99 protein-coding genes, 1 tRNA gene and 1 pseudogene (1 of these 101 running past the window's edge) are annotated in these 115343 nt (G+C 71.9%); 59 read left to right on the forward strand and 42 right to left on the reverse strand.

What is annotated here, in order from left to right:
- The first annotated feature begins 289 nt into the window (after positions 1-289).
- Positions 290-1096, forward strand: coding sequence for an NUDIX domain-containing protein (locus ACFZAX_RS29730; RefSeq protein ID WP_390965400.1), 807 nt, complete (start codon positions 290-292; stop codon positions 1094-1096).
- On the opposite strand, the gene ACFZAX_RS29735 is transcribed toward ACFZAX_RS29730, so the two are convergent.
- Positions 1080-2210, reverse strand: coding sequence for an XRE family transcriptional regulator (locus tag ACFZAX_RS29735; RefSeq protein WP_390965401.1), 1131 nt, complete (start codon positions 2208-2210; stop codon positions 1080-1082). The genes ACFZAX_RS29730 and ACFZAX_RS29735 overlap by 17 nt on opposite strands.
- A 338-nt stretch (positions 2211-2548) precedes the next feature.
- Here ACFZAX_RS29735 and ACFZAX_RS29740 point away from each other — a divergent pair, with 338 nt between their 5' ends.
- The 5 genes from ACFZAX_RS29740 (at position 2549) to ACFZAX_RS29760 (ending at position 7170) form a co-directional block, all read left to right on the forward strand.
- Positions 2549-3076: a hypothetical protein gene (locus ACFZAX_RS29740; RefSeq protein ID WP_390965402.1), complete on the forward strand. Its 528-nt coding sequence runs from the start codon at positions 2549-2551 to the stop codon at positions 3074-3076.
- 213 nt (positions 3077-3289) lie between these two features.
- On the forward strand, positions 3290-3979 hold the full coding sequence (locus tag ACFZAX_RS29745; RefSeq protein ID WP_390965403.1) for an HNH endonuclease: 690 nt from the start codon (positions 3290-3292) through the stop codon (positions 3977-3979).
- The gene (locus tag ACFZAX_RS29750) at positions 3976-4197 is read left to right on the forward strand and encodes a helix-turn-helix domain-containing protein (RefSeq protein WP_390965404.1); all 222 of its coding nucleotides are present in this window, start codon (positions 3976-3978) and stop codon (positions 4195-4197) included. Before ACFZAX_RS29745 ends, ACFZAX_RS29750 begins: the two co-directional genes overlap by 4 nt.
- A 470-nt stretch (positions 4198-4667) precedes the next feature.
- On the forward strand, positions 4668-5909 hold the full coding sequence (locus tag ACFZAX_RS29755) for a tyrosine-type recombinase/integrase (protein WP_390965405.1): 1242 nt from the start codon (positions 4668-4670) through the stop codon (positions 5907-5909).
- Between the two features lie 382 nt (positions 5910-6291).
- On the forward strand, positions 6292-7170 hold the full coding sequence (locus ACFZAX_RS29760) for a hypothetical protein (RefSeq protein WP_390965406.1): 879 nt from the start codon (positions 6292-6294) through the stop codon (positions 7168-7170).
- 80 nt (positions 7171-7250) lie between these two features.
- Here the strand turns inward: ACFZAX_RS29760 and ACFZAX_RS29765 are convergent, their stop codons facing one another.
- Entirely contained in the window at positions 7251-8102 is an 852-nt protein-coding gene (locus tag ACFZAX_RS29765; protein WP_390965407.1) for a helix-turn-helix domain-containing protein, read from the reverse strand.
- Positions 8103-8190: 88 nt separating this feature from the next.
- Here ACFZAX_RS29765 and ACFZAX_RS29770 point away from each other — a divergent pair, with 88 nt between their 5' ends.
- Positions 8191-9015 (forward strand): glucose 1-dehydrogenase, encoded by an 825-nt coding sequence (locus ACFZAX_RS29770; protein ID WP_390965408.1) that lies wholly within the window; start codon positions 8191-8193, stop codon positions 9013-9015.
- Between the two features lie 64 nt (positions 9016-9079).
- Here the strand turns inward: ACFZAX_RS29770 and ACFZAX_RS29775 are convergent, their stop codons facing one another.
- The 4 genes from ACFZAX_RS29775 to ACFZAX_RS29790 form a co-directional block, all read right to left on the reverse strand.
- Positions 9080-10483, reverse strand: a complete 1404-nt coding sequence (locus tag ACFZAX_RS29775; protein ID WP_390965409.1) for an NlpC/P60 family protein — start codon at positions 10481-10483, stop codon at positions 9080-9082.
- Positions 10484-10659: 176 nt separating this feature from the next.
- Positions 10660-13446, reverse strand: a complete 2787-nt coding sequence (locus tag ACFZAX_RS29780; RefSeq protein ID WP_390965410.1) for a PQQ-binding-like beta-propeller repeat protein — start codon at positions 13444-13446, stop codon at positions 10660-10662.
- A gap of 87 nt (positions 13447-13533) precedes the next feature.
- Positions 13534-13809, reverse strand: a complete 276-nt coding sequence (locus ACFZAX_RS29785; RefSeq protein ID WP_390965411.1) for a hypothetical protein — start codon at positions 13807-13809, stop codon at positions 13534-13536.
- Between the two features lie 88 nt (positions 13810-13897).
- Positions 13898-14833, reverse strand: coding sequence for a diiron oxygenase (locus tag ACFZAX_RS29790; RefSeq protein ID WP_390965412.1), 936 nt, complete (start codon positions 14831-14833; stop codon positions 13898-13900).
- 212 nt (positions 14834-15045) lie between these two features.
- Between ACFZAX_RS29790 and ACFZAX_RS29795 the strand changes: the two genes are divergently transcribed.
- The gene (locus tag ACFZAX_RS29795) at positions 15046-15975 is read left to right on the forward strand and encodes an ADP-ribosylglycohydrolase family protein (RefSeq protein WP_390965413.1); all 930 of its coding nucleotides are present in this window, start codon (positions 15046-15048) and stop codon (positions 15973-15975) included.
- An 89-nt stretch (positions 15976-16064) separates the two neighbouring features.
- Positions 16065-17072 (forward strand): hypothetical protein, encoded by a 1008-nt coding sequence (locus tag ACFZAX_RS29800; RefSeq protein WP_390965414.1) that lies wholly within the window; start codon positions 16065-16067, stop codon positions 17070-17072.
- Positions 17073-17338: 266 nt separating this feature from the next.
- Here ACFZAX_RS29800 and ACFZAX_RS29805 read toward each other — a convergent pair whose 3' ends face one another.
- From ACFZAX_RS29805 to ligD, 7 genes are all read right to left on the reverse strand, one after another.
- Positions 17339-18418, reverse strand: a complete 1080-nt coding sequence (locus ACFZAX_RS29805) for an amidase family protein (protein WP_390965495.1) — start codon at positions 18416-18418, stop codon at positions 17339-17341.
- A 170-nt stretch (positions 18419-18588) separates the two neighbouring features.
- On the reverse strand, positions 18589-20067 hold the full coding sequence (locus ACFZAX_RS29810) for a penicillin-binding transpeptidase domain-containing protein (RefSeq protein ID WP_390965415.1): 1479 nt from the start codon (positions 20065-20067) through the stop codon (positions 18589-18591).
- The gene (locus tag ACFZAX_RS29815) at positions 20064-21443 is read right to left on the reverse strand and encodes an FtsW/RodA/SpoVE family cell cycle protein (RefSeq protein ID WP_390965416.1); all 1380 of its coding nucleotides are present in this window, start codon (positions 21441-21443) and stop codon (positions 20064-20066) included. Before ACFZAX_RS29815 ends, ACFZAX_RS29810 begins: the two co-directional genes overlap by 4 nt.
- A 190-nt stretch (positions 21444-21633) precedes the next feature.
- Positions 21634-22137, reverse strand: a complete 504-nt coding sequence (locus ACFZAX_RS29820; protein ID WP_390965417.1) for an SH3 domain-containing protein — start codon at positions 22135-22137, stop codon at positions 21634-21636.
- A 271-nt stretch (positions 22138-22408) separates the two neighbouring features.
- Complete coding sequence (locus tag ACFZAX_RS29825; protein WP_390965418.1) at positions 22409-22759, reverse strand: zinc-ribbon domain-containing protein; 351 nt, start codon at positions 22757-22759, stop codon at positions 22409-22411.
- A gap of 124 nt (positions 22760-22883) precedes the next feature.
- Entirely contained in the window at positions 22884-24989 is a 2106-nt protein-coding gene (locus ACFZAX_RS29830) for a HEAT repeat domain-containing protein (protein ID WP_390965496.1), read from the reverse strand.
- A gap of 461 nt (positions 24990-25450) precedes the next feature.
- Positions 25451-26368, reverse strand: coding sequence for a non-homologous end-joining DNA ligase (gene ligD / locus ACFZAX_RS29835; protein WP_390965419.1), 918 nt, complete (start codon positions 26366-26368; stop codon positions 25451-25453).
- 142 nt (positions 26369-26510) lie between these two features.
- Here ligD and ACFZAX_RS29840 point away from each other — a divergent pair, with 142 nt between their 5' ends.
- The gene (locus ACFZAX_RS29840; protein WP_390965420.1) at positions 26511-27668 is read left to right on the forward strand and encodes a Ku protein; all 1158 of its coding nucleotides are present in this window, start codon (positions 26511-26513) and stop codon (positions 27666-27668) included.
- 88 nt (positions 27669-27756) lie between these two features.
- On the opposite strand, the gene ACFZAX_RS29845 is transcribed toward ACFZAX_RS29840, so the two are convergent.
- Together ACFZAX_RS29845 and ACFZAX_RS29850 are read right to left on the reverse strand one after the other, a co-directional pair.
- Entirely contained in the window at positions 27757-29397 is a 1641-nt protein-coding gene (locus ACFZAX_RS29845) for a hypothetical protein (protein ID WP_390965498.1), read from the reverse strand.
- Positions 29398-29783: 386 nt separating this feature from the next.
- Positions 29784-30530 (reverse strand): methyltransferase domain-containing protein, encoded by a 747-nt coding sequence (locus tag ACFZAX_RS29850; RefSeq protein WP_390965421.1) that lies wholly within the window; start codon positions 30528-30530, stop codon positions 29784-29786.
- Between the two features lie 427 nt (positions 30531-30957).
- Here ACFZAX_RS29850 and glyA point away from each other — a divergent pair, with 427 nt between their 5' ends.
- Positions 30958-32268 (forward strand): serine hydroxymethyltransferase, encoded by a 1311-nt coding sequence (glyA, locus tag ACFZAX_RS29855; protein ID WP_390965422.1) that lies wholly within the window; start codon positions 30958-30960, stop codon positions 32266-32268.
- A 178-nt stretch (positions 32269-32446) separates the two neighbouring features.
- A complete protein-coding gene (locus tag ACFZAX_RS29860; protein WP_390965423.1) occupies positions 32447-33751 on the forward strand; it encodes a cytochrome P450 in 1305 nt (434 codons plus the stop codon).
- Between the two features lie 82 nt (positions 33752-33833).
- Here the strand turns inward: ACFZAX_RS29860 and ACFZAX_RS29865 are convergent, their stop codons facing one another.
- Complete coding sequence (locus ACFZAX_RS29865; RefSeq protein ID WP_390965424.1) at positions 33834-34868, reverse strand: ScbA/BarX family gamma-butyrolactone biosynthesis protein; 1035 nt, start codon at positions 34866-34868, stop codon at positions 33834-33836.
- 255 nt (positions 34869-35123) lie between these two features.
- Between ACFZAX_RS29865 and ACFZAX_RS29870 the strand changes: the two genes are divergently transcribed.
- Positions 35124-35831, forward strand: coding sequence for a ScbR family autoregulator-binding transcription factor (locus tag ACFZAX_RS29870; protein WP_390965425.1), 708 nt, complete (start codon positions 35124-35126; stop codon positions 35829-35831).
- Positions 35832-35887: 56 nt separating this feature from the next.
- Here the strand turns inward: ACFZAX_RS29870 and ACFZAX_RS29875 are convergent, their stop codons facing one another.
- A complete protein-coding gene (locus ACFZAX_RS29875; RefSeq protein ID WP_390965426.1) occupies positions 35888-36388 on the reverse strand; it encodes an MSMEG_6728 family protein in 501 nt (166 codons plus the stop codon).
- 178 nt (positions 36389-36566) lie between these two features.
- Here ACFZAX_RS29875 and ACFZAX_RS29880 point away from each other — a divergent pair, with 178 nt between their 5' ends.
- Positions 36567-36827, forward strand: coding sequence for a hypothetical protein (locus tag ACFZAX_RS29880; protein ID WP_390965427.1), 261 nt, complete (start codon positions 36567-36569; stop codon positions 36825-36827).
- A 218-nt stretch (positions 36828-37045) separates the two neighbouring features.
- On the opposite strand, the gene ACFZAX_RS29885 is transcribed toward ACFZAX_RS29880, so the two are convergent.
- A tRNA-Arg gene (locus ACFZAX_RS29885) sits at positions 37046-37117 on the reverse strand.
- Positions 37118-37299: 182 nt separating this feature from the next.
- Here ACFZAX_RS29885 and ACFZAX_RS29890 point away from each other — a divergent pair.
- From ACFZAX_RS29890 to ACFZAX_RS30005, 24 genes are all read left to right on the forward strand, one after another.
- On the forward strand, positions 37300-37734 hold the full coding sequence (locus ACFZAX_RS29890) for a response regulator (protein WP_390965428.1): 435 nt from the start codon (positions 37300-37302) through the stop codon (positions 37732-37734).
- A gap of 95 nt (positions 37735-37829) precedes the next feature.
- The gene (nrtL, locus tag ACFZAX_RS29895) at positions 37830-39011 is read left to right on the forward strand and encodes an ArgS-related anticodon-binding protein NrtL (RefSeq protein WP_390965429.1); all 1182 of its coding nucleotides are present in this window, start codon (positions 37830-37832) and stop codon (positions 39009-39011) included.
- Between the two features lie 21 nt (positions 39012-39032).
- Positions 39033-40424, forward strand: coding sequence for a diaminopimelate decarboxylase (gene lysA, locus ACFZAX_RS29900; protein ID WP_390965430.1), 1392 nt, complete (start codon positions 39033-39035; stop codon positions 40422-40424).
- A gap of 95 nt (positions 40425-40519) precedes the next feature.
- The gene (locus ACFZAX_RS29905; protein WP_390965431.1) at positions 40520-41821 is read left to right on the forward strand and encodes a homoserine dehydrogenase; all 1302 of its coding nucleotides are present in this window, start codon (positions 40520-40522) and stop codon (positions 41819-41821) included.
- A 6-nt stretch (positions 41822-41827) separates the two neighbouring features.
- A complete protein-coding gene (gene thrC / locus ACFZAX_RS29910; RefSeq protein WP_390965432.1) occupies positions 41828-42898 on the forward strand; it encodes a threonine synthase in 1071 nt (356 codons plus the stop codon).
- A gap of 414 nt (positions 42899-43312) precedes the next feature.
- Positions 43313-44230 carry a homoserine kinase gene (thrB, locus tag ACFZAX_RS29915; RefSeq protein ID WP_390965433.1) on the forward strand — a complete coding sequence of 306 codons (918 nt, stop codon included), beginning with the start codon at positions 43313-43315 and terminating at the stop codon, positions 44228-44230.
- A 388-nt stretch (positions 44231-44618) separates the two neighbouring features.
- Entirely contained in the window at positions 44619-46673 is a 2055-nt protein-coding gene (rho, locus tag ACFZAX_RS29920) for a transcription termination factor Rho (RefSeq protein WP_390965434.1), read from the forward strand.
- 336 nt (positions 46674-47009) lie between these two features.
- Positions 47010-48113 carry an LCP family protein gene (locus ACFZAX_RS29925; RefSeq protein ID WP_390965435.1) on the forward strand — a complete coding sequence of 368 codons (1104 nt, stop codon included), beginning with the start codon at positions 47010-47012 and terminating at the stop codon, positions 48111-48113.
- A gap of 306 nt (positions 48114-48419) precedes the next feature.
- A complete protein-coding gene (rpmE, locus tag ACFZAX_RS29930) occupies positions 48420-48644 on the forward strand; it encodes a 50S ribosomal protein L31 (protein ID WP_327177988.1) in 225 nt (74 codons plus the stop codon).
- A gap of 148 nt (positions 48645-48792) precedes the next feature.
- Positions 48793-49869: a peptide chain release factor 1 gene (gene prfA / locus ACFZAX_RS29935; RefSeq protein ID WP_390965436.1), complete on the forward strand. Its 1077-nt coding sequence runs from the start codon at positions 48793-48795 to the stop codon at positions 49867-49869.
- A 40-nt stretch (positions 49870-49909) separates the two neighbouring features.
- Positions 49910-50755, forward strand: a complete 846-nt coding sequence (gene prmC, locus ACFZAX_RS29940; protein ID WP_266709130.1) for a peptide chain release factor N(5)-glutamine methyltransferase — start codon at positions 49910-49912, stop codon at positions 50753-50755.
- A gap of 70 nt (positions 50756-50825) precedes the next feature.
- The gene (locus ACFZAX_RS29945; protein ID WP_386891249.1) at positions 50826-51473 is read left to right on the forward strand and encodes an L-threonylcarbamoyladenylate synthase; all 648 of its coding nucleotides are present in this window, start codon (positions 50826-50828) and stop codon (positions 51471-51473) included.
- Positions 51470-52111, forward strand: coding sequence for a protein-tyrosine-phosphatase (locus tag ACFZAX_RS29950; protein ID WP_266709134.1), 642 nt, complete (start codon positions 51470-51472; stop codon positions 52109-52111). Before ACFZAX_RS29945 ends, ACFZAX_RS29950 begins: the two co-directional genes overlap by 4 nt.
- A 500-nt stretch (positions 52112-52611) precedes the next feature.
- Entirely contained in the window at positions 52612-53994 is a 1383-nt protein-coding gene (locus tag ACFZAX_RS29955; protein WP_390965437.1) for an MraY family glycosyltransferase, read from the forward strand.
- A gap of 263 nt (positions 53995-54257) precedes the next feature.
- Entirely contained in the window at positions 54258-54695 is a 438-nt protein-coding gene (locus ACFZAX_RS29960; protein ID WP_390965438.1) for a hypothetical protein, read from the forward strand.
- 211 nt (positions 54696-54906) lie between these two features.
- Entirely contained in the window at positions 54907-55743 is an 837-nt protein-coding gene (gene atpB / locus ACFZAX_RS29965; RefSeq protein WP_390965499.1) for a F0F1 ATP synthase subunit A, read from the forward strand.
- 73 nt (positions 55744-55816) lie between these two features.
- Positions 55817-56047 (forward strand): ATP synthase F0 subunit C, encoded by a 231-nt coding sequence (gene atpE, locus ACFZAX_RS29970; protein WP_031039373.1) that lies wholly within the window; start codon positions 55817-55819, stop codon positions 56045-56047.
- A gap of 43 nt (positions 56048-56090) precedes the next feature.
- Entirely contained in the window at positions 56091-56636 is a 546-nt protein-coding gene (locus ACFZAX_RS29975; RefSeq protein WP_390965439.1) for a F0F1 ATP synthase subunit B, read from the forward strand.
- On the forward strand, positions 56633-57448 hold the full coding sequence (locus tag ACFZAX_RS29980) for a F0F1 ATP synthase subunit delta (RefSeq protein ID WP_390965440.1): 816 nt from the start codon (positions 56633-56635) through the stop codon (positions 57446-57448). The genes ACFZAX_RS29975 and ACFZAX_RS29980 overlap by 4 nt, the downstream gene beginning before the upstream one ends.
- A gap of 139 nt (positions 57449-57587) precedes the next feature.
- Complete coding sequence (atpA, locus tag ACFZAX_RS29985) at positions 57588-59159, forward strand: F0F1 ATP synthase subunit alpha (RefSeq protein WP_390965441.1); 1572 nt, start codon at positions 57588-57590, stop codon at positions 59157-59159.
- 3 nt (positions 59160-59162) lie between these two features.
- Positions 59163-60080, forward strand: a complete 918-nt coding sequence (locus tag ACFZAX_RS29990) for a F0F1 ATP synthase subunit gamma (RefSeq protein WP_390965442.1) — start codon at positions 59163-59165, stop codon at positions 60078-60080.
- Positions 60080-61522 (forward strand): F0F1 ATP synthase subunit beta, encoded by a 1443-nt coding sequence (atpD, locus tag ACFZAX_RS29995; protein ID WP_390965443.1) that lies wholly within the window; start codon positions 60080-60082, stop codon positions 61520-61522. The genes ACFZAX_RS29990 and atpD overlap by 1 nt, the downstream gene beginning before the upstream one ends.
- A 110-nt stretch (positions 61523-61632) precedes the next feature.
- On the forward strand, positions 61633-62007 hold the full coding sequence (locus ACFZAX_RS30000; protein WP_266709153.1) for a F0F1 ATP synthase subunit epsilon: 375 nt from the start codon (positions 61633-61635) through the stop codon (positions 62005-62007).
- Positions 62008-62171: 164 nt separating this feature from the next.
- Entirely contained in the window at positions 62172-62618 is a 447-nt protein-coding gene (locus ACFZAX_RS30005) for a DUF2550 domain-containing protein (protein WP_387365983.1), read from the forward strand.
- Between the two features lie 363 nt (positions 62619-62981).
- Here the strand turns inward: ACFZAX_RS30005 and ACFZAX_RS30010 are convergent, their stop codons facing one another.
- The 3 genes from ACFZAX_RS30010 to ACFZAX_RS30020 form a co-directional block, all read right to left on the reverse strand.
- Positions 62982-64856, reverse strand: coding sequence for a glycosyl hydrolase family 18 protein (locus ACFZAX_RS30010; protein ID WP_390965444.1), 1875 nt, complete (start codon positions 64854-64856; stop codon positions 62982-62984).
- A gap of 183 nt (positions 64857-65039) precedes the next feature.
- Positions 65040-65693 carry a response regulator gene (locus ACFZAX_RS30015; protein WP_390965445.1) on the reverse strand — a complete coding sequence of 218 codons (654 nt, stop codon included), beginning with the start codon at positions 65691-65693 and terminating at the stop codon, positions 65040-65042.
- Positions 65694-65697: 4 nt separating this feature from the next.
- Positions 65698-66897 carry a histidine kinase gene (locus ACFZAX_RS30020; RefSeq protein WP_390965446.1) on the reverse strand — a complete coding sequence of 400 codons (1200 nt, stop codon included), beginning with the start codon at positions 66895-66897 and terminating at the stop codon, positions 65698-65700.
- A 145-nt stretch (positions 66898-67042) separates the two neighbouring features.
- On the opposite strand from ACFZAX_RS30020, the gene ACFZAX_RS30025 reads away from it, so the two are divergent.
- On the forward strand, positions 67043-67426 hold the full coding sequence (locus tag ACFZAX_RS30025; RefSeq protein WP_390965447.1) for a hypothetical protein: 384 nt from the start codon (positions 67043-67045) through the stop codon (positions 67424-67426).
- Between the two features lie 21 nt (positions 67427-67447).
- Here the strand turns inward: ACFZAX_RS30025 and ACFZAX_RS30030 are convergent.
- A pseudogene (locus ACFZAX_RS30030) lies at positions 67448-68575 on the reverse strand (IS630 family transposase).
- A gap of 231 nt (positions 68576-68806) precedes the next feature.
- Between ACFZAX_RS30030 and ACFZAX_RS30035 the strand changes: the two are divergent.
- Entirely contained in the window at positions 68807-69403 is a 597-nt protein-coding gene (locus ACFZAX_RS30035; RefSeq protein ID WP_390965448.1) for a hypothetical protein, read from the forward strand.
- A gap of 293 nt (positions 69404-69696) precedes the next feature.
- Here the strand turns inward: ACFZAX_RS30035 and ACFZAX_RS30040 are convergent, their stop codons facing one another.
- A complete protein-coding gene (locus ACFZAX_RS30040; RefSeq protein WP_390965449.1) occupies positions 69697-70269 on the reverse strand; it encodes a cob(I)yrinic acid a,c-diamide adenosyltransferase in 573 nt (190 codons plus the stop codon).
- Between the two features lie 254 nt (positions 70270-70523).
- Here ACFZAX_RS30040 and ACFZAX_RS30045 point away from each other — a divergent pair, with 254 nt between their 5' ends.
- The 3 genes from ACFZAX_RS30045 to ACFZAX_RS30055 all read left to right on the forward strand — a co-directional run bounded on the left by ACFZAX_RS30045 (position 70524) and on the right by ACFZAX_RS30055 (position 75474).
- A complete protein-coding gene (locus ACFZAX_RS30045) occupies positions 70524-71372 on the forward strand; it encodes a 3-hydroxybutyryl-CoA dehydrogenase (RefSeq protein ID WP_390965450.1) in 849 nt (282 codons plus the stop codon).
- Positions 71373-71645: 273 nt separating this feature from the next.
- Complete coding sequence (locus tag ACFZAX_RS30050) at positions 71646-71969, forward strand: anti-sigma factor antagonist (protein ID WP_390965451.1); 324 nt, start codon at positions 71646-71648, stop codon at positions 71967-71969.
- A gap of 898 nt (positions 71970-72867) precedes the next feature.
- Positions 72868-75474: an ATP-binding protein gene (locus tag ACFZAX_RS30055; protein WP_390965452.1), complete on the forward strand. Its 2607-nt coding sequence runs from the start codon at positions 72868-72870 to the stop codon at positions 75472-75474.
- A 277-nt stretch (positions 75475-75751) separates the two neighbouring features.
- Here ACFZAX_RS30055 and nucS read toward each other — a convergent pair whose 3' ends face one another.
- Complete coding sequence (gene nucS / locus ACFZAX_RS30060; protein ID WP_390965453.1) at positions 75752-76423, reverse strand: endonuclease NucS; 672 nt, start codon at positions 76421-76423, stop codon at positions 75752-75754.
- Between the two features lie 262 nt (positions 76424-76685).
- Here nucS and ACFZAX_RS30065 point away from each other — a divergent pair, with 262 nt between their 5' ends.
- A complete protein-coding gene (locus ACFZAX_RS30065) occupies positions 76686-77078 on the forward strand; it encodes an SCO5389 family protein (RefSeq protein ID WP_328719391.1) in 393 nt (130 codons plus the stop codon).
- A gap of 107 nt (positions 77079-77185) precedes the next feature.
- Here ACFZAX_RS30065 and ACFZAX_RS30070 read toward each other — a convergent pair whose 3' ends face one another.
- A complete protein-coding gene (locus ACFZAX_RS30070) occupies positions 77186-78226 on the reverse strand; it encodes an LLM class flavin-dependent oxidoreductase (RefSeq protein WP_390965454.1) in 1041 nt (346 codons plus the stop codon).
- Positions 78227-78530: 304 nt separating this feature from the next.
- On the opposite strand from ACFZAX_RS30070, the gene ACFZAX_RS30075 reads away from it, so the two are divergent.
- Positions 78531-78860: an ATP/GTP-binding protein gene (locus ACFZAX_RS30075; protein ID WP_390965455.1), complete on the forward strand. Its 330-nt coding sequence runs from the start codon at positions 78531-78533 to the stop codon at positions 78858-78860.
- Positions 78861-78888: 28 nt separating this feature from the next.
- Here the strand turns inward: ACFZAX_RS30075 and ACFZAX_RS30080 are convergent, their stop codons facing one another.
- From ACFZAX_RS30080 to mce, 7 genes are all read right to left on the reverse strand, one after another.
- A complete protein-coding gene (locus tag ACFZAX_RS30080) occupies positions 78889-79794 on the reverse strand; it encodes an ABC transporter permease subunit (protein ID WP_390965456.1) in 906 nt (301 codons plus the stop codon).
- The gene (locus ACFZAX_RS30085; protein ID WP_390965457.1) at positions 79791-81068 is read right to left on the reverse strand and encodes an ATP-binding cassette domain-containing protein; all 1278 of its coding nucleotides are present in this window, start codon (positions 81066-81068) and stop codon (positions 79791-79793) included. The genes ACFZAX_RS30080 and ACFZAX_RS30085 overlap by 4 nt, the downstream gene beginning before the upstream one ends.
- A gap of 148 nt (positions 81069-81216) precedes the next feature.
- Positions 81217-81996, reverse strand: coding sequence for an ABC transporter permease (locus ACFZAX_RS30090; RefSeq protein WP_390965458.1), 780 nt, complete (start codon positions 81994-81996; stop codon positions 81217-81219).
- 3 nt (positions 81997-81999) lie between these two features.
- Positions 82000-83043, reverse strand: a complete 1044-nt coding sequence (locus tag ACFZAX_RS30095; RefSeq protein WP_390965459.1) for an ATP-binding cassette domain-containing protein — start codon at positions 83041-83043, stop codon at positions 82000-82002.
- 87 nt (positions 83044-83130) lie between these two features.
- The gene (locus tag ACFZAX_RS30100; RefSeq protein ID WP_266709183.1) at positions 83131-84069 is read right to left on the reverse strand and encodes a cellulose-binding protein; all 939 of its coding nucleotides are present in this window, start codon (positions 84067-84069) and stop codon (positions 83131-83133) included.
- Between the two features lie 241 nt (positions 84070-84310).
- Positions 84311-88111 (reverse strand): polarized growth protein Scy, encoded by a 3801-nt coding sequence (scy, locus tag ACFZAX_RS30105; RefSeq protein WP_390965460.1) that lies wholly within the window; start codon positions 88109-88111, stop codon positions 84311-84313.
- 164 nt (positions 88112-88275) lie between these two features.
- Positions 88276-88704, reverse strand: coding sequence for a methylmalonyl-CoA epimerase (gene mce, locus ACFZAX_RS30110; protein WP_390965461.1), 429 nt, complete (start codon positions 88702-88704; stop codon positions 88276-88278).
- A 139-nt stretch (positions 88705-88843) separates the two neighbouring features.
- On the opposite strand from mce, the gene ACFZAX_RS30115 reads away from it, so the two are divergent.
- On the forward strand, positions 88844-90049 hold the full coding sequence (locus ACFZAX_RS30115; protein ID WP_390965462.1) for an acetyl-CoA C-acyltransferase: 1206 nt from the start codon (positions 88844-88846) through the stop codon (positions 90047-90049).
- Between the two features lie 87 nt (positions 90050-90136).
- Positions 90137-91099 carry a methylmalonyl Co-A mutase-associated GTPase MeaB gene (gene meaB / locus ACFZAX_RS30120; protein ID WP_390965463.1) on the forward strand — a complete coding sequence of 321 codons (963 nt, stop codon included), beginning with the start codon at positions 90137-90139 and terminating at the stop codon, positions 91097-91099.
- 72 nt (positions 91100-91171) lie between these two features.
- On the opposite strand, the gene ACFZAX_RS30125 is transcribed toward meaB, so the two are convergent.
- The 4 genes from ACFZAX_RS30125 to ACFZAX_RS30140 all read right to left on the reverse strand — a co-directional run bounded on the left by ACFZAX_RS30125 (position 91172) and on the right by ACFZAX_RS30140 (position 93901).
- Positions 91172-91648, reverse strand: a complete 477-nt coding sequence (locus ACFZAX_RS30125; RefSeq protein ID WP_390965464.1) for a MarR family transcriptional regulator — start codon at positions 91646-91648, stop codon at positions 91172-91174.
- A gap of 188 nt (positions 91649-91836) precedes the next feature.
- Positions 91837-92622, reverse strand: a complete 786-nt coding sequence (locus ACFZAX_RS30130; RefSeq protein ID WP_390965466.1) for an AIM24 family protein — start codon at positions 92620-92622, stop codon at positions 91837-91839.
- Positions 92619-93269, reverse strand: a complete 651-nt coding sequence (locus tag ACFZAX_RS30135; protein ID WP_390965467.1) for an AIM24 family protein — start codon at positions 93267-93269, stop codon at positions 92619-92621. The genes ACFZAX_RS30130 and ACFZAX_RS30135 overlap by 4 nt, the downstream gene beginning before the upstream one ends.
- Positions 93269-93901, reverse strand: a complete 633-nt coding sequence (locus tag ACFZAX_RS30140; RefSeq protein ID WP_390965500.1) for an AIM24 family protein — start codon at positions 93899-93901, stop codon at positions 93269-93271. Before ACFZAX_RS30140 ends, ACFZAX_RS30135 begins: the two co-directional genes overlap by 1 nt.
- Before the next feature lie 208 nt (positions 93902-94109).
- Here ACFZAX_RS30140 and ACFZAX_RS30145 point away from each other — a divergent pair, with 208 nt between their 5' ends.
- The 4 genes from ACFZAX_RS30145 (at position 94110) to ACFZAX_RS30160 (ending at position 98759) form a co-directional block, all read left to right on the forward strand.
- Positions 94110-94460, forward strand: coding sequence for a DUF3817 domain-containing protein (locus ACFZAX_RS30145; RefSeq protein WP_390965468.1), 351 nt, complete (start codon positions 94110-94112; stop codon positions 94458-94460).
- On the forward strand, positions 94457-94750 hold the full coding sequence (locus tag ACFZAX_RS30150) for an MTH1187 family thiamine-binding protein (RefSeq protein WP_390965469.1): 294 nt from the start codon (positions 94457-94459) through the stop codon (positions 94748-94750). The genes ACFZAX_RS30145 and ACFZAX_RS30150 overlap by 4 nt, the downstream gene beginning before the upstream one ends.
- Before the next feature lie 205 nt (positions 94751-94955).
- Complete coding sequence (locus ACFZAX_RS30155; protein WP_390965470.1) at positions 94956-96797, forward strand: glycosyltransferase family 2 protein; 1842 nt, start codon at positions 94956-94958, stop codon at positions 96795-96797.
- 3 nt (positions 96798-96800) lie between these two features.
- Positions 96801-98759, forward strand: a complete 1959-nt coding sequence (locus ACFZAX_RS30160) for a galactose oxidase-like domain-containing protein (protein ID WP_390965471.1) — start codon at positions 96801-96803, stop codon at positions 98757-98759.
- 80 nt (positions 98760-98839) lie between these two features.
- Here the strand turns inward: ACFZAX_RS30160 and ACFZAX_RS30165 are convergent, their stop codons facing one another.
- Positions 98840-99874 carry a glycoside hydrolase family 6 protein gene (locus ACFZAX_RS30165; protein ID WP_390965472.1) on the reverse strand — a complete coding sequence of 345 codons (1035 nt, stop codon included), beginning with the start codon at positions 99872-99874 and terminating at the stop codon, positions 98840-98842.
- Between the two features lie 289 nt (positions 99875-100163).
- On the opposite strand from ACFZAX_RS30165, the gene ACFZAX_RS30170 reads away from it, so the two are divergent.
- From ACFZAX_RS30170 to ACFZAX_RS30180, 3 genes are all read left to right on the forward strand, one after another.
- Entirely contained in the window at positions 100164-100673 is a 510-nt protein-coding gene (locus ACFZAX_RS30170) for a MarR family transcriptional regulator (protein ID WP_390965473.1), read from the forward strand.
- 98 nt (positions 100674-100771) lie between these two features.
- Positions 100772-101134 (forward strand): DUF3817 domain-containing protein, encoded by a 363-nt coding sequence (locus ACFZAX_RS30175; RefSeq protein WP_390965474.1) that lies wholly within the window; start codon positions 100772-100774, stop codon positions 101132-101134.
- 141 nt (positions 101135-101275) lie between these two features.
- Positions 101276-102976 (forward strand): methylmalonyl-CoA mutase family protein, encoded by a 1701-nt coding sequence (locus ACFZAX_RS30180; protein WP_390965475.1) that lies wholly within the window; start codon positions 101276-101278, stop codon positions 102974-102976.
- Between the two features lie 30 nt (positions 102977-103006).
- Here ACFZAX_RS30180 and ACFZAX_RS30185 read toward each other — a convergent pair whose 3' ends face one another.
- Positions 103007-103630, reverse strand: coding sequence for a TetR/AcrR family transcriptional regulator C-terminal ligand-binding domain-containing protein (locus ACFZAX_RS30185; protein ID WP_390965476.1), 624 nt, complete (start codon positions 103628-103630; stop codon positions 103007-103009).
- A gap of 359 nt (positions 103631-103989) precedes the next feature.
- Here ACFZAX_RS30185 and ACFZAX_RS30190 point away from each other — a divergent pair, with 359 nt between their 5' ends.
- The 4 genes from ACFZAX_RS30190 to ACFZAX_RS30205 all read left to right on the forward strand — a co-directional run bounded on the left by ACFZAX_RS30190 (position 103990) and on the right by ACFZAX_RS30205 (position 108326).
- The gene (locus tag ACFZAX_RS30190) at positions 103990-104961 is read left to right on the forward strand and encodes a tetratricopeptide repeat protein (protein ID WP_390965477.1); all 972 of its coding nucleotides are present in this window, start codon (positions 103990-103992) and stop codon (positions 104959-104961) included.
- 651 nt (positions 104962-105612) lie between these two features.
- Positions 105613-106245 carry a DUF6230 family protein gene (locus ACFZAX_RS30195; protein ID WP_390965478.1) on the forward strand — a complete coding sequence of 211 codons (633 nt, stop codon included), beginning with the start codon at positions 105613-105615 and terminating at the stop codon, positions 106243-106245.
- 94 nt (positions 106246-106339) lie between these two features.
- Positions 106340-106945 carry a DUF6114 domain-containing protein gene (locus tag ACFZAX_RS30200; RefSeq protein ID WP_390965479.1) on the forward strand — a complete coding sequence of 202 codons (606 nt, stop codon included), beginning with the start codon at positions 106340-106342 and terminating at the stop codon, positions 106943-106945.
- Positions 106938-108326: a hypothetical protein gene (locus tag ACFZAX_RS30205; RefSeq protein ID WP_390965480.1), complete on the forward strand. Its 1389-nt coding sequence runs from the start codon at positions 106938-106940 to the stop codon at positions 108324-108326. The genes ACFZAX_RS30200 and ACFZAX_RS30205 overlap by 8 nt, the downstream gene beginning before the upstream one ends.
- 189 nt (positions 108327-108515) lie before the next feature.
- On the opposite strand, the gene pyk is transcribed toward ACFZAX_RS30205, so the two are convergent.
- The 3 genes from pyk to pta form a co-directional block, all read right to left on the reverse strand.
- On the reverse strand, positions 108516-109946 hold the full coding sequence (gene pyk / locus ACFZAX_RS30210) for a pyruvate kinase (protein WP_390965481.1): 1431 nt from the start codon (positions 109944-109946) through the stop codon (positions 108516-108518).
- A gap of 88 nt (positions 109947-110034) precedes the next feature.
- Complete coding sequence (locus ACFZAX_RS30215; protein WP_390965482.1) at positions 110035-111363, reverse strand: acetate/propionate family kinase; 1329 nt, start codon at positions 111361-111363, stop codon at positions 110035-110037.
- A gap of 5 nt (positions 111364-111368) precedes the next feature.
- Positions 111369-113441 (reverse strand): phosphate acetyltransferase, encoded by a 2073-nt coding sequence (gene pta / locus ACFZAX_RS30220; RefSeq protein WP_390965483.1) that lies wholly within the window; start codon positions 113439-113441, stop codon positions 111369-111371.
- Between the two features lie 424 nt (positions 113442-113865).
- Between pta and ACFZAX_RS30225 the strand changes: the two genes are divergently transcribed.
- Entirely contained in the window at positions 113866-114891 is a 1026-nt protein-coding gene (locus tag ACFZAX_RS30225; protein WP_390965484.1) for an ATP-dependent 6-phosphofructokinase, read from the forward strand.
- A gap of 418 nt (positions 114892-115309) precedes the next feature.
- Here the strand turns inward: ACFZAX_RS30225 and ACFZAX_RS30230 are convergent, their stop codons facing one another.
- On the reverse strand, positions 115310-115343 hold the final stretch of the coding sequence (locus ACFZAX_RS30230; protein ID WP_390965485.1) for a response regulator. It continues 641 nt past the right edge of the window; the window shows 34 of its 675 coding nt (coding positions 642-675); its start codon lies off the right edge, out of view — the gene reads right to left on this strand; it ends in the stop codon at positions 115310-115312.

Below are 115343 nucleotides of genomic sequence, written 5' to 3' on the forward strand. Positions count from 1 at the left end.
CGACCCGCTACAGAAATCATGCCCCTGACCTGCGATGTAGCGGCGTAGCGGATGTAGCGGACTCTCAGGAGGGGGAAGGGGAGGGTAGCGCGGTACCCGCTACCCGCTACCCCTGCCGCTACCTCGATCATGCCCCTGACCTGCGCGGTAGCGGAGGTAGCGGAAGTAGCGGACCTGGGAGAGAAGGGGGCAAGGCGAGCGAGCGTAACGGCAGACGCCCCCTGCCGATACTCAGGGCGGATAGCTACTCTGGTGTGCACCAGTCAACGAGCGGGGAGCGTGCTGCGGGATGGCAGAAACCAAGACGGCCCGGGTGGAACGCACAATCCGCGAGTGGATGGGGAACGGCCGGCTGGCCCCAGGGGACAAGATGCCTTCCGAGCGGGTTTTGGCAGAGGAGCTTGAGATCGGACGGACGGCGCTGCGTCAGGTGCTCGCGCGCCTCGTCGCCGAAGGTGTGCTGGAAGTCCGTAACCGCAGTTCGTATCGTGTCCCAGCTCCGGAAGGCGACGGGGTGCACGCGGGTGCAGCGACTCCGGGGGGCCTTGAGCCGTGGCTGATCCACGGGAGCCGCCCTGTCTACAACAACCAGTGGGTCAGACTTGAGTTGGTCGACGTCGAGCCCCCAAGCGTCCCGCGCTTTGAGCACCACGTGGTGCGACTCCAGCACGTCGCCGTTACGGCGGTGCTCGACAACCGGGAGCGGGTCCTGATGCTGTGGCGATACCGCTTCGTCCCCGACCAGTGGGGATGGGAGCTGCCGGGAGGCATCGTGGACGCGGGAGAGAACGCCAGCACCTGTGCGCGACGAGAGGTCGAGGAAGAGACCGGCTGGCGGCCCGCGAACCTGGAGCACATCGTCACGTATCAGCCCATGGTCGGCATGGTCGACTCGCCTCACGAGATCTTCGTAGGAACCGACGCCGAGCGCATTGGCGACCCGACCGACGTAGAGGAAGCCGGGCGGGTGGAATGGGTGCCCCTGGCGGACATCCCTGAACTGATGGCCCGGGGGCAGCTCATGGGTTCCGGCACACTCGTGGCCCTCCTGCACGTCCTGGCCACTCGCCAGGGAGCGGCTACAGCCTCTGCATGAGCTGATCAATCCGGCGGCGTTGCCGCACCGATCCGGTGCGGCTCGCCAGTCGTCTCGCGCTCCGCAGTTGCTCTTGGGCTTGGTCGTACTCCCCGCGCGCAAGGTGGGCCTGTGCCAGATCGCTGCGCAAGCCGGACTCAGCGCGAACGAACGTCGAATCGACATCGTCAAGAGCTGCATAGAGGCTGCTCACAGCATCGGCATCACCAAGTAGGGCCAGTGCGTTGCCACGCCACCGCGTCAGGTGTGCGCCGTTCAGGAAAATGCTGAGCATGTCCGGGTCTCGGACCTCTTCACCTGATGGCAGCACAGCCGCAGCCTTGGCTAGGGCTCGTCGGCAGTCGTCGGGGAGTCCAGCCTTCGCGCACAACTCAGCCTCCGCCGCGTACAGCCACGACTGGAGTCGCGGGGAGATGTGACCGCCCCCGGAGCGCCGAGCCTCCCGCACGAGGGCAACCGCCGTTTCCGGGCGGCCCGCGTCGCACAGTACGTATGCCTGTTCCGCCATGGCATGGGCGAGGTACATGGGTTCCTGTGCCTCCTGCGCGGCCCGCTTGGCCAGCTCATAGTTCCGCCAAGCTCGGTCGACAGCACCGGCATCGAGAGCCTGCCAGGCGGCGAGCGTGGCAGCGGCAGCGAGGGCCTGCGCAATTGGCCGGCGTGTCTCGGAGAGGACCGCGAACGTGAGTGCTTCTTCGAGCCGGGCCAAGTGGCCCGTCATCTGATCAACAAGACCGGCTGCACCCATTTGGCGATCCATCGTCCGCAACAGTTCGGTCTGATCCGTGAACGTCTTCACCATGCTTAGGCCGACGTCTCGGGCCGAGTCGATACGGCCGATCAGGTCGTCGTATCCGTCGACCAGAGACACCACGTCGGCCCCGCCGCCCCCCAGCAACTCAGCATCGGTAAGGCCCAAGAGAGGTCGCAGGATGGCCGCAAACCGCGCCGAGAGGTGGCGCCTGCCGTTCTCCCACTCCGAGACGTAGACGCGCAGGCTGGCCGTCGTCGGGACGTCCAGCATGTGCTCCCGGGAGTGGCGCTCGATTTCGCGCACCAGTCGCTCCTGCGACCAGCCGCGCGCGGTTCTCGCATCTTTCAGACCTGCGCTCATCCACAACACCCCAAGCCGATGTCCTGACGGCACTTCACCCTCAGCATGCACCAATCTCGCAGGTGGCAAGGGGTTAACCCCCTGATTGTTAAGCCCTGTTGGCTACCGGCGCCCACCCTGAGGGGCTTTCCTCGAAGCATGCAGAACGGCAAGGACCCCAAGAAGCCGGTCCAACCGTCTTGCATCTGGTGCGCACCAGTTGCAAACTGTTGGTGCGCACCAGATCGGAACGCGAAAGCGGGCCACGAGGGCTTACGCCGTCATGACCCGCATCAGCAGGGAGCGGCTCCCTACCGCCAAGCAGAACGCCGCTCCCCGACCCTCGAAGGGGCAATTCCATGATGCCTGAAACCGCCACCACCACGCGTATCGCTCCCCAGGGGATGGGTGTTACGAGCCTGGACCTCGTCAGGGACCTGACCGGCTCTGAGCGGGCCGTGGCTCTGTACGTGTCGGACATGCCGTCCGGACGCCGTCGCCACTCCGCTGAGCAGGTCCGCGACTGGATCGCACAGGGTGTCCAGCGGCTCGGCCGCGAGGAGATCGCCCGTTGGGGCGCCTTTCTGCGCGGGCACCGCCTGCTGGACCTCAATGGCCTGGTGAGCGTTCAGATTCAGCAGCGGCACGAGCAGCGGTTCCCGAAGGCGGGGCGCCTGGTTACGGCCGACCAGCAGGCGGCCAACACGGTCTTTGACGGCATGAGCGAGGAGACCCGCCGCCGTAACCACGTCGCCGAAGTCGACGGTGCCTGCCCGTGCAGGGGTACTCGCCGCATTCGGATGCACCTCGAAGAGGGCCGCGACTCGCTGGCCATGATGTGCCCGGTCCACGCGCAGGACGCGATTCGCCTGATGGCACGCGCATGAGCGCCGCGACGGAGCAGGTGCGCGCGCTGCTCGCTCAGGCGCCCACCACCCGCCCGCACGGTGCCCTGGTGGCGTGACCAGTCGAGGCCGGTCGACCCCTCTTGCCCGATCGATCGACCCCGTCGACCGGCCCGCCCGCACCCCGGGCCGGTCGACACCTGACCTGCGTGACGGCACCCGTCACACCCCCGTCACGCCCTGGAGAACGCTTCCGTGAGCCACCACCGATTAGCCGCTTCCCGGCGGCGCCACCGCCGGGAACAGCTCGCCCGCCGTCACGGCGCCCGCTGCACGTACTGCCTCCGGCCGTTCACGTCCACGCGGGACGCCACGCTCGACCACATCGCCCCGCACTCGCTCTTCCCGACGTGGTCGGTCGTGCACCTCACCCTCGCCTGCCGACCTTGCAACCAGGCGAAGGCGGACCGCCTCCCGCTGTCCCTCGCACTCCTCCTGCTGCGGTGGTACGGCCCGCCGCAGCCGACCGCCCCCGTGAACACGACGGCTGTTCACGGCCCCCGGCCCGTGTTCACGGCCCTCACCGCCCCGGCCCCCGTGCTCTCCGCCAGGCGGGGGAGCACGCAGGTCACGCCCGGTCGGGACACCGTGAACAGCCACCCGCACGCCGCCGCGTCCCCGGTCGCGACGTGGCTGCTGCTGGCCCGGATCGCTCACGCCCACCAGGTGGCCGCCGTCGCCCGTGAACAACCTCGTGAACACCGTGAACGCCCGGCCGGCCGCCGTGAACAGACCCGTGAACACCGTGAACACCCGGCCGGTTTCCCGGCCCGCGCCTCCCCCCGACCACCGGCCACCACCCCGGCCGGCCGACCCGACCGGCCGAAGCCCGCACCGCTCCCACGCACCGCCCGCCCGGAGACGAGGAGTCACCAACGCCCATGACCAGCAAGCCGATTGAGACCCTGCGCGGCGGGCTTCCCGACCGCTACCTCACCCCCGAGGACATCGCGGCTCTGCTCGCCGTGCCGATCGAGACCGTCTACCACTGGCGCAAGCAGCGCACCGGCCCGCCCGGATTCCGCGTCGGCCGACACGTCCGCTACGACCCCGCCGCCGTACAGGCATGGGTCCGCGAGCAGACCGCCCACGACGCCGCCTGACCCCGGCCGACCGCCCGGCACCACGGCCTCACCGGGCGGGGAGGCCGCCGTCACCCGGTTGGGGAGGCGGGCACATCTTGGGGAGTTCTCCCCAACCCCCTCCCCAACCCGCCCCACCCAGGCTGATCAGCGACAACACCCCAGTTGGGGAGGCGGGGAGGCTGGGGAGGCGTCGCCGGAACCCTCCGGAAAACCGCCTCCAGCGGCCGCACGGAGACCCCTCTCCCGCCTCCCCCTCGGCACCGAATCCGGCAGGGAGGCGCGGTGCCTCAGCTCAGGGAGGCAGGGAGAACTCCCTCAGCGCCTCCCTGCCCCTCATCCCTCGGCCCCACCTGCACAGACGGCTTTTCAGGGAGGCAGGGAGGCACCCCGGCGCCCCTCCTGAAAAGCCGCTCTGAGCGCCATCCCGAGAGGGGGCCCGCGCCTCCCTCTCCAGCACTCCACCACCACCACGAAGGGACACAGCCCACATGGCTGGCCACATCCAGGACCGCTGGTTCAAGACCGAGACCAACGACCAGGGCAAGACCGTCCGCACCAAGACCGACCGCCACGGAACCGGACTCCGCTACCGCGCCCGGTACATCGGCCCGGACGGCACCGAGAAGTCCAAGAGCTTCCCCGACGGCAAGAAGCGCGTTGCCGACGACTGGCTGTCCCAGATCGAGGCGGACATGACGCGCGGGCAGTACGTCGACCCGCGCGCCGGCCGCCTGACCTTCCGGCAGTACGCCGAGAAGTGGCTCAAGTCGTTGGGCTCCGAGCCGAGCACCGTGGACTCGATGACGTCTCAGCTCACGCTGCACGCGTTCCCGTACATCGGTGCCCGCCCCCTCGGTTCCTTCCAGCCGGAGCACATCCGCGAGTGGGTGGCGACGCTCGAACAGCGGGGCATCCCCGGGCCCTACGCCCGCGCGATCTACTCGAACGCCCGGGCCGTGCTGAGCGCCGCCGTCGATGACGGCTACCTGGCGCGCAACCCGTGCTCGGTCCGGTCGGTCCGACAGCCCGTGGTGGAGCCCAAGAGGGTCGTTCCGTGGTCCGCAGAGAGGGTGTTCGCCGTTCAGGACGCCCTGCCGGAGCGCTATCAGGCGATGGTCGACCTGGGGGCCGGGTGCGGCATGCGACAGGGGGAGATCCTGGGGATCGCGGCCGATGCGCTGGACTTCGAGGACGACACCTTGCACGTGGTGCAGCAGCTCAAGCTGAGCGGGAGCAAGCCCGTCTTTGCGTTGCCCAAGGGCGGGAAGGTGCGCACGGTGCCGCTCCCGGGGCCCGTGGCCGATGCGCTCAAGGCGCACATGAAGCGCTGGCCGCCGGTGGAGGTCACGTTGCCGTGGCGGAGGGCCGACGGTCCGAAGGTGACCCGGCGGCTCATCCTCTCGGCCCCCCGTGGCAACCACGTGTGGCGCACCTCGCTCAACGACGGCGCCTGGAAGCCCGCTCTCGTGGCCGCCGGGGTCATCCCGGAGCCGGAGACCGAGGAGGACTCCTACGCCGCCGCACGCGAGCACGGAATGCACGCCCTGCGGCACTTCTACGCCTCGGCCCTGCTCGACGGCGGGGAGAACATCAAGGCCGTCAGCGAGTACCTGGGGCACAGCGACCCGGCCATGACGCTGCGGGTCTACGCCCACCTCATGCCGAGCAGCAAGGAGCGCACCCGCAAGGCCATCGCGACGGCCTACCACCGGGGCCCGAAGCGGCCCTGACGGCCCACAGACGGCCCCGGGCACACAATGGGCCCCTGATCTGCCGAGAGTTGGCAGGTCAGGGGCCCATTGCCCTTTCAGGACTGCTTCTCCGAGCCGGAGAAGACGAACGCGTACCTGGCCTCGGTCGCGGGCGCCTGACCCCGCCCGGTCCTCTTCAGACGCCGGTCACCGACAACCCGTCGGTGACCGGCGCCTTTTGCGTACGCGGGGTCGGCGATACCTGTCCGCCATGGAGGGGAACGGTTGATGTTGAACGTGTTCAAATTCCCTGGCAGGATGAGTGGAGACGCGGTCGCCCGCCGGGCGTGCCGCGCGTTCCCGGTGCGCTGCCCGCCCTGCTGTCCGGCCTGCCGCCCGCCCGTCGTGAGAGGGGCTCTCCATGGGGCAAAAACGTTCGTTCGACGACATGCAGACGATGTCGCTGCTCGTGGCGACCCTGGAGGCGGTGGCGGTCCTCATCCTCTTCATGGTCCACGGTCGGGCGCAGGAGGCCCCGAGTGCCCAGTCCTTCGGCCTGGGCGTGTTCTTCATGCTGCCCTTCCTCGTGCTGGCGGGCCTTTTCGCCGGGGCCGTGCTGTCGCTGGCCCTCGTGATCCCCACCGTGCGGCTGAGCGAGGCGCTGGGACGCAGGTTCGGTGGCCGTGAGGCGTGGTGGTGGGTGCCGGTGGTGTCGGCGGCGGTGCTCGCGCCGCTGGGAGTGGTCGCGGCCCTGACCGGGTACCTCGGACCGATCCACGCGGCGACGGCATGGTGCGCGGCGACGGTCCTGCTCGCCGTGGCCGGCCTCGTCACCCGGGTCGCGCGCAAGGGACTCTTCGGCCCGACAGTGCTGTGGGGCACTCTGGGGGTGCTGAGTACCGGTGTGCTCGGGCTCATGGCCCTCGACTTCGGCCTCGTCGAGACGTACGCCCCACCGGTCGTCACCCGCGCCTCGATGGTGGGCGTCTGGACCGACGGGGAGGGCGGGACCCTGACGCTCGCGGAGGACGGCAGCGCCCGGTCCGTGGCGGTCGGAGACCCCGCCTCCGACGCCGGGACCGCGGAGGGGATGGAGCGCTGCACCGGCCGGGGCACCTGGGCCTACGACCGCGGCGAGGGTGACTGGGGGCAGACGGTCCTCGTCACCGTCCCGGAGTGCGGTGGGGGCGAAGAGAGTTCCTGGGAGGTGGGCGGCGACGAGAGCGGGGTCACCGTCCACCGGTACATCGGCGACCCCGACTCCTGGAACCTGTACACGTTGGCGAAAGCGCGGAACTGAGGCCGGCCCGTCTCGGCGCACGTCCGCCTGAGCAGCGGGTCCGGTGCCGGAGAGGCATGTCGACCCTCGCGCCCGGTCGCTCAGCCCGGCACGTCCATGCGCTGCGTACCGATCACCGCCAGCAGCCGCAACGCCTCCTCGGCCGGAGAGCCGGGTTCGGCCGTGTAGAGCACCACGTGCTGGTCCCGGTCGGCGAGGTCGAGGACGTCGCAGGCGAGGGCGATGGGACCGACCAGCGGATGGTGGACGGTCTTGCGCAGGGCGGGTTCGGCGTGCACGTCGTGGGCGGCCCACAGCCGGGCGAACTCCGGGCTTCCGGCGAGGAGATCGGCGACGAGTGTGGAGACCTCGGGGTCGCCGGGGTAGCGCGCGGCGGCGGCGCGCAGGCGCTGGGCCGCCGTACGGGCGAACGCCTCCGCGTCGGCCGGGTCGTGCAGCGGCCGGTCCGGCGAGGGCGGTGTGAGGAAGGCCTGGCGCACCAGGTTGCGCTCGCGCCGGGGCAGGGCGGAGTAGTCCCCCAGGAGGGCGACCGCCAGATCGTTCCAGGCGATCACCTCGAAGGTCGCGGAGAGCACGATCCCCGCCGTGTCCGGCAGCCGCCGCAGGAGGTCGAGGACGCTCTGCCGCACGTGCCGCGAGGGCCCGTCCGGCGGGCCGGGCGGGGTGCCGGCGAGGTGGTGCAGGTGGTGGCACTCGGCGTCCGACAGGCGCAGGGCGCGGGCCAGGCCGTCGATCACCTCGCGCGAGGGGTGCGGGCCGCGGGCCTGCTCCAGCCGGGTGTAGTACTCGGTCGAGATGAACGCCAGCTGCGCCACCTCCTCACGGCGCAGCCCCGGGGTCCGGCGACGCGGCCCGGCGGGCAGCCCCACGTCGGAAGGGGCGATGCGCTCACGTCTGCCGCGCAGGAAACCGGCCAGCTCTTCTCTGTCCACGCGCCCCAGTCTGCACGGGTGGCGGGAAGCTCATCCAGGTACCGCCGGTGCCTGGATGAGCTTCCCGTCCGGACCCAGACTCGGGGCCATGAACAACGCACCGCACACCGACCGTTCCACCGACACCACCTCCCCCCTCGCCACCGCCGCCGGCGGCCTGCTCGCCGGCAAGGTCGCCTTCGTCACCGGCGCCGGTCGCGGCATCGGCGCCGCCGCCGCCCGCCTGTTCGCCCGGGAAGGAGCCCGGGTGCTGCTCGCAGCCCGCACCGGGCACGAGCTCAAGGCGGTGACCGAGGAGATCCGGGCAGCCGGCGGTACCGCCGCGTACACGGTCTGCGACCTCGCCGACGGGGCCGGTGTCCGGGCCGCCGTCGACCGTGCGGTCGAGCTGTACGGGCGGCTCGACGTCGCCTTCAACAACGCCGCGACCAGCGTGCCCCCGGCCCCGATGGACCAGGTGTCCGAGGCGGACTTCGACCATGTCTACGCCGTGACCCTCAAGGGGCAGTGGCTGGCGATGTCCGCCCAGGTCGCCGCCATCCGCGCCACCGCCGGCACGGGGGCGATCGTCAACAACTCGTCCGTGGGCAGCCTCCGGGGCAACCCCCAGCTCGCCGCCTACGGTGCGATGAAGCGGGCGGTCAACAGCCTCACCGAATCGGCCGCCGCCACCTACGGCCCGGAGGGCATCCGCGTCAACGCCATCGCCCCCGGCACCACGCTGACCGAGATGATGCGCGCGTGGGACGACGCCTCACCCGGTGTCGTCGACCACCTCAACGCCCGCACCCCGCTGCGCCGCGCGGCCGACCCCGACGAGATCGCCCAGGCCGCCGCCTGGCTGCTGAGCGACCGCGCCTCCTACGTGACCGGAGCGGTCCTGCCGGTCGACGGCGGCATGCAGGCGATCTGACGCCGGCGATCCGATGTGCCGGCGATCCGATGCCGGCGATCCGACGCCGTGCGCGAACTCCCCGTCACTCCGGCTCGGTCGACCCGCCGTACCCCGTGTCGGACCCCTCCGACGCCCCCTCCGGCAACTCCGGCCGGGTGTACGTGCCGAGCGGTACGCCCTCCGGGTCGGGACGTACGGCGCCGAGCAGCGGGTTCGACGCCAGCGGCGACACCTTCACCCGCGCCCCCGGCCTCGGCGCCTGCACCACCAGGCCGTCGCCGATGTACAGCGCCACGTGGGTGGCCTCCGGGTAGTACACGACGAGGTCGCCGGGGCGCAGCGAGGAGACCGGGACGCGGGACAGTCCGGCCCACTGCTCCTGGGAGGTCCGGGGGAGGGGCAGCCCGGCGTGCTCCCAGGCCCGCATGGTGAGCCCGGAGCAGTCGAAACTGTCCGGCCCCTCGGCCCCCCACTCGTACGGCTTGCCGATCTGCTCGATCGCGTACGCCACCGCCTCGGCGCCCTCCCGCGTCGGCGGGCGTGTCGAGCTGAGGGCGCCGGAGGCGAGGAGGTCCTGTTGCGCCGCGTCCACGCGGTCGTCCTCCAGGGCGGAGACCGCACCGAGTTGGTTCGGCGTGAGCCCGGCCAGGCGCGCCTCCACGCGGTCCAGCGCCGCTCGTACGGAGTCGCGCTGCCGCCGCCGCTCCGCCGCGAGCGCCCGCTGTTCCGCGAGCGCCTTGCGGGCGGCGACCGCGAGGACACCGGCCCGCTTCTCGGCCTTCGTCAGGCGGGCCACGGTCGCCGCGCGCCCGGCCGCCGCACGGGCGATCACATGACTCCGGCCGAACGCGTCGGACCCCCGGTCCGCCAGCAGCAGGCGGAGGTACGCGGAGAAGTCGGACCGGCCCCGGTACTGCTCCCGGGCCAGCTGCCCGGCCGCCGCGCGCCCGGAGACGAGGGTGCGCCGGGCCCTCGTCAGGGCATCGTTCGCCTTCCGGGTGGCGGCCGTCTGCCGCGCCAGCTTCTCGTCGGTCGCGTTGTACGTCTCGGTGGCCTTCTCCAGCCGCCGGAAGAGCGTCTGGAGTTCGGTGAGCAGGGCGGGGGCGGCCTGGGGGGCGGAGGCCTCGGGGGTGGACGTGTCGGGGGTGGACGTGTCGGGGGTGGCGGACGCGGACGGAGTGCGGCCGGCCAGGGCCTCGGAGGCGTCCACGGTCACGCCGGGGGACGGTGCGGGGCTGGACGAGTGGGCGCGGTCGGGGGACGGGGCGGAGGCCGGGGACGGGGTGGGGAGTGGGGCGTCCGTCGCGCCGTCGGGCGCGTCGTCCTGGGTGGGCGCGGAGCCCTTCGCCTGGTTCCTCAAGGTCCCGGAGATCTCGGACGGCTCCGGCGCCGGTCGTGCGCCGGGGTCGGCGCCGGGTGGGGCGTGGGCGGCGACGGCGGCCAGGACCGCCGTCGCGCAGACCGCTCGCAGAAGTCTGCCTGACACGTCATCACCTCCGGTGATGGTGCGGGGCCCGTCGTCCGTACAACGGTCCGGACCAGGCCCCTGAAAAGTGTGCGAATCATATTTATCCGCTCACTCGGGGTCCGGTGGTGCAAGCACCGCACGGCGTGGCGCCCCGCCTCACCCCGTACGGCGGGGTGCGCCCGGGGCGTCGTCCGTCAGGTCACGGGGAACGCGTAGACGGCCCGGCCCCGCAGCACGATCGCGGTCCGGTCGGTCGTCAGGGTCCGGTACGGGCCGGTGACGGCGGCGCCCTCGGGCTCGGCCACTCCGATGTCCTGGAACTTCCACAGTCGCCGCCCGTCCCGCGCGTCGAACGCCGTCACCTGTGTGGTGTCCGAGGCGAGGACCGTGTCACCGGACGCGGTGACGGTGACGGCGGGCGCGGCGCCGCCGACCGGCACCTCGGTGGAGCGCAGCCAGAGGAGTTTGCCGGTCTCGCGTTCGACCATGCCGACCTCCTGGGTGCGGTTGGTGGTGACGATCAGATCGCCCGACTCCACCGGGGTGCCGAACTCCGACGTCGTGCCGGTTCCGTCGAGCCGCCACAGCGGTTTGCCGCTGTCCGTGTCCCAGGACTGCAGGGCGTCGCCGACCGCCCCGAAGAGCCGCCCCTCCTCGTCGCCGCCCGCCGCGCCGGAGGGGCCGACCCCACCGAACTGCTTCGTCCAGAGCAGCTTTCCGGTCGTCCGGTCGAAGCAGCGGAAGGAGCCCTTGCCCTTGGCCGCGCGCACATCGTCGGGGGTGAGGGTGGAGGCGTCCTGGCGCACCACGATGTCGTTCAAACGGGTCGCCGTCAGCCGGTACTCGGGGCCTGCCGCGTCCCGGCCCGCCGGTACCTGGACCCGCCACAGCTCCTCGCGGCTCACCAGGTCGTACGCGAAGAAGTACGCCTGGACGACCCGCTTGTCCTTGCCGGGCTTCTTGCCCTTGGCCGGTTTCGGGGCCTTCACGGTCACCGTCCGCGCGCCCGAGAACCAGACGACGGAGCCCGACTGCCCGGTGAGCGTGCCGACGCGGAGCCCGGGGAGGCCGGCGAAGCCGTCCGCGTACCGGACCCGGTGCTCCACCTCGCCCGTCTCCGGCGACAGCCACAGGAACGCGGTCGGGCCCGCGACGAAGACGAGGCTGTCCCCGGCGGCCAGCGCCGCCTGGCCCTCGGCGGCGTCCGCGCGCTGCCAGACCCGCTTGCCCGTGCGGAGGTCGACCGCCGACGCCTGGGCCTTGCTCGTCAGCACCAGCAGCCGGTCCTGCCAGAGCGCGGCGGTGAGCGGCTCCGCCTCGGACGCCGGGTGCGCGTACGTCCAGGTGAGGGCGGGCGGCTGCCCGGGCAGCGCGGGGCCCTTGCTCGGCTCGGGCTTGCCGTCGTCCACCGGGGCGGGTGCGTCGTCGGTCCCGAGGGCGCCGACCGCGACCCCGCCGACGAGGAGGCCCAGCGCCCCGGCGGCGACGGTGGCCAGCAGCGACCTGCGGGTGGGGAAGAGCGGGGCCCGGTCCGGACCGGAGGACTGCTGCACCCGCGGGGCCGCCGCCCCGGTGGGCAGGGTGCCGCCGCCCGGCAGGGAGGTGCCGGAGTACGGAACCGGGTAGGCCCCGGCAGCCGGCGCCTGGGCGGCGAGCGAGCCGCCGGCCGGCGACTCCAGGGGGCGGCGTGCGGGAAGCAGCGAGCCGGGGGAGGGGACGCCCGGCGGGACGGCCGGCGGGACGGCCGGCGCGGGCGGGGCGGCGCGCCGGGTCGCCAGGGCCCGGCCGGTCGCGGGAGCCCGGCCGGTCGCGGGAGCCCGGCCGGTCGCGGGGCCCTGCTCGGGGGAGGGCTCGCGGAGTGCGGCGAGCCGGGTGGTGGGGTGGTCCGGCTCCCCGTCGCGGGAACGGGTGTCGAGGAACCGGGTGGGCGCCCCGCCTCCGGCGGAGGCCGTGGCGTCGGGATTGTTCGTGGCGCCGGGGCCGTCCGTGGCGTCCGTGCCGCCGGGGCTGTCCGTGCCGTCCGTGCCGCCGGGGCCGTCCGGGGTGTCCAGCGCCCGTACCCGGGCCTCCTGGTCGGCCACCGCCGCCGAGAGCCGTTCCGGCAGCCAGCCGCTCCGGGCGAGCGCGGCGGCGCCCTCCAGCGCCAGCGACGCCGCCACGGACGCGGCGCTCGGGCGGGCGCCCGGGTCCTTCGCCAGGCATCCGGCGATCAGCTCCCGCAACTCGGCCGGTACGCCGTCCAGTCCGGGCTCCCCGTGGGCGATCCGGTCCGCCGTGCTCTCGGCGGGGCCCCCGGCGAACGGGGTGGCCCCGGTCGCCGCGTACGTCAGCAGCAGCCCGAGCACGAAGAGGTCGGAGGCGGGGCCCACCTCCTGGCCGGCGACCTGCTCCGGGGTGAGGTAGCCGAGCCGTACGGAGAGCTGCCCGCCCGGCAGCGCTTCGGCGGCGGCGGCCCCGCCCAGCGGGCCGAAGGCGGTCAGCCGGGGCCCGTCGGCGGCGAGCAGCACGGTGTCGGGGGAGAGCCCCTGGAGCGCGGAGCCGGTGGCGTGCACCCGGGCCAGCACCTCGGCGACACCCGCGCCCAGTATCCGCACCGCGCGCTCGGGCAGCGGTCCGCCGACGGCGACGGCCTCCGCGAGCGTCAGCGCGGGCAGGTAACGGGCGGCGGTCCAGAGCCGCTCAGGGCCGGAGAGCGAAACGCCACCGGTGCCGTCGCCGGGGACGTCGGCGACGTCAGTGACGTCGAGGGGTGGCTGCACCCAGCCCCCGGCCAGGCGTTCGGCGGTACGGACCTCGGCCTGGAAGCGGCGCCGGAAGGCGGGCACCTGGGCGAGGGCCGGCCGGGCGGCGGTGACCAGCACCAGGTCCTCGGCGTCCGCGCCGCGCGCCACGTAACTCACCGCGCTCGCCGTCTCGCGGTGACGGGCCAGCGCGGTGTACGGGCCGAAGCGGCGTGGATCGTCCTGACGAAGCGCCTCCATGGCGCACCCCCCTCGTGACCGTCCCTCGGCACCTGACCGCCGATCTTAGGGGGTTCGGGCCGGGACCGAGCGCTCCGCCCCGGGGCCTCAGCCGCCGCTGTTCGGCTTCGTCCAGGGCCACTTGGGGCGGAAACGCTCCCGGCCGCCGGGGGCGTACTCGTACAGCCAGCCGCGCTGGAGGTGCAGCCGGGGGGTGTACCCGGCGGGGACGCGGCGGTAGGCGTGGACGGTCGGCGGACCGCCGTCCTCGGCCGGTACCGGCACCACGTACCACTTGGGCGGGTGGCCGGTGAGGCCGGTGAGGACGGGCAGGACCCGGCCGTCCAGGGGACCGCCCTCGAAGGGGGTGTTCTCGCTTCTCACCCGGACAGTCTTGCTCACCGGGCACCGGCGGCCGGCCGGGGCGGCCACCCGGCGGGCCGCCGGGCGCACCCGGCCGTACGGCTCCGGCTCAGGCCAGCAGCCCCGACTTCCGCCAGAGCTTGCGGCTCACCCCGTTCATCACGCCGATGTCGTCGAAGAAGTCGGTGAGCCGCTTCGCGCCCGACTGCATGACCTCCTTGCGGTGCCCGCTCGCCTTGACCTGGGCGAGCGCCTCGCGACGGTCCAGGCCCACGTTCTCGTACACCTGCGGGTTGATGAAGCAGACGGAGAACACCCGGGCCGCCTCGCCCGAGGTCAGCCGGGTCAGCTCCCGCTCCCAGCGCGGGGCGGTCACCATCTGGCGGCGGAGCTCCTCGCGGGCGTACCGGACGTGCCGGGCCTCCTCGACGACGTGGATGCGGGTCACTCCGCGCACCAGCGTCTGGACCCGCTCGTCCGGGAAGGTCAGCCGCTGCATCCAGTCGAGGATCTCCTCGCCGAGCAGGGTCGCGGCGAACGAACCCGGCGTGGTGGACACGCTCTTCAGGACCCGGGCCACGTTGTGGTAGCCGCGCGGAACCGGGTACGTGGGGGCCCTGCCCCACTCGATCATCTTGCCGAACATCATCGAATGCCGGCACTCGTCGGCTATCTCGGTGAGCGCGTACCGCACGTGGTTGCTGGTCACCGGCTTGTCGTAGATGTGCCGGACCAGCAGCTGCATCAGGATGATCTCGAACCAGATGCCCAGCGAGGCGAGCGAGGCAGCCTCGTGCCGGGCGAGTTCCATCCGCTGCTCCTCGGACATCTTCCGCCAGAGCGGAGTGTCGTAGAGGGAGACCAGCTCGGGCGGCCAGAACCACTTGCCGTCCTCGATCGCCGAGCTCCAGTCGATCTCGGTCTCGGGGTCGAAGGAGTGCTTGGCCGAGGATTCGAGCAGGCGCTCGGCGATCTGCTCGCGGTCCCGGAGCGGGCCGAGCGCATCGCGGAGGACCTGGACGTCGTGTTCGCTCACTGTCGTCATGACTGGGGTACCTCGCACGTGGGTTACCTGGGGTCACCTCTTATTGGACTGCTTGTCAGCAAGGCCGTCAATCCCCCGCGTCCTACTTGCCGGCCGGATGTCCCATGGCGTGCGTCACGTCAACTTCCGTACGATGTGCGCGGTTTGACCGGACGGTCCACGCGCACGGGAAAACGGTGGGCAGGGGCGGTGCGGTTCGGGAGGATGACCGCATGACGAACTCCTCGCCCCACACCCCGGCGGACGTCTTCCGGGCCGGCGCCGAAGCGGCCCGCCGCAGCCTCGAAGGGCTCAGCCTCGGGGACGCGTTCGGCGAGCGGTGGTTCCCCCTCTTCCGCGAACCCCGCCAGGCAATCCGCGAGATCACCGAACGACTGACCCCCGCCGAGCCCCGCTGGCACTGGACCGACGACACCGCGCTGGCCCTCGCGCTCGACCAGGTCCTCGCCGGATACGGCGAAGTCGTCCAGGACCGGCTGGCCCTCGTCTTCGCCCTCACCTTCGACGCGGACCGGGGGCGCGGATACGGCCACGGCATGCACATGCTGCTGCCCCAACTGCTCGCCGGCCCCGCCGACTGGCGCACGCTGGCCCCCGGCCTCTTCGACGGCGGCAGCCTCGGCAACGGAGCGGCCATGCGGGTCGCCCCGCTCGGCGCCCGCTTCCACGAGGACCTGGACCACGTCTCCCGGCAGGCGCGCCTCCAGGCCGAGGTCACGCACGCCCACCCGGAGGGGATCGCGGGCGCGGTCGCCGTGGCGGTCGCGGCGGCCCTCTCGGTCCGGGGCGAACTCGCCCTCCCCGCCGTCGCCGAGCGGACCCCCGAGGGACTCGTACGGGACGGGCTGCGCCGGGCCGCCGAGCTGCCGTTCACCACCGAACCCTGGCGGGCCGCCGACATCCTGGGCAACGGGCAGCGCATCCGGGCGGACGACACCGTGCCCTTCGCGCTGTGGACGGCCGCCCGCCACCCGGACGACCTGGAAGCGGCGCTCTGGGCGACCGCCGAGGGCCTCGGAGACGTGGACACCACCTGCGCCATCACCGGCGGGGTGGTCGGCGCGGCCACCGGGACCGGCCGGGTGCCCGTCGAATGGCTGCGGAAGCGGGAGCCGTTGACCGGCTTTCCGGTGCAGGCCTGACATCGGGTCGCCCGGTGGCCGGCCGACGGGCCGCCCGCTCCCGGGTTATTGAACAGGGACCTGTCAGGCCGGTGCCGTAGCGTGGGCGCATGACCACGCCGCCCCCGCCGCCGGGCCCCTACGGCCCTCCGACGCCGCCGTCCCAGCCGCCCCAGCCGTCGCCGCAGTACCCGCCGTACCCCGGCACCCCCCAACAGCCGGGCGCGTTCCCGCAGCAGACGGGGCCCGGACATCCGAACGCCCCGCAGCAGTCGCAGCCCCAGCCGGGGTACGGCTACCCGAACGCCCCGCAGCAGCCGCAGCCCCAGCCGGGGTACGGCTACCCGAACCCGCAGCAGCCGCAGGCCCAGCCGGGGTACGGCTACCCGAACCCGCAGCAGCCGCAGCCCGCCTGGGGCCAGCCCGGTTGGGGTCAGCCCGGGATACCCGGGCAGCCGACGGCGCCGGGCTGGCCGGCCCAGCCCCCGCGCAAGAAGCCGGTCAAGCTGATCGTCGGCATCCTCGTCGGCGCGCTGGTGGTGGTCGGCGGTGTCGCGTACGGGGTCTCGCAACTCATCGACAAGGGCACCGACGCCGTCTACCCGGCGGCCGTGAACAAGCTGGTGGTCCAGAAGACCCTGCTGGACGGGGAGTTCACGCTCGACAGCGACACGTCCGACTCCGACGGCGCGGATATCGAGAACACTCCGGACCTCAGCATCCGCGACGCGCAGGCCGTCGTCGCCCAGTACGGTGCCGAGGACGGCGGAGTCCTCATCGTCTCCGGGATGTACGGCCGCATCGCCGACCCCGGGTTCACCCGCGACTCCATCATGAAGGGGGCTGCCGGGGCGGAGGGGAACACCGTGGTGGTGCCCGCCGAGGAGTTCACCCCCGACGGCTACGACATCACGATCGCGTGCCAGGTGCAGCAGACGGGGACCGGGGACGCGACCTCGGCCATCCCGATGTGCGCGTGGGGCGACGACAACACCGGTGCCATGGTCGCGTTGCTGAGGGTCGAGGACGCGCTGGTGGCCGCCGAGGACGTCGATCTGGAGAAGGCGGCGGCGGAGACCGCGAAGATCCGCGAGGAGATGCTGAAGCCGATCAAGTAGTGCCGTGCCGGCATGGGTTCCCCCTGAGGAGCGTCGTCCGGTGCGCGCGATCGCGAGACGGCCGGAAGCCTTCGCACCAGAAGTCCCGGTAACGGACCCGTCAGGGCTCAACGGCCGGCGCGGGCGGCGGTGTCCTCGGCGGGGCCGGGGACGGCGGTGCGGACCAGCACGACGGCGAGCGGTATCCAGACGCGCAGCACCACCTGCCGGGCGCCCGCCGTGTCCGGCGCGAGTCCGGCCAGGTGGGGGACCAGAGGCCTCCTGGCTCAGGGGAGCGCCGGCCCCACCCGGGGCAGCGCACCCTCCGCCGCACGGACCGCCGCGAGGAGCCACGCGTCCGCGCCCCGGTCGGCCACCCACTGGAGGCCGACCGGGCAGCCGTCCCCGGTGAACCCGGCGGGAGCGCTCGCCGCCGGATGCCCGCTCAGGTTGAACGCCCAGGTCAGCGCGGTCGAGTAGACCTCGCCCGGCCCCTCGTGCCCGTGCGGTCGGTTGGGCGTGGTGGGCGTCAGCAGCAGTGGCGTACGCGCGAACAGGCCGTCCAGTACGAGGTCGTTCGCGCGCCGGGTCTCCACCGCCACGGGGTCCCCCGGCGCCCCGCCCCGTACGGCCAGCCAGGCCGGCGCCGGGTCGCGCAGCGCGCAGCCGCCGGGCACCAGCCGCACCACGCCCGCCGCCACCAGCCGGTCCACGGCCGCCCGCACCACCTCGGCCACCTCCGGATCGACGTCCGCGAAGCCCAGGTCCAGGCTCAGCACGGCGGGCACCGGGAGCCGCACCGCCACCGGCTCGTACCCCTCCAGCACATGGCGCAGATACGGTTCCGCAGCCGCCGCCGACGCGGCCAGCACTCCGGCCGACGCGAGCCCCGTACGGTCCGGCGAGGGCAGCAGCCCGTTCGTCGTCTTCAGCCCGAACACCCCGCACCACGCGGCCGGCAGGCGCACCGACCCGGCGCCGTCGCTGCCCGTGGCGAGCGGGACCATTCCCGCCGCGACCGCCACCGCCGACCCGGCCGAGGAGCCGCCCGGGGTGCGGTCCGGCCGCCAGGGGTTGCGGGTCCTGCCGTACGCGCCCTGCCCCCAGGTCTGCCAGTACGTGCCCGGCCCCGGCACCGCCGTCGAGCCCACCGGAACCCCGCCCGCCGCGACCAGCCGCCGGGCCGCGTACGAATGGAGCCCGGCCGGTCCCTTCACCGCGAACGGCAGCGCGCCCAGCGGCAGCAGGGCCGCCCCGGGCTCCCGGGCGAGAGCCTCGCGACGCCACACCTCGATGAACGCGCCGAGCGACGGATCGAGTGCGTCGATCCGCTCCAGCGCCCGCCCCACCGCACCGGTCCCGTTCATCGCCCGCCCCACCGCACCGGTCCCGTTCATCGCCCGCCCCACCGCACCGGTCCCGTTCATCGCCCGCCCCACCGCACCGGTCCCGTCCCTCGCACCAGTGTCACCCGCACGGAACGCGGTGTCCCCCGAACGGCTGCCACCGCATCAGCCGGTCCGCCGAGCCCCCGGAATCACTCCTGCTCCAGCGCCGCTTCCATCACCGCCCGCGCGATGGGTGCCGCGCTGCCGCCGCCGCTGATGTCGGCGCGGTCCGCCGCCGCGTCCTCCACCACCACCGCGACCGCCACCTCCGGCCGGCCGGCACCCTCCGACTGCGCCCAGCAGATGAACCAGGCGTACGGCGCCCCCGAGTTGTCGACCCCGTTCTGGGCGGTGCCCGTCTTGCCGCCGACCGTGACGCCGTCGATCGCCGCGTTGGTGCCGGTGCCGTTCTCCACCACGTCGACCATCATCCGCCGCAGCTGCACGGCCGTCGACGGACTCATCGCCCGCCGGTAGGAGCGGGTGGAGGTCTGCGACACCGTGTCGCCGTCGTGCTTGGTCGTACGGTCCACCAGATGCGGTCGGGCGATCTCGCCGTCGTTCGCCACGGCGGCGGCGACCATCGCCATCTGGAGCGGGGTGGCCGTCGTGTCGAACTGCCCGATCGAGGACTGCGCCAGCTGGTCGTCGCTCATCTCCGTGTCGAAGTTGCTCTTCGCCACCCCCGACGGAATCCGCAGCCCGTCGTCGTTGAAGCCGAAGTCGCCCGCCGCCTCCACCATCCCGTCCAGGCCGACTTCCACCCCGAGATGTGCCATCACGGTGTTGCAGGAGACCCGGATCGCCTCCGCCAGCGACGCCTTCTCACAGCCGCTCGACTCGTTGGGCAGCACGGTGGACGTGCCCGGCAGGACGTACGGGGACGGGGTGTCGGTCTCCTCGTCCGGGTCGTCCACCACCCCGGCGTCCAGCGCCGCCGCCGCCGTCACGATCTTGAAGGCCGAACCGGGCGGATACGTCTGCCGGATGGCGCGGTTGAGCATCGGCCGGCTCTCCGAGGCGTTGAGCCGTGTCCACGCGTCGGTCACCGCCGATCCGGTGCCGGAGAGCCGCTCGGGGTCGTACGACGGGGAGGAGACCAGGGCCAGGACCTTCCCGGTCGACGGCTCCAGCGCGGCCACCGCGCCCTTGCGCCCGGCCAGCCCCTCGTACGCGGCCCGCTGCACCGCGTCCCGGACGGTGGTGACCACGTCGCCGCCGGGCTGCCGGCCCCGGGTGAGGTCGTTCCAGAGCGGCAGCGGGGCGAGCAGCGAGGAGGTCCCGGAGAGGATGTCGTCCTCGGCGTTCTCGATGAGGGTGGTGCCGTACGTCTGCGAGGCGTAGCCGGTGACGGGCGCGTACAGCGGGCCGTGGAGGTAGGTGCGTTCCCAGGCGAGCTGCTCGCCGGTGTCCGTGGAGCCGGTGACGGTGGCCGTCGCGTCGCCGCTGCCCGTGTGCACCAGGATGTCGCCCCGGGGCTGGTCGTAACGGGCGATCGTGTTGCGTCGGTTGGCAGGGTTGGCGGTCAGCTCGTCGGCCTCGAAGACCTGGACGCGGGCCGCGTTCGCCAGCAGCGCCAGCAACAGCAGCAGACAGAACGCGGCGGCCCGCCGGATGTACCGGATCACTGCTCGTCCTCCACGATCGGGGCGATGACGCCGGTCTCCGGCCGGCCCGGGCGCGGGGTACGGGCCTGGTCGCTGACCCGGATCAGCAGCGCCACGATGATCCAGTTGGTGACGACCGAGGAACCGCCCTGCGCCAGGAACGGCATCGCCATGCCCGTCAGCGGGATCAGCCCCATCACCCCGCCCGCGATCACGAACACCTGGAGCGCCAGGATCGAGGCGAGCCCGACGGCGAGCAGCTGCCCGAACGGGTCGCGCAGCGCGAGCCCCGCCCGGTAACCGCGCGCCACCATCAGCGCGTACAGCAGGAAGACGGCGGTCAGCCCGGCCAGGCCCAGCTCCTCGCCCGCCGTCGCCAGGATGAAGTCGGACTTCGCGGCGAAGCCGATCAGGACCGAGTGCCCGAGCCCGAGGCCCGTACCGAGCATCCCGCCCTCGGCGAACGCGAAGAGCGACTGGGCCAGCTGGCTCGGTCCCCGTCCCGCGTCGATGGTGGCGAAGGGGTCCAGCCAGTCCTGCACCCGGCTGTGCACATGGGGTTCGAACGAGCCGACGACGAAGGCCCCGACCGCCGCGAGCAGCAGTCCGACCGCGATCCAGCCGATGCGCCCGGTCGCCACGTACAGCAGGATCACGAACAGTCCGAAGAAGAGCAGCGAGGTCCCCAGGTCCCGTTCGAGGACGAGGACCCCGACGCTCAGCAGCCAGATCGCCACGATCGGACCGAGCACCCGGCCGGTGGGCAGCTGGAGCTTCCAGACCGTGCGGCCCGAGTACGCGAGGGCGTTGCGGTTGGCCGCGAGGTACGCGGCGAAGAACACCGCCAGCAGGATCTTCGCGAACTCGCCGGGCTGGAAGGAGAACCCGCCGACCCGGATCCAGATGCGGGCGCCGTTCACCGCCGGGAAGAAGATCGGCACGATCATCAGCACCAGCGCGGTCGCGACCGAGAGATAGGCGTACCGCTGGAGCACCCGGTGGTCGCGGAGCAGCACCACCACCACGATGAAGAGCGCCACCCCGAGCGTCGACCAGATCAGCTGGGTGGGCGCCGCCGTGTCCGAGGGCGTCTCCAGGTCGAGCCGGTAGATCAGCACCAGGCCCAGCCCGTTGAGGAGCACGGCGATCGGCAGCAGCAGCGGATCGGCGTACGGGGCGCGGAAGCGGACCGCCAGATGCGCGAGGAGCGCCAGCAGCCCGAGCCCCCCGCCGTAACCCGCGACGTCGGGCGGTACGGCGTCGTCGTGGGCGAGGCCGACCGCCGCGTAGCCGTAGACGCAGATGAGGACCGCCCCGACGAGGAGGGAGAGCTCCACGCCGCGCCGTTTGGGCAGCCGGAGCGGGGGCGGGGGAGAGTCCACCGTCGGTGCGGTCATGTCAGGAACGTAGCAAGCGCTGGGTGCTATTTCCCTTATGTGGCATTTTCGTGGTCCTGCTGATGTCCCGGTCCCTCGGCTCCGCCGACCCGGGACGCGCCGCCGCCCGGGTCCTCGCGAGGCGAGCGGCCCGGGCGGCGGCGGTGCGGTCGAGGGGGCATGCGGTGACGGCGCGTGCGGTGAAGGCGCGTCAGCACCAGTCGGGGGCCGCACCGATGTTCTCGATGTAGCGCGCGGAACCCCAGGCCCAGGTGCCGTTGGTCAGCAGGTACCAGCGGTCGTTGCCGTCCACGCTGTCGCCCCGGGTCTTGCAGAAGATGTCGACGATCGTGCCGTACGGCACCTCGCCCACGATCCGGCTGCTGCGGGTCGGGCGGTCGCGGAGCAGCAGGCTCGGCCGGGCGATGACCCGCCCCCGGTACGTCACCTTCGGCGCCGCGGGCGTCACCTGCGGGTCGGTCGCCGGCCTCCCGTGGTCACCCGGCTTCACCTGCGGCTCGACGGCCGGCTTCCCGTGGGTGGCGGGCCCCCAGTGCCCGGGCGCCGGGTCGTCGGAGGCGATGACGTGGTGGTGCGGGTGGTCCATCGGCTGCGGGAGAGGGCCGGCGGCGAACGTCGGCGCGGCGGCCGTCAGCGCGGCGAGCACGCCGGCGGCGACACCGAGGCCGATGCGGCGGAGGGACGAAGAGGACATGCTGCCTCCAGAAAACGTGGGGGGCGAGGTGCGGGGCCGCGGCCCGGGGGCCGCTCCCCGCACGCTAGGTTCGCCACGCCGCGCGCGCATAGAGTCGCTCCGGGTGATGTACGCGGACGGGGGACGGCCGATGGGCCGTCCGGGTGTATCCGCCACCCGCCCGCTCCGGCCCGTGCGCCCCGGCCGGCGGTCCGGGCGCCGCAAGGCCGCCGCGCACGGACCCCGCCGGAGTGCCGCGCCAGGAGCGCGGCGCCCCGGTGGCGTGCCCGCCTCAGCTGTTGTACGGGTTCTGGCCCGGGGCTCGACCCTGGTGCGGGGCCTGGCCCGGCTGGGCGGGGTGGCCGGCCTGGCCCGCCTGGCCGAAGGGGTTGGCGCCGTCCGGGCCCGCCGTGTACTGGGCCAGCAGGGCGTCCGCCTGTTCCTTGGCTATCTTCTGCTCCCCGCCGCAGAAGGTGCACTGCGTCGCGTACTTGACGGAGATCGGGAAGAGCGGGACGAAGAACAGCGTGAACTTGGTGACCCGCTTGCGGAGGGTGTGCGCGGCCGGGTTGCCGCACCAGCCGCACACCATCGTCAGGACGGCCAGCTGGTACAGGTAGCCCCGAGTGCCGAAAATGATCATGTCGTGTCTCTCCTTGTTGCCTTCGGTACGGTTCTGCCGCGGGCCCGTCGGCCCGCCTCCCCGCGATGCGGTGCACCGGTCGGTCCGGCACCCCTGTGGTCCGGCCGCCCGGACGCGCGCCGGCTCAGCCCCGGCCGTCCCCGTGGCGCAGCGCCTGCCGGCACAGCGTCAGCAGGCGTTCGTCCTCCTGGACGTCCGTGCCGGAGTACCCGCCGTCCCGGGCGTTGTGACGGCGTACGGAGGACAGCTCGGCGCGCAGGGCGTGCGCCGCCCCGGACCCTGCCGCAGCCGCCCCCGTCCGCGCCAGCGTGCCCGCCACCCGGACGCGGACGTACGCGTTCTGCGTCCACGCGGCCAGCAGCACCGGCCACGTTCCGGTGGACCGTCCCGAAACCTTGCACAGCGCGAGCGCCGCGTCCACCCGTACCCAGAGTTCGTCGTGCTCCAGCAGGGCCCGCAGCCGGGGTTCGGCCACCCCCGCCCTGCCACCGAGCCGGCCCAGCGCCTCGGCCGCCGCCCGCAGGTCGCGGCCCTCCTCCGCCGCCAGCCCGTCGAGCAGCACCGGGAGCACCGCGTCGACGTCGCCGGAGACCGAGTAGAGGGCGTTCGCCGCGTCGACCGCCCCGCGCGGATCCGGCCCGCGCATCAGCGTCTCCAGCTCCCCGACCGCGCCCCGCGCCCCCGGCCCGAACGCGCCGAGCGCCCGCAACGCCGACAGCCGCACGTGCCAGGCCGAGGGCCCCCGTACGCCCCGCAGGACGCGCAGCACCTCGGGCGTCGCCTCGTCCGCACGCAGCGAGGCGAGGGCGTCCATCAGCCCGGTCGCGCCGTCGTACTCGGACGGCGTCCGCCCGGCCTCCGCCAGTCTTTGGCGCAGCGCCCCGGCCAGCGGGGACGCGGCCGGACCGAGCGCCGCCACGGCGTGCCCGAGGTTGTTCGGCACGCCCGGCAGCTCCAGGACGGCGGCCAGCACCGGCAGCGCCCGGGGGTCGCCGACGTTGGCCAGCGCCCGTACCGCCGGGTCGAGGCTCGGCTGCCCGTGGTCCCACTGTCTGACCCAGCGCTCGGGTGTGAGCGCCACCCGTGCCGCCAGCGCGTCCGCCGCCGGGGCGGCGAGGGTGTGGATGTCGGCCAGCAGATGCGCCGCGGCCTCGCTGAGCCGGGGGTCGGGCTCGGCGAGCTGTTCCCCGACCAGCCGCACCACCTCGTCGTACGAGCCCCGCCACGCCCGGATCAGCCCGCCGCTCATCCGGACCGCGTCCAGCCGCTGTCCCTCGTCCGGGCTGCACAGCTGGTCGGCCAGGAGCGCCACCCGGTCCTCCACACGGTCGCCGAGCGCCCCGTGCAGGGTGCGCAGCAGATCGGCGGCCCAGGGGGCGCCCCGCCCGGCCGCCTCCGCCGCCTGGAGGGCGCGCAACTGGCCGATCAGGGTCGGCGACTGGGCGCCCTCCCGGGAGGCCGCCTCGGCTGCGGCCCGGGTGGCCGGGCCGGACGGCGGGTGCGCCGCGCGCAGGTCCCGCAGCAGGGCGGCGACCCTGGGCACGATGTCGACGGGGAGTGCGCCGGGCGCGCACCGCGCCAACTGCGCGAGGGCCGCCAGCCGCAGGCCCGGCGCGTACTCCTGCATGGCGAGCCGGCTCAGCCAGTGCGCCGCCGCGTCGGCCACCGTGTCGTGGCGCAGCGCGAGGCGGCCGGCCGCCTCCACGAGGGCGAGCCGCACCTCCTCGTCCTGCTCCACCGGCAGGCGCTTCCGCAGCAGCCCGAGACATCGCTCCGGTTCGGGGTGGAGCGTCGCGAGCGCCAGAGGAGCCGCGAGCCGCACGCCGCGATCGCGGTCGTCCAGCAGCTGGACGAAGACCTCCGCACCGGCGCAGACGGCCGCCGCGGCCATGGCGTAGTTGGCGGCGCCCTCGATCTCGTCCTCGTCGAGTTCGTCCTCGTCGTCCTCGTCCAGCTCGATGCCGCCGATGCTGGTCAGCAGCTCCACGACGCTGCCGCGCTCGGCCACCGAGGGGTCGGCGACCAGCTCGAAGAGGAACGGGATGCACGCGAGCGTGCAGGCGTACACGTCGCCCTGGTGGTGGACGGCGCCGTACATCCCGTCCAGGGCGCGTTCGCGTTGCGCCGGGTCCGCGGAGGCCAGCCCCGCCAGCAGCGCCGGAACATCGTCGGCCGGTCCGTAGGCATGCTGCATCGAGGCCCAGTCCACCTCGTCGATCCCCGAGAACACTCCGGCCATCCCCTCCCCGATCACGACGCTCAACCGCTGCGACGGCGCACGGCCGGAGTTGGTTCCCGGGACGACCCGTGCCCGCCTCGCACCGAGTCTGCCCCAGGTCCGCGGTGGTCCGCCCGGGGGACGGGGCTTTCCCGCCGCCGCGGAGCGGGGCTGTGGGAGAGCTGTGGTGCGGGAGGTCCCGGAGACGGCCCGTGGGGGCGGCCGGGCGGCACCCGTGCGCCCCGGGGCGCATCTTCACCGGGCCGTCTGCCGGGCGACGCCTGGCACGCACGCACGCGCGCCGCGTTGCCGGGGTCGCCCCGGTACATCCAGGATCGGGGTGAGACTCCGCCTCGCGCTCGCACGCCCCGGCCGCCGCCCCGGCCGCCGCCCCGGCCGCCGCCCCGGCCGCCGCCGCGGCCCGGCCTCCGGCCGAACAGTGACGGCTCGAAGACGCCCCACGGCAGGCGCCGTCACGCGCCGGGGCGGCGCCCCCGGCGGCCCACGGGCAGCGGGCGGGCCCGATTCGGGTTGATGAGCGGCCCGAGCAGGTCACCGTACGTCTCCAGGCGTGCGGCCATGTCGCCCGCGAGGAACACCAGCTCCTCCGGGGCGCCGCACGCCTCGATCTCCTCCCAGGTGAGGGGCGCGGAGACGGCCGGTTCGGGGCGCGCACGGAGGGTGTAGGGGGTGGCGGTGGTCTTCGCTGCCGCGTTCTGGCTGAAATCGACGAACACCTTCCCCGGGCGCAGATCGCGCTTCATCCGGTGGACGACCAGATCCGGCAGTGCGGCCTCCGCCTCGACCGCGAGCTTCTTCGCGTACGCCGTCACCCTGTCGGACGGGGTGGGCTCCAGGGGGACCAGCAGATGGAGCCCCTTGGAGCCGGAGGTCTTCCCGTACGCGAGCAGCCCGTCGGACGCCAGCCGCTCGCGCAGCCACCCGGCGACCGCGCAGCATTCGACCACGCTCGCCGGGGCGCCCGGGTCCAGGTCGAAGACCATCCGGTCGGCGACCGCCGGTGCGTCCGCCTGCCACTGCGGGGTGTGGAACTCGACCATCAGATTGGCCGCCCACATCAGCGAGGCCAGGTCCTGCACCAGGACCTGGGCGGCCTCCCGCTCCCCCCGGTGCGGAACGCGCGCCGTACGCACCCAGGCGGGCGTACCGGGCGGCGGGTTCTTGGAGAAGAAGTGCTGTCCCTCCGCACCGTCCGGATACCGCAGGAAGGAGACCGGCCGGTTGTACAGATGGGCGAGCAGCGCCCCCGCGACCGTGGCGGCGTAGTAGTGCAGCACCTCGCCCTTGGTCGTGCCGGTCGCCGGGTACACCACCTTGTCCAGGTTGCTGAGCGCCAGCCGCCGCCCCTCCACCTCCGTGATCGGCGTCATACGATAAGAATCACACGAATCGCCCGACATATGCGTCATGTGCCGGAGTGGCCGGGACCGCTGGGTGTGGTCGTGGGAATCGCCGGGCGTGGCCCCGGGACTCGCCGGGCGTGGTCGTCGGAAGGGGTCGAGAGTGAGCTCCATGAGGTCCATCTGGAACGGCGCCATCTCGTTCGGGCTGGTCAGCATCCCGGTCAAGCTGATGAACGCCACCGAGAACCACTCCGTCTCCTTCCGCCAGGTCCACCTGACCGACGGCGGCCGCATCCGCTACCGCAAGGTCTGCGAGGTCGACGAGGAGGAGGTGACCTCCGCCGAGACCGGCAAGGCGTACGAGGACGCGGACGGCACCCTCATCCCGATCACCGACGAGGACCTCGCCTCGCTCCCGCTCCCCACGAACAAGACGATCGAGATCCTCGGCTTCGTCCCGGCCACCCGGATCGACCCGCTCCAGATGGACACCGCCTACTACCTCTCCGCGAACGGCGTCCCGGCGGCGAAGCCGTACACCCTCCTGCGGGAGGCGCTGAAGCGCAGCGAGAAGGTGGCCGTCGCCAAGTTCGCCCTGCGGGGGCGGGAACGGCTCGGGATGCTGCGGGTGGCCGAGGACGTGATCGTGATGCACGGACTCCTGTGGCCGGACGAGCTGCGGTCGCCCGAGGACGTCGTACCGGACACCGCGGCCAAGGTGCGCGACGCCGAACTCGATCTGGCCGACGCCCTGATGGACACCCTCGGCGGGGTGGACCTGGACACGCTCCACGACGACTACCGCGAGGCGGTGGAGGAGCTGGTCGCCGCCAAGGCCGCGGGCGAGCCGCTGGCACCCGCCCGGGAGGAGGACACCGGCGGAAAGGTCATCGACCTGGTAGCCGCCCTGGAGAAGAGCGTCCGCGCGGCGAAGGAGTCACGGGACGGGGAAGGAGGCGGGGAGGACGGCGCGGACGGCAAGGTGGCCGACGTCCACCACATCGGGCGCACCACGCGCACCACGCCGGCCGGCAGGAGCGTCTCCCGCTCGGCCGGCCCGGACTCCGGCAGGCCGCGGCCCGAGGAGAGCGGGGCGAAGAAGTCCACCGCCAAGGGGACGGCCCGGAAGCCGGCGGCGAAGAAGGCTCCCGCGAAGAAGACGTCCGGGGGGAAGGCGGGGACGAGGACGACCGCGAAGGGGAAGACGGCGAAGAAGGCACCCGCGGCACCCGCGAAGAAGAGGACGTCCTCCGCCGAGCCGGCGACGAAGAAGACGGCGGCGGGCAGGAGCGCCTCGGGCGGGCGGAGCTCACGCTCCTCCGCCTGAACGCCCTGAACGCCCTGAACGTCCCTGGCCGTCCTCCCCAGCCGTCCGCCCCCGGCCGTCTACCCCCGGGCGTTCTTTCCCGGGCCGGTCAGGCGATGTCCGACGGATCGATCGACGGCAGGTCCAGCGAGGGCGGGTCCAGCCCGAAGGGGTCGTCCTGCTCGACGACGTACGTGCACGAGGTGTAGGTGTACCCGGGCTCGATCTTCGAACCGTCCGCATAGCTGTCCACGGCCGCGCTCGCCCCGGTCCCGTGCTTGTACAGGAAGTGGTAGTCACCGGCGGGCAACTGCAGACGCGCCTTCGGGTAGCTCTTCCCGCTCGCCTTGCAGGCCTGCCGGTTCCCGGCGGCCGTGCTGTCGTACCGCCCGCAACTCCCGCACGCCTTCAGGGTGACGGTGCCGGTGACCGGTCCGGTGTAGAGGACCTCCACCGTGTTGGGCGCGTCGTTGCTGATGACGAGCTCCATCGTGGGGCCGCCCGGCCGCTTCGCCCGGGGCAGCTTTTCCCCGGCGGCGGGGCGGTTCTCGGCGATCTCGGCGGCTATCGAGATGTTCCGCGCCTGCCCGCGCCGCCCGTCGTCCTTGTACGTGTCGGCGAAGTCGGTCAGCGTGGAGCGCGCCTCGCTGAACTTCTTCTCCGTGAACTGGTCCACCCCGCAGGCGTACACCCCGTCCCGGACGCCCCGGTCCGCGCGGGCGGCCGAGGCCTTGAGGTCGTCCCCGGTCAGGGCGCCGACGGTCGCGCTCATGCTGCGCAGGGTCTCCGTCACCGTGCACGGCTCCGCGCCGCCCAGCTTTCCGGTCTCCTCGGCGATCCGCGCGTCGACGGCCGGAGCCACCTTCGCGGCGGCGGCCGAGTCCGGGAACGTCCTCTGGAGCTCTGCCAGTTCGGCCCCCTTGGAGACGGAGGCGACGTCCGCGTCGTACGAGCCGAGCTCGGAGAGCCCGCACGCGTACAGGGACTCGGCCAGCGGCTCGTCGGGCGACTGCGCGAGGCTGCCCAGCAGTTCGGCGTCCGAGCCCTTCGGCAAGGTGCGCAGATAGCGCAGCGGCTCCAGCGCCGCGCAGAAGTCCTTCTCGGTGTACGGGACGGAGACCGCCGCGTAGTAGGACTTCAGCCGGTCCGGCACCAGCTTCCCGGCACGCGAGTCCGGGTGCTTCCGGCCGAGGTCGCGGTAGACGGCGAACGCCGAGGTGTACGCCGCCTTCGCCGTACTGAAGGACTGGCCGTCCGCCGCCGCGACCGCACGGTCGGCGGTCTCCAGCCGGCCGAGCAGCATCTCCTGCACCGCCTCGTCGCGCGCGGAGCCGTAGAGCGCCACCCCGCCCGCCGGGACGGCCAGCAGCACCAGTCCGAGCACGGCGGCCACCACCGGCCGCCAGGAGCCGGCGACCGCCGTGCGCCGCGCGACCCTCGCCGCGTCGGCGGCGGCCACCACGAGTACGACGAGGTAGGCGACGAGTACGCCGCCCGGCACTCCCTCGGGCTCGGCGGGCAGGACCGCGAGCAGCAGCAGGCCCGTCGCGGCGAGGCAGAGGGCGGCGCGGATCCAGCGGCCGGTGAGGAGATGGCCGAGACCGAGGCCGCTGAGGCCGAGCAGCCCGGCCGCGACGGCGCGCAGCCCGGCACCCGGCGGGGGAGGCCCGACCGGCCCGGCCGACGACGGCTGCCCGGCGAAAGGCGGCAGCGGCGGGGACGGCGGGGGCGGCGGGGGCGAGGGAGGCAGCGGCGGGGTGGGCGGTACGGGCGGCGGCCCCGGCGGAGGCGGCGGTGCGTCCACCGGCCCGCCCGGTCCGGAGCTCCACGCGGCCGTCGATGCCGGTCCGGAATCCTGCCCCGGTTCCCGTCCCGGGCTCGGATCAGGCCCCCGGCTCGGATCAGGCCCCCGGCTCGGAGCGGGCCCCGGGCCCGGATCAGGCCCCGGAGCGCCGTCGTACGGGTGTGCGCGTCCCTCGTCCGACTCCATACGGTCCCCCCACCGTCGAGCCCTTCCGGTCACCCTCTCTCTTCCCTTTTCTCCCTCATCCACGCACGAACCGGACGGTCCGTCACGGTCCGGGCGAACACCCCCAGCCCCACCGCACCCACCGATCACGCGGCAACGGCGCCGCATCACCGCTTCATCAGGGCGAACACCCCCCAGCCGAGGTACTCGCGCTCGTACCGGGCGTAGCGGACGGGGTCGGTGGTGAGCTCCGCACGTACCTGGGCGGCCAGTTCGTCGTCCGGGTTCCGGTCGAGCCAGCCGCGGAGGTTGAGCCACTGCGCCGCCCGGTACCTGTCCCAGCTGTCCTGGTCCGCCAGCACCATCTCCACGACGTCGTACCCGAGACCGCCGAACCGTCCGAGCAGCCCGGGCAGCGCCAGGAAGTCGGCCGGACCGCTCGCGTGGCAGCCCTCGACGGTCTCCTGGTCCGGGGGATCCCGGCGCCAGAACGGCTCACCGATCAGCATCAGGCCGCCCGGCCGCAGGCTGCGGGCCAGCAGCTCCACCGTCCCGTCCAGGCCCCCGCCGATCCAGGTCGCCCCGACGCAGGCGGCGAGGTCGACGGGCACGTCCGCGACATGCCCGGAGGCGTCGCCGTGCACGAACTCCACCCGGTCCGCCACCCCGAGTTCCGCCGCACGGGCGCGGGCCTCGGCGGTGAACACGGTGCTGATGTCGACACCCGTACCGGTGATCCCGTGGTCACGCGCCCAGGTGCACAGCAACTCGCCGGTGCCACTGGCGAGATCGAGTGCACGGGTCCCCGGTTCCAGGCGCAGGGCCCGGCCCAGGGCGGCCAGCTTGTCGGCCGTGAAAGGGTTGTGGATGCGGTGGCTGCTCTCGCGGATGGTGAAGATGCGGGGAAGGTCCACGGGCGGCTCCTCTCTTCTCGGGCGGAGTGGGCACGGAGGCGGCCTTGCCGGGCGGAGTGGGCACGGAGGCGGCCGAGCCGGGCGGAGAGGGTACGCGGACGCCGGCTCGTTCGGGCGGGACAGTCCTACGGGCCGCACGTGCCGCGTGTCCACCGGATTTCGGCCCCCGTGCCGGTCCGCGCGCCGGCCCCGTCACGCCGACGCGGTCCCCGCCGGCTCCGATCCGTCCGTGTTTTCCCGCGCGCGCTCCGGCCCGAGCCGGTAACGTCCTGGGTGCCGCGACTGGCGTGCGCCCCACGGGGGCGTTGCGTGGAAACGACCACGAGGGAGCGGCGCGCTCCGGCCCGTCCGGAGGACCACCGCCGGAGGCCGTCCGCCTGGGCATCCGGGTCCATGCCGCACGACGCGGCCGACCCGGGAGAGTCTCATGACCGTACCCGCACTCGCATCCCGAACCGCCCTGTCCGCACCGCCCTCCGCCGCCCGCCCGGCACTCGCCGCCACCGATCCCGTAGTCGCCGGGCTGATCGACGCGGAGGAGCGGCTCCAGGCCGACACCCTGCGGATGATCGCCAGCGAGAACTACGTCTCGGCAGCGGTGCTGGAGGCGTCCGGCACCGTCCTCCAGAACAAGTACTCCGAGGGCTACCCGGGCCGCCGTTACTACGAGGGCCAGCAGGTCATCGACCAGGTCGAGAGGCTGGCCGTCGAGCGCGCCAGGGCCCTGTTCGGCATGGAGCACGCCAATGTGCAGCCGTACTCGGGCTCGCCGGCCAACCTCGCCGTCTACCTCGCGTTCTGCGCCCCCGGTGACACCGTCCTCGGCATGGGTCTGCCGATGGGCGGACACCTCACCCACGGCTGGGGCGTCTCCGCCACCGGCACCTGGTTCCGGGGCGTGGGCTACGGCGTGCGCCGTGACACCGGGCGGGTCGACCTGGACGAGGTGCGCGACCTGGCCCTCGCCGAACGCCCCAAAGTGATCTTCTGCGGCGGTACGGCCGTGCCCCGCACCATCGACTTCGCGGGCTTCGCCGAGATCGCCCGTGAGACCGGTGCGGTGCTGGTCGCCGACATCGCCCACGTCGCCGGGCTGATCGCGGGCGGGGCGCACCCCTCGCCGGCCCCGTACGCCGACGTCGTCTCCACCACCACCCACAAGACGCTGCGCGGGCCGCGCGGCGCGATGCTGCTCAGCACGGCCGAGCACGCGCGCGCCCTCGACCGGGCCGTCTTCCCGGGGCTCCAGGGCGGTCCGCACAACCAGACCACCGCCGCCATCGCGGTCGCGCTCGGCGAGGCCGCGCGGCCGGACTTCTCCGGCTACGCCCACCAGGTGGTCGCCAACGCCCGGCTCCTCGGCGAAGAACTGGCCGCGCGGGGCTTCGACCTCGTCTCCGGCGGCACCGACAACCACCTGCTGCTGGTCGACCTCACCGGCAAGGACGTGCCCGGCAAGGTCGCGGCCAAGGCCCTGGACCGCGCGGGCATCGTGGTGAACCACAACTCCGTGCCGTACGACACCCGCAAGCCCTTCGACCCGTCCGGCCTGCGCATCGGCACCCCCGCGCTCACCTCGCGCGGCGTCCCGGCCTCCGCGATGGCGGACGTGGCGGCCTGGATCGACACCGTGGTCGACGCGGCACGCACCGGCGACGAGACGGTGGTCGCCCGGGTCCGCGGCGAGGTCAAGGAGTTGATGGACGCCCATCCGGCACCGGGCCTGCCGATCGTCTGAGCCGCCCGTGCGCGGAGGCGGTACGGGACTCGGGGCCTCGCGTCCCGGCCCTCGACGGGTCCCCGTACCGCCTCCGCCCCACCGGCCGGAGAAATCGGTTCGCCCCTCCGCTTGCCGAATCACCGTCTCTGCGGCCAATGTCCTCGCAGGCACGAGCCGTCCAGAGAAGAGACACAGCATGCACACGAACCCCCACGTCGCCACCGCTCCCTTCGAGCCCGCCGCCGGCACCGCCGCGCGCTGCCCGTTCCGGCTCGACCCCTCCGGTACGGACATCCAGGGCGAGGCCGCCCGTATCCGCGCGGGCGGATCGGCCACCCGGATCGAGCTGCCGGAAGGCGTTCCCGCCTGGGCCGTCGCCGACCCGGCCGTCATCACCCGGCTGCTCACCTCCCCGGACGTCTCGAAGGACGCGGCCCAGCACTGGCCCGCCTGGATCGACGGCGAGGTCGGGCCCGACTGGTCGCTGGCCCTGTGGGTCTCCATACGCAGCATGTTCACGGCGTACGGCCCCGCCCACACCCGCCTGCGCAAGCTCGTCTCCGGCGCCTTCACGGCCCACCGCACCAAGGCCCTGGCCCCCGTCGTCACCCGCATCACCGAGGAACTGCTCGACGAGATCGAGGCGTTGCCCGCGGGCGAACCGGTGGACCTGCGCGCCCGGTACGCCGGTCCGCTGCCCGCCCGTGTGATCTGCGAGCTGTTCGGCGTACCGCTGACCAGCCGCGACCGGCTCTGCACCCTCTTCGACGCCCTGTTCAGCACCGCGACCCCGGCCGAGGAAGTACGCGCCCATGCCGGGGAGCTGTACGGCATCCTCCACGAACTCGTCGCCCTCAAGCGGGAGACCCCCGGCGACGACCTCACGAGCGCGCTGGTCGCCATCCAGCGCGACGGACTCGCCTCCGGCGAACCGAATCCCCTGGACGACCAGGAACTGCTCGACACCCTCGTCCACTTCCTGTCGGCCGGGTACGAGACCACCATCAACCTGATCGACCACGCCGTGCACGCCCTGCTCACCCACCCCGACCAGCTCGAACTGATCCGCACCGGCAAGGCCGCGTGGGCGGACGCGGTCGAGGAGACACTGCGCTGGGAACCGGCCGCGGCCAACCTCATGCTCCGGTACGCCGTCGAGGACATCGACCTCGGCGACGTGGTCGTGCCCCAGGGCGACGCCCTCGTCATGGCCGTCGCCGGCGCGGGCCGCGACGAGGACCTGCACGGACCGGACGCCGACCGGTTCGACCTCACCCGGGCGACCCGCCGCGACCATCTCGCCTTCGGACACGGCGTCCACCACTGCCTCGGGGCGCCCCTCGCCAGGATGGAGGGCGTCACCGCCCTCTCCGCGCTCTTCGCCCGGTTCCCCGAACTGGCGCTCGCCGTCCCCTCGTCCTCGCTGCGCCCGGTGAAGTCCTTCATCTCCAACGGCCACCAGGAACTCCCCGTCCTGCGGGACGGGCGCCCGCAGGCCTGACGGGCACGGTCGGAAGCCGGTGGCGCACGGGCACGGAATCGGCCCGCCCGTCCGCCACCGGCCCCGGGACCTCACCCGTCCGTCACTCCGATACGGCGACGGGCGCGGCCAGCCCTTCCACCAGACTGCGGAACGCGACCCTCCCGCGCTGCGTCCCGGTCACCTCCACCGCGATCCTCCCCGGAGCACCGCCCGTGTCCGGACGGTCACCCCTGTCCGGGGCGCCGCCCGAAGACGTCTCCGGCAGCGGAACTTCGCGGGCGTCGATCCAGCACGGCGCGTCGAACTCGATGTACCGGGACGTACGCATGTCGGTGGCGAGCGGGCACCACGACCGGTCGCCCGTACCCGCGACGACGGCGTGCGCGGCCTGCTGGCTCGCCTCCATGACCACGAGCCCCGGCACATGGTCGACCGGGTGGTCCATCAGCGCCGGATTCCCGGTATCGGCGATCAACTCCCAGTGGTGCGCCCGGCCCGAAGCGCCGAGCACCACCTCGTCCGCCGCCCGCCGCCCGACCGGCGGCGCACCGACCGGCGCCGGCATGACCCCGGGCCGCCCGGTCAGGTGCGCGCCGCGCAGCCGCCGGTAGACCCGGTCGGACACCCAGGAGAACCCGGACTCGCTCCGGACGAAGACCGACCCGTGCTGCTCCAGGGCGATGGCTATGCGGATACCGTTGCGCCCGGTCCACGTGCAGACCGCCTCCGCGCGGATCGGCGACAGGTCCGTCGACCGGCGCGGATCGACGGAGTAGGACATTCCGCTCATCAGGAACTGGTGCGCGGAGCTGATCTCGAACTCGGTGTGTGCGAGGCTGAGTCCGATCTGTCTCAGGGTCTGCGCGATCAGCATGTGGTGGTGCACACTTCCGAGTGCGGGTTCGAAGAAGACGTGCCGCCCGGCCCAGTCGATGTCGAGCGCGTACGTGTTCTCGGCGAGCCGACGGTAGCCGCGGATCAGTACGTCGTCGGGCTGGACACGGTGGGCGTCCGCCGGGCGGACCGGGGGCGTGGTGCCCGGCAGGCCCCTTCCGGGCGCCGGGACCGAGGCGGTGCCGTCCGTCCTGAACTCGGGGACGGACGGGGTGTGGTGGTGCTTCACGGTGTGGTGCATGTGCTCCCCCCAGGGATGAATGCGCACGTGATCAGTGGTGGTCGAGCGCGAATACGGAGCAGTTCGGTACGTCCTCAAGGAGGCCGACCGGAAGGGCCGTTGAGGGCGGGGAGCGCGGCCGGGCACAAGGCCGCCGGCGCCGCCTCAACTGGAGGCCGCCGGGAACGGTGCCATAGAATACGGACCAGCCGGTTTCTTGAGGGGAACGTGCCGGAGACACTGAGCCCCGTCAGGCGCATCGTCAGGAGATCTCGAATGGCACGGCAGGAGCGCGCGATCAGGACGCGCAACGCAGTACTGACAGCCGCCGCAGCGGTCTTCGCGGAACGCGGCTACGAGGCTGCGACGATCCAGGAGATCCTGGAGCGGGCCGCGGTGACCAAGGGCGCGCTGTACTTCCACTTCCCCTCCAAGGAAGACTTGGCACGAGGCGTTCTGGATCATGCGGTCACCGAGCCGCCGCCCGAACAACCACTGAAGATGCAGTCCTTCGTGGACATGGGGCTGATCCTCGCGCACCGGCTGCCGAGAGAGCCACTGTTGCGGGGTGCCGCGCGCATTGCAGCCGATCAGAGCAACCAGCGCTTCTTCGGAAAACCCTGGCACGACTGGACGATGCTGACCAGCCAGCAGATCATCGCAGCTCAGGGGCAGGGTGAGGTGCTTCCGCACGTCGATCCCGAGCGGACCGCCCAGACGATGGTCGGCTCCTTCACCGGAATCCAGCTGATGTCGCAGGCGGCCACGGAGATGGCCGATTTCGAGGAGCGCATCTCGCTTCTGTACGACCTGGTGCTGCCCAGCATCGCGGTCCCCGGCGTCCTCGGACGGCTGGACACCTCGCCCCGGCGCGGCGCCCGCGCCTTCGCGGAGGCCCGCGCTTCTGCCGAGGGGCACGAGATCGCGGATTCCGGACAGCCGGACGTCTTCGGCGCGGACCGTCCGGCGGCGCGCACGGCCTGACCCCGGCGTCCCGTCGCCCGGGGGCGCCGCGCATCCGGCGGGCCCGGCGTACGCCGCTACCCGCCCTGGGGGGTCCGCCCGCTCTCCGCGTCGCGGTCGGAGCGCGGCCAGACGTACGGCAGGCCCTCCGGGACCCCCGGGAAGAGCGGCCGGTAGTGCTCGGGGTCCTTGCGGACGAGCGCGGAGCGGTGGCTCAGGTGAAAGGCCTCCTCGCCGAGCCAGGGCGGCAGCTCGCCCGCCTCCGCGAGTGCCTCCTCGCTGCGGACCCGCACCCGGGTGCGCCCTCGGGACGCGGCGAGGTCCACCAGCAGCGTCGCCGCGCAGGTGTCCGCCCGGCCCTCGTCCGCCCACACCTCGCAGACGTCGAGGCCGTACCGCACCAGCGCCTCCTCGTAACCGGTCCACATCCGGACGGCGGGATGGTGACGCCAGCCGTAGCCGGGCACCGTGAGTCCCCGCAGGACCTGCACCGCCTCGACCCGCTGCTTCCCCAGCCTGCGGACGTCGAGGACGCGCGCGCTGCGGCGGAAGTCCGGGTAGGGCAGGAAGGTCTGCATGGGGGCAGTCCTTCCCCCGGCGGGCGGCCCGGCGACCGGTCGCCGGCCGGAGTTCATCCGACCGGGGCGGCGGTGAGCCCCCCTGCCCGGAGGGATTCGGCGGGCACGCCCCGGGTACCCGGAGTGGCGGCACACCCGCGCCCCGGCAACCATGGGGCAGGTCGAACGGAGAACGCAGATGACCGACCGCAGGCCAGAGGGACCCGCCTACACCGGCGCCTCGGGCAGCCCGCCGCCCATACCCGCCGACATGCCCGACCAGCAGGTGCAGGAGGGCGAGGACGCCCTGGACGTCTCCCCGCCGCCCTGGGCGGACCAGCAGCAGGACGACACCGACGCCGACGGGACCGACCCGGACGAGGCCGGAGCAGGCGCGCGCTCCGCCCGCAACGCGGGCGTTCACCCGGACCACCCGACCCCGGACGAGTCGACGGGCTGAGTATGCAGCCGCAGTCCGGCTGGTCGCGGTGTACGCGCGGGATCTGCGGGCCGACGGCTTCGACGAGTCCGGTCCCGCATCGGCATGCGGGACGTCGAGGGCGACGAGACCTGCCCGGCCCCGGGCGGCCCGGGGCCGCGAGCGGGCGAGGGAAAACGGCGGGCCAACGAGAAAGGGCCCGATCGGCGTTTCCGCTGATCGGACCCTCTGTCCGGAAGTGCCCCCGGCAGGATTCGAACCTGCGCACCCGGCTCCGGAGGCCGATGCTCTATCCCCTGAGCTACGGGGGCGTATCGCTGTGTTGCTCGGCGACGGGTGAAACACTACCAGCTCCCGAGGGGTGTCCGTGAACGGGTATTTCCGCGGCGCTGGGCGATTCGCGTACGCGGGGAGAGCCGGGCCGGTGCGGCCCCCGGGGGCGGAAGTGGGCAAAACCCGGACGCAGCCCCTGGGGCGCACCTACTCTCGAAACGTGTCAGGGGCGTACGGCCGCGTGCTTGTTGTGGACGACAACAAGGTCATCCGGCATCTGATCAGGGTCAACCTGGAGCTTGAGGGCTTCGAGGTCGTGACCGCGTCCGACGGTGTCGAGTGCCTGGACGTCGTGCACCGCGTGCGGCCCGACGTGATCACCCTCGACGTCATGATGCCCCGCCTCGACGGTCCCCGGACCGCCGCCCGGCTCCGCGAGGACCCCCGTACCAGCGCCATTCCGGTCGCGATCATCAGCGCCTGCACCCCCGACGAGGCGGATCGTGGCGTCGCCGCAGGTGTGGAGGCGTTCCTGGCGAAGCCGTTCGAGCCCAGCGAGCTGGTGCGACTGGTGCGCCGCCTCGCGCTGCCGGACGGGCCCTCCGCGGTGGACGGCGGTTTCGGCGCCGGCCGGGCGGGCAGCGCCGCGCGCTGAGTACCTGCCCTCATCCCGTCCAGTGGGGCCCGGCGGCTGCCCGTATGGCGAAACGGGGTCGCGGAGCGCCCCCCTTCCTCCCCTAGGCTGGTCCCGTGACCCCCGCCGACCTCTCCAGGACCGTGCTGCACGCCGTGCGCCGCGCGGTGGTCGAGGACGCCCTGCGCGTGGCCGTGCCCGCACGTGTACGGGTGGAGAGGACCCGCCCCGGGGGCAGCGGGGACTACGCCTGCGCCGTCGCGCTCCAGCTCGCCCGTCCGGCGGCGCTGCCCGCGCACGAGGTCGCCCGCATCCTCAAGGACCGCATCGCGGCCGAGCCCGGGATCGGGCGGGTCGAGATCACCGGGCCCGGGTTCCTCAACCTCACGCTCGACGCCTCCGCCGACGGAGCCGCCCGGATCGCCCTCGTACGCGAGGTGGCGGCGCGCGGCGCGGAGTACGGCCACGGGACGGCGCTGGGCGGCGAGACGCCCCTGCTGCCGTACGCGGCCGAGGTCCGGGCCGCCGTCACCGCCGACGCCGTCGCCGCCCTGCTGCGGTCCCAGGGCGCCGCCCCGCGCACCCTCCCCGCCGGACCCGTCGACCCCGGCTGGCGCGGCCTCGGGGTCGCCGCAGGCAGGGGCTCAGGCGCCGAGGCCGGTACCGACGGAACGATTCGGCCCGTGCCCGCCGGGGTGCCCGCCGCCGACCTCCTGGTACGCCTCGGGTCCGACGCCGCCCGCTGGGGGCTGCTCCGGCCCGCCGGGCACGACCGGGCCGCGCTCGACGACGGACTGCTCGTCCAGACCGTCGCCAACCCGCTCTTCCTGGTCCGCTACGCCCGCTCCCGCGCCCACGCCGTCACCCGGGCCGCCCGCGCCCTCGGCCTCCGGGTCGCCCCGGACGCGGGCGACGAAGGCGCCCGGGACGACACCGCCCCGCAGGACACCGCCCCGCAGGACACCGCCCCGCAGGACACCGCCCCGCAGGACACCGCCCCGCAGGACACCGCCCCCTTCAAGGAGCCCGCCGCCCTCGCGCTGACCGCCCTCCTCGCCGACCACCCGGCGGTCCTCCTCGCCGCCGCCCGGCACCGCGCGCCCGACCGGCTCGCCCGCCACCTCGAAGCCGTCGCGCACGCCTTCTTCGACTTCCACGACGCCTGTCCCCCGCTCCCCGCCGGCGACGAGAAACCCTCGGCCGCCCACCGCTCCCGGCCGGCCCTCGCCGAAGCCACCGGGACGGTGCTGGCCGGCGGCCTGTCCCTGCTCGGTATCAGTGCGCCCGAACACCTTTGAGAGACCCGAGAGAGTCATACGATGAGCCGTTCCGCCCACCCCGCCGGACCCCGTCACGCCGATGTCGTCCCCGAGGGCCACTACGCGGCCCCGCCCGCCGACCTGAACCTCCTCGACGAGAAGGTCTGGTCGCGCACCGTCACCCGTGACGCGGCCGGCGCCCTCACCGTCGGCGGCATCGAAGTCGCCCGGCTCGCCGAGGAGTTCGGCACCCCGGCGTACTTCCTGGACGAGGCCGACTTCCGGGCCCGCTGCCGCGCCTGGTCCGACGCCTTCGGGCCCGACGCCGACGTCTACTACGCGGGCAAGGCGTTCCTCTCCCGCGCGATCGTGCGCTGGCTCCGCGAGGAGGGGCTCAACCTCGACGTCTGCTCCGGCGGCGAGCTGACCACCGCGCTCGACGCCGGGATGCCCGCCGAGCGCATCGCCTTCCACGGCAACAACAAGACGGCCGCCGAGATCGAGCGGGCCGTCGAGGCCGGTGTCGGCCGGATCGTCCTCGACTCCTTCCAGGAGATCGCCCGCGTCGCCCACGTCGCCCAGCGGCTCGGCAAGCGCCAGCAGGTGCAGATCCGGGTCACCGTGGGCGTGGAGGCGCACACCCACGAGTTCATCGCCACCGCGCACGAGGACCAGAAGTTCGGCATCGCGCTCGCCGGCGGCCTGGCCGCCGAAGCGGTCCGCCGCGCCCTCACCCTGGACGGCCTGGAGCTCACCGGCATCCACTCGCACATCGGCTCGCAGATCTTCGACATGGCCGGTTTCGAGGTCTCCGCCCGCCGCGTGGTCCAGCTCCTCGCCGAGGTGCGCGACGAGCACGGCGTCGAGCTCGCCGAGATCGACCTCGGCGGCGGTCTGGGTATCGCCTACACCTCCGACGACGACCCCCGCGAGCCGCACGAGATCGCCAAGGCGCTCGGCGACATCGTCACCCGCGAGTGCGAGGCGTCCGGCCTCGCCACCCCCCGGATCTCCGTCGAGCCGGGCCGCGCCATCGTCGGCCCCACCGCCTTCACCCTGTACGAGGTCGGCACCATCAAGCCGCTCGAAGGGCTCCGCACGTACGTCAGCGTCGACGGCGGGATGTCCGACAACATCCGCACCGCGCTCTACGACGCCGCGTACAGCGTCGCGCTCGTCTCGCGCAGCTCCGACGCCGAGCCGATGCTGGTCCGGGTCGTCGGCAAGCACTGCGAGAGCGGCGACATCGTGGTGAAGGACGCGTTCCTCCCCTCCGACCTCGCGCCGGGCGACCTGATCGCCGTACCGGCCACCGGGGCGTACTGCCGCTCGATGGCGAGCAACTACAACCACGCGCTCCGCCCGCCCGTCGTCGCCGTGCGCGACGGAGAGGCGCGCGTCATCGTCAGGCGCGAGACGGAGGAAGATCTCCTGCGTCTCGATGTCGGCTGATGAAATAGATGTCTCAGAATCCGGACGAGTGACAGAATCGCCCGTCCGGTGAGTGAGACTGTCCCACACATCGGATGTAGGAGAAACGAGGTCGGATGATGCGTACGCGTCCGCTGAAGGTGGCGCTGCTGGGCTGTGGTGTGGTCGGCTCAGAGGTGGCGCGCATCATGACGACGCACGCCGACGACCTCGCCGCGCGCATCGGCGCGCCGGTCGAGCTCGTCGGCGTCGCCGTCCGCCGCCCGTCGAAGGTCCGCGAGGGCATCGACCCCGCGCTCATCACCACCGACGCCACGGCCCTGGTCAAGCGCGGTGACATCGATGTGGTCATCGAGGTCATCGGCGGTATCGAGCCCGCCCGCACCCTCATCACCACCGCCTTCGAACACGGCGCGAGCATCGTCTCCGCCAACAAGGCGCTCCTCGCCGAGGACGGCACGGCCCTGCACGCCGCCGCCGAGGAGCACGGCCGCGACCTCTACTACGAGGCCGCCGTCGCCGGGGCCATCCCGCTGGTCCGCCCGCTGCGCGAGTCCCTCGCCGGCGACAAGGTCAACCGGGTGCTCGGCATCGTCAACGGCACGACCAACTTCATCCTCGACAAGATGGACACCAGCGGCGCCGGCTACTCCGAGGCGCTCGACGAAGCCACCGCCCTCGGGTACGCCGAGGCCGACCCGACCGCCGACGTCGAGGGCTTCGACGCCGCCGCGAAGGCCGCGATCCTCGCCGGGATCGCGTTCCACACCCGGGTGCGGATCGGCGAGGTGCACCGTGAGGGCATCACCGAGGTCACCGCCGCCGACATCGCCTCCGCCCGGCGCATGGGCTGCACCGTCAAGCTCCTCGCCATCTGCGAGCGGGCGGCCGACGGGCAGTCGGTCACCGCGCGTGTCCACCCCGCGATGATCCCGCTCAGCCACCCGCTGGCCTCCGTCCGCGAGGCCTACAACGCGGTCTTCGTCGAGGCCGAGGCGGCCGGGCAGCTGATGTTCTACGGCCCCGGCGCCGGCGGTTCGCCGACCGCGTCGGCGGTCCTCGGCGACCTCGTCGCCGTCTGCCGGAACAAGCTCAACGGGGCCACCGGCCCGGGCGAGTCCGCCTACACGCGCCTGCCCGTCAGCCCGATGGGCGAGGTCGTGACGCGCTACCACATCAGCCTCGACGTCGCCGACAAACCGGGTGTTCTCGCCCAGGTCGCCACGGTCTTCGCCGAGCAGGGTGTGTCGATCGATACCGTTCGTCAGCAGGGACGTCAGGACTCGAACGGCGAGGCTTCTCTCGTCGTCGTCACCCACCGCGCGCCCGACGCCGCTCTCTCGGCGACCGTCGAAGCGCTGCGCAAGCTCGACACCGTGCGCGGTGTCGCCAGCATCATGCGTGTTGAAGGGGAGTAAGGACCCATGACCAGCAAGGGCACCCACCAGTGGCGCGGCATCATCGAGGAGTACCGGGACCGGCTCCCGGTCACGAGCACGACGCCGGTCGTCTCGCTCCGTGAGGGCGGTACGCCCCTCGTTCCGGCGCAGGTCCTGTCCGAGCGCACGGGTTGCGAGGTGCACCTCAAGGTCGAGGGCGCCAACCCCACCGGTTCGTTCAAGGACCGCGGCATGACCATGGCCATCACCCGGGCCAAGGAGGAGGGTGCGCAGGCCGTCATCTGCGCCTCCACCGGCAACACCTCCGCCTCCGCCGCCGCGTACGCGGTGCGCGCCGGGATGGTCTGCGCCGTCCTCGTGCCGCGCGGCAAGATCGCGCTCGGCAAGATGGGGCAGGCGCTCGTGCACGGCGCCAAGATCCTCCAGGTCGACGGCAACTTCGACGACTGCCTGACGCTGGCCCGCTCGCTCTCGGACAACTACCCCGTGGCGCTGGTCAATTCGGTCAACCCGGTCCGCATCGAGGGCCAGAAGACCGCCGCGTTCGAGATCGTCGACGCGCTCGGCGACGCCCCGGACATCCACGTCCTGCCGGTCGGCAACGCGGGCAACATCACGGCCTACTGGAAGGGCTACACCGAGTACGCCGGTGACGCCGTGGCCACCCACCGGCCCCGCATGTGGGGCTTCCAGGCCTCCGGTTCCGCGCCCATCGTGCGCGGCGAGATCGTCAAGGACCCGGCGACGATCGCCACCGCGATCCGGATCGGCAACCCGGCCTCCTGGAACTACGCCCTGGCCGCCCGGGACGAGTCCGGCGGCTTCATCGACGAGGTGACGGACCGTCAAATCCTGTCCGCCTACCGCCTGTTGGCCGCACAGGAGGGTGTCTTCGTGGAGCCCGCCTCGGCCGCCTCCGTCGCCGGTCTGCTCAAGGCCGCCGAAGAGGGCAAGGTCGATCCCGGCCAGCGGATCGTCTGCACCGTCACCGGCAACGGCCTCAAGGACCCCGACTGGGCCGTCGCGGGCGCACCGCAGCCCGTCACCGTCCCGGTCGACGCCGCCGCCGCGGCGGAGAAGCTCGGCCTCGCCTGAGTCGTGGTTCGTCCCGGGGCGCGAGCCCCGGGCCCCGGCGTGTTGCCGGCCCCACCCGTACGACCACCGCACCGCCCGGCAGGCGAAACGCCTCCGGGCGGTGCGGTGCGGACCGGGCAGATCGGGCCCAACCCTCCTTTTCCGGGGCGGAGAGCGCAGGGGATGCGTGCGACACGCATCGTGCGCCTCCCATGCGCCCTATGTCGCCACAGAACCTTCCTTCGATAAGCTGTACGTGATCGGCAGCGTCGTCACACGGCCCTGTCCCGGTCGCCGTGCGGTGGCCGTGAGGTCCACCACCGGAGCACCGCCGCCCGGAAGTCGCGTTCCGGCCGACCGGACTCCCGTCACCACCCCGCCGCCGCAGAGTCACCCGCACGCACCGCATCCCCGCCCCGAGGAGTCCACCAGCCGATGGCCGGTCCCGCGTTCCGAGCCGCCGCCGTCAGGGTGCGCGTTCCCGCCACCAGCGCCAATCTGGGTCCGGGCTTCGACGCCCTCGGCCTGTCGCTGGGCCTCTACGACGACGTGGTCGTCCGGGTCGCCGACTCCGGCCTGCACATCGACATCGCCGGTGAGGGCGCCGACACCCTGCCCCGCGACGAGTCGCACCTGCTCGTCCGCGCCATGCGCACCGCCTTCGACCTGCTCGGCGGGCAGCCGCGCGGGCTGGAGATCGTCTGCGCCAACCGCATCCCGCACGGCCGCGGCCTCGGCTCCTCGTCCGCCGCCATCTGCGCCGGCATCGTCGCCGCCCGCGCCGTGACCACCGGCGGTGAGGCCCGCCTCGACGACGCCGCGCTGCTGGAGCTGGCCACCGAGATCGAGGGCCACCCGGACAACGTCGCGGCCTGCCTCCTCGGCGGATTCACCCTCGCCTGGATGGACGGCGGAGCGGCCCGCGCGATCCGGATGGAGCCCGCCGCCCAGGTCGTGCCGGTGGTCTTCGTACCGGGCAAGCCGGTGCTCACCGAGACCGCCCGGGGACTGCTGCCCCGCCAGGTCCCGCACGTCGACGCCGCCGCCAACGCCGGCCGCGCCGCACTGCTCGTCGAGGCGCTGACCCGGCGTCCCGAGCTGCTGCTGGCCGCCACCGAGGACCGGCTCCACCAGGAATACCGGGGTCCGGCGATGCCGGAGAGCCTCGAACTGGTGCACCGGCTGCGCGCCGACGGCGTCCCCGCCGTCATCTCCGGCGCCGGGCCCACGGTCCTCGCCCTCACGGAGGAAGGGGCCGCCGACAAGGTGGCCCGCCTCGCGGGTGAGGGATGGGCCGCGAACCGGCTCGCGCTCGACGGCCCCGGCGCGTGCGTGCTGCCGCTCGCGCCGTAAGCAGAGGGATTGCCGGTGACAGAGAGGGGGAATATTTGTTGGAGCCGGTAGTGTTAATCTCAAGTCGGCAATCGACGTCCCAGCGACGCGTTGCTTCGTGTCCCCTTCAGGGACCACCTTTCTTCCGGGAGCCTCCCCAACTGCCTGATCAGCCTGTCTGAGCAGTTTCGAGCACGCTCCGGAACCGGCACGACACCCCACGTTCGTCCATGAGTGGGCCGAGCAGGGGGAGCTCGCGTCGGACCCCGCACGTTCATCTCTCCGCCGTACCCGGCGGACCACCGCCCCGGCCCGGTCCGCGATCGATAAAGATCACATACCGAATGCCGGACAGCACAACCGGTCGCCGAGCCAGAAGGCCGACGTCCGCTCCAGGGAAGGACCCTTCGTGAGCGACACCACCGATCTGATGGGCGTGACTGCCGACAAGAGCGTCGACAGCGCCGCGCCCGCCGAAGGTGCTGCCACTGGCACCACCGCACGGCGCCGCCGCTCCGGCACCGGCCTTGACGGCATGGTCCTGGCCGAGCTGCAGCAGGTCGCGTCCGGCCTCGGCATCAGGGGCACCGCGCGCATGCGCAAGAGCCAGCTGATCGAGGTCATCAAGGAGGCGCAGGCCGGCAAGGCCCCCGCCGCCAAGGCCGCCGCCAAGGCGCCCGCCGCCGGGACGGACGCGGAGAGCAAGCCCAAGCGCCGCGCCACCTCCAAGGCGCGCACGGGCGACGAGGCCGCCGCCCCGGCCGAGAAGCCGGCCGCCCAGCAGCAGATCGACATCCCCGGCCAGCCCGCCAGCGACGACCAGCCCGCGGGCGAGCGCCGCCGGCGCCGCGCCACCGCGCAGGCCGGTGCCCCCGAGGTCAAGGCCGAGCCGAAGCAGGACGACCGCGCCGCCGAGGCCAAGCAGGACGACCGCGCCGAGGCGAAGAGCGACGCCCGCGCCGAGTCGGCGGCCGACACGGCCGAGGGCCGGCGCGGCGACCGCCAGGACCGTCAGCGCGGCGACCGCGGCGACCGCGGTGACCGCCGCGACCGCCAGCGCGACCGCCGGGGCAAGGGCGACGACCAGGGCCAGCAGCGTCAGGGCCAGGGCACGTCGCAGCGTCAGGGCCAGGGCCAGACCCAGGGACAGGGCCAGGGCGGCGGTCAGGGCGGCGGTCAGGGCCAGCAGCACCGCGACAACGGTCCGCAGGACGACTTCGACGACGAGGGCGGTCGCCGCGGCCGTCGTGGCCGCTACCGCGACCGCCGTGGCCGTCGTGGCCGCGACGAATTCCAGAGCGACGTGCAGGTGGCCGACGACGACGTCCTGATCCCCGTCGCGGGCATCCTGGACATCCTCGACAACTACGCGTTCATCCGGACCTCCGGCTACCTCCCGGGCCCGAACGACGTGTACGTCTCGCTCGCCCAGGTCCGCAAGAACGGCCTGCGCAAGGGTGACCACGTCACCGGCGCCGTGCGCCAGCCCAAGGACGGCGAGCGCCGCGAGAAGTTCAACGCCCTCGTGCGCCTCGACACCGTCAACGGCATGGCGCCCGAATCCGGCCGCGGACGCCCGGAGTTCCAGAAGCTGACGCCGTTGTACCCGCAGGACCGGCTCCGCCTGGAGACCGACTCCAACGTCCTGACGACGCGGATCATCGACCTGGTCGCCCCGATCGGCAAGGGCCAGCGCGGACTGATCGTGGCCCCGCCGAAGACCGGTAAGACCATGATCCTCCAGGCCATCGCCAACGCGATCACGGTCAACAGCCCCGAGTGCCACCTGATGGTCGTCCTCGTGGACGAGCGCCCGGAAGAGGTCACCGACATGCAGCGGTCGGTGAAGGGCGAGGTCATCTCCTCGACCTTCGACCGTCCCGCCGAGGACCACACCACCGTCGCCGAACTGGCCATCGAGCGGGCCAAGCGCCTGGTCGAGCTGGGTCACGACGTGGTCGTCCTGCTCGACTCGATCACCCGTCTGGGCCGCGCGTACAACCTCGCGGCGCCGGCCTCCGGCCGCATCCTGTCCGGTGGTGTCGACTCGACCGCGCTGTACCCGCCGAAGCGCTTCTTCGGTGCGGCGCGCAACATCGAGGACGGCGGCTCGCTGACCATCCTGGCCACCGCGCTCGTCGAGACCGGCTCGCGCATGGACGAGGTGATCTTCGAAGAGTTCAAGGGCACCGGCAACATGGAGCTCAAGCTCGACCGGAAGCTCTCGGACAAGCGCATCTTCCCCGCCGTCGACGTCGACGCGTCCAGCACCCGCAAGGAAGAGATCCTGCTGGGCAGCGACGAGCTGGCCATCACCTGGAAGCTGCGCCGCGTGCTCCACGCGCTCGACCAGCAGCAGGCGATCGAGCTCCTGCTGGACCGGATGAAGAAGACCCAGTCCAACGCGGAGTTCCTGCTCCAGATCCAGAAGACGACCCCGTCGCCGGGCAACGGCAACGACTGACGTCCGCACCGCAGTTGGACAAAACCGCCCCCGTCGCACCCGCGGCGGGGGCGGTTTTGCCGTGCACGGGACGGATCCGAGACCTTCGCCACACCCAGAGTGATCGTCCCCGAGGTGCCGCATCGCGTGACCGAGTAAGGAAACCGCAGGTGAGCGAGGTGTCACCGGCAGTTCTCCAGGTCCGCCTCCCACCCGTTCGGCCGTACGGTGGTCACAGGGCGTTGTGACACCCTTCTTGGTGCTTCGGCGTCCATCCGAGAGACGACCCGACCGTGCCGGGACCACACCGGCAGGGGGGAGCAGGGAGCAGCGGGGAACCTGGAACGAGGGAACACCATGAGCGAGCAGGGCAGAGGTACGGGCCGCATACGCGGCACCGGCAGCCGGCGCAGAAAGCCTTCGCGCCGGCGCCGGGTGAAGACGGTGGTGGCCTGGACGGCGGCGGGTGTCGTGGTCCTCGGCGGATCGGGCCTCGCCTACGCGTACTTCGCACTCGACGGGAACCTCAAGGGCGTCGACATCGACGCCGCCCTCGGCACGGACCGCCCCGACAACGTCGACAACGGCTCCGAGGACATCCTGGTGCTCGGCTCGGACTCCCGCTCCGGCGCGAACGCCGAGTACGGCAAGGACCAGGGCGGCGCCCGTTCGGACACCGCGATGGTCGTGCACGTCAACAAGGGCCACAGGTCGGCCAGTATCGTCTCGATCCCGCGCGACACGATCGTCGACCGGCCCGCCTGCACCGACCCCGACACCGGGCAGCAGGCTCCCGCGGCCACCGGCCAGATGTTCAACTCGGCCTACCAGGTGGGCGGTCCTGCCTGCACGGTGAAGACCGTCGAGGCGATGTCCGGCATCCGCATGGACCACTACGTCGAGGTCGACTTCACCGGCTTCAAGAAGCTCGTCGACCAGCTGGGCGGTGTCGAGATCACCACCAGCGAGGCGATCGACGACCCCGGCAGCCATCTCGATCTCGCCCCCGGCACGCACACCCTCGACGGCGAGCAGGCGCTCGGCCTCGTCCGTACCCGCAAGAGCGTCGGCGACGGCAGCGACCTCGGCCGCATCCAGCTCCAGCAGGCGTTCGTCAAGGCCCTGATGAAGCAGGTCAAGTCGGTGGGCGTGTTCACCAACCCCGCCAAGCTGTTCGGACTGGCGAACACCGCCACCAAGGCCATCACCACCGACTCCGACCTCGCCTCGGTCAGCAAGCTCACCGGGTTCGCGAACGGGCTCAAGGGCCTCGACGCCAACGACGTCGACATGGTCACCCTGCCCGTCCAGTACGACCCGGCGGACCCCAACCGGGTCCTCCCGCTGGAGAAGGACGCGCAGGAGGTCTGGAAGGCCCTGCGCGCGGACACCGCGATCCCCGCCTCCGCCACCGCGGACTCCGCCGGCGACAAGGGCTCCGCCAACGCCGTCGTCCGTTAGGGCGCGTCTGACGATTCCCGCCGGGCGGTCGGCGCCCGGCACGGCACCTCGCGGCGTTGTCGGACCGTCCGAGTACATCCCGTACTCGGGCGGTCCTCCGCCTTGCGAAGCACCGTACTGGACACCGCCCGCCGACCCGACGCGAATTGTCGGACACGCCCCAGGCCGGACCGGCCGGGAATAGACCGGCCCGTACCCCCGTTTTGGGAGATACGGCCGGTCCTGGCAGACTGGTACGTCGGCCCCGGTTCACGGACGCGCAATCCGCGCGGACGACCCGGAGCCCTCCCGAAACTAGGAGACACCTTGAAGCGCGACATTCACCCCACGTACGTCGAGACGCAGGTCAGCTGCACCTGTGGCGCGTCGTTCACCACCCGGAGCACCATCGACAACGGCACCATCCGTGCCGACGTCTGCTCCGAGTGCCACCCGTTCTACACGGGCAAGCAGAAGATCCTCGACACCGGCGGCCGTGTGGCCCGCTTCGAGGCCCGCTTCGGCAAGGGTGCAGGCTCCGCCGCCAAGTAGCGAGCCACAGCGCCGGTTCTCTGGCGCCCTCTCGGGGGCGGCGGGAACCGGCGTTTTTTCCGGTCGGGTCCTGGGGGCGACCCCTGGACCCGACCGGCACCTTCCTCCAGCAGGCCCGTAGAAGTCACCCCCACCCAGGAGCCCGAAGATGTTCGAGGCGGTCGAGGAACTGATCGGTGAACACGCCGATCTCGAGAAGAAGCTCGCCGACCCGTCGGTCCACGCGGATCAGGCCAACGCGCGCAAGCTCAACAAGCGCTACGCGGAGCTGACCCCGATCGTCTCCACGTACCGGTCCTGGAAGCGGACCGGTGACGACATCGTGACCGCACGCGAGTTCGCCGCCGACGACCCCGACTTCGCCGCCGAGGTCAAGGAACTGGAGAAGCAGCGCGAGGAGCTCACCGAGCACCTGCGCCTCCTTCTCGTTCCGCGCGACCCGAGCGACGACAAGGACGTCCTCCTGGAGATCAAGGCGGGTGCGGGCGGCGACGAGTCGGCCCTGTTCGCCGGCGACCTGCTCCGCATGTACCTCCGCTACGCCGAGCGCATCGGGTGGAAGACCGAGATCATCGACTCCACCGAGTCCGAGCTCGGCGGCTACAAGGACGTCCAGGTCGCCGTGAAGACCAAGGGCGGCAACGGCGCCACCGAACCCGGCCAGGGCGTCTGGGCCCGGATGAAGTACGAGGGCGGCGTGCACCGCGTGCAGCGCGTGCCCTCCACCGAGTCCCAGGGCCGCATCCACACCTCCGCCGCCGGCGTCCTCGTGACCCCCGAGGCCGAGGAGGTCGAGGTCGAGATCCACGCCAACGACCTCCGCATCGACGTGTACCGGTCCTCCGGCCCCGGCGGCCAGTCCGTCAACACGACCGACTCCGCCGTCCGCATCACGCACCTGCCGACCGGTGTCGTCGCCTCCTGCCAGAACGAGAAGAGCCAGCTCCAGAACAAGGAGCAGGCCATGCGCATCCTGCGGTCCCGGCTGCTCGCCGCCGCCCAGGAGGCCGCTGAGCAGGAAGCCTCCGACGTACGCCGCAGCCAGGTGCGCACCGTCGACCGGTCCGAGAAGATCCGTACGTACAACTTCCCGGAAAACCGGATCTCGGACCACCGTGTCGGCTTCAAGGCGTACAACTTGGACCAGGTCCTCGACGGTGACCTCGACGCGGTGATCCAGGCGTGCGTCGACGCCGACTCCGCCGCCAAGCTCGCCAACGCCTGATCCCGCCCGCCCCGCCCGTGAACCCGTACGGAGATCCGCGATGAACCTGCTGCTCGCCGAGGTGGCCCAGGCCACCCAGCGGCTGGCCGACGCCGGTGTCCCCTCCCCGCGATTCGATGCCGAGGAGCTCGCGGCCTTCGTCCACGGAGTCAAGCGGGGCGAGCTGCACCGGGTACCGGACGCGGACTTCGACGCGCGCTACTGGGAGACCATCGCGCGCCGCGAGAACCGCGAACCCCTCCAGCACATCACCGGCCGCGCCTTCTTCCGCTACCTGGAGCTCCAGGTGGGCCCCGGGGTGTTCGTACCGCGCCCGGAGACCGAGTCGGTCGTCGGCTGGGCCATAGACGCGGTCCGCGCGATGGACGTCGTCGAGCCGCTCATCGTCGACCTCTGCACCGGCTCCGGCGCCATCGCCCTCGCCATGGCCCAGGAGGTGCCGCGCTCGCGCGTGCACGCCGTCGAGCTGTCCGAGGACGCCCTGACGTGGACCAGGAAGAACGCCGAGGGGTCCAGGGTCACCGTGCACCGCGGAGACGCCCTGAGCGCCCTTCCCGAGCTCGACGGCCAGGTCGACCTGGTGATCTCCAACCCGCCGTACATCCCGCTCACCGAGTGGGAGTACGTCGCGCCCGAGGCCCGCGACCACGACCCGCAGATGGCGCTGTTCTCCGGCGAGGACGGCCTCGACACCATCCGCGGCATCGAGCGCACCGCGCACCGCCTGCTCCGCCCCGGCGGCCTCGTCGTCATCGAGCACGCCGACACCCAGGGCGGCCAGGTCCCCTGGATCTTCACCGAGGAACGCGGCTGGGCCGACGCGGCCGACCACCCGGACCTCAACAACCGGCCGCGGTTCGCCACGGCCCGCAAGGCCATGCCGTGACCGGCGCGGGGGCCCCGCGCACGCTCTGCCCGCATCACCTTTACCCGTACCCGCTTGAGGAGGCCGGCTGATGGCACGGCGATACGACTGCAACGACGCGACCGACCGTACGACCGGGCTGCGTGAAGCCGCCTCGGCGGTCCGTCGCGGCGAACTGGTCGTGCTGCCCACCGACACCGTGTACGGCATCGGTGCGGACGCCTTCTCCCGGGAGGCCGTCGCGGACCTGCTGGACGCCAAGGGCCGCGGGCGCAACATGCCCACCCCGGTCCTCATCGGCTCCCCGAACACGCTGCACGGCCTGGTCACCGACTTCTCCGAGCAGGCGTGGGAGCTCGTCGACGCCTTCTGGCCCGGCGCCCTCACCCTCGTCGCCAAGCACCAGCCGTCGCTCCAGTGGGACCTCGGCGACACCCGCGGCACCGTCGCCGTCCGGATGCCGCTGCACCCGGTCGCCATCGAACTCCTCACCGAGGTCGGCCCGATGGGCGTCTCCAGCGCCAACCTCACCGGCCACCCGTCCCCGGAGACCTGCGACGCCGCCCAGGAGATGCTCGGGGACTCCGTCTCCGTCTACCTCGACGGCGGCCCCACCCCGGGCAACGTCCCGTCCTCCATCGTCGACGTCACCGGCAAGGTCCCGGTCCTGCTGCGCGCCGGCGCCCTGTCCGTCGAGGAACTGCGCAAGGTGGTACCCGACCTCGAGGTGGCCAATTGACCGCCCCTGAGGGGCGTGGCATAGCGGGGCAGACCGACCACTTCCGCATTCTCCACGTCAGCACCGGCAACGTCTGCCGCTCGCCCATCACCGAGCGGCTGACCCGCCATGCCCTCGTGGACCGCCTCGGCGATCCGCTCCAGGGCGGCCTCATCGTGGAGAGTGCCGGCACCTGGGGGCACGAAGGCGCTCCCATGGAGGCGAACGCCGAGATCGTCCTCGCCGACTTCGGCGCGGACGCCACCGGCTTCGTCGGGCGCGAACTCCTCGACGAGCACGTGATCCGCGCCGACCTGGTGCTCACCGCGACCCGCGACCACCGCGCGCAGGTCATCTCGATGGGCCACTCCGCCGGCCTGCGCACTTTCACCCTCAAGGAGTTCACCCGGCTCGTGCGGGCCATAGACCCCGCCACCCTGCCGGACGCCCACGACGAAGGCGTGGTCGAGCGTGCCCGCGCACTGGTCCGCGCCGCCGCCGCGCTGCGCGGCTGGCTGCTCGCCCCGACCGCCGACGCCGACGAGGTGTACGACCCGTACGGCGCCCCGATCACCTTCTTCCGCTCGATCGGGGACGAGATCAACCAGGCGCTCGACCCGGTCGTCACCGCGCTCACCGGCGTGCCCGCGCACCACTGAGACGCACCTCCCGGCGTCCTCCGGCCGGGGGCGTCCGCCCTTGCGCCGACCGGCCCCACCGGAGCTCTCGCGCCGGGCGTACGGGCGCCCACCCGCCTGCACCGGATGCGAAGCCCCCCCCCACCGCACTCCTTCGGGCCCGGAGCCGTCGGATGCCGGTCAGTACCCCCACCGCACCGCTGCCGCACGCCGGATCCGCCGCCCTCACGGACGGTCGCGGCCGGGGCATCCGGCTGGGCGCGGCCGCGGTCACCGCCCGGGGCATGGACGAGGCGGACACGGCCCGGATTGGACGAGGCGGACACGGCCCGGACCGCCGTGCTGCCCGCCGGTGCGGTCCGGGACGGGGCCGACCATGATCGTATCCGGGCCGAGGTGCGAGGATTCACCGAGCGGTATCCCCCTTTCACGGGTGGACGGAACCTGTGGAACCGTCACCCGTTCCCTGATGTCCTTGCTCGTGGGGCTAGGGTGTGGGGCTGAGATGGCCGGCGAAATCTGTGGGGCAGCCCGTGCGTGATTACCTGCTGACGCTGTGTGTCGCGGCCGCAGTGACCTATCTGCTGACCGGACCGGTGCGGAAGTTCGCCATCGCGATCGGGGCCATGCCCGCGATCCGCGCGCGCGACGTGCACCGGGAACCGACACCGCGGCTCGGTGGCATCGCCATGTTCGGCGGACTGTGCGCGGGACTGATCGTCGCCTCGCACCTGTTCAACCTCGGCGGGGTCTTCGAACTCTCCAACGAGCCGAGGGCGCTGCTCTCGGGGGCGGCGCTGATCTGGCTGATCGGCGTCCTGGACGACAAGTTCGAGATCGACGCCCTGATCAAGCTCGGCGGCCAGATGATCGCCGCCGCCGTCATGGTCATCCAGGGCCTGACGATCCTCTGGCTGCCGATCCCCGGCGTCGGGACGGTGGCACTCACTCCCTGGCAGGGCACCCTGCTCACGGTCGCCCTGGTCGTCATCACGATCAACGCGGTGAACTTCGTCGACGGCCTGGACGGCCTCGCCGCCGGCATGGTCTGCATCGCCGCCGCCGCGTTCTTCCTGTACACCTACCGCCTCTGGTACGGCTACGGCATCGAGGCCGCCGCCCCCGCCACCCTCTTCGCCGCGATCCTCATGGGCATGTGCCTGGGCTTCCTGCCGCACAACATGCACCCCGCCCGGATCTTCATGGGCGACTCGGGGTCGATGCTGATCGGCCTCGTGCTCGCCGCCGGCGCCATCTCGGTGACCGGGCAGGTCGACCCGGACGCGATGAAGCTCTTCGAGGGGAGCGAGCGGCAGGCCACCCACGCGATGCTGCCGGTCTTCATCCCGCTTCTGCTGCCGCTGACGATCATCGCGATCCCCGCCGCCGACCTCGTGCTCGCGATCGTGCGGCGCACCTGGAACGGTCAGTCCCCGTTCGCCGCCGACCGCGGCCACCTGCACCACCGGCTGCTGGAGATCGGCCACTCGCACAGCCGGTCCGTGCTGATCATGTACTTCTGGTCGGCGCTGATCGCCTTCGGTGCCGTCGGCTACTCGGTGCACTCGGCGTCGATGTGGATCGTGCTGGTGATCGTCTTCCTCAGCGCCGTCGGGCTGGTCCTGCTCCTGCTGCCGCGCTTCACGCCGCGCGCCCCGCGCTGGGCCAACTCCCTGGTGCCGCCCCGCTACCGGCGCCGTCGTCGGGTCGTCCTTCCCGAGGGACCCCACGAGGAGCTGCCCGGGGAGGGCGCGGGCACCCCGGAAGCCCGTGGCTCGCACGTCGCGGACGAGGACTCCGAGGGCGCACGGGTCGCGGTGGGCGTCTCCGGCGTCAACGGAGCGACCGCGATCGGCACTCGTTCGCGGTTCTCCGATCGGCGCAAGGCAGATTCCTCGCGTTGACCTTTCGGAAGCCGTAGCCTTTACCAGACAAGTCGTCGGATTGTCGCGCGCCACGCAGGCAACTAGTCCTCACGTGTGACAGTTGGCACACTTTTGAGGTAAAGACCTCATCAAATAGTTTGTGATACCGTTCACGAGACCCGGTGACAGAGCCGAAGGACCCGAGTACGTCGGTCCATTGGCCTCAGGCATCGACTCGGACCGGGCCTACGCTCGTCCATGACGACACCATTTGCCCACCCCAAGCAAGCGGAGCTGCCGCCATGCCGACCAACGACGCCCGGACCCTCCTCCACACCGCCCTGCCCACCGCTGCCGCCGGCGTCATCGCCGTGGCCGTCAGCGCGGGTGTGGCCGGCGGCAAGGGGGCGCTCGGCGCGCTCGTGGGGGCGGTGGTCTCGCTCTTCTTCATGGGGCTCGGACTCGTCGTCCTGCAGCGGACCGCCCGGTCCCTCCCGCATCTGTTCCAGATGATGGGGCTGTTGCTGTACACCGCTCAGCTCCTGCTGATGGTGATCTTCGTAGCCCTGTTCAAGGACACGACCGCGTTCAATCCGAAGGCGTTCGCGATCTCACTGGTCGCGCTCACCCTCGTATGGATCGGTGCCCAGGCCCGTGCGCACATGACGGCCAAGATGCTCTACGTCGAACCCGAGTCCGGCAAGGCCGAAAAGCCCGAAAAGACCGGCTCCCCGACGTGAAGGGTAGGGGCGGAATAAACGCCCGATCCGGACCCTGCTATCGTCCGGTTCCAACTGCGGCACTGCGGGCGCGGGCATGTGAGCTGACGCCTGCCCGATCGCGAGGCTCACATGCCTGACTGCCGCTCTCACATCCGAAACACCAGTCCAGTGCCGAACCGCGGCTGCGCGCCGCGCCGACACAACGAGGTTGCCGTACCTATGCGCCACGCTGAAGGAGCCCGCGGTGAGTGCTGACCCGACACAGGTGCTCGCCTTCGAGACCGATTGCCACATCTTTGACGGTTGTGGTTTCCCGGCACCCGGCCTGCACTCGTTCCTGTTCGAACCCCTCTGGGGCGATGCGGACAGCAACCTGTACTTCAACAAGCCGATGCTGCTGGCCCTGCTGGGCTCGGTCATCATCGTCGGTTTCTTCTGGGCCGCGTTCGCCAAGCCCAAGATCGTCCCCGGCAAGCTGCAGTCCGTCGCCGAGATGGGTTACGACTTCATCCGCCGCGGTGTCGTGCACGAGACCATCGGCAAGCGCGAGGGCGAGAAGTACGTCCCGCTCGTCGTCTCGCTGTTCTTCTTCGTGTGGATGATGAACCTCTGGTCGATCATCCCGGTCGCCCAGTTCCCGGTGACGTCGATCATCTCGTACCCCGCCGTGCTCGCCGCGATCGTCTACGTGCTCTGGGTGAGCCTGACGTTCAAGAAGCACGGCTGGTCGGGCGGTTGGAAGAACATCACCGGCTTCGACAAGTCGCTCGGCCCGGTCGCCTGGCTCGCCGCGTTCATCGAGCTCTTCTCGAACCTCCTGGTCCGTCCGTTCACGCACGCGGTGCGACTGTTCGCGAACATGTTCGCGGGCCACACGCTGCTGCTGCTCTTCACGATCGCCAGCTGGTACCTGCTCAACGGCATCGGTATCGCCTACGCCGGCGTCTCGTTCGTGATGGTCATCGTGATGACCGCGTTCGAGCTCTTCATCCAGGCGCTGCAGGCGTACGTCTTCGTACTCCTGACCTGCACCTTCATCCAGGGCGCGCTCGCCAAGCACCACTGAGCCCCACGCACCCGACCCCTATTCGTCCGATGGCCAACCCCCATCGGTCCTTTGAAAGAAAAGGAAGACTGGCATGTCCCAGACCCTTGCTGCCGTCAGCGGCTCCCTCGGCTCCATCGGTTACGGCCTCGCCGCGATCGGCCCCGGCGTCGGCGTCGGCATCATCTTCGGTAACGGCACCCAGGCCCTCGCCCGTCAGCCCGAGGCTGCCGGCCTGATCCGCGCCAACCAGATCCTCGGCTTCGCCTTCTGTGAGGCGCTCGCCCTCATCGGTCTGGTCATGCCGTTCGTCTACGGCGTCTGATCTTCAGGCCTGACGACCAGCAACCGAGACGAAAGGCACTGATGTGAACCCCCTGGTTCAGCTCGCGGCCGAAGAGGCGGAAAACCCCCTCATCCCGCCGATTCCCGAGCTCGTCATCGGCCTCATCGCCTTCCTCATCGTCTTCGGTCTCCTCGCCAAGAAGCTCCTCCCGAACATCAACAAGGTTCTGGAAGAGCGTCGCGAGGCCATCGAAGGCGGTATCGAAAAGGCCGATGCGGCCCAGACCGAGGCGCAGAGCGTTCTTGAGCAGTACAAGGCTCAGCTCGCCGAGGCGCGTCACGAGGCCGCTCGACTGCGCCAGGAGGCGCAGGAGCAGGGCGCCGTCATCATCCAGGAGATGAAGGCGGAAGGCCAGCGGCAGCGTGAGGAGATCATCGCTGCCGGTCACGCCCAGATCGAGGCCGACCGCAAGTCCGCGGCCGCCGCGCTGCGTCAGGACGTGGGCAAGCTCGCCACCGACCTGGCCGGCAAGCTCGTCGGCGAGTCCCTGGAGGACCACGCCCGGCAGAGCGGCACCGTCGACCGGTTCCTCGACGAGCTCGAGGCGAAGGCCGAGGCCGTCCGATGAACCACGCGAGCCGCGAGGCACTGGCTGCCGCGCGCGAGCGGCTCGACGCGCTGACCGACAACACGTCGGTCGACGCCGAGAAGCTCGCCGAGGAGCTGGCATCCGTCACCGCGCTGCTCGACCGTGAGGTCTCGCTGCGTCGGGTCCTCACCGACCCGGCGCAGAGCGGCGAGGGCAAGGCCGAGCTCGCGGGCCGACTGTTCGGCGGTCAGGTGAGCGGCGAAGCCGTCGACCTGGTCTCGGGCATGGTCCGCTCGCGCTGGTCCTCCTCGCGCGACCTGGTGGACGCGATCGAGGAGCTGGCGGCCACCGCCGACCTCACCGCGGCCCAGCGTGCGGGTGCGCTCGACGACGTCGAGGACGAGGTGTTCCGGTTCGGCCGGATCGTCTCCTCCGACACGGCGCTGCGCTCCGCGCTCACCAGCCGTACGGCCACCCCCGCCGCGAAGGGCACGCTGCTGCGCAGCCTGCTCGGCGGGAAGAGCCGCCCGGCGACCGAGCGTCTCGTCACGCGCCTGGTCACGCACCCCCGTGGACGTAGCCTGGAGGCGGGACTCGACTCCCTGTCCAAGCTCGCCGCGGCCCGTCGGGAACGCACCGTCGCCGTGGTCACCTCCGCGGTGCCGCTGACCGACGTGCAGAAGCAGCGCCTCGGCGCGGCGCTGGCGAAGATCTACGGCCGGCAGATGCACCTGAACCTGGACGTGGACCCCGAGGTCCTCGGCGGAGTTTCGGTGCGCGTCGGTGACGAGGTCATCAACGGCACCATCGCGGACCGCCTCGACGAGGCGACCCGTCGCATGGCCGGCTGACGCCAGCCTTCGCCACACACTGAACGAGCAACACCTGCGGCCCGGTTGGGCCGTGCAGAAACTGCAGAAGATTCCTGGGGGTCGGCCCCCAGACCCCCTTAAGAAACTTCGGGCCCAACAAGGAGAGCAGGGAACCCAGATGGCGGAGCTCACGATCCGGCCGGAGGAGATCCGGGACGCACTGGAGAACTTTGTCCAGTCGTACCAGCCGGACGCGGCCTCGCGCGAGGAGGTCGGTACGGTCAGCGTTGCCGGCGACGGCATCGCGAAGGTGGAGGGCCTGCCCTCCGCCATGGCGAACGAGCTGCTGAAGTTCGAGGACGGCACCCTCGGTCTCGCCCTCAACCTCGAGGAGCGCGAGATCGGTGCGATCGTCCTCGGCGAGTTCAGCGGAATCGAGGAGGGCCAGCCGGTGCAGCGCACCGGTGAGGTGCTCTCCGTCGGCGTCGGCGAGGGCTACCTCGGCCGCGTCGTCGACCCGCTCGGCAACCCGATCGACGGTCTCGGTGAGATCGCGACCGACGGCCGACGCGCCCTCGAGCTGCAGGCCCCGGGCGTCATGGTCCGCAAGTCGGTCCACGAGCCCATGCAGACCGGCTACAAGGCCGTCGACGCGATGGTGCCGATCGGCCGCGGCCAGCGTCAGCTGATCATCGGCGACCGTCAGACGGGTAAGACCGCTCTGGCCGTCGACACGATCATCAACCAGCGCGACAACTGGCGCTCGGGCGACGTGAACAAGCAGGTGCGCTGCATCTACGTCGCCATCGGTCAGAAGGGCTCCACCATCGCCTCGGTGCGCGGTGCCCTCGAAGAGGCCGGCGCGCTGGAGTACACGACCATCGTCGCCGCCCCGGCGTCCGACCCGGCCGGCTTCAAGTACCTGGCGCCGTACACCGGTTCGGCCATCGGCCAGCACTGGATGTACCAGGGCAAGCACGTCCTGATCATCTTCGACGACCTTTCGAAGCAGGCCGACGCCTACCGCGCCGTGTCGCTTCTGCTGCGCCGTCCGCCGGGCCGCGAGGCCTACCCGGGCGACGTCTTCTACCTGCACTCGCGTCTGCTGGAGCGCTGCGCCAAGCTCTCCGACGAGATGGGTGCCGGTTCGATGACCGGTCTGCCGATCGTCGAGACCAAGGCGAACGACGTGTCGGCGTTCATCCCGACCAACGTCATCTCCATCACCGACGGCCAGTGCTTCCTGGAGTCCGACCTGTTCAACGCGGGTCAGCGTCCGGCCCTCAACGTCGGTATCTCGGTCTCCCGAGTCGGTGGCTCCGCCCAGCACAAGGCCATGAAGCAGGTCTCCGGCCGACTGCGCGTGGACCTCGCCCAGTACCGCGAGCTGGAGGCGTTCGCCGCCTTCGGTTCCGACCTGGACGCGGCCTCCAAGGCGTCGCTGGAGCGCGGTAAGCGCATGGTCGAGCTGCTGAAGCAGCCGCAGTACGCCCCGTACCCCGTCGAGGAGCAGGTCGTCTCCGTCTGGGCCGGCACCACCGGCAAGATGGACGACGTCCCGGTCGAGGACATCCGTCGCTTCGAGAGCGAGCTGCTGGACTACCTGCGCCGCGAGCGCAAGGACCTCCTGACCAGCATCGTCGAGGGCGGCAAGATGTCGGACGACACGCTGCAGTCGATCGCTGACGCCATTGCCGCGTTCAAGCAGCAGTTCGAGACCTCGGACGGCAAGCTTCTGGGCGAGGGCTGATCGATGGGCGCTCAGCTTCGCGTTTACAAGCGCCGCATCCAAGCCGTCACCGCGACCAAGAAGATCACCAAGGCGATGGAGATGATCGCCGCCTCGCGCATCGTCAAGGCGCAGCGCAAGGTGGCGGCGTCGCTGCCGTACGCCACCGAGCTCACCCGCGCGGTGACCGCGGTGGCGACCGGCTCCACCACCAAGCACCCGCTCACCACCGAGGTCGAGGCTCCGACCCGGGCCGCGGTCCTGCTCCTCACGAGCGACCGCGGTCTGGCCGGCGGCTACTCCTCCAACGCCATCAAGGCGGCGGAGCGCCTCCGGGAGCGTCTTGGCGCGGAGGGCAAGGAGGTCGACACCTACATCGTCGGCCGCAAGGGGCTCGCCTACTACGGCTTCCGTGAGCGGACGGTCGCGGAGTCCTGGACGGGCTTCACGGACAACCCGTCGTACGCGGACGCCAAGGCGATCGCCGCCCCCCTCATCGAGGCCATCTCCAAGGACTCGGCCGAGGGTGGTGTCGACGAACTGCACATCGTCTTCACGGAATTCGTGTCGATGATGACGCAGAACGCCATCGAGGACCGGATGCTGCCCCTCTCCCTCGACAAGGTCGTGGAAGAGAACGGTACGAAGGGGGAGATCCTTCCCCTGTTCGACTTCGAGCCGTCGGCTGAGGACGTCCTCGACGCCCTTCTGCCGCGCTACGTCGAGAGCCGCATCTACAACGCGCTGCTGCAGGCCGCTGCTTCCGAGCACGCCGCCCGCCGCCGCGCGATGAAGTCGGCCACCGACAACGCCGGGGATCTCATCAAGAGCCTCTCCCGGCTTGCCAACGCGGCCCGCCAGGCCGAAATCACCCAGGAAATCAGCGAGATCGTCGGTGGAGCCAGTGCGCTGGCCGACGCGACCGCGGGGAGTGACAAGTAATGACGACCACAGTTGAGACGGCCGTTGCCACGGGCCGCGTCGCCCGGGTCATCGGCCCGGTCGTCGACGTGGAGTTCCCCGTCGACGCGATGCCGGACATCTACAACGCGCTGCACGTCCAGGTCGACGACCCGGCCGAGGCCGGCGCCCGTAAGACGCTGACCCTCGAAGTCGCCCAGCACCTGGGTGACGGCGTGGTCCGCGCGATCTCGATGCAGCCGACCGACGGTCTGGTCCGCCAGGCCCCGGTGACCAACACGGGTGCGGGCATCACCGTCCCCGTCGGCGACATCACCAAGGGCAAGGTCTTCAACACCCTCGGTCAGATCCTGAACGAGCCGGAGGCCGAGGCGCAGATCACCGAGCGCTGGCCGATCCACCGCAAGGCCCCGGCCTTCGACCAGCTCGAGTCGAAGACCGAGATGTTCGAGACCGGCCTGAAGGTCGTCGACCTGCTGACCCCGTACGTCAAGGGCGGCAAGATCGGTCTGTTCGGTGGTGCGGGCGTCGGCAAGACGGTCCTCATCCAGGAAATGATCATGCGTGTGGCGAAGCTGCACGACGGTGTGTCGGTGTTCGCCGGTGTCGGCGAGCGCACCCGTGAGGGCAACGACCTCATCGACGAGATGACCGAGTCGGGCGTCCTGGAGAAGACCGCGCTGGTCTTCGGCCAGATGGACGAGCCGCCGGGCACCCGTCTGCGGGTCGCGCTGTCCGCCCTGACCATGGCGGAGTACTTCCGCGATGTGCAGAAGCAGGACGTGCTGCTCTTCATCGACAACATCTTCCGCTTCACGCAGGCCGGTTCCGAGGTCTCCACGCTGCTCGGCCGCATGCCGTCCGCGGTGGGTTACCAGCCGACCCTGGCCGACGAGATGGGTGTGCTCCAGGAGCGCATCACCTCGACGCGTGGTCACTCGATCACCTCGATGCAGGCGATCTACGTCCCCGCGGACGACCTGACCGACCCGGCCCCGGCCACCACGTTCGCCCACCTCGACGCGACGACGGTTCTCTCCCGTCCGATCTCCGAGAAGGGCATCTACCCGGCCGTGGACCCGCTGGACTCCACGTCCCGCATCCTGGACCCGCGTTACATCACGCAGGAGCACTACGACGCGGCCAGCCGCGTCAAGGGGATCCTGCAGAAGTACAAGGACCTCCAGGACATCATCGCGATCCTCGGTATCGACGAGCTGGGCGAAGAGGACAAGCTCGTCGTCCACCGTGCCCGTCGCGTCGAGCGCTTCCTGTCGCAGAACACCCACGCCGCCAAGCAGTTCACCGGCCTGGACGGTTCGGACGTTCCGCTCGACGAGTCGATCGCCGCGTTCAACTCCATCTGCGACGGGGAGTACGACCACTTCCCCGAGCAGGCGTTCTTCATGTGCGGTGGCCTGGACGACCTCAAGGCCAAGGCCAAGGAGCTCGGCGTCTCCTGAGCCTCCGGCTCACCGAGGGGGGTGGGTGTGTCCCACCCCCCTCACCACGCCCCGTAGAATTGACCCAACACCCGGCAACTACCGCCGGGTGGTGACCCGAGGAGCCACCCTTGGCTGCTGAGCTGCATGTCGAGCTGGTCGCCGCGGACCGCAGTGTCTGGTCCGGCGAGGCCACCCTGGTCGTCGCGCGCACCACGTCCGGCGACATCGGCGTCATGCCCGGTCACCAGCCGCTTCTGGGTGTGCTGGAATCGGGCCCGGTGACCATCCGTACGAGCGACGGCGGCACCGTCGTCGCCGCCGTGCACGGTGGATTCATCTCGTTCGCGGACGACAAGCTGTCGCTGCTGGCCGAGATCGCCGAGCTTGCCGACGAGATCGACGTCCAGCGCGCCGAGCGCGCGCTGGAGCGGGCGAAGTCGGACACGGACGCCGCCGCCGAGCGGCGCGCGGACGTACGACTGCGTGCGGTGTCGGCGCACTAGTGATGTGACCGGCAGTTTCCCGGGAGGGGCGTCAGCGCCTTCCGGGGAGAAAGTTTTTACTCAGCCGCGGCCCGAGCTGGAATCATCCAGACCGTGTCGCGGCTGAGGCGATGCGGGTGCGGTTCGTTTTCTGGTTACTCGACGATGCGAGGAGGTCGGTGGAGATGGTCCTCGCGTTGTGGGTGGGCGGAGTCGTCCTCGTACTGATCCTGGTGGGACTCTTCGTCTTCGGTCTGCGCCGGAGGCTGATCCAGCGCTCGGGCGGGACCTTCGACTGCAGCCTGCGCTGGGACGTGTCCACCGAACCCGATCCCACCGGCAAGGGCTGGGTCTACGGAGTCGCCCGCTACAGCGGCGACCGGGTCGACTGGTTCCGGGTGTTCTCCTACTCCCCGCGTCCGCGCCGCGCCCTGGAGCGCGGTGCCATCGAGGTGGTCGACCGCCGGCTCCCCGAGGGCGAGGAGGAGCTGGCGCTCCTCTCCGACTCCGTCGTGCTCGGCTGTCTCCTGCGGGGGATCCGCCTGGAGCTGGCGATGAGCGAGGACGCGCTGACGGGTTTCCTCGCGTGGCTGGAGGCGGCGCCGCCCGGCCAGCGGGTGAACGTGGCGTAGTCGGTACGCCCGTGGGTCGCGTCCCCGCGGTGAACGTCTCTCCGGGACCGGTTGTCCCGGGCAGGGCCGGGTGATTGCTCCCCGGCCTTCTCTAATGTCCGGGCGTCGTCGCGGAGCGCTGTGGTGCCCTGCGCCGTGGTGTCCGCTCCCGGCTCCTACGCGGTCGGGCCGCGTCGGCCTGTGGGACCCGGGCGTACTGCTCCGGCGTACCGCTCCCGCGTACTGCTCCGGCGTACCGCTCCCGCGTACTGCTTTCGCGTACCGCTCCCGGGAACGACGAAAGACCGGGGAGACAGGGGGCGGACCTGTCTCCCCGGCGCTTTCGGGGGTGGTGCTCTTCAGGGCAGAAGCCCTGGGGGAGGGCTACTTCAGGTTGGTGCCCATCGCCTTCACGAGCTCACCGTTGCTGGTGTCACCGCTGAACTCCCAGAAGAACGCGCCGCCCAGGCCCTGGTTCTTCGCCCACGCCATCTTCGAGGCGATGGTGGCCGGGGTGTCGTAGCTCCACCAGTTGGTGCCGCAGTGGGCGTAGGCCGTACCGGCGATGGTGCCGGTGGCCGGGCAACTGGTCTTCAGGACCTTGTAGTCCTCGATGCCCGCCTCGTAGGTGCCGGCCGCCGCACCGGTGGCGGTGCCGCCGGGCGCGTCCTGGGTGACGCCGGTCCAGCCGCGTCCGTAGAAGCCGATGCCGAGGAGCAGCTTGGCCGCCGGGACGCCCTGGGCCTTGAGCTTGGCGATGGCGTCGGCGCTGGTGAAGCCGGCCTGCGGGATGCCGGAGTACGAGGTCAGCGGCGAGTGCGGGGCAGTCGGGCCGGTGGTCGCCCAGGCGCCGAAGAAGTCGTACGTCATGACGTTGTACCAGTTGAGGTTCGCCGAGGCGCCCGCGTAGTCGGCCGCGTCGATCTTGCCGCCGGCGGAGCCGTCCGCCGTGATGGCGGCGGTGACCAGGGCGGAGGAGCCGAACTTGCTGCGCAGCGCCGAGGTGAGGTTCTTCAGGGCCGCCGGACCGCTGGTGTCACAGGTCAGACCGCAGGCGTTGGGGTACTCCCAGTCGATGTCGATGCCGTCGAAGACATCGGCCCAACGCGGGTCCTCGACCAGGTTGTAGCAGGACTGGGCGAACGCGGCCGGGTTCTGCGCCGCCTGGGCGAAGCCGCCGGACCAGGTCCAGCCGCCGAAGGACCAGAGGATCTTGATGTTCGGGTACTTGGCCTTCAGCTTGCGGAGCTGGTTGAAGTTGCCGCGCAGGGGCTGGTCCCAGGTGTCGGCGACCCCGTCGACGGCCTGGTCGGCGGTGTACGCCTTGTCGTAGTCGGCGTAGGAGTCACCGATGGCGCACTGGCCGTTGGTGACGTTGCCGAAGGCGTAGTTGATGTGCGTGATCTGCTCGGCGGAGCCCGAGGTGACCAGGTTCTTCACGTGGTAGTTGCGGCCGTAGACGCCCCACTCGGTGAAGTAGCCGAGGTTGACCTTGCTGCCGGGGGTGGGGGTGGTGCCGCCGCCGGTCGTGGTGACGCTCACCGCGCCGGAGACCGGGCCCGTCACGTCGGAGGTGTCCCGCGCCTGCACGGTGTACGAGTAGCTCGTGCCGGCGGTCAGGGCGCTGTCGGTGTACGTCGTGGTGGTGACGGTGGCGACCTTCGCCCCGTCGCGCAGCACGTCGTAGTTCTTGATGCCCGAGTCGTCGGTCGCGGCGGTCCAGGTGAGCTTCGCCGAGGTGTTGGTGATGGCGCTCGCCGTAGGGGTACCGGGAGCGGACGGGGCGCTGTTGCCCGGCACCGTGGTGCCGCCGTCACAGGAGGCGCCGTTCAGCTTGCAGCCCGTGGGGGAGCCGGCTCCCGCGCCGTTGAAGCCGAAGCTGATGCTCGCGCCGGCGGCGACTGAGCCGTTCCAGCCGAGGTTCTTGGCGGTCCAGTGGGTGCCGGAGCTGGTGACGGTCGCGTCCCAGGCCGAGCTGACCGAGGTGCCGGAGGGGAAGTCCCACTCGATGGTCCACGAGGAGAGCGCGGTGGTGCCGGTGTTCTTCACCGTCCACTGGCCCTCGAAGCCGGTGCCCCAGTCGGACTTCTTGACGTAGGTGGCGGTGGCCGAGGTGGCCGCCGACGCGGGAGTGGCGAGGCCGACCATCGCGGCGATCGGCAGCAACAGCGCGGAGAAGCCCGCTATCGCCTTGGTCCTGGCGCTTCTTCTGAGCGCCCAGCCGAATCTGGTCCGGCGTTCGGGGGTTGCGGTGCTCAACGGTGCTCCTCGGGTGAGGTCCGACAAACGGGGGGTGGTTCGTGGACTGCAGACCCTGCGCCGCCCTGAGCACGCGTTGTCATGTGCGCGCTCATCGCAGTGTGTTGCGGTGAGACTAGGAAGGTCTGGACCAATCGTCAAGAGGTCTGGACCAGAGGAAGTCATGGGCAGTGGTCCATCCCGTCACAGGCCCAACTCTCGTGCCAGTACCGCCGCCTGGGCGCGACTTCGCAGCTCCAGCTTGGCCAGCACCCGGCTGACGTGCGTCTTCGCCGTGGCCTCCGCCATCGAGAGCCGCCCCGCGATCTCCGCGTTGGAGAGGCCCGCCGCGAGGCATCCGAGCACTTCGCGTTCCCGCCGGGTGAGCGCCTCGACGGCGGCCCGGCCGGCCTCGTCGCCGCGCGCCGCGGAGGCCGTCGCCCCCGCGAACTCCGCGATCAGCCGGCGCGTCACCGCAGGGGCGATCAGGCCCTCGCCCCGGGCGACCGCGCGGACCGCCTCCAGCAGGTCGCGGGCCTCGGTGTTCTTGAGCAGGAAGCCCGACGCCCCGGCCCGCAGCGCCCCGAAGACGTAACCGTCCAGGTCGAACGTGGTCAGCACCAGCACGTCGGCGGTTCCCTCGGACACCACCCGCTCCGTCGCCGCCACGCCGTCCAGGCGCGGCATCTGAAGATCCATCAGGACGACGTCGGGGCGCAGCTCCCGGGCGAGCCGTACCGCCTCCTCGCCGTCCTCCGCCTCGCCCGCCACCTCGATGTCGGGCGCGCTCCGCAGGATCAGCACCAGTCCCGCGCGAACGGCCGACTGGTCCTCGGCCACCAGTACTCGGATCGTCATCGGCTCATCGTCCCTTCTCCGCCCCCTCGATGAGCGGGAGTTCGGCCCGTACCCGCCAGACCGTGGTGCCCTCCCTCTCCTGCTCCGCGCCCGCCCGGACGGTCCCGCCGAGCAGCTCGACCCGCTCCCGCATGCCGATCAGCCCCGCACCCGAGCCGGGCGCCCGGGGGCCCGGCCGTTCCCCGTACACGCTGGTCACCTCCACCGTCAGGATCCGGCCAGGCCGGGCCAGCCGGACCCGCACGATGCCCGGAGCGGCGTGCTTGAGCGCGTTCGTCAGGGCCTCCTGGACGATGCGGTAGGCGGCCAGTTCGACCGGTGCGGGCAGCGTCCCGCCGTCGTCGCGCGCGTCCTCCAGCACGCACGTCAGACCGCTGGAGGCCGCATGGGTACGGGACTGCTCGATCAGTGCGTCCAGGGCCGAGAGCCGTGGCGCGGCGCCCGGCACGTCCGGATCGCCGCCCCGGCGCAGGAGGCCGATCAGGCGGCGCATCTCGGCGAGTCCGTCGACGGAGTTCTCCCGGATGACCTCCAGCGCCTCGCGGGAGGTCTTCGGCTCGTCGATGGAGAGCGCGGCCGTGGAGTGGATGGCGATGGCCGAGAGATGACCGGCGACCATGTCGTGCAGCTCCCGTGCCATCCGGGAACGCTCCGCGGCCACCGCCAGCTTCCGGTCCGTCTCGGCCAGCAGCGCGGTCTGTTCGGCCCGCAGCCTGGCCGCGTCGGCGGCGTCGCGATGGCCGCGCACACTGACACCGGTGATCGCCGGCACGAAGGAGACCAGCCCCGCCAGGACCCCCACCAGCACGGCTTCCGCCGGGTGCAGCCGCGTGAGCAGGCCGAGCGTGAGAGCCACCGTGCACAGCAACGACACCACCGGGACGCGCCGGGCCGCCGCCGGGGAGCCGTACACCACGGCCGCGTAGACCACGTCGGTGTACATCAGGACCGTGGCCACGTTCCCCGGGGTGAGCTGATCCGCGATCAGCAGCGGCGTCGCGAGGGCGAGCGCCGTCCCCGGCCGGGTGCGGCGCAGCAATTCCGCCCCCGCCATCGGTACCAGCGGTACGAGGGCGGTCCGGAGTCCGTCGAAGAGGCGGCCGCTCTGCATGTGCAGCCCCAGCAGTCCCAGCAGCAGTCCGCCCGACAGCCCGAGGACCGCGATCAGTACGTCATGGGGGTGCGGGCGCGCGGCGGGTTCCACCCCGCCATCCAACACGGACGGGAGGCCGCCGGGGAGCGATCCGGACGAGCCGCCCGGATCGCTCCCCGCGTCCTTCTTCCCGTTCCCGTTCCTCGTGCCGCATCAGGCAACGTTCGCGGTGGTCGCAGGCCCGTACTCTCGTGGGATGCACGCTCATCTGCGCTTCGAGAATCCGCCCGCGCTGTCTCACGAGGTGGTGGTCGAGACGTTGGAGCGGGCGCTTCGCGACCGCTCACACGAAGGTGAGGCGGCAAGTGTCTTGGTCGGGAGTGCGTTGAACGACGAGGATCGGGAGTTCGTCGAGCACTGGTGCGTCCAGGTCGGGACGCGGGCTGTGTCGGGGAGCCCTTTGCTCGGCCTGGCTGGTCTGTGCCTTGGGCATACCGCCCGGCGCTTCGGATATCTCAGTGCTGAGGCCCTTGCGCTCGTGGAGTCGCTGTCGGCGCGTGCCGAGGCGGATCCGAAGGATGTGGACGGTCGGGCTCTTGATGGCTTTGACGACGCCCGGAGCTTCCTGCATCTGTGGTGAGGAGAGCTGTCACAGCCGGAGTCAGGCGGCGTTCGCCCTGGTCACGACGTCGTTGAGGCGCTTGTCGGTGGCATGCTTGTTCCGCCAGATGATGTAGCGGCGGATCATGCTGCCCTGGGCCTTGTGGTGGGGTGGTCGGCGCCGTCCAGGGCGAAGTAGCGAAGGGCCGTGAACTGGGCCTCGATCCGATTCAGCCAGGAGCTGTGGGGTGTAGGCGATCTCGACGTTGTTCGGCTCGGCCCGATCCGCGACCCGCCGACACCGCTTGGTGGTCAGGTGCGGCGAGTAGTTGTCACACACGATCGCGATGCGCTTCTCGGCCGGGTGCGGGGACCGCAGGTAGCGGCAGAATCCAGGACCTTGCTGCGGGTCTTGGTCTCCTTGATGTGGCCGTAAAGCTGGTCTTTGCGCAGGTCGTAGGTCGCGAAGAGGTGCCGGACTCCGTGCGGGCGGGTGTAGGCCGCCCGTCGGCGTGGCCTGGGCGCGCGCTCGGGTCCTTACCCTTGCCGCTGCGTTCGGCCCACTGGTGTCCGGGGTGGGGCTGGAGGTTGAGCGGGCCGAACTCGTCCATGCAGAAGATGACTTCGGGTTCGCCAGGCTCGGGTATGACCTCGCCGTCGGCGAGGGCGTAGAGGTGCTCGACCCGGGCCTTCTTGGCCTCCTCGTAGTCCGGGTCCTTGGAGGTCTTCCAGGTCTTCACGCGTTGAAGGTGACGCCTTCCTCGCGGAGCAGGAGGCGCAGTCCCTCGTGGCTGATGTCGTCGACCACCCTCTCGGCGACCAGGAAGTCGGCCAACTTGACCAGGCTCCAGGTCGAGAACGGCAGGCCGTGCTCGGCCGGCTCGGACTTGGCGATCTTCTTGATCTCCCGGCGTTCCGGGAGGCTGAAGGTTCTCGGCCGGCCACCCTTGTACTTCGGGTAGAGCGAGTCGAAGCCGCCGGCATTGACATTGTGGAGCACGTCCCGGACCCGGTCCGGGCTGGTAAACGTCACCTCGGCGATCTTCGGCATGAGCATGCCCTGCGCGGATAACAGCACCATCCGGGCCCGCCGCCAGGTCACCACTGAACCCGTGCCCCGGCGGATGATCCGCAGCAACCGCCTGCCCTCGTCGTCATCGATTTCCCGGACCTGCACACGCTCAGCCACGTGATCATTCTGGCTGTCCCGCACCACCCGGCACAGCAACCCCGCGAAGTCTCATCACAGGGCGAACGTTGCTTAATGCGGCACTCGTTCTCCGTCCTCGTTCCCCGTCCTCGCTCCCCCGGGAGGCGGCGGGTCGACTACATCGAAGGATGCAGTCGTGGTTCCTCACCGGTGACGACGATCCGGACCCGTTCGGGCGGGACCCTGGAAGGGACGTGGGAGGAGCGGACCGTGATCGTCACGCTGATCGTCATCTGCGAGATCGCCTTCTGGGTGCTGCTGGCCGCCGGACTCGCCCTGCGCTACGCGGCCCGCCGGCCCCGCCTCGGCGCGGCCGTCCTGCTGTGCGAACCACTGCTCGAAGTGGTCCTGCTCGTGGTGACCGCGACCGACCTGAAGAACGGCGCCGAACCCGACTGGAAGCACGGACTGGCCGCCGTCTACATCGGCTTCACCCTGGGGCTCGGCCGGTCCACCATCGGATGGGTCGACGCGCGCGTCGCCCACCGGTACGCCGGCGGACCCAAGCCGGTGAAGCCGCCGAAGTACGGGCGGGCCCGCGCCGCCCACGAGTGGCGCGTCGCCGCCCGCTGGACCCTGGCGGCGGGAACCGCCATCGCTCTGCTCCAGGCGGCCGTCCGGTACGTCGGCGGCGACGGGAACGTCGACTCGCTGAGGGCGTGGCAGCTGCGGATGGTCTGGGTGATCGGGATCAACCTGGTCATCGCCGGGTCCTACACGGTGTTCCCCAAGCGGGCACCGGAAGGACGTGCCCCAGAGGCGGTACGGGGAGGCACACCGGAGAGGGAGTCGAAGGGCGGGGGCTGAGGGGCTGTCCGGTCAACCCTGGTGGGTGCGACGACATGCCCGGTGGGTGCGACGACGGCCACGGCACCACCTGGAGCGTGTCGTCGAACTGCCGTCCGCCGGGCGGACGACGGCAGTTCGACGTCGTACCCCGGGCCGGGTCTTCGAAGTGCCGTCCGTCGGACGACGCCTGGCACGCACGCCCGCCGCGCTGTCGGAGTCGTCCTCGTCCGCCCCGTACGAGGACGACCCTCCGCCTTGCGATGCACCGCACCGAACACCGCCCGCCGACCCGACGCGCAGTGTCAGACGCCCTAGCGGTCCCCGCCCGGCACCCAGAGCACGTCCCCGACCTCCTTGTTCGCCGTCCTCGCCAGGATGAACAGCAGGTCGGAGAGGCGGTTGAGGTACGTGGCCGTCAGCGGGTTCATCACCTCGCCGTGCACCTCCAGCGCCGCCCACGTGGAGCGCTCCGCGCGCCGGACCACCGTGCACGCCTGGTGGAGCAGCGCCGCACCCGGCGTGCCACCCGGAAGGATGAAGCTCCTCAGCTTCTCCAGGTCCTCCAGGAAGTGGTCGCAGTCGGCCTCCAGCTTGTCGACGTAACTCTGCTCCACCCGCAGCGGCGGGTACTTCGGGCTCTCCACCACCGGCGTCGACAGGTCGGCGCCCACGTCGAAGAGGTCGTTCTGCACCCGGACGAGGACCTTCACCACGTCCTCGGAGAGCTGCCCGAGCGCCACCGCCGTCCCGATGACCGCGTTGGCCTCGTTGGCGTCCGCGTACGCAGAGATCCGCAGATCGGTCTTGGCGGTACGGCTCATGTCGCCGAGGGCGGTGGTGCCCGTGTCGCCGGTACGGGTGTAGATGCGCGTCAGATTGACCATGCGACCAGGCTATGCGGAGCGCGGGGGCGCTTCCGCGCCTTCCTCGCGTGGCCGTGGTCACGCGCAACTGCCCCCGGAGCGCCACCGTCTGACGTCGGTCGGTGTGATGTCCGTCATGTGAGACGTGACGCGCATCTCTAAGCGGTCACACCGCCCCTCACGGGTACTAATCTCCGCCGAGGAGCACATGAAGGACAGTCGGAGAGAGTGCGTCAGAAACTGCCGCACGGGTGACAAGACCAAAGGGGTGTGACGTGGCCGGGAAGCTCGCCGTCATCGGGGCCGGACTCATGGGGTCCGGTATCGCACAGGTCTCCGCCCAGGCCGGCTGGGACGTCGTGCTGAGGGACGTCACCGATCAGGCCCTGAGCCGTGGGCTCGACTCGGTGAAGGCGTCGTACGAGAAGTTCGTCGCCAAGGGCAGGCTGACGGCGGACGACGCCGAGGCCGCGCTCGCCCGCATCACCACGACCACCGACCTGAACGCCGTCAGCGACGTCGACGTCGTGGTCGAGGCCGTGTTCGAGAAGCTGGAGGTCAAGCACGAGATCTTCCGCACCCTCGACAAGGTCGTGCGGGAGGACACCGTCCTCGCCTCCAACACCTCCGCCATCCCGATCACCAAGATCGCGGCCGTGACGGAGCGCCCGGAGCGGGTGGTCGGGGTGCACTTCTTCTCGCCGGTGCCGATGATGCAGCTCTGCGAACTCGTCCGGGGCTACAAGACGAGCGACGAAACCCTGGCCACGGCGCGGCAGTTCGCCGAGTCGGTGGGCAAGACCTGCATCGTCGTCAACCGGGACGTGGCGGGGTTCGTCACCACCCGCCTCATCTCCGCGCTCGTGGTCGAGGCCGCGAAGCTCTACGAGTCGGGCGTCGCCACGGCCGAGGACATCGACACCGCCTGCAAGCTCGGCTTCGGCCACGCCATGGGCCCTCTCGCGACCGCCGACCTGACCGGCGTCGACATCCTCCTGCACGCGACGTCCAACATCTACACGGAGTCGCAGGACGAGAAGTTCGCCGCCCCGGAGCTGATGCGCCGGATGGTCGACGCGGGTGACATCGGCCGCAAGAGCGGGCAGGGCTTCTACACCTACTGAGCACCACCCCGGTCCCCCCGGGGGTCCTCGCGCCGCGCGCCGCGCCGTCGCCCGGGCCCCGGGGCGCCCGGGCCCCGCGGGGCCGGACCTGTCCGGCCCAGGGGAAGCCGCACCGGAAACGGTGCGGGACCAGCGGACCGACATCACCCCACAGGGTGAATTCGGTATCGGTTCGCTCACAGGTGGCAACCTCCCCGCTCCAGCCGCAGTCAGTTGTGGCAGAAGCGGGGCGGCCACACGGACTCTTGTACGAAGCGATACCGGGGAGCGCATATGCACATCAGGGGCGACCACGCCGAGCTGGTCGTCGGGGGCCGCCTCGACGTCCGAAGCGCGGCGGACGCCCGTACGGCTCTGCACGCCGCCGTCGACGACGGCGTCGGCGACCTCGTGCTCGACCTGACCGAGCTGGACTCCTGGGACGCCACGGGACTCGGCGTCATCATGGGAGTGCACCGCAGGGCGGGCCGTGCCGGACGCCGCCTGGTGCTGCGCGGCGTACCCCCGCAGATGCAGCGCCTGCTGGTGGCGACCCGGCTGCATCGCATCCTGGCCATCGAGGGCGGGATCGTGGCGGAATCGCTGCCCCGGGTCTGAGGATGCACGGAAACACCACGTGCGGACGCGTGACGCGCTCCGTGTGATGCCAAGTTCCTTGGCCGGCAGGCTGGTCTCCGTGAGCTCTCCGCCCGGAGCCAGGTTTCCCCCCGTGAGCAGCCGGTACGTACCGCGGGCCCACGGGCCGGAGCGCTGTGAGCGGCGCCCGGGCCTGCGGCCGTGCTCGGCGGAAGGCCGGGCCGCACGGCTCCGGGGGGAGCGCCTCCCCGGTCACGGCGTCGGTCCTCGGCTCGGCCGCGACCACCGTCGGCGTCCGCCCGGCACTGGGTACGCCGATGGGCAGACGGCCCTGTGCGCCTTCCCCGGCGGGTATGGCCAGGGGTTCCCGGCCGCGCCGCGTCCCGCAGGGCCGCGTCTCCTTCAGGGAAGGTTCCGTCGGTCCAGGTTCGTGTCCGGGGGTTCGTCCGCGCCGGGGCGTGCGCCCCGGGAGGAGCTGCGGCCGGCAGCATTCCTGTCGCCGCCGGCACGGCCGGTGCGATGCGCCACTGCGTCGATGCCATTGCTCTGCCTCCGTCGTCCGCGGATGTCCGAAGCGTGTCCCGCCGCATCCGTCTGTTACCGACTACTGAGGCGGGAGACGCGCGAAAGGTTGAAGCGACGAACAAGAAAGACGTGAATGTCCCGCCCAGGGGTACGAGCGGCCGCCGAGGCCGCCCGCCGCCGGTGGTGTCCGGCATGACCGGGTGCCGAACCGGGCAATACACATGAGACCGTGACGTCCCGGGCCGCGTCCACCCCCGCCGACGCGACGGAGCGGTGGACGGATTAAGGTTCGGCCGTCCGCCGATCGACCGAACCCACGGGCGGACACCACGAGCAACAGCGGCACGTGCGCGCCGGACGGGCAGCAGCGCGACGCGTCTGGGGGACTTGGACGATGCATCCGACACCACGGGACCCGGAGCAGTACGGCGGTCGCGACACCGAGGGGAACGGCGAGGCGCCTGCCCGGCGCAGGCCGTCCCGTGACGTCCTGCCGACCGAACTCGTGCCCCAGACCGGGGCCAAGGCCCGCGTCGTGCGGCTCATATCCGGCGACCTCCTGATCACGGTCAACCCCGTGGACGGCAGCGAGGCCGAACCCTGCCCGCCCGGCGTACGGCCGGCCGCACCGCTGAAGCGCACCCCCGAGGACCGCGCCGCCCGCGAGCGGGCCGCGGAACCCCCCGTACCGCCGGGCCCGCCCGCCCCGCAGCTGCCGCTGCTGGAGCGTCAGGAAGAGCGCGGACGGCTCGTACGGCTCCTCACCCGGGGCCGCTCGGTCCGCCTCAGCGGCCCCTCCGGCTCCGGCCGCACGGCCCTGCTGGACGCCGTCGCCGCCGACTGCGCGGAGCTCGCTCCCGACGGCGTCGTCCGGCTCTCCGGCCACCGGCGCACCGCACCCGACCTGCTCCAGGCGCTCTACGAGACCGTGTACGACGCCCCGCTGTACCGGCCGGGACACGAGGAGCTGCTGACCGCCCTCTCCGGGATCGGCGCGGTCGTCGTCGTGGACGACCTGGAGATCGAAGGCGCGGCCCTGGACGAACTCCTCGACGCCACACCCGAGTGCGCCTTCCTCCTCGGCACGACCCCCGACGTCGCCCTCGACACCGAACTCGACGAGGTCTCCCTCGCCGGACTGAGCCGCGCCGCCGCGACCGACCTGCTCGGCCGGGTGGCCGGACGGCCGCTCACCGACGAGGAGGCGAACTGGTCGGGCGACCTCTGGTTCGAGTCCGAGGGGCTGCCGCTCCGGTTCGTCCAGGCGGGCGCCCTGCTGCGCCAGCGCGACCAGCTCCGGGAGATCCCGGAGGACTTCGACGAGTACGGCGCCTTCTCGGAGCGCCCCGCCGGGGCCCTGCCCGTCCCTCTCGTCCCGGCACTCGACGACGTGCCGCTGCCCAGCATCGGTGAGGCCGCCGCACCCGCCCTGCTGCTCGCCTCCCGCCTCAGTGAGGCCGCCCGCGAAGCCCTGCGGTTCGCCGTGGCGCTCGGCGGCGAAGTGCCGCACCAGGCGCACCTTCCGGCGCTGGTCGGGCACACCCACGCCGATGCCGCGCTTGGCGAGCTCGCCGGCTGCGGGCTCCTCTCGCCGGCCGGCTCCCGCTACCGGCTGGCCGCCGGGGTGCAGACCCAGCTGGAGCTGGGCGGCTACGCCGAGGACGCCGAGGGCCGCGCCCGTACCGCGGCAGACCACTACGCCTGGTGGACCAAGCACCCCTCGGTCACCCCGGCCCGCGCGGTCGCCGAGGCCGACGCCGTCCTCGCAGCGATGGCCGCCCTGCTGCCCGGACGCGGCCCGGACGCGGCCCCGACCGTCGTCCGGCTCGCCCGGAGTGCCGGACCCGCTTTCGCCGCCGCCCTGCAGTGGGGTGCCTGGGAGAAGGTCCTGAGAGTCGGCCAGGAAGCGTCCCGGCTGGCCGGCGAGGTCGCCGAAGAGGCTTACTTCCACCACGAGTTGGGCGTGCTCGCGCTCTGCGCCGGGCACCTGGACCGGGCACGGGCCGAGCTGGAGGCGTCGATCGGGCTGCGCGGCGCGCTCGCCGACCGTTCCGGCGCCGTCGCCGGCCGCCGCGCGCTCGCCCTCGTCACGGACCTGTCCGGCGCCCTGCCGTTCGGCGCCCTGCCGTCCAAGCCCGTACCGGCCGCACTCCTCCCCGGGACGGGCGGGGACACCGCCGCGGGCGGGCGGGGCGATCACGCCGTGACGGAGATCCTGCCGGTCCTGCCCCCGCTGCCCGCCCTGCCCCGGCAGACGCTGGTGGTGGACGAGCCGCAGACGGTGGTCACGCACGCGGCACCGGCCCCGGGCAAGGGCGGACGCCCGACCGGAGTGAAGGCCGTGGGCCGGACGGTCGTCGCGGGGGCCCGGCGCAACCTGGTGGCCGTGGGCGCGGGAGCGCTGCTGGTCGCGGTGCTCGGTACCGTCGTGACGCTCGGTGCCACCGCGGGCAGTGAGGACACGGGCAACCGGAGCGTCACCCCCGGGCACTCGGCCGAGGACGGCGACCAGGAGAGCACGGTTCCTGACGAGGACACCCCGGCCCAGGACGACGGCACGGGCGGCTCCGCACCGAGCGGCAGCGCCTCCGCCCCGCCCGGCGCTTCCGGTACGCCCACTCCGGACGGCACCGGCACACCCACGCCCGGCAGCAGCGGTACGGTGCAGAGCCCGTCCCCCGGCGCGACCTCGCCCACCGCGGGCGACTCCGACAGCGCGGTGCCGACCCCGCCGGCCGGCGGATCCGCGTCCACCACGCCCTCGGGTCCGGGATCGGGCTCGACGAGCTCCAGCCCGACCGCCCCGGCCACCGGGGACGGCAGCGAGTCACCCTCCACGACGCCCTCGGACACGCCGACCGGCGACCCGACTCCCGGGGGCGACGACAGTGGGGGCGGGACCGGAGAAGGTGACGGCGCCACGGCAACCGCGTCCGGTACCGCCGGGGCGAGCCCGTGGGGAACCCCCGGCACCGCGACGGCCACACCGGCCGGAGCCTGAGCGGGGACCTGGGCCGGGCGCTGGGCCGAGGCCTGAGCGGGGACCTGAGACGGAGCGTGTGCCGGGACCTGAGGCCGAGTCATGCCGTCGTACCGGCTGCCGGGGCCCGGCCGTTCCGGCAGTCGGCGCCCGAAACGTCCCGTCCGGAACCTGAGACGTCGATTTCCAGACGAACTGGCATTTTCCGGACGGGTAACACCGCCCGAAACATCGATAACCGGACGGCTTGTCGATCAAGCCGTCCGGTCGTCCGCGCCCGGCACGGGGCGGCTGAAAATCAGAACAGTCGCAGTTTGTCGTCCTCGATGCCGCGCATCGCGTCGTAGTCCAGGACCACGCAGCCGATCTTGCGGTCGGTGGCGAGAACCCGCGCCTGCGGCTTGATCTCCTGCGCCGCGAAGACACCGCGCACCGGCGCCAAGTGGGGATCGCGGTTGAGCAGTTCCAGATAACGGGTGAGCTGTTCCACGCCGTCGATGTCACCGCGCCGCTTGAGCTCCACGGCCACGGTCGCGCCCTCGGCGTCCCGGCAGAGGATGTCCACGGGGCCGATGGCGGTGGGGTATTCGCGGCGGATCAGGGTGTAGCCCTCGCCCAGGATCTCGATCCGGTCGGCGAGCAGCTCCTGGAGGTGTGCCTCCACACCGTCCTTGATCAGGCCCGGATCGACACCGAGCTCGTGCGAGGAGTCGTGAAGGATCTCCTCCATCGTGATGATCAGCTTTTCGCCTGCCTTGTTCACCACGGTCCAGACGCCCTGGTCGTCGCCGGAGCCCTCCTTCAGGGTGCACGGCGGGGACATCCAGTTGAGCGGTTTGTACGCCCGGTCGTCGGCGTGGATCGAGACGCTGCCGTCCGCCTTCACCAGGATCAGACGGGGGGCGGAGGGCAGGTGGGCGGTGAGCCGGCCCGCGTAGTCGACGGAGCAACGGGCGATGACGAGACGCATGGTCGGCAACGCTACTCGACAACGGGCGGTCGGCGCGATTCGCACCTCCTGAGCCACTCCAGCCCCTGCCGGAGCGCACAGGGTCTTGCCCCTCTTTGCTCGGGTTCGTTGTTGGCCGGTTGTGTTCCCAATCTCCTGGTGCGACCAGGACCGCACCCTTACCGTGGAAGCAGGAGGTCGCCGGGTGTGCACGCTGCGTCGCCGTCCTTCTGCCGTGCCCGTAAGGCCCCGGCCACCCGCCGGGGTCGCGAGAGGAGAACCCATGTCGCTCGACGTCTCACCGGCCCTCTTGGAACAGGCCGAGCGAGGCGAGGTCGACGAAGCCGACTTCGTCGACTGCGTCCGGACCTCCCTGCCCTACGCATGGGAGATGATCAGCTCACTGGTGGCCCAGCTGAAGGTGGACGGCGGACAGTTCGCCGACAACCAGACGCCGCCGCCCAACGAGCAGGCACGTGGTCAGCTGCTGCGCGCGCTCGCGAGTGACGCGATACGCGGAGCCCTGCAGCGGCACTTCGGAGTGCGACTGGCATTCCAGAACTGCCACCGTGTCGCGGTCTTCCCGCTCGACCCGTCGGTCGACGAGCGGCTGGCCAAGTTCACCTCGGTGAGGGGCCAGTTGCTCAACCAGTCGCCCGAACTCCGGGACTGCTGACCATCTCCGCCGCCGCTCCGGGCCGGGGCAGGCGCCCCCGGGAGAAGGTCCCGCCCCGGAGCGGTGGCGTCCGGTACCGCCGCACCGACAGGTCCTCGCCGCGCCCCTCACGCCAGCAGCGGCAGCACCTCGGTGCCCAGCCGGCGCAGGTTCTCCTCCGTCGCCGTGAGGTCGCCGGACCCCTCGGAGAGGAGCGCGAAGCGGGTGATGCCGGTGCGTTCGGCCGTGGCCGCGAGCCGGTCGGCGGCGAGCCGGGGCGGCCCCACCGGGTGCAGCCCGCAGAGCAGTTCGGTGTACTCCACGGGGTCGCGCATCGCGCGGTACCGGCCGTCGACGGTCACATGCTTGCCCAGGCCGTCCCGCAGCCACTCCGGCATCGCCTTCACCAGCGTCTGCACGGCGTCCTCCTGGCAGTCCCCGATCTGGGCCACGCCCGCCGAGACGTGTCCGGCCGCCGCGACGACCTCCGGCGGATGACCGGCCTCCCGGGCGCTGCGCCGCCACAGCGCGACCATCTCCGCCTTCTCCTCGTCGCCGCAGTGCATCCCGAGCAGCATCGGCAGGGCCTTGCGCGCGGCGAGGCGCACCGTCTTCGCCGAGGTGCACGCCACGATCACCTCCGGGCCGGGTACCGGTGCCCCGTCCGCGTCGAGCAGTTCATCGGCGCGCGGCACCACCGCGACCTCGCGGAACGGGTAGCGGCTGCCTCGCCCGGCGACCCTCGGCTCGCGCAGCCAGTCGAGCAGCAGGTCCAGGGATTCGGGGAAGCCGCTGTCGTACGCCTCCAGGCCGGCGCCGAAGACCTCCAGGTCCACCCACGGCCCGCCCCGGCCCACGCCCAGGCTGAACCGGCCGCCGGTCGTCAGGTGGAGCAGCGCCGCCTGCTCGCCGAGCGCGACGGGATGCTGGGTCGGCAGCACGCTCACCGCCGTGCCGACCCGGATTCTGCGGGTGCGGCCGAGCAGCAGCGCGGCCAGCGTCACGGCCGAGGGGCAGACCCCGTACGGCACGAAATGGTGCTCCGCCAGCCACACGGAGTCGAGCCCCGACTCCTCCGCCACCTCGGCGGACCGGATCGCCCGGTGCAGGGCCTCGCCCTGCCCCTGACCCGGGAACTGTGCTGCCAGTACGAACGTTCCCACGCGCATCGCCTTCTGCCTCCTTGCGGCCGACGCGGTCTTCCCCTATTGGCATCAACGCCTGACACGTGCCAAAGGCACGGGCCGGGGGAGAAATTGTTGCGATTTTCCGGTAACCACCTCCGGTGCCCGCGTCCGGGCCGGTCATGCACGGGTACTCGTCCGCCCCGTACGGGTGCTCGTGGCCCACGCGGCCCCGACCGGTCCGCGCGGGGTCCGCGCGCGACCCCCGCACACCGCGCGCGACCCCTCGGCCCGCTGGCTCTAGGCTTGACGGAAGTCTTCGTCCCCGCACACCCCCGTGAGGTGTCCCGTGTCCCCGCGCCGCAACCGCCCCAAGGGCGGCGAGAGCCCGTCCACCGACGCGAGCGTGACGGGGGACCGGTACGGCGGCGGCTCGGCCACCGAGGAGTGGCAGGGCGAGGAGTGGTCGGTGCGCCCGGTGGCCGGTGCGAGCGCGCGGGGCAAGCGCTACCGCTGCCCCGGCTGCGACCAGGAGATCCCCTCCGGCGTACCGCATCTGGTGGCGTGGCCGGAGTACGGCGGCATCGACGACCGGCGTCACTGGCACAAGGCGTGCTGGAACGCGAAGGACCGCCGCACCACGCGGGTGCAGCGGTCCCGGAACGCCCCGCGCCACTGACTCCCCGGGAGTGCGGGGCGGCGGTGCGTCAGACGTCGCGGCGGTTCAGCGCCAGGTGGGCGACGCCGAACACGACGGCGGTCAGCAGGAACATGATCGCCACCGAGTCCCAGCCGGACGGTCCCGAGTCGGAGACCGAGGAATCGTAGAGCGCGGCGATCTGGCTGGGGAGCGAGTACTCGAAGAGGAACTCCCGGAGCCGGTTCAGCTGCTCCACGGCCATGAACAGGGCCAGCACCAGCGGCAGCAGCACGACCCCGATCATGATGGTGATCGCCCCCGCCGAGTGCCGGACGATCGTGCCGACCCCGAGCGAGAGCAGTCCCAGCAGTCCGGTGTAGAGCCCGACCCCCACCGTGGCCCGCAGCCAGTCGGCACCCGAGGCGGCGGAGCCCCCGCCGAGGACGGCCGTCTGGAGCATGGCGACGACGGTCGTCGTCACCGTGGTGAGGACGAAGACCAGCAGGAAGAAGACGACCGCCTTCGCCGTGAGCACCCGGCTCCGGCTCGGGCACGCCGTCAGCGTCGTACGGATCATGCCGGTGCCGAACTCCGACGCGATGGTCAGCACGCCGAGCGTGATCACGCAGATCGAGCCGAGCAGCACCCCGAAGAAGCCGAGGCTCAGCACGTCCGAGTCGCCCTCGTCGAAGCCGGAGTCGCTCGCCGAGCTCACTCCGAAGGCGACGAGCATGCCGATACCCATCAGCAGCGCGACCATGACGCCGAGCGTCCACGTCGTGGAGCGCACCGAGCGGATCTTCGTCCACTCGGAGGCCAGCGCGTCGCCGAAGGTGGCCGGGCGGACCGGAATCGGCGAGACGTAGTAGCTGAGCTGCGGAACCCCGCCGGGGGCGGGCGCCCCGTGGACGGCCGGACCCGGCTCGGGCTGCGGGTGGGCCTGGGGAAGCGGCGGTGTGGCCGGCGTCGTCATCGGGGGTCCTCGCTGGTCTTCTGCTCGGCGGAGGCGGGCGCCGCCGACGCGGGCTCGGCCCGCACGGATGCGGGGGGTACGGGCGCGGCGGGTACGGGCGCGGCGGGTACGGGCGCGGCGGCGGCCGGGGCGGGAGGGGCCGGGGCGGGAGAGGCCGGCGCGGGCACGGCCTGTACGGGTACGGGTGCGGCGGGTGTGGCTGCCGGACCGGAGGCGTACGGGTTCTGGCCGGGCGGCGCCGGCGCGTACCACTGCTGCGCCCACCCCTGCGGCTGCTGTCCGTACGCGGCGGCGCCCTGGTCGGGCTGCGGGACCGTGTAGGGGGACGTGGGCGGCCGGAGCCCCGCCTTCGCGTCATCCGTCGAACGGTAGTCCACGACGTGCTGCGTCATCCGCATGTACGCCTCCTCCAGGGACGCCTGGTGCGGCGACAGCTCCCACAGCCGCACCTGAGCCCCGTGCGCGAGGTCGCTGATCCTCGGCAGCGGCAGCCCGGTCACCCGCAGCGCTCCGTCCGGCTCGGAGAGCACCCGCCCGCCCGCCTCCGCCAACGCGGCGGACAGCTTCTCGCGAGATGCCAGGGCGTCCTCGGCCACCCTGATCCGCGCGAAGTCCGCGGAGTTGACGGAGATGAACTCCTTGACGCTCATGTCGGAAAGGAGCCTGCCCCGCCCGATGACGATCAGATGGTCGGCCGTCAGCGCCATCTCGCTCATCAGGTGGCTGGAGACGAAGACCGTACGGCCCTCGGCCGCCAACGCCCTCATCAGATTGCGGACCCAGAGGATGCCCTCCGGGTCGAGACCGTTGACCGGCTCGTCGAAGAGCAGGACCTGCGGATCGCCCAGCAGCGCCGCGGCGATGCCGAGCCGCTGCCCCATCCCCAGCGAGTAGCCCCCGGAACGCCGGCCGGCCACCTCCCGCAGACCGACCACGCCGAGCACCTCGTCGACCCGCGCGGCCGGGATGCCCGCGAGCTGGGCCAGCGACAGCAGGTGGTTGCGGGCGCTGCGGCCCCCGTGCACCGCCTTCGCGTCCAGCAGCGCGCCCACCTGGCGCGGCGCGTTCGGCAGGCTCGGGTAGGGGTGGCCGCCGATCGTCACATGGCCGGCGGTCGGCCGGTCGAGTCCGAGCATCATCCGCATGGTCGTGGACTTGCCCGACCCGTTCGGGCCGAGGAAGCCCGTGACCATCCCCGGCCTGATCCGGAAGGAGAGGTCCTCCACGGCCGTCTGTGCGCCGTAACGCTTGGTCAGGCCGACTGCCTCGATCATTCCCAGCCCCATCGACTCATCCGTCGTCGGGGCCCGGCCCGCTCGGCCGCACGCCCCCGTATGAGTGAGGAGGATAACCAGGCCCGGACGGTTCCGGCGAAGGCGCCGTCGATGCACGCCGCCTCGGGACCGGTGCGGACACGACGCCCTACGCGTCCCGCTCCCGGAGCACGAGGTAGCCGCCCACCAGCGCCGCGACCACCCAGATCGCCATGATGCCGAGCCCGGCCCAGGGCCCGTACGGCGCCTTGTCGCCGCCCATCGCGTCCGGCACCACCTGCATGATCTTGGAGCCCGCCTGGTCCGGGAAGTAACGGGCCACCGACTTGGCGCCCGGGACCGAGGAGAGGATCTGCGAGACGAGGAAGAAGAACGGCATCAGGATGCCCAGCGAGAGCATCGAGCTCCGCAGCATCGCGGCCACGCCCATCGAGAAGACAGCGATGAGGCCCATGTAGAGGCCGCCGCCGACCACCGCGCGCAGCACGTTGTCCGCGCCTAGGCCGGTGCCGTGGTCGCCGAGGAGCGCCTGCCCGAGGAGGAAGGTGACGAAGCTGGTGATCAGCCCGACGACCAGGGCCAGCACCCCGGCCACGGCGATCTTGCTGAAGAGGAGCGTGCCGCGCCGGGGCACGGCCGCCAGCGAGGTGCGGATCATCCCCGAGCTGTACTCCGTACCGACCACCAGCACGCCGAAGACGACCATCGCGAGCTGACCGAGGATCATTCCGGAGAAGCTGACGAAGGTCGGGTCGAAGGTGGCGCGCTCGGCGGGGTCGAGGTCGTCGAACCGCGACTTGAACAGCGCGCTCAGGGCGGCCCCCATGGCCACCGTGACGACGAACGCCGAGATGAGCGTCCAGGTGGTGGAGGAGACCGTACGGATCTTCGTCCACTCGGAGGTCAGGACCGCGGGAACCGATGCCATCGGTCACACCCCCTTGCCGTCGGTGCGGGTACCGGCGCCGCCGGCGGGATCGTTCCAGCCGGCGCCCCAGCCCCCGGCGGCCTGCCCGGGCCCGCCGGCCGCCGCTGCGGGAACCGTGCCCCCGCCGAGCGCGCGGTCGGCGTCGCCGTGCGCGTGGTACTCCACCGAGCCCGCCGTCATCTGCATGAACGCCTCCTCCAGCGACGCCCTTTGCGGGCTCAGTTCGTGGAGGACGAGCTGGTGGCGGGCGGCCAGCTCACCGAGCTGCTCGCTGGTCGCGCCGTCGACCTCCAGGGTGCCGTTCCCCGCCTCCACGGGCGTGAAGCCCCCGGCGGCGAGCGCGTCGCGCAGCCGTTCCTGATCCGGGGAGCGCAGGCGGACGAAACTCCGTGAGTTCTGGTGAATGAAGTCCGCCATCGACGTGTCGGCGAGCAACCGCCCCTGGCCGATCACGATCAGATGGTCAGCCGTCAGCGCCATCTCGCTCATCAGGTGCGAGGAGACGAAGATCGTCCGGCCCTCGGCGGCGAGCGAGCGCATCAGGTTCCGGATCCAGTGGATGCCCTCGGGGTCGAGACCGTTCACCGGCTCGTCGAACATCAGGATCTGCGGATCGCCCAGCAGTGCCGAGGCGATCCCGAGCCGCTGGCCCATGCCGAGGGAGAAGCCCTTCGACTTCTTCTTCGCCACCGCGCTCAGCCCGACCGTGTCCAGCACCTCCGCCACCCGCGACGAGGGGATGCGGTTGCTCTGGGCCAGACAGAGCAGGTTGTTGTACGCGCTCCGGCCCCCGTGCATCGACTTCGCGTCGAGCAGCGCCCCGATGTACTTCAGCGGCTCGTCCAGCTCCCGGTACCGCTTGCCGTCGATGCGCACCGAACCGGAGGTCGGGTTGTCCAGATCGAGCATCATCCGCATCGTGGTGGACTTGCCCGCACCGTTCGGGCCGAGGAACCCGGTGACCATCCCCGGTCTGATCCGGCAGGACAAGGCGTCGACGGCGACCTTCTGGCCGTAGCGCTTGGTCAGTCCTTCGAGCTCGATCATGCGGCTCACGCTAGAACGGCCGCGCGCCCGGCGCCACCACAAGGCGGAACCGGGCGCACGGAGGTGGGCCGGAGGCGTGAGAGGACGTCAGCGGGTCTGCTGGGCCGGGACACCACGAGTGGCGGGCTCGTCGTCCACCGGGGACGAGGCGGCGGCCACGGCCGCGCCGGTCAGCGTCGCCAGCATCTCGCGGACGTTGGTCAGCTGGGCGTTGATCGAGTCGCGGCGGTTGGTGAGCGCCGCCAGCTCGCGCTCCGACTCGCTGCGGATGCGGTCGGCCTTGGCGTTCGCGTCGGCCACGATGTCCTCGGACTGGCGCTGCGCGGTCTCCACCGTCTGACGGGCCCGGCGCTCGGCGTCCGTACGGAGCTTCTCGGCCTCCAGGCGGAGCTGCTCCGCGCGGTGCTCGATCTCCGCCAGACGCTTCTCGGCCTTGGCCTGACGGGACGCGAGGTCGCGCTCCGACTGGTCGCGGCGCTTCGCCAGGTTGGTCTCGAAGTCCGCGGCGGCCTGGGCGGCCTTGGCGCGGGTCTCCTCGAAGAGAGCGTCCGCCTCCTCGCGCTTCTGCTGCGCGTCCTTCTGTGCCTCGGTGCGCAGCGTGGTCGCCTCGCCCTTGGCCTTGTCGACGATGCGGACCCCGTCGTCCTCCGCCTTCGCCTTCCGCTCGGCGGCGAAGTTCTCCGCGTCGTTGCGCACCTGCTGGGCGGCCGACTCGGCCAGCTCGCGGTGCTGCTCGGCCGCGCGGCGGGCCTCTTCACGCAGGTCCTTGGCCTCCTCCTCGGCGAGGCGGAGGATCTTCTCGACGCGGGCACCGAGGCCGGCGTACGAGGGCTCGGCGTCGCTCACCTGGGCCTGGGCGTTCTGCGTCTCGAGGTGGAGCTCCTCGATGCGCTTCTCCAGGGAGGTGATGCGCGCCAGCGCACTGTCACGGTCGGCGACGAGCTTGGTGATGCGGTCGTCCACCTGACCGCGGTCGTAACCACGTCGCACGAGCTCGAAGCCGAAGGGGGAAGAGGGGTCGCTCATGGGTTTCCTGTCGAATGAGACCGGTGAGGTGATAGAGGGAATCCTAGGGGCCAAAGCGGCGTGTCAGCGTGGAGATACCAGTTTGATCTGGAGAATGACACCTCTTTCGGGTGGCCGGTCCGTGGAGCGGTGATCGCTTCCCGGTACGGCGGAATCACTGCCCGGGCGAGAGCGCCCGGCCCGACTCCCTCCTCCCGCGACCGCCCCGTCACCCCCTGCGTGCGCCGCCGGGGGACGCCCCTCAGCTCTCCGTCTGCTTGCCGCCCGCCCGGGCGCCCGCGCCCGCGGCGGCCTTGAGGCCGGCCCCGAGGGTGCCTCCGCCGGAGGTCTTTCCGCCCCCCGTCGGAACCTCGAAAGACTCCAACGCCTCCAGTACGTCCTGGACACGGGAGATCTCCGTATTGATGTCCGCGCGCCTGCGCACGAGGACGTCGAGTTCGCGCTGTCCCTCCTCCACCGTACGCTTCGCCTCGGCCTCCGCGTCGGCCCGCAGCTTCTCGGCCTCGCGGATGAGCTCGGCCTTCTTGGCCTCCGCCTCCTTGAGCAGGGACTCCGCGCGCTTGACCGCCGCGATACGGACCTTTCCGGCCTCCGAATTCGCGTCCGACAGCAGCTCCTTGGCCTTCTTCTCGGCCTCGTCGCGCTGCTCGGTCGCCGCCTTCATCAGATGGTCGACCCGCTCGCCGGCCGTCTTCATCTGCTCGGAGGTCTCCCGGCGGGCCCGCTCGTGCAGCTCCTCGACCTCGGCCTCCGTCCGGGTGCGGTGCTCCTCCGCCCGCTCCCGGGTGGCGGTGGCGTCGCGCCGCGCGCCGACCAGCAGCTCGTCGGCGTCCGTACGCGCCCGCTCCACCAGGGTGTTGCCCTCCACGGTGGCCTCCGAGGTGATCCGGACGGCCTCCTTGCGGGCGGCGTCGACCATGGTGTCGGCCTGCGCCTCCGACTCGGTGGCCGTCCGCAGTGCCTCCTCGCGCGCCTTGTTGATCAGCTGATCGGCCTGCTCGGCCGCGTCGGCCCGGCGCTTGGCCGCGGCCTGGCGCGCCTCGTCCAGCACACGCTCGGACTCCTCGCGGGCCTCGTTCCGCAGCTTCTCGGACGCCTCCTCCGCGGCGGTCCGCACCTTCGCGGCCTCCTCGCGGGTGCGGTCCGCGTGCTCCTGCGCCGAGGCGAGGGTCTTCGCCGCCTCCGTGCGCCGCCGCTCGGCCTCCTTCGTGGCCTCGCCGACGAGCTGGTTCGACGAGTCGGTCGCCTCCTGGCGGATGCGCTCGCCCTCGGACGTCGCCTCCGCGACCAGCCGGTCGGCCTGCGTGGCCGCGTCCGACCGCATGCGGTTGGCGTCCTCGCGGGCCTCCGCCCGCGACCGCGCGGCGTCGCGCTCGGCGGCGGCGAGGGCGTCGGACGCCTCGGTACGCACCCGCTGGCTGTACTCCGCGGCCTCCGCGCGCAGCCGCTCGGCCTCCGCGATGGCGTCGGTGACGGTCCGTTCGGCGAGCGCCTTCGCCGCGTCCGACTCCTCGGACGCGACCCGGCGGATGCGGTTGGCGTCCTCGCCGGCCCGCTCCCGCTCGGCGGCGGCGTCGGCGCGCAGCCGGTCCGCCTCCTCGCTCGCCTCGGTCCGTGTGCGCGTGGCCTCCTGCTCGGCGGCCGTGCGCTGTGCGGCGATCTCCGTCTCGGCCTGCTCGTGCAGCCCGGCGACCGCGTCACGCACCTGCTGGGCGGTCTGCTCGGCGACGGCGACCATCTCCGCCGACCGGCTCTCCGCCTCCCCGACGAGCCGCTGCGCCTCGGTCTGCGCCTCCTCGACCCGCGTACGGGCGGACGCGAGGAGCTCCTCGCTCTGCTCCCGGGCCCGCTCGCGCTCCTGCCCGGCCTCGGACCGCGCGGCCTCCAGGGTCTCCTCGGCCGTGCGGCGGCGCCGGCCGGCCTCCTCCTGGGCCGCCTCCAGCGCTTCCGCCGCCTCGGCCGCGACGCGCTCGGCGGCGGCAGCCGCCTCGGCCCGCACCCGGTCGGCCGTCTCCTGCGCCTCGGACTTGAGGCGCTCCGCCTCGGTGGCCGCCTCGCTGCGCAGCCGTACGGCGACGGTCTCGCCCTCCGCACGCGACTGCGCCGCGTCGGCCGCGGCCTCGTCGCGCAGCCGCTGGGCCTCCGACTCGGCCTGTTCCTGGAGGGTGCGCAGCCGCTCGGCGGCCTCGCCGCGCAGCCGCTCGGACTCCTCGGCCGTCTCGCGACGGATCCGCTCCGCCTCCGTACGGGCCGTGCCGAGGACCTCCTCGGCGTTGGCGACGCGGGTCTCGGCGTCGGCGCGCAGCCGGTCCAGCTCTGCCGCCGCTTCCTCGGCGCGTGCCGCGACCTGGCGCTCGGTCTCGGCGCGGAGCCCGGCGGCGGCCTCCTCGGCCGCCGTCTTCGTGGACTCCGCCTGCTCCTCGGCCTCGTTCCGCACGCTCTCGGCCTCGGCGCGTGCGCTCTCCAGCGACTCCTCGGCCTGCTTGCGCAGGGCCGTCGCGCGCTCGCCGGCCTCGGTACGGACCCGCTCGCTCTCGGCGGAGGCGGAGGCGCGCTGCTCCTCGGCGTCCGTCCTCGCCTTGGTCAGCAGCTCCTCGGCGGTGCGGGCACCCTCCTCGATCTGCTGGACTGCCTCCCGGCGGGCCTCGCCCCGGATGCGCTCGCCCTCGGCGACCGCCTCGGAGCGCAGCTGCTCGGCCTCGCCGCGCAGCCGCCGGGCCTCCTCCTGGAGCTCGACCGTCTTGGCCCGGTACTCCTTGGTGCCCTCCTCGGCGGCGCCCTTGAGCTGGTCGGCCTGCTCGGCGGCCTCGCCGCGCAGCCGGTCCGCCTCCGCCTCCGCCTCGCGGCGGATGCGCTCGGCCTCCTCGGCCGCGGCGCGGGTGGTGGACGACGCGTCCTCGGACGCCTTGGTCAGCACCTCCTCGGCGCTGCGGGCGGCCTTGGCGAGCTGGGCGGCGGTGTCCTCGGCCGCCGCCGTGCGTGCCTTCTCGGCCGCTTCCGCGAGGAGCCGCTCGGCCTCGGCGCGGGCGTCGACGAGGGCCTGCTCGGCCTCTTCCTTCAGCGTCTCGGCGTTCTTGGTGGCCTCGCCGACGAGGCGGGCGATCTCCGACTTGGCGGTGCGGGTGCGCTGTTCGTTCTGCGACTCGGCGCCGGCCAGCGTCTTCGACGCGGAGTCCTTGGCCTCCGAGAGCAGCTTCTCCGCCTCCAGCCGCGCCTCGCGCAGCCGGGTCTCGGTCTCCTGGGCGTGCTGCTCGGCGGCGCGCTGGAGTTCGGTGGCCTGCCGACGGGCCCGGTCGGCCTCGGCGGTAGTGGTGGACCGCAGGTTCTCGGCGTGCTGGGTGGCCTCCTGCGCCTGGCCGGCGGCGGTGCTCAGCATCCGCTCGGCGTCCCGGCGGGCGCGCAGCAGGATCGCCTCGGCCTCGGCGCGGGAGGTCTCGGCCTCGGCGACGAGCCGCTGGCGGGTCTCCTCGGCGACCCGGGCGGCCTCGCTGCGGGCGGCGTTCACGGACTGCTCGGCCTCGGCGCGCGACTCCTCCATGAGCCGGCGGGCCTGGGACTCCGTACGGGCGCGCAACTGCTCGGCCCAGGCGACGTTCTCGTTGACGTGGGCCTCGACGGTCTGCCGGCGCTCGGCCAGCTCCTGGTCGAGGCGCTGGCGGCGCTGGACCGCCTCGTTGTGGAGTTCGGCCTGGAGCCGGGCCTGGTGCTCCGCGTGCTCCTGGAGGATGCGCTGGGTCTGGGCCCGCGCGTCGCGGAGCTCGCGCTCGGCGTCGGCGCGCAGCTGCTCGGCCTGGGCCTGGGCGTCGCGGAGCACCTGCTCGGCCTGGTATCCGAGGTCCGCGCCGCCGTAGGCGGGACGCGTCGCGAGACTGCGCCGCGCCTCGTGCAGCTTGGCGCGCAAGACCTCGACCTGGTAACCGAGGTCCTCGGCGTGCTGGACGGCCTTCTCCCGGTCGGTCTTCAGCCGGTCCATCTCGGCTTCGAACCGCGAGAGGTGGTCGTCTTCAGCTCGGTGGCTCTCCTGGCGTTCGTAGCCCCGCACTGCGCGGTCCCATCCGTCCCCTGGTCGCAACTCTCCATACAGGACCGCCCGCCGGCGAGCGGTCCCCCGGGGAATGGTGACAGACAAACGACAGGGACGTGATGACGGCCCCGACCCGGCCCCGGCCCGGAACGGCCCACTCTACCGGGCCGGGTATCCGGCGGTCAGTGCTCCGTGCGGGACGTGACCAGTTCGGTGAGCACCCCGTGACAGTCCTTCGGGTGGAGGAAGGTGATCCGGGAGCCCATGGAGCCGGTGCGGGGCTCGTCGTAGAGGACCCGCACCCCCTTCTCGCGGATGTCCGAGGAGTCCTGGTCGACGTCCGCGGTGCCGAAGGCGATGTGGTGGACGCCCTCGCCGTTCTTCTCCAGCCACTTGCCGACGGCCGAGTCGGGCCGGGTCGGCTCCAGCAGCTGGAGGTAGGAGGCCCCGCCGTCGGAGGTGCCGTTGATCCTCAGCATGGCCTCGCGTACGCCCTGCTCTTCGTTGACCTCGGAGTGGTGGACCTCGAAGCCGTAGGTGGAGCGGTAGAACTCCACGGTCCTGTCGAGGTCGAAGCAGGCGATCCCGATGTGGTCGATTCGCGTCAGCATGGGACCAGTGCAACGTCCGGGCGGAGGATTGGCAAGGTGCGCGCGATCACACACGCTGCCGGATGACGGGGCGTGGGGTGCTCAGTACATTCGGGTTAACCCTCGTAAACAACACCCTCACCTCTTAGGGGCCGTGCCCATGTCAGGAACGACAGGTACCACCACCTCAGTGATCGTCGCGGGCGCCCGTACGCCCATGGGCCGGCTGCTCGGCTCCCTGAAGAGCTTCTCCGGCGCGGACCTCGGCGGCTTCGCCATCAAGGCGGCGCTGGACCGGGCCGGTATCGGCGGCGACCAGGTCGAGTACGTGATCATGGGCCAGGTGCTCCAGGCCGGCGCGGGCCAGATCCCGGCCCGGCAGGCGGCCGTCAAGGCGGGCATCCCGATGAACGTCCCCGCGCTCACCGTCAACAAGGTGTGCCTTTCCGGGCTCGACGCCATCGCGCTGGCGGACCAGCTGATCCGCGCCGGCGAGTTCGACGTGGTGGTGGCCGGCGGCCAGGAGTCGATGACCAACGCCCCGCACCTGCTGCCGAAGTCCCGCGAGGGGTACAAGTACGGCGCGATCGAGATGCTCGACGCGATGGCGTACGACGGTCTGACCGACGCCTTCGAGAACATCGCGATGGGGGAGTCGACCGAGAAGCACAACACCCGTCTGGGCCTGGAGCGCGCCGCGCAGGACGCGGTCGCCGCCCTCTCCCACCAGCGGGCCGCCGCCGCCCGGAAGAACGGTCTCTTCGAGGCCGAGATCACCCCGGTCGAGATCCCGCAGCGCAAGGGTGACCCGGTGCTCTTCTCCGAGGACGAGGGCATCCGGCCCGAGACGACCGCCGAGTCGCTCGGCAAGCTCCGCCCCGCGTTCACCAAGGACGGCACGATCACCGCCGGTTCCTCCTCGCAGATCTCGGACGGCGCCGCAGCGGTCGTGGTGATGAGCAAGGCGAAGGCCCAGGAGCTGGGGCTCGACTGGCTCGCCGAGATCGGCGCCCACGGCAATGTGGCCGGCCCGGACAACTCGCTCCAGTCCCAGCCGTCCAACGCCATCCGGCACGCCCTGAAGAAGGACGGGCTCACCGTCGACGACCTGGACCTGGTGGAGATCAACGAGGCGTTCGCGGCGGTCGCCGTGCAGTCCATGAAGGACCTCGGCATTACCTCGGAGAAGGTCAACGTCAATGGCGGGGCCATCGCGCTCGGTCACCCCATCGGGATGTCCGGCGCCCGCGTGGTGCTGCACCTGGCGCTGGAGCTGAAGCGGCGGGGCGGCGGTACCGGTGCGGCGGCGCTCTGCGGCGGCGGTGGTCAGGGCGACGCGCTGATCATCCGTGTCCCGGGCAAGTAGGGCGTGTTCCGAAAGGCGCCCCGGCACGGGTTGCCCGAGGCGGCACGGTACGCGCGGTGAGAAGGAACGGAACGGAGCGGAGCGGTGATGGTGGACGTCCCCACCCTGGTCGAACAGGCACGGCAGGGCAGGCCCCGCGCCGTCGCCCGGCTCATCTCGCTGGTGGAGGGGGCCTCGCCGCAGCTGCGCGAGGTGATGGCGGCACTCGCCCCGCTGGCGGGGCACGCGTACGTCGTCGGGCTGACCGGTTCGCCGGGGGTCGGCAAGTCCACCTCGACCTCGGCGCTGGTCGCCGCGTACCGCAAGGCCGGGAAGCGGGTCGGTGTGCTCGCGGTCGACCCGTCGTCGCCGTTCTCCGGCGGGGCGCTGCTCGGTGACCGGGTGCGGATGTCGGACCACGCCTCCGACCCCGGCGTCTACATCCGGTCCATGGCGACCCGGGGTCACCTGGGCGGCCTCGCCCGCTCGGCGCCGCAGGCCGTCCGGGTGCTGGACGCGGCCGGGTGCGACGTGGTGCTGGTGGAGACGGTAGGGGTGGGCCAGTCCGAGGTGGAGATCGCCTCGCAGGCCGACACCTCGGTGGTGATGCTCGCACCGGGCATGGGCGACGGCATCCAGGCGGCGAAGGCCGGAATCCTGGAGATCGGCGACGTGTACGTGGTCAACAAGGCGGACCGGGACGGCGCGGACGCCACCGCCCGGGAGCTGAACCACATGCTCGGACTCGGGGAATCCCGGGGGCCCGACGACTGGCGGCCCCCGATCGTGAAGACCGTGGCAGCCCGGGGGCAGGGCGTCGACGAGCTCGTCGAGGCGCTGGAGAAGCACCGGGCGTGGATGGAGGAGCACGGGGTGCTGGCGGCCCGGCGCACCGCGCGGGCGGCCCGGGAGGTGGAGACGATCGCGGTGACGGCCCTGCGCGAGCGGATCGCCGACCTGCACGGCGACCGCCGGCTCGAAGCGCTGGCCGAGCGCATCGTGGCGGGCCGGCTCGACCCGTACGGCGCGGCCGACGAACTGGTCGCGGGGGTCACCTCGGCAGCGCCCTGAGGGGCGTGCCGCGGCGGGAGGGACCGGGGCCGGCGTGCGGGCCGCCCCGGTACGCACCCGCACGGTCGGCGTTTACGGCCTGCCGCGCCGGCCGCGCAGGTGCTCCGCGATCGGGGCGAGGGCCGCGTGCAGTTCGGCCAGCGCCTCGGGGGACAGCAGGTCCATGAAGTGCTTGCGGACGGAGGCGACGTGGTACGGCGCCACCTTCCGCATCGTCTCCCCGCCGAGGTCGGTGAGGACCGCGAAGAGCCCGCGCCGGTCCGACTCGCAGTTCTCGCGCTTGACCAGCCCGGCGTTCTCCATGCGGGTGATCTGGTGCGAGAGCCGGCTCTTGGACTGGAGGGTGAGCGAGGCGAGGTCGCTCATCCGCAGGCGCTGCTCCTCGGCCTCGGAGAGGTTGACGAGGATCTCGTAGTCGTTCATGGTCAGGCCGAACGGCTGGAGGTCTCTCTCCAGCTGGTGCGTCAGCAGTCTGCTGACGTCCAGGTGGGTGCGCCAGGCGCACTGCTCCGCATCGCTCAGCCAGCGGGTGGCCGTCTCGGTCTCCATATATGGATTCTACCTAAGAAGTTGAAAGCCGGACGAAGTGGGGGCTGTGACCCCCGGCACCCGCCCGGCGCTCACCTCGGCATCCGCCGTCGGTCACCGGGCCGCGCGCGGCACGCGCGGCGCTCCGGGCACGCGAAGGGGCCGGGCCCGGGGCGTACCCCTGGGAATCACGCTCCGCAGAGTACCGCTCACAGGCCGAACCGACGCTGGAGATCCCCCAGCTGGCCGGGGAGGCGGGGTGCGGACCCAGGTTGACCCCCGCCGTGGACGCCGGGACCGCCCCCGCCCGGCACCCCCGCCTCCACCGGAACCGCGCCCACCGACTGCTCGGCCATCAGTACCTCGGTCGACTGCAGCAGCACCGTCCCCGCACCGACGAACTCGAACTGGTGCTCCTCGCCGGACGTCCCGCCGATCCCCGTCAGCGACCGTAGTCCGCCCATCACGCCCCGCATGTACCCGTGGTCGTAGTGGTGGCACGGGGACGGGCAGTCGGCCCAGCCGACCAGGGCCTGCGGGTCCACCCGAAGCGGTGGCTCCATGAAGACCACCGGCCCGTTCGAGGCCGCCACGAACTTCCCCGTACCGATCAGCGTGAGGAACCCCGGCACGATCGACTGCTTCAGCGCCAGCGACGGCTGGAAGGCCAGCAGGTTGCCGGAGCGGATCGTCAGGTTGCCGTTGTCGAGGTCGTAGGAGTTGACGTCGAAGGCCCGGTCCGCGAGGAGCATCTTGCCGCTGCCCTCGGCCACCACCCAGTCGCTCGCGTGCATCGGCGAGTGGAAGCTCGTCCGCAACAGCCGGTCGAAGCGGCCGTTGCCCACCCCGTCGAAGTCGATGCGCCCGTAGTAGGCGATCATCTTCCCCTTCTGGAGGAACCACTGACTGCCCTTCAGCTCCACGCAGAAGGTGTAGGCGTTGACGTTGTCGTCCGACGGCAGGGTCGTCGGATCGAAGATCACGGGCGTGCTCACAGCTTCTCCTCCGACGCCTGGACGTACACCGCACCACTGCCGCTCAGCTCCAGCTGGAACGCCTCGCCCGAGCCGCGCCCCACCATGTCGCGCCAGCCGAGCGCCGTGGAGAGCTTGTTCCGCACGTCCCCGTGGTGCGCGACGTACGCCTGCGGGTCTACGTGCACCTCGCGGCCGGGCGTGATCGGCAGCTCGATCACCCCGCCGTGGGCCATCACCGCGACCGCGCCGTGGCCCTTGAGGGTCGTGGTGAACAGGCCCTGTCCGGTGACCTGACCGCGCACCATCCCCATGACACCGCCCTGCGAGCCCATGAACATCGTGCCCTGCTGGAGCGTCCCGTCGAACGCCAGCAGCCGGTCGGCCTCGACGTGGAGGGTGTCGCCCGCGAGGTTGATGACGGCGATGTGGTGGCCACCGTGGCCGAACATCACCGTCCCGCTGCCCTCCACCGTCATCAAGGGGGCCGCCTCGTTCGCCACCCGCCGGCCGATCATCGACATCAGCCCGCCCTGGCCGCCCTGGATGTTCGGGGTGAAGGAGACCTCGCCCCGGTAGGCGAGCATCGCGCCGCGCTGGCTGTACATCTTCTGGCCGGGGACGACCGTCGCCTCGACCATCTTCGAGTTGATCTCGCGGAACGGCATCAGACGTCGCCCCCGATCGTGTTCCGCTCGCTGGGCTGCACGTACACGAGTCCCTCGCCCTCGAAGCGGATCTGGAACGACTCCCCGGAACCCTCGCCCATGAAGGTGCGGAAGCCCACCCCGGACTGGAAGTGCTGCTGGAGGCTGCCCTGGTGGGCGATGTACGCGCCGGGATCGACGTTGAGCGGGTACTGCGGGGTCACCCGGAGGACCACCGCCGAACCGTCCGACATGATCGCGGCCTGCCCGGTGCCCTCCACGGTGGTCGTGAACAGGCCGTTGCCGCTCGCCCCGCCGCGCAGCCCGGTGAAGCTGGTGCCGGTGCGCAGGGCGGCGTCCGCGCAGAGCAGGTTGCTCGCCTCCACCCAGAGCTTCTCGCCCCGCAGCGAGACGAGGTTGATCTCGCTCGCGCGGTCGGCGAAGTAGCAGGTGCCCTGGCCCTGCACTTCCATCACCGTCATCTGCTCGCCGGTCAGCCGGCGGGTCACCATGCCGCGCAGACCCTCACCGCCACCGGAGAGTTTCTTGAACGCCATCCGGCCGTCGTACGCGACCATCGAGCCGTTCTTCGCCTTGACGGCATCACCCGTCAGATCGACGGCGAGCGTCTTGCTGCCTTGGAGTCGGAACATCGCCACGGACCGACGGTAGCCGCCCGCGAGCCGCCCGGGCCAGTGTCCGGGGAAGGATCACAGAGCGCCGCCGCGGCTCGCGACTACCCTCGCGTCCCACCCGCCCCGTGCGCCCCGGGGCAGAAGGGCCGGGCGGGCGGTGCCACAATGGGGGCGGCTTGTGCTCGCGTTCACAAGCCGTGACGACCCTCCCACCGAAGGTGCCCTCGTGGACATCAAGACCGCTACCGCCCTGCACCGGCTGCGCCTCATCTCGATTCCCGAGGCGCTCTCCTTCCCGGCCCTGATCATCTTCGGATCGATCCTCAGCCGGGTCTCCGACATCGACTTCCTGATGATGCCGCTGGGTGCCCTGCACGGCCTCCTCTTCGTGATCTACGTCCTCTTCCTGCTGGACGTGTGGATCAAGGCGAAGTGGCCCGTCAAGCGGGTCGCCCTCTTCTTCGTGCTCTGCCTCCTGCCGTTCGGCGGGCTCTACGGCGACAAGCTCCTCAAGCGGTACGAGACGGACGGCGTCATCGCCGCCCGCGCCCGCAGGGAAGGCACGGTGAACGCGTGATCGTCGCCTTCTCGGTCTCCCCGCTGGGCGTCGGCGAGGACGTCGGCAGTCACGTCGCCGACGCCGTCCGCGTCGTCCGCGAGTCCGGACTGCCCAACCGCACCGACGCCATGTTCACCTCGGTCGAAGGTGAATGGGACGAGGTGATGGACGTCGTCAAGCGCGCCGTCGCCGCCGTCGAGGCCCGCGCCGGACGCGTCTCCCTGGTACTGAAGGCCGACATCCGACCCGGCGTCACCGACGGACTCACCTCCAAGGTCGAGACCGTGGAACGGTACTTGGCCACCTGACGCCCCGTCCGCGTCCGGTGACACTCCGTCACCCCGAGGAGCCCCCCGCCACAACACGGCGGGGGGCTCCTCGCGTTCCGGCCCCCGGTGCCCCGCGACACGCCCGCGTCCCGGTCCGGGACCGCTCACTCGGCCCTGCCGAGTCGCCCCGGTCCGGAAGATCCATTTATGTGGGGAGACACACCGGTTCGACATAGGAGGCAGGGTGCGGTCGGAGGTCTACGACTACGACTCCCACAGCCGGCTCGCGGGTCCGCTCACGGAACCGGGGGGACCGGAGTACCGCGTGCGGTACCGGGGCCTCCTCGCGGCGGAGAAGCGGCGCACCCGGGCCGTCCTCCTGATGACCCTCGCCCCGGTGCTCACCGGGGCGCTGCTGCTCTACCTCGTCTGGCCGACGCACTGGACCCGGCGCGAGAACGGCGAGCCGTGGCTCGTCGCCGCCGACACCGCGATGCTCGTCTCCATCGCGCTGATCGAACTCTTCATGCTCGTCAACGTCGTCTCCGTCGCGCACGCCACGATGGTCGCCAGGGACCCGGTGCCCGTCGTCCCCGAACCCGGCACCCGGGTCGCCTTCGTCACCACGTACGTACCGGGCAAGGAACCCCTCTCCATGGTCCGCGCCACCCTCCGGGGTGCCGTACGCGTCCGCCACGACGGACCGCTGGACGTCTGGCTGCTCGACGAGGGCGACGACCCGGCGGCCCGCGCGCTCTGCGCGGAACTCGGGGTCCGCCACTTCACCCGGCGCGGCGTCCCCGCGTGGAACCGCCCCGAGGGGACCCACCGGGCGAAGACCAAGCACGGCAACTACAACGCCTGGCTCGACCGGCACGGCGACGCCTACGACTTCTTCGCCTCCGTCGACACCGACCACGTGCCGCTGCCCGGTTTCCTGGAGCGGATGCTGGGCTGGTTCCGCGACCCCGACACCGCCTTCGTCGTCGGCCCGCAGGTCTACGGGAACTACGACGCGGCCGTCACCAAGGCCGCCGAATCGCAGCAGTTCCTCTTCCACGCCCTGATCCAGCGCGCCGGGAACCGCTACGGGGCGCCCATGTTCGTCGGCACCAACAACGTCGTCCGCGTCGCCGCGCTGCGGCAGGCCGGCGGACTGTACGACTCGATCACCGAGGACATGGCGACCGGCTTCGAGATCCACCGCCGCCGCAACCCCCTCACCGGACGTCACTGGCGGTCCGTCTACACCCCCGACGTGCTGGCCGTCGGCGAGGGCCCGTCCTCCTGGACCGACTTCTTCACCCAGCAGCTGCGCTGGTCGCGCGGGACGTACGAGACGCTGCTGCGGCAGTACCCCAAGGGGCTGTTCCGGCTCCCCCCGGGCCGGCTCCTCAGCTACACCCTGATGCTCGTCTACTACCCGATGACCGCCGTCAACTGGCTGCTCGGGATCTTCAGCTGCGTGCTCTTCCTCTGGCTCGGCGCCTCCGGCACCGAGGTCTCCGCCTCCCTCTGGCTGATGCTCCACAGCGACGCGGCGGCCCTCCAGATCGGCCTCTACCTCTGGAACCGGCGGCACAACGTCTCCCCGCACGAACCCGAAGGCTCCGGCGGCATCGCCGGCATGGCCATGTCCGCCCTCTGCGCACCGATCTACCTGAAGTCGCTCGGCGCCGCGGTGCTGCGGACCGACGGGCGTTTCGTCGTCACGCCCAAGGGAGGCGCCACCAGCCCCGACCGGCTCCTCACCTTCCGCGTCCACCTCTTCTGGGCCGCGTTGCTGCTGGTCTCGCTCGCCGCGTCCGTACCCCTGCACCACACGCACGCGGCGATGCGCACCTGGGCCGCGCTGGCGCTGGCCATCGCGCTCTCCCCGGTCGTGGTGTGGTCGTACACCCGACGACACCCCGCGCTGCCCGGGCGGACCGGCCGGCGCCCGGTCCGACGCCACGCCCCGCACCCGCTGCCCGACGGGACGACCTTCATCACCACGACCAGTACCGAGGTCCCGGCCGCCACCCCGGCCGGACCCGTCCACAGCGCCGCCGGGACGACGGCGCGCAGCACCGCAGGAGGGAACTGACCCATGGCCCACCGGCCCACCGGACGGATCAGGAAGGCGGTCCTCGGCAGCGGGGCCGTCGTGGTGCTCGCGGGGCTCAACGCCCCCGCGGCGCTCTCGTTCGCCCAGGACCACTACCACGCGTACAAGATCGCCCAGCCCGGCTACCAGGCGCGGTACGGCTCCTGGCAGCGGGTGGACATCCCCGAGGAGTACCGGACCAACGCCATCCACGCGGCGCTGCTCCACACCGGCAAGGTGCTGATCATCGCGGGCTCCGGCAACAACCAGCGGCACTTCGACGCGGGCACCTTCGACACGGTCCTGTGGGACCCGGTGGCCGACACCTTCAAGAAGGTCGCCACCCCGGTGGACTTCTTCTGCGGCGGCCACGCCCAGCTCCCCGACGGCCGTCTGCTGGTGGCCGGCGGCACGGCCCGCTACGAGGTGCTCGACGGCGAGGTGAGGCGGGCCGGCGGCGGGATGCGGGTGAAGAACGAGAACCCGGACAAGGCGCTGGTCCTGAAGAAGGGCACGGTCTTCCGCTCTCCCTCGGGCGTCGAGTACCGCTCCCTCTTCGACGTGACCGTGCCCCGGGCCGCCAAACGCGGCTTCGCCGTCACGTACTGGCCGGACGGCGGGGTGAAGCCGTGGAGGAGCAGAGTCACCGCGGGCGAGGAGCGGGTCTTCGTGGAGGCGGTGGAGACGGGCCCCGACTCGGTGACCGCCGAGTCCGCCCAGTACGAGATCGAGGGGCTCACCGGCAAGGACGCCGACAACTCCTACGGCCTCGCCGAGAAGATCACCACGCGGAAGCAGGACTTCCAGGGCATCCGGTCGGCGTACGAGTTCGACGCGGTGGCCGAGAAGTACATCAGGGTCGACCCGATGAAGCAGGCCCGCTGGTATCCGACGCTCGTCGGGCTCGGCGACGGGCGGGTGCTCGCCGTCTCGGGGCTCGACGACGTCGGCGAGATCATCTCTGGCGACACCGAGATCTACGACCAGGGGGCCAAGAGGTGGTCCAAGGGTCCGTTCCGCTACTTCCCGACCTATCCCGCCCTCTTCCTCACCCAGGGCGGCAGGCTCTTCTACCCGGGCGCCAACGCCGGTTACGGCCCCGCCGACAAGGGCCGCGCCGCCGGGCTCTGGGACCTGCGGAAGAACACCTTCAAGGCGGTCGGCGGGCTGAAGGACTTCGACGCGACGGAGACCGCCTCCTCGCTGATGCTGCCCCCGGTCCAGGACCAGAAGGTGATGATCCTCGGCGGCGGCGGGGTGGGGGAGTCCGAGGTGTCGACCGCCCGCACCGCGGTCGTGGACCTCAAGGCGAAGAGCCCGGTCTTCGAGCCTGGCCCCGACCTGCCGCAGGGCACCCGCTACCTCAACAGCGTGATCATGCCGGACGACACCGTCTTCACCACCGGCGGATCGAGCGACTACCGGGGGCGCGGCGACAGCAACATCCTCAAGGCGCAGACCTACCACCCGAAGACCGGCGAGTTCACCGAGGCGGCGGCGCCCACCATCGGCCGGAACTACCACTCGGAGGCGCTGCTGCTGCCCGACGGGCGGGTGGCGACCTTCGGATCCGACTCGCTCTACGGCGACAAGGCCAACACCAAGCTGGGCACCTTCGAGCAGCGGATGGAGGTCTTCACCCCGGCGGTCCTGCACCGCGCGGGCGGCGACCGGCCGGTGATCGGTGCCGGGCCCGGGAAGGTGGAGCGCGGTGGCACCGCCACGTACGCGCTGACCGGCGGCGGCCGTCCGGCGACCGCCCGGCTGATGCGGCCGAGCGCCGTCACCCACACCACCGACGTCGAGCAGCGGTCGATCGCGCTGGAAATGCGCGAAAAGGAGGGCAGGATCACCGTGACGGTGCCCGGGGACAGCACCCTGGTACCACCGGGCTGGTACATGCTCTTCGTCACGGACACCGACGGCGTCTCGTCGGTGGCGAAGTGGGTCGAGGTCGGCTGAGAGCTCTGCCGGCGCCCGCGCCTCCCGTACGACCAGGGCCTCCTGGCCGTACGGGAGGCGCGGGCGCGAGCAGGACCGGGTCAGGACCCGGCGGCGCGGGCCAGGCCGAGGGCGTAACCCGGCCACCAGGTGCCGGCCGCCGGGCCGCCCCGGCAGGGGCCGTCGGAGTCGCCCGGCCGCTTGATCCAGAGGTACGCGTCCAGCCGTTCGTCCCCGGTCTCGGTGGTCGGGGGAGTGCCCAGGGCCCGGCCCGGCGGGTTGCACCACGCCTCCGACCGGCCGCCGGAGAGGGGCCCGCGGCCGTTGCGGCTGCTGTCGATCACGTAGTGCGCGCCGCCGAGGAGGGCGGAGAGCCGGGCCCCGTACGCCTTCACCGTCTCGTCGGTCTGGAAGTTGGAGACGTTGAGCGAGAAGCCGTCGGCCCGGTCGACGCCCGCCCGGTGGAGCGGTTCGACCAGCTTGGCGGGGTCGGCGAGCCAGTCCGGGTTCCCCGCGTCCAGGTAGACCTTGGTCCCCGGCCGGGCCTTGAAGGTGTCCACCGCCCCGGCCAGCAGGTCGAGCCGCTCGGCGTGCTTCTCCGGCGGGGTGCAGCCGTCCACGACGTGCGCGACGGCGTCGGGCTCCAGGACCACCGTGGCCGGGGCGTCGCCGATCGCCCCGGCGAACCGCTCCGTCCACGCCCGGTACGCGTCCGCGTCGGACGCCCCGCCCGCCGAATAGGCGCCGCAGTCGCGGTGCGGGATGTTGTACGCCACGAACAGGACGCTCCGGTGGGAGGCCGAGGCACCCTCGACGGCGGTGCGGACGTCCGGTTCCGGATCGTCGCCCGCGGGCCAGTCGGCCACCGGGCGGGTGGAGATCCGCTCCAGCAGTCGCGCGTCCGCCGCCCGCCCCGCCTCCTTCCAGGCGCGGACCTGACGGGCGGCGTCGCTCTCCGGATCCACCCAGTACGGCGACGTGCCGCGCGCCGGTCCGCCCCGGACGGCGTCCACCGCGCTCGCGGTGGGTTCCTCGCCGCCCCCGGACGGCGTCCCCGGGGACGAACAGCCCACCGCGAGGGCGGCCGACGCGGCCACGGCGGCGGAGACGACGGGCAAGATCCTGCGGCCGGACATCCAGCCCCCTCGGACGGTGGCTCAACGGAAACGGGCACGAAGCGCGGGACACACGTGCGGGGCACGCCCGTGCGGCGGCCTCACGAGGTACAGAGATGCGGTCGATCCTGGCATATCGGTCACGGAGCGTGGCGCTGCGACACCGGCCGCCGCGGAGCGTCAACCACTCGCCCCGCGGACCGCCCCCGTTCGGCTGTTCGCAGGCAGGCGGATCCTCCCGCACGCGTATGCGGTACCGAACTCCGAGACGGCGCCCGCCGCGATGTGACCAGTGGGTAAGGTCGGGGCTGTGCCGAAGCCGCTCAGCCTTCCCTTCGACCCCATCGCCCGCGCCGACGAGCTCTGGCAGCAGCGCTGGGGACCCGTGCCCTCCATGCAGGCGATCACCTCGGTCATGAGGGCGCAACAGATCCTCCTCGCGGAGGTCGACGCGGTGGTGAAACCGTACGGGCTGACGTTCGCCCGGTACGAGGCGCTGGTGCTGCTCACCTTCTCCAAGGAGGGCGAGCTGCCGATGTCGAAGATCGGCGAGCGCCTGATGGTGCACCCGACGTCGGTCACCAACACCGTGGACCGGCTGGTGAAGTCGGGCCTGGTCGACAAGCGCCCCAACCCCAACGACGGCCGCGGCACGCTCGCCTCCATCACCGCCAAGGGCCGCGAGGTGGTCGAGGCGGCCACCGAGGAGCTGATGGCGATGGACTTCGGGCTGGGCGTGTACGACGCGGAGGAGTGTGCCGAGATCTTCGCGATGCTCCGGCCGCTGCGGGTCGCCGCGCGGGACTTCGAGGACGCCTGAGCGGTGCCCGGGCCGTGTGCGCGTGGCCCGCGCGGTCCGCTCGGTGAGTGGGGTGCCCGCCGCAAGATCGCCCCCGGCCTCCGGCTAACCTCGATGTCATGAAACGCAGCGTGCTGACCCGCTATCGGGTGATGGCCTACGTCACCGCCGTCATGTTGTTGATCCTCTGCCTCTGCATGGTCTTCAAGTACGGATTCGACAAGGGCGAGGGCCTGACGCTCGTCGTCTCCCAGATCCACGGCGTGCTCTACATCATCTATCTGCTCTTCGCCTTCGACCTGGGCTCCAAGGCGAAGTGGCCGATCGGCAAGCTCCTCTGGGTGCTGATCGCCGGCACCATCCCGACCGCCGCGTTCTTCGTGGAGCGCAGGGTCGTCCGGGAGGTCGAGCCGCTGATCGCGGGCGCCGCGCCGGCCGCCGCGAACGCCTCCGCGCAGGGCAGCCCCGTCAAGAACGGCTGACGCCCGGCCGTACGCCCCGCGGGACCGGGGGCGCAGGGCCGTACTCCCGCAGGACCCGCGAACCGCCCGCACCGGACTCCGTCCAAGTGCCGGGCGGTTTGTCATCGACAGGTAGTAGGACGTCCTAGTAAATTCGACACCATGGACGCTGACGCGATCGAGGAGGGCCGCCGACGCTGGCAGGCCCGTTACGACAAGGCCCGCACGCGTGACGCGGACTTCACCACCCTGTCCGGCGACCCGGTGGACCCGGTGTACGGTCCCCGGCCCGGCGACACGTACGACGGGTTCGAGCGGATCGGCTGGCCCGGCGAGTACCCGTTCACCCGGGGCCTGCACCCGACGGGCTACCGGGGCCGTACCTGGACCATCCGCCAGTTCGCCGGCTTCGGCAACGCCGAGCAGACCAACGAGCGGTACAAGATGATCCTCGCCGCGGGCGGCGGCGGGCTCAGCGTGGCCTTCGACATGCCGACCCTGATGGGCCGGGACTCCGACGAGCCCCGTTCGCTCGGCGAGGTCGGGCACTGCGGCGTCGCCATCGACTCCGCCGCCGACATGGAGGTCCTCTTCCGGGACATCCCGCTCGGCGAGGTCACCACCTCCATGACGATCAGCGGACCCGCCGTCCCCGTCTTCTGCATGTACCTCGTCGCCGCCGAACGCCAGGGCGTCGACCCCGCCGTACTCAACGGCACCCTGCAGACCGACATCTTCAAGGAGTACATCGCCCAGAAGGAGTGGCTCTTCCAGCCCGAACCGCATCTGCGGCTCATCGGCGACCTGATGGAGCACTGCGCCCGCGCCATCCCCGCGTACAAACCGCTCTCCGTCTCCGGCTACCACATCCGCGAGGCCGGGGCCACGGCCGCGCAGGAGCTCGCCTACACCCTCGCCGACGGCTTCGGATACGTGGAGCTGGGCCTCTCCCGGGGGCTCGACGTGGACACCTTCGCGCCCGGCCTCTCCTTCTTCTTCGACGCCCACCTCGATTTCTTCGAGGAGATCGCCAAGTTCCGCGCCGCCCGCCGCATCTGGGCCCGCTGGATGAAGGAGACGTACGGCGCGAAGACCGACAAGGCCCAGTGGCTCCGCTTCCACACCCAGACCGCCGGGGTCTCCCTCACCGCTCAGCAGCCGTACAACAACGTCGTACGCACCGCGGTCGAGGCGCTCTCCGCCGTTCTCGGCGGCACCAGCTCGCTGCACACCAACGCCCTCGACGAGACCCTGGCCCTCCCCTCCGAACAGGCCGCCGAAATCGCGCTCCGCACCCAGCAGGTGCTGATGGAGGAGACCGGCGTCGCCAACGTGGCCGACCCGCTGGGCGGCTCCTGGTACGTCGAACAGCTCACCGACCGGATCGAGGCCGACGCCGAGAAGATCTTCGAGCAGATCCGCGAGCGCGGCACCCGCGCCCACCCCGACGGGCGTCACCCCATCGGCCCCCTCACCTCGGGCATCCTGCGCGGCATCGAGGACGGCTGGTTCACCGGGGAGATCGCCGACTCCGCGTTCCAGTACCAGCGCTCCCTGGAGAAGGGAGACAAGCGGGTCGTCGGCGTCAACGTCCACCACGGCTCGGTCACCGGCGACCTGGAGATCCTGCGGGTCAGCCACGAGGTCGAGCGCGAGCAGGTCCGTGCCCTCGGCGCCCGCCGGGCGGCCCGCGACGAGGCGAAGGTGCGCGGCTCGCTGGACGCGATGCTCGCCGCAGCCCGGGACGGCTCGAACATGATCGCCCCGATGCTGGAGGCGGTCCGCGCCGAGGCGACCCTCGGCGAGATCTGCGGGGTGCTGCGCGAGGAGTGGGGGGTCTACACGGAGCCGCCGGGGTTCTGAGCAGGCCTCTCCCGGGGGCGGCGGCGGGCGCTACGCCACCGCGCCGAGCCCGGAGAGCAGCAGTGCGGTGAAGCGCCGGGCCCAGTCGGCATCGACGGGCTCGGCGCTGACCAGCGCCCGGTGCACCACCGCGCCCGCGATGACGTCGAAGATCAGGTCCGCCGTCGGCCCGGCTGCCCGGCCGTCCGGCTCGGGCGGCAGCTCCCCGCGCTCCTGCGCCCGTCGGCGGCCCAGGACCACCAGCCGCTTCTGGCGGTTGACGATCGAGTCCTGGATGCGTGTGCGCAGCGCCGCGTCGCGCGTCGACTCGGCGACCACCGCCATCAGCGCCGTCCGGGTCTCCGGCCGCTCCAGCAGCTCCGCGAACTGGAGGACCACGCCCTGCACGTCGGCGGCAAGGCTGCCGAGGTCGGGGAGTTCGAGCTCGTCGAAGAGGACGGCGACGGCGTCCACGACCAGCTCGTTCTTGCCGGCCCACCGCCGGTAGAGGGTCGTCTTGGCGACCCCGGCGCGCGTCGCCACGTCCCCCATCGTCAGCTTCGACCAGCCGAGTTCGACCAGGGACGCCCGGGTCGCCTCCAGGATCGCGGCATCGGCGTCGACGCTGCGGGGGCGGCCGGGGCGGGCGGACGGGGGGTCGTTGCGGCTCGGCATGGAGCGACCCTACCCGCGAGTAGGTAGGCGGGGCCGCTCCGGGTCCGGGTGAGACAGATCACCGGGGCGTCCTGTTCAGGAGGACTGCTCGCCAGTTACGCTACGGGTCGTAGCGTAAGGACCCTCGGGCAGTGGCCCGACGGCCCGCGCCACGAACGAGCGACAGCCACGTGGGGGCGCCGGATGGGGATCCGGTGCCGACCGAGCGGCGCGGGACGGGGATCCGGTGCCGCGACCGGGGGGTTCAGGCCCTCCGAACCGTGTCCGTCCGCCCGCCCCGCACGCCGGCCGGGGCCGCGGCAGGACCCGGTTGACCGATCGCTTTCCGGAACGGCGGGCACAGGGGGGAGGATGTACGTATGCAGCCTAGGAACATGTCCATGAGCGGCGTCGTCGACCTCGCCGCTGTCAAGGCGGCCGGAGAGGCGAAGGCCAAGGCGGAGCAGGCCCGTGCCGAGGCCGCCCGCAAGGGGGGCACCGGCGCCGTCGCGCCGTCCGCCCTGGTGATCGACGTCGACGAAGCCGGATTCGAACGCGATGTCCTCCAGCGCTCCGCCGAAGTACCCGTCGTCATCGACTTCTGGGCCGAGTGGTGCGAGCCCTGCAAGCAGCTCAGCCCCCTTCTGGAGCGGCTGGCCGTCGCGTACAACGGCCGCTTCCTGCTCGCCAAGGTCGATGTCGACGCCAACCAGATGCTGATGCAGCAGTTCGGCATCCAGGGCATCCCGGCGGTCTTCGCCGTCGTCGCGGGCCAGGCCCTCCCGCTCTTCCAGGGTGCCGCACCCGAGGCCCAGATCCGCGAGACCCTGGACCAGCTGATCCAGGTAGGCGAGGAGCGCTTCGGCCTCACCGGGATCGTCGTGGACCCGGACGCGGAGGGTGCCGACGCGGCCCCCGCCGAGATCCCGGCCGGCCCGTACGACGCGCTGCTGGAAGCCGCCTCCGTCGCCCTGGACGCCAGCGATTTCCCGGGCGCGGTGCAGGCGTACCGCAACGTCCTCTCCGACGACCCGGCGAACCCGGAGGCCAAGTTGGGCCTCGCGCAGGCCGAACTCCTGGGCCGGGTGCAGAAGATGAACCCGCAGGAGGTCCGGGAGAAGGCCGCCGCCGGTCCGGCCGACGTCGCCGCCCAGATCGACGCCGCCGACCTCGACCTCGTCGGGGGCCATGTGGAGGACGCCTTCGGGCGGCTCGTGGAGACGGTCCGCCGCACGTTCGGCGACGACCGCGACGCGGTGCGGGTGCGGCTGCTCGAACTCTTCGAGGTCATCGGCCCGGAGGACCCGCGGGTCGCCTCGGCCCGTACGGCGCTCGCGCGCGTGCTGTTCTGATGAGAGCCGATCCGATGCGACGTGTTCCGACGGGACTTGTTCCGATGTGACAAGACGGCCGTGGCGCCCACCGGGTGGCACGGCCGTTTTCACGTCCGGGCGACAACTCGGGGCGCCCAGTGGCTCCACTTTGCCAAATCTTGACCTGACAGACTGCTGTTACTCGCAGTAAAGCGACTCGGGTTCTCTGCCCGGTTGCGCTGCGTTTTCCTCCGGTTTGGCCGTCCCTTTCGTGCCACCCTGCGTGGCCGGTTCATGCCATGGCGTCGCGGGGTGGTTATCGGCCCGTTACTAGCGAGTAACGACACCCCTTGTGCACCGGCCCCGAATGCACCACGATCGGCCACGCTCGGTCCAATAACCGACGGCCCGACCGCCAGTCGGTGCCGCGGGCAGTTGGTCCCCACCGGGCGGGCCGGCGGAACACCCGCCGACCCAGGACAGGGGGGTTCCTGCCCGAGGGCGGGGCCTGTCCGACCGGCTGCGCGGACCGCGCGGTCAGTGGTTTGTCGCTCGGGGGTGAACGCCGGTGCATCGGATGCGGTACAGCCTCCGGGACGGGCGCTCTCCTTCCCGAGGACGTAGCACTTCTCCCATCCCGGGACGGGCAACGGCCCGGCCGGAGATGTACGTCCGAGAAGGAGGAAATATATGAGTTCCCAGATCCGCGGTGGAACCAGATGGAAGCGCTTCGCCCTGGTCATGGTGCCGAGCGTCGTCGCCACGGCGGCGGTGGGCGTGGGGCTGGCGCAGGGTGCGCTGGCTGCGTCGTTCAGCATCTCGGGGCAGGACTTCAAGGTCACTGCCGACCAGCTCAAGGGCGATGACTTCGTCCAGTACGGCAACGTCGCCACGGGTGGCGCGGGCAGCCACCCGGTCGCGGTCTCCGGCTTCAGCTACGCGGAAATCACGAACATGTGCCAGTCGGTCGTCACGCCGATCCCGGGCCTCGGCACGTGGACGCTGAAGCTGACGGCCGGCACCGCCGAGAAGAAGCCGGTCGTGGCGACGGACCTGTACCTGGACGTCTCCCAGCTCGACGCCGACGCCTACTTCGAGAACATCGACATCGGTGTCGCGGCGGGGCACCTCGGCGACGGCACGAAGTCCGGTACAGGCATCCAGCCGAAGACCACCGGGGCGAACGAGTACGGCTTCGGCCAGCGCGCCAGGACGGCGACGCTGACCAACGTCTCGCAGAGGGCCTGGGCCACCACGGCCGGCACTTTCAAGCTGAGCAACCTCAGCCTGCGCCTGAACCACGACGCGAACGAGTGCGAGTAGGCATTCAGTTCGGGTGGCCGGGGTCATGCACGCGGGCTCCGGCCGCCCACCCTCCCTTTCTCACAGCAGTACCGGTTCCAGGGAGCTGTTTTCCATGAGCCCCGAGTCCACAGGGCAGAACGAGCACCACCTCACCGCCCACCGACAGGGATTCCGCGCCTGGCGGGGGAGCAGGCCGTTCTGGGCAGGCCTGCTCACCATGGCGGGCGGTATACCCATCGCCTACTTCCCGTACGCCAACATGCACCTCGGCAACGTCACCCTGGCGATGTCCACCACCGCCGGTGCCGGTTCACTGATCATCGGGGTCCTGCTCGTCACGCTGGGGCTGACCATGTGGTTCCACCACATCGTCCGCGTGTTCGCAGGAGTGGCGGCGATTCTGCTCGGGCTGATCTCCATACCCGTGGCCAACTTCGGCGGGTTCGTGATGGGCTTCGTTCTCGCGCTGGTCGGCGGCGCGCTCTCCGTGTCCTGGGCCCCGGGACAGCCGGAGGACGATGCCGCGAGCACGGCGGGCGTCGCACGGTCCGAGAACGCGCAGGCTGCTTCCGTCGCATTCGGCGCGGACAAGCCGGCGCTCGCGTACGGGCCGCACTCGGACGAGCCGCACGGCATCACCACTTTCCCCGCGCAGCAGCCCGCCGACTTCGACGCGGCGGTGGACGCCGACGCGGACGGCGGGAGGCACCGTGCGTGAGGACGGGTACTCCGACGTCTTCGCGGGCGAAGCAGCCCGCGAGCGGAGAGGCCCGCGCCACGCGGCTCCCCGCAAGTCGCTGTTGACGAAGCTGAACCTGCCGTCCGGAAAGAAGGCGTTCGCGCTCGCCGCGATGCCGACGGCGGTCTTCGTGGGCATGGGCCTCACGCCCAAGCTCGCCATGGCCGACGACGCCTCGGACATCCCGTTCGCGCCCGGCCCGTGCGTCACCCGGTCCGACGAGCCGAGCGAGTCGCCGGAGCCGTCGACGTCCGCCTCACCGTCCCCCTCGGCCTCGGCCTCCGGCTCCGCTTCGGCGGGCAAGGACGAGGAAGCGGGGACGGACAAGGGCGAGGACTCCGGGCCCACGCCGACCACGACCCCGTCCCCCTCGGCGACCTCGGACACCCCCGCCGCCGACGACACCGCGTCGGACACCGCGGGCGCCGCTGCCGGAGCGAAGTCCGCCGCCGGGCCCACGCCGACCCCGACGAAGAGCACCAACCCGCTCGACCCGCTCGGTGTGGGCGACGCGATCAAGGGCTTCTTCGACAGCCTCGACCCGAACAAGGCGACCCCGTCCCCGAGCGCCACCACCGAGGCGCCGAAGGCCGAGGAGACCACCGGCTCCGGTACGGAGGAGTCGGCAGCGCCCTTGGCCGACGACGCCTCCGGCTCCGGCGCCTCCGCGACCGACGCCGCGAAGGACGCCGACGCCGCGAAGGACGAAGCAGCCGCCGACGCCGAGAAGACCGAGGCCGAGAAGACCGAGGCCGGGATCCGTGCGGCGGCGGCCGAGGCGGGCCGGACGGTCGAGGAGCTGGACGAGGACGCCAAGGGCCTCGACGCGAAGAAGGACGAGGACATCCCGGACGGCGCCAAGCAGCCGTTCCCGTGTCCGACCGAAGACCCGGAGGCCCTCGCGGCGGCCGAGCTGGAGCCCGGGATCCCTCTGCTCCCGACCGACCCGTGGATCCTGGAGTCCTCGCTGCTCACCCTCACGGGGCTGGACTACGCGGGCATCGTGGAGGTGAAGACGGCGGACGGCACGGTGAAGAAGGTGCTGAAGTTCACCGCCGACTCCATAGACATCAAGGACCTCCACCAGACGGCGGTCGGCCCGGACGGCACCACCATGCACGTCCAGGCCCGGGACGGCTCCACGTCCACCATCCGCAACGGCAAGGTGACGATGTACACGGAGGAGCTGAAGGGCAACCTCTTCGGCATCATCCCGATCACCTTCAGCCCCACCTCGCCGCCCCCGATCAACGTGCCCTTCGCGTTCTTCACGAACGTCAAGGTCACCCAGGCGGGCCAGTTCGGCGGCTCGCTCAAGGTGCCGGGTCTGCACAACTACCTGACGAAGAACGGCGGCTGACCGCTCCGCCGCACCCCAGACCAGTCCGGGAGCCGCACAACACCTGTGGCCCGCAGCCCTGTTCATCAGGGAGGCGGGCCACAGGCGTGTCCGGGTCCGCCGCCGTACGCAGGAACGGCCGTGGGCCGCGCACCCGGCTGTCGCCGGAGTGCGCGGCCCACGGCCGTCGTTCCGCTGGTGGTGTGCGCGTCAGGCGCGCTCGCCGCCGCCCACGAGGTGGACGCGGACCATGTTGGTGGTGCCGGGGATGCCGGGGGGCGAACCGGCGGTGATGATCATCGTGTCGCCCTCGTTGTAGCGGCCGAGCTTCAGCAGTTCGGCGTCGACCATGTCGACCATCGCGTCGGTGGTCTCCACGTGCGGCACGACGTGGGCCTCGACGCCCCAGCTCAGCGTGAGCTGGTTGCGGGTGGCCTCGTCCGTGGTGAACGCGAGCACCGGCTGCGCGGCGCGGTAGCGGGACAGGCGGCGGGCGGTGTCACCGGACTTGGTGAACGCGACCAGCGCCTTGCCGTCCAGGAAGTCCGCGATCTCCGTGGCGGCGCGGGCGACCGCACCACCCTGGGTGCGCGGCTTCTTGCCCGGGACCAGCGGCTGGAGGCCCTTGGAGAGGAGCTCCTCCTCGGCGGCGACGACGATCTTCGCCATCGTCTTGACCGTCTCGATCGGGTACGCGCCGACCGAGGACTCGGCGGACAGCATGACCGCGTCCGCACCGTCCAGGATCGCGTTGGCGACGTCGGACGCCTCGGCACGGGTCGGACGGGAGTTGGTGATCATCGACTCCATCATCTGGGTCGCCACGATCACCGGCTTGGCGTTGCGCCGGCAGAGCTCCACCAGGCGCTTCTGCACCATCGGGACCTTCTCCAGCGGGTACTCCACGGCGAGGTCACCACGGGCCACCATCACACCGTCGAACGCCAGGACGACGCCCTCCATGTGCTCGACCGCCTGCGGCTTCTCTACCTTGGCGATGACGGGGACCCGGCGGCCCTCCTCGTCCATCACCTTGTGGACGTCCTTGACGTCCTCGGCGTCACGGACGAAGGAGAGGGCGACCATGTCGCAGCCCATCCGCAGGGCGAACCGGAGGTCCTCCACGTCCTTCTCGGACAGGGCCGGGACGTTGACCGCCGCGCCGGGCAGGTTGATGCCCTTGTGGTCGGAGATGACACCGCCCTCGATGACGATGGTCTTGACCCGGGGGCCCTCGACCTCGACGACCTTCAGCTCGACGTTGCCGTCGTTGATGAGGATCGGGTCGCCCTTGGTGACGTCGCCCGGCAGACCCTTGTAGGTCGTACCGCAGATCGACTTGTCGCCGGGGACGTCCTCGGCGGTGATGGTGAACTCGTCACCGCGGACCAGCTCGACGGGGCCCTCGGCGAACTTCGCGAGGCGGATCTTCGGGCCCTGGAGGTCGGCGAGCACGCCCACCGCCCGCCCGGTCTCGGCAGCAGCCTTGCGGACACGGTCGTACCGGCCCTGGTGCTCTTCGTGGGTGCCGTGGCTGAAGTTGAATCGGGCCACGCTCATGCCGGCCTCGATCAGAGCGACCAGCTTCTCGTGGGAGTCGACGGCGGGACCGAGGGTGCAGACGATTTTGGAACGGCGCATGGGGCGGATCCTATCGGTTTGTTTCACTGCGGAATATTCCGTCTGGTGGAAAGTACAAAGGGGCGTGGGGGTGCTCAGTTGTGGGCCTCTACGGCTGCGTCGCCCCGGCCTCCTCCGGCCCGGTGCCGCTGCCGTCGCCGCCGTCCCCGGCGGCCCGTCCGACCAGCGCGAACGTCTGTCCGGCGATCTCCAGCTCCTCGTCCGTCGGCACCACGGCGACCGCGACCCGGGCGTTCTCGGGGGAGATCAGCCGGGGCTGGGGCGACCGTACGGCGTTCAGATCGCCGTCCACCGTCATGCCCAGCGCCTCCAGACCGGCGATGGCAGCCTCCCGCACCGGGGCCGAGTTCTCGCCGACCCCCGCCGTGAAGGCCACCGCGTCCACCCGGCCGAGGACGGCCGTGTAGGCGCCGATGTACTTCTTCAGGCGGTGGATGTAGATGTCGAAGGCGAGGGCGGCACGCTCGTCGCCCTCGTCCACGCGGCGGCGGATCTCCCGCATGTCGTTGTCGCCGCAGAGGCCGACCAGGCCGCTCTTCTTGTTGAGCAGCTCGTCGATCTCGTCCGCGGACATCCCCGCCACCCGCTTCAGGTGGAAGGTGACCGCCGGGTCGATGTCCCCGGAGCGGGTCCCCATGACGAGGCCCTCCAGCGGAGTCAGGCCCATCGAGGTGTCCACGCACCGCCCGCCCGCCACGGCCGACGCCGAGGCGCCGTTGCCGAGGTGCAGCACGATGATGTTGAGGTCCTCGACCGGCCGGCCCAGCAGCTTCGCCGTGCGGCGTGAGACGTACGCGTGCGAGGTCCCGTGAAAGCCGTACCGGCGGACCCGGTGGGCGTCGGCGGTCTCCACGTCGATCGCGTACCGGGCCGCGTGCTCGGGCATCGTCGTGTGGAACGCGGTGTCGAAGACCGCGACCTGTGGAAGATCCGGCCGCAGCTCCTGAGCCGTACGGATGCCGGTGATGTTCGCCGGGTTGTGCAGCGGGGCGACCGGCACCAGGCGCTCGATCTCCTTGAGCACGTCGTCGGTGACCACGGTCGGCTCGGTGAACCGGAGCCCGCCGTGCACCACCCGGTGCCCGATCGCCGCCAGCTCGGGGGAGTCGAGCCCGAGCCCGTCGGCCGCCAGCTCCTCGGCGGCGGCCTTCAGGGCCGCCGCGTGGTCGGCGATCCGGCCGGTGCGCTCACGGGCCTCGCCGCCGTCGCCCGGACGCGGGGTGTGCACCAGGCGGGACGTTTCCTCACCGATGCGCTCCACCAGTCCGGAAGCGAGCCGGGAGTGGTCGCGCATGTCCAGCAGCTGGTACTTCACCGACGAGGAGCCGGAGTTGAGCACGAGCACCCGGTGCGCGCCGGAGGGCGCCGCACCCGCGCCGTCCCGGTCGGTCGTCGCGTCGGTCGTCGTGTGGGTCATGCGGGTCACTCCTCGCCCTGCGCCTGGATGGCTGTAATGGCCACGGTGTTCACGATGTCCTGGACCAGGGCGCCGCGCGAGAGGTCGTTGACCGGCTTGCGCAGCCCCTGGAGCACCGGGCCCACCGCGACCGCGCCCGCCGAGCGCTGTACCGCCTTGTAGGTGTTGTTGCCGGTGTTGAGGTCCGGGAAGATCAGCACGGTGGCCTGGCCCGCCACCGGGGACTCGGGCATCTTCGTCGCCGCGACGGTCGGCTCGACCGCCGCGTCGTACTGGATCGGGCCCTCGATGAGCAGGTCGGGCCGCGCCGAGCGGACCCGCTCCGTCGCCTCCCGCACCTTCTCGACGTCCGCACCGGACCCCGAGGTCCCGGTGGAGTACGACAGCATCGCGATCCGCGGGTCCACCCCGAAGCGTGCCGCGGTCGCCGCCGACTGGACCGCGATGTCCGAGAGCTGCTCGGCGTCCGGGTCCGGGTTGACCGCGCAGTCGCCGTACACCAGCACCTTGTCGGCGAGGCACATGAAGAACACCGAGGAGACGATCCGTGCGTCCGGCTTCGTCTTGATGATCTCGAACGCCGGCCGGATGGTCGCCGCCGTGGAGTGCACCGAACCGGAGACCATGCCGTGCGCCAGGCCCTCCTGGACCATCAGGGTGCCGAAGTAGTTCACGTCGGAGACCACGTCGTACGCCAGCTCCACCGTCACCCCGCGGTGCGCGCGCAGCTGGGCGTACCGCTCCGCGAAGGCCTGCCGCAGCTCGGAGGTGGCCGGGTCGATGAGCTGGGTGTCCGCGAGGTCGATGCCGAGGTCGGCCGCCTTCTTGCGGATCAGGTCCACGTCGCCGAGGAGCGTCAGCTCGCACACGTCGCGGCGGAGCAGCACGTCGGCGGCGCGCAGCACGCGCTCCTCGGAGCCCTCCGGCAGCACCACCCGGCGCCGGTCGGCCCGCGCCTGCTCCAGCAGGTCGTGCTCGAACATCATCGGCGTGACGCGTCCGGTACGGGCCACCGAGACCCGCTCCAGGAGCGCGGTGGTGTCCACGTGGCGCTCGAACAGGCCGAGCGCGGTCTCCGCCTTGCGGGGCGTGGCCGCGTTCAGTTTGCCTTCGAGGGCGAAGAGTTCACCGGCGGTCGGGAAGGAACCCCCGGGCACCGAGATCACCGGGGTGCCGGGCGCGAGCCGGGCCGCCAGCTGGAGGATCTCCTCGCCGGGACGCTCGTCCAGCGTCAGCAGCACCCCCGCGATGGGCGGGGTACCGGCGCTGTGCGCGGCGAGCGAGCCCACCACCAGGTCGGCCCGGTCGCCCGGGGTGACGACCATGCAGCCGGGCGTCAGCGCCTGCAGGAACCTCGGCAGCATCGCCCCGCCGAACACGAAGTCCAGCGCGTCCCGCGCGAGGCCCGCGTCGTCGCCGAGCAGCACCGTGCCGCCCAGCGCGGCGGTGACCTGTGCGACCGTGGGCGCCGAGAGAGCGGGCTCGTCGGGCAGTACGTACACCGGGACGGTCAGCCGCTCCACGATGCGCCCGGCGAGGGTGTCCCGGTCCTCGGGCGCGACCCGGTTGACGACCATCGCCAGCACGTCGCAGCCGAGTCCGGCGTAGGCCCGGTACGCGTTGTGCGTCTCGGCCCGCACCGACTCGGCGGGCTGGTCCTTCCCGCCGACCACCGCGATGACGGAGGCCCCGAACTCGTTGGCGAGGCGGGCGTTGAGCGCCAGCTCGTCGGGGAGCTGGGTGTCCGCGTAGTCGGTGCCGAGCACCAGCACCACTTCGTACGCGCGCGAGACCTGGTGGAAGCGCTCGACGAGCCGGGAGACGAGTTCGTCGGTACCCTGCTCCGCCTGGATCGCCGACGCCTCGTGGTAGTCGAGGCCGTGGACGGTCTCCGCGCTCTGGGAGAGCCGGTAGCGGGCGCGCAGCAGCTCGAACAGCCGGTCGGGACCGTCGTGGACCAGCGGCCGGAAGACGCCGACGCGGTCCACCTGCCGTGTCAGTAGCTCCATGACCCCGAGTTCGACGACCTGGCGGCCGTCCCCCCGGTCGATCCCGGTCACGTACACGCTGCGCGTCACGCGTGGTCTCCCGTCCTGATGCGACTGTTCGCCCGGTACGGGCGGTGATATCCCGGTAGGGGTGGCATTGGCTTGCATTATTTCCGACGATACCTGCGGGGGCCGCAGGGCCGCCCGCCGGAGACCCCTTCCCACTTTCCCGGGGCGGGCCGCACCGTTGGCGGTGCGTGCGTGTGTGCACGCGTACACCCGGGGGCATTGCTTCCCGCCCCGGCTCCCCGCCGCCCATGAGGCCCCACGTAACGTTGTGCCGGAGGCAGTTTCCGGACCTGTTACCCGGATTTTCGCCCCCTGTTCGTGCGCCGGAGCAGCCGAAAGCGCGGGGTGTACCCCTGCCGTGGGACAATCGGGACGGCTCACGGCGCGGGGGCCGCTCACCAAGGCCCCGAACAGTCCGGTACTAGCGAGCAGGAGACAACGCACGATGCGCATCGGAATTCTCACCGCAGGCGGCGACTGCCCCGGCCTGAACGCAGTGATCCGTTCGGTCGTGCACCGCGCAGTCGTGGGTCACGGCGACGAGGTCATCGGCTTCGAGGACGGCTTCAAGGGCCTCCTGGACGGCCACTTCCGCCCGCTGGACCTGAACGCCGTCAGCGGCATCCTGGCGCGCGGCGGCACCATCCTCGGCTCCGCCCGCCTGGAACGCGACCGGCTCCGCGAGGCCGCGGAGAACTGCGAGGAGCTCTCCCGCCGTTACGGCATAGACGCCCTCATCCCCATCGGCGGCGAGGGCACCCTCACGGCGGCCCGGATGCTCTCCGAGGCCGGAATGCCCGTCGTCGGCGTCCCGAAGACCATCGACAACGACATCTCCGCCACCGACCGCACCTTCGGCTTCGACACCGCGGTGGGCGTCGCGACGGAGGCCATAGACCGCCTCAAGACCACCGCCGAATCCCACCAGCGCGTCATGGTCGTCGAGGTGATGGGCCGTCACGCCGGCTGGATCGCCCTGGAGTCCGGCATGGGCGGCGGCGCGCACGGCATCTGCCTGCCCGAGCGCCCCTTCCAGGTCGACGACCTGGTCAAGATGGTCGAGGAACGCTTCGCCCGCGGCAAGAAGTTCGCGGTCATCTGCGTCGCCGAAGGCGCGCACCCCGCCGAGGGCTCCATGGCGTACGCCAAGGGCGAGATCGACCAGTTCGGCCACGAGCGCTTCCAGGGCATCGGAAACCGCCTCGCCGTCGAGCTGGAGCGCCGCCTCGGCAAGGAGGCCCGCCCGGTCATCCTCGGCCACGTACAGCGCGGCGGCACCCCGACCGCGTACGACCGCGTCCTCGCGACCCGCTTCGGCTGGCACGCCGTGGAGGCCGTGCACCGCGGCGAGTTCGGCAACATGACCGCCCTGCGCGGGACCACCATCGAGATGGTGCCGCTCGCCGACGCGGTGACCCGGCTGAAGACCGTACCGGCGGACCGGATGTTCGAAGCGGAGTCGGTGTTCTGAAGGCTGTGCCCCGTCCCTCCCGGGAGGGACGGGGCACAGCCACCCGCCGTTTCCGCAACCGTACGCACGCCGGCCCGGCCGCCTCGGGAGCGCGGGGGCTTCAGCGCATCGGCCCGGCGCTCCGACCGATCCAGCACACGGATCGGTTCCCTCCCACGGGCCTCGGTGGGCGCGAACGCCGGGTACTCGGCGAAGTCGTCCGTGAGGGCCGGCGCGAGCTGCGCCCGCACGGTGGCGATCTGCGGTCCGGCCGCGACGTGCCGCAGACGCTCCGCCGCGCACCCCGCCCGCGAACCCGAGGCTGACGGAACCGGCGGCCTCGTCGTCCCACTCGTCGCGGTGCGTCCGCACTCCCGACCGGACAGCAGCCCCGCGGAAGGTGACACGCGGCTGTGGTGAACCCGCTCGGGGACGCCGGTCAGCGCGCCTCCGGCACCCATCGGTAGTGCAGC

Source organism: Streptomyces sp. NPDC008125 (assembly GCF_042957125.1).
Classification (GTDB): Bacteria; Actinomycetota; Actinomycetes; order Streptomycetales; family Streptomycetaceae; genus Streptomyces.

What these genes read in the sequence shown, in the direction of transcription:
- ACFZAX_RS29960 (WP_390965438.1), top strand. Translation starts at nt 54,258, where the DNA reads ATGCCGACCAACGACGCCCGGACCCTCCTCCACACCGCCCTGCCCACC.
- mce (WP_390965461.1), bottom strand. Translation starts at nt 88,704, where the DNA reads ATGCTGACGCGAATCGACCACATCGGGATCGCCTGCTTCGACCTCGAC.
- ACFZAX_RS30140 (WP_390965500.1), bottom strand. Translation starts at nt 93,901, where the DNA reads ATGTTCCGACTCCAAGGCAGCAAGACGCTCGCCGTCGATCTGACGGGT.
- ACFZAX_RS30065 (WP_328719391.1), top strand. Translation starts at nt 76,686, where the DNA reads ATGTCGCTCGACGTCTCACCGGCCCTCTTGGAACAGGCCGAGCGAGGC.
- ACFZAX_RS30040 (WP_390965449.1), bottom strand. Translation starts at nt 70,269, where the DNA reads ATGGTCAATCTGACGCGCATCTACACCCGTACCGGCGACACGGGCACC.
- ACFZAX_RS30080 (WP_390965456.1), bottom strand. Translation starts at nt 79,794, where the DNA reads ATGACGACGCCGGCCACACCGCCGCTTCCCCAGGCCCACCCGCAGCCC.
- ACFZAX_RS30225 (WP_390965484.1), top strand. Translation starts at nt 113,866, where the DNA reads ATGCGCATCGGAATTCTCACCGCAGGCGGCGACTGCCCCGGCCTGAAC.
- ACFZAX_RS30135 (WP_390965467.1), bottom strand. Translation starts at nt 93,269, where the DNA reads ATGCCGTTCCGCGAGATCAACTCGAAGATGGTCGAGGCGACGGTCGTC.
- ACFZAX_RS29875 (WP_390965426.1), bottom strand. Translation starts at nt 36,388, where the DNA reads ATGCAGACCTTCCTGCCCTACCCGGACTTCCGCCGCAGCGCGCGCGTC.
- ACFZAX_RS29760 (WP_390965406.1), top strand. Translation starts at nt 6,292, where the DNA reads ATGGGGCAAAAACGTTCGTTCGACGACATGCAGACGATGTCGCTGCTC.
- ACFZAX_RS29735 (WP_390965401.1), bottom strand. Translation starts at nt 2,210, where the DNA reads ATGAGCGCAGGTCTGAAAGATGCGAGAACCGCGCGCGGCTGGTCGCAG.
- nucS (WP_390965453.1), bottom strand. Translation starts at nt 76,423, where the DNA reads ATGCGTCTCGTCATCGCCCGTTGCTCCGTCGACTACGCGGGCCGGCTC.
- ACFZAX_RS30190 (WP_390965477.1), top strand. Translation starts at nt 103,990, where the DNA reads ATGCAGCCTAGGAACATGTCCATGAGCGGCGTCGTCGACCTCGCCGCT.
- ACFZAX_RS30165 (WP_390965472.1), bottom strand. Translation starts at nt 99,874, where the DNA reads ATGTCCGGCCGCAGGATCTTGCCCGTCGTCTCCGCCGCCGTGGCCGCG.
- ACFZAX_RS30050 (WP_390965451.1), top strand. Translation starts at nt 71,646, where the DNA reads ATGCACATCAGGGGCGACCACGCCGAGCTGGTCGTCGGGGGCCGCCTC.
- ACFZAX_RS30015 (WP_390965445.1), bottom strand. Translation starts at nt 65,693, where the DNA reads ATGACGATCCGAGTACTGGTGGCCGAGGACCAGTCGGCCGTTCGCGCG.
- ACFZAX_RS30095 (WP_390965459.1), bottom strand. Translation starts at nt 83,043, where the DNA reads ATGATCGAGCTCGAAGGACTGACCAAGCGCTACGGCCAGAAGGTCGCC.
- ACFZAX_RS29860 (WP_390965423.1), top strand. Translation starts at nt 32,447, where the DNA reads ATGCACACGAACCCCCACGTCGCCACCGCTCCCTTCGAGCCCGCCGCC.
- ACFZAX_RS29770 (WP_390965408.1), top strand. Translation starts at nt 8,191, where the DNA reads ATGAACAACGCACCGCACACCGACCGTTCCACCGACACCACCTCCCCC.
- ACFZAX_RS29805 (WP_390965495.1), bottom strand. Translation starts at nt 18,418, where the DNA reads ATGAACGGGACCGGTGCGGTGGGGCGGGCGCTGGAGCGGATCGACGCA.
- ACFZAX_RS29990 (WP_390965442.1), top strand. Translation starts at nt 59,163, where the DNA reads ATGGGCGCTCAGCTTCGCGTTTACAAGCGCCGCATCCAAGCCGTCACC.
- ACFZAX_RS29730 (WP_390965400.1), top strand. Translation starts at nt 290, where the DNA reads ATGGCAGAAACCAAGACGGCCCGGGTGGAACGCACAATCCGCGAGTGG.
- ACFZAX_RS29870 (WP_390965425.1), top strand. Translation starts at nt 35,124, where the DNA reads ATGGCACGGCAGGAGCGCGCGATCAGGACGCGCAACGCAGTACTGACA.
- ACFZAX_RS30160 (WP_390965471.1), top strand. Translation starts at nt 96,801, where the DNA reads ATGGCCCACCGGCCCACCGGACGGATCAGGAAGGCGGTCCTCGGCAGC.
- prmC (WP_266709130.1), top strand. Translation starts at nt 49,910, where the DNA reads ATGAACCTGCTGCTCGCCGAGGTGGCCCAGGCCACCCAGCGGCTGGCC.
- ACFZAX_RS29905 (WP_390965431.1), top strand. Translation starts at nt 40,520, where the DNA reads ATGATGCGTACGCGTCCGCTGAAGGTGGCGCTGCTGGGCTGTGGTGTG.
- ACFZAX_RS29740 (WP_390965402.1), top strand. Translation starts at nt 2,549, where the DNA reads ATGATGCCTGAAACCGCCACCACCACGCGTATCGCTCCCCAGGGGATG.
- ACFZAX_RS29780 (WP_390965410.1), bottom strand. Translation starts at nt 13,446, where the DNA reads ATGGAGGCGCTTCGTCAGGACGATCCACGCCGCTTCGGCCCGTACACC.
- ACFZAX_RS30070 (WP_390965454.1), bottom strand. Translation starts at nt 78,226, where the DNA reads ATGCGCGTGGGAACGTTCGTACTGGCAGCACAGTTCCCGGGTCAGGGG.
- prfA (WP_390965436.1), top strand. Translation starts at nt 48,793, where the DNA reads ATGTTCGAGGCGGTCGAGGAACTGATCGGTGAACACGCCGATCTCGAG.
- atpA (WP_390965441.1), top strand. Translation starts at nt 57,588, where the DNA reads ATGGCGGAGCTCACGATCCGGCCGGAGGAGATCCGGGACGCACTGGAG.
- ACFZAX_RS29980 (WP_390965440.1), top strand. Translation starts at nt 56,633, where the DNA reads ATGAACCACGCGAGCCGCGAGGCACTGGCTGCCGCGCGCGAGCGGCTC.
- ACFZAX_RS30185 (WP_390965476.1), bottom strand. Translation starts at nt 103,630, where the DNA reads ATGCCGAGCCGCAACGACCCCCCGTCCGCCCGCCCCGGCCGCCCCCGC.
- ACFZAX_RS30100 (WP_266709183.1), bottom strand. Translation starts at nt 84,069, where the DNA reads ATGAGCGACCCCTCTTCCCCCTTCGGCTTCGAGCTCGTGCGACGTGGT.
- ACFZAX_RS29820 (WP_390965417.1), bottom strand. Translation starts at nt 22,137, where the DNA reads ATGTCCTCTTCGTCCCTCCGCCGCATCGGCCTCGGTGTCGCCGCCGGC.
- ACFZAX_RS30085 (WP_390965457.1), bottom strand. Translation starts at nt 81,068, where the DNA reads ATGATCGAGGCAGTCGGCCTGACCAAGCGTTACGGCGCACAGACGGCC.
- ACFZAX_RS30215 (WP_390965482.1), bottom strand. Translation starts at nt 111,363, where the DNA reads ATGACCCACACGACGACCGACGCGACGACCGACCGGGACGGCGCGGGT.
- ACFZAX_RS30125 (WP_390965464.1), bottom strand. Translation starts at nt 91,648, where the DNA reads ATGGAGACCGAGACGGCCACCCGCTGGCTGAGCGATGCGGAGCAGTGC.
- ACFZAX_RS29825 (WP_390965418.1), bottom strand. Translation starts at nt 22,759, where the DNA reads ATGATCATTTTCGGCACTCGGGGCTACCTGTACCAGCTGGCCGTCCTG.
- ACFZAX_RS30090 (WP_390965458.1), bottom strand. Translation starts at nt 81,996, where the DNA reads ATGGCATCGGTTCCCGCGGTCCTGACCTCCGAGTGGACGAAGATCCGT.
- glyA (WP_390965422.1), top strand. Translation starts at nt 30,958, where the DNA reads ATGACCGTACCCGCACTCGCATCCCGAACCGCCCTGTCCGCACCGCCC.
- ACFZAX_RS30175 (WP_390965474.1), top strand. Translation starts at nt 100,772, where the DNA reads ATGAAACGCAGCGTGCTGACCCGCTATCGGGTGATGGCCTACGTCACC.
- ACFZAX_RS29815 (WP_390965416.1), bottom strand. Translation starts at nt 21,443, where the DNA reads ATGACCGCACCGACGGTGGACTCTCCCCCGCCCCCGCTCCGGCTGCCC.
- ACFZAX_RS30055 (WP_390965452.1), top strand. Translation starts at nt 72,868, where the DNA reads ATGCATCCGACACCACGGGACCCGGAGCAGTACGGCGGTCGCGACACC.
- ACFZAX_RS29750 (WP_390965404.1), top strand. Translation starts at nt 3,976, where the DNA reads ATGACCAGCAAGCCGATTGAGACCCTGCGCGGCGGGCTTCCCGACCGC.
- ACFZAX_RS29795 (WP_390965413.1), top strand. Translation starts at nt 15,046, where the DNA reads ATGACGAACTCCTCGCCCCACACCCCGGCGGACGTCTTCCGGGCCGGC.
- ACFZAX_RS30005 (WP_387365983.1), top strand. Translation starts at nt 62,172, where the DNA reads ATGGTCCTCGCGTTGTGGGTGGGCGGAGTCGTCCTCGTACTGATCCTG.
- thrB (WP_390965433.1), top strand. Translation starts at nt 43,313, where the DNA reads ATGGCCGGTCCCGCGTTCCGAGCCGCCGCCGTCAGGGTGCGCGTTCCC.
- ACFZAX_RS30115 (WP_390965462.1), top strand. Translation starts at nt 88,844, where the DNA reads ATGTCAGGAACGACAGGTACCACCACCTCAGTGATCGTCGCGGGCGCC.
- ACFZAX_RS29925 (WP_390965435.1), top strand. Translation starts at nt 47,010, where the DNA reads ATGAGCGAGCAGGGCAGAGGTACGGGCCGCATACGCGGCACCGGCAGC.
- meaB (WP_390965463.1), top strand. Translation starts at nt 90,137, where the DNA reads ATGGTGGACGTCCCCACCCTGGTCGAACAGGCACGGCAGGGCAGGCCC.
- atpE (WP_031039373.1), top strand. Translation starts at nt 55,817, where the DNA reads ATGTCCCAGACCCTTGCTGCCGTCAGCGGCTCCCTCGGCTCCATCGGT.
- ACFZAX_RS29840 (WP_390965420.1), top strand. Translation starts at nt 26,511, where the DNA reads ATGAGGTCCATCTGGAACGGCGCCATCTCGTTCGGGCTGGTCAGCATC.
- ligD (WP_390965419.1), bottom strand. Translation starts at nt 26,368, where the DNA reads ATGACGCCGATCACGGAGGTGGAGGGGCGGCGGCTGGCGCTCAGCAAC.
- ACFZAX_RS29790 (WP_390965412.1), bottom strand. Translation starts at nt 14,833, where the DNA reads ATGACGACAGTGAGCGAACACGACGTCCAGGTCCTCCGCGATGCGCTC.
- ACFZAX_RS30195 (WP_390965478.1), top strand. Translation starts at nt 105,613, where the DNA reads ATGAGTTCCCAGATCCGCGGTGGAACCAGATGGAAGCGCTTCGCCCTG.
- ACFZAX_RS30025 (WP_390965447.1), top strand. Translation starts at nt 67,043, where the DNA reads ATGCACGCTCATCTGCGCTTCGAGAATCCGCCCGCGCTGTCTCACGAG.
- ACFZAX_RS29755 (WP_390965405.1), top strand. Translation starts at nt 4,668, where the DNA reads ATGGCTGGCCACATCCAGGACCGCTGGTTCAAGACCGAGACCAACGAC.
- ACFZAX_RS29865 (WP_390965424.1), bottom strand. Translation starts at nt 34,868, where the DNA reads ATGCACCACACCGTGAAGCACCACCACACCCCGTCCGTCCCCGAGTTC.
- pyk (WP_390965481.1), bottom strand. Translation starts at nt 109,946, where the DNA reads ATGCGCCGTTCCAAAATCGTCTGCACCCTCGGTCCCGCCGTCGACTCC.
- ACFZAX_RS29945 (WP_386891249.1), top strand. Translation starts at nt 50,826, where the DNA reads ATGGCACGGCGATACGACTGCAACGACGCGACCGACCGTACGACCGGG.
- thrC (WP_390965432.1), top strand. Translation starts at nt 41,828, where the DNA reads ATGACCAGCAAGGGCACCCACCAGTGGCGCGGCATCATCGAGGAGTAC.
- ACFZAX_RS30180 (WP_390965475.1), top strand. Translation starts at nt 101,276, where the DNA reads ATGGACGCTGACGCGATCGAGGAGGGCCGCCGACGCTGGCAGGCCCGT.
- ACFZAX_RS30200 (WP_390965479.1), top strand. Translation starts at nt 106,340, where the DNA reads ATGAGCCCCGAGTCCACAGGGCAGAACGAGCACCACCTCACCGCCCAC.
- atpD (WP_390965443.1), top strand. Translation starts at nt 60,080, where the DNA reads ATGACGACCACAGTTGAGACGGCCGTTGCCACGGGCCGCGTCGCCCGG.
- lysA (WP_390965430.1), top strand. Translation starts at nt 39,033, where the DNA reads ATGAGCCGTTCCGCCCACCCCGCCGGACCCCGTCACGCCGATGTCGTC.
- ACFZAX_RS29880 (WP_390965427.1), top strand. Translation starts at nt 36,567, where the DNA reads ATGACCGACCGCAGGCCAGAGGGACCCGCCTACACCGGCGCCTCGGGC.
- ACFZAX_RS29800 (WP_390965414.1), top strand. Translation starts at nt 16,065, where the DNA reads ATGACCACGCCGCCCCCGCCGCCGGGCCCCTACGGCCCTCCGACGCCG.